The following is a 112,132-nucleotide window of genomic DNA, read 5'->3' on the forward strand; positions in this document are numbered from 1 at the left end:
GCCGAAGGTGATCACCCGGGCGGAGCCGCGCACCTGAAGGCCCACCACGTCGCGCGCGGTCAGCACCTCGGCGCCGAACTTCTGCGCCTGCCGCCGGGCGCGGTCGGTCAGCTGCGCCCCGGAAACCCCGTCGGGGAACCCGAGGTAGTTCTCGATCCGGGAGCTCTGCCCCGCCTGGCCTCCCGTGGCCTTGCGCTCGACGAGCACCGTGCGCAGGCCCTCCGAAGCGCCGTAGACCGCGGCACCGAGACCGGCCGGACCACCGCCCACCACCACCAGGTCGTAGAACGCCTCCGCCGGGCGCGTGGACAGGCCGACGGCGTCGGCGATCTCCTCGCCAGAGGGTTTGCGCAGCACCGTCCCGTCCGGGGTCACCAGCACCGGGATGTCGGCGGCGGTGGCGTCCGCCGCCTCCAGCAGCCGCTGCGCCTCCGGTTCGCCCGCGGAATACCAGCGGTAGGGCACCGAGTTGCGGGCCAGGAAGTCCCGCACCTGGTAGGAGGGCTGCGACCAGCGGTGCCCGACCACCTTCGTCTCGGCGACCGGCCGGTCTCCCGCCACGCGCCACGCCTCGACCAGCGCGTCGACCACCGGGTAGAGCTTCTCCTCCGGCGGATCCCACGGCTTGAGCAGGTAGTGGTCGACGTCGACCACGTTGATCGCCTGGATCGCGGCGTCGGTGTCGGCGTAGGCGGTCAGCAGCGCACGGCGGGCGTGCGGGAACAGGTCCATCGCCTGCTCCAGGAAGGTGATGCCGTCCATGTTCGGCATCCGGTAGTCGGCGAGGATCGCCGCGACGGCGTCCCCGCGGAGTTTGATCTCCCGCAGGGCGTCCAGCGCGTCGGCCCCCGAGCCGGCACGGACCACGCGGTAGTCCTGTCCGTAGCGGCGGCGCAGATCCCGTGCCACCGAACGAGACACGGCCGGATCGTCGTCGACGGTCAAGAGAATGGGCAAGCTCACGGCGAAACCCTACGGGCTTTCCGGCGGTCAGTCGATCGTATGACCGCCGTTGACCGTGATGCGTTCGCCATTGACGAAACTCGCGCGCTCCGACGCGAGGAAGCAGACCGCCGCCGCGATCTCGTCGGGCCGCCCGAACCGTCCCAAGGGGACATCCGCGACATACTCGGCGCGACTCTCCTCCGGCACGCCCTCGTGCCGTTCGACCGGGATCCACCCCGGGGCCACGAGGTTCACCGTGATGCCCCACGGGCCGAGCTCGCGGGCCCAGCTGCGGGTGAGCCCGATCTGCGCACCCTTGGCCGCGCCGTAGGCCGACCACCGCGGCAGGCCGCGTTCGAAGATGTCCGAGCCGATCTGGATGATCCGGCCGCCGCGGTGGGCCTTCATCCCCGGCAGGACGGCCTGCAGCAGCAGGGTCGGACTCTTGACGAAGAACTCGAGCTGGTCCAGGTGCGCCCGCCAGGTCAGCTCCTCGACCGCGATCTCGCCGTGCGGGCCGGTCGCGTTGACCACCAGGACGTCGACCGGGCCGAGGCGTGCCTCGACCTCGGCGACCAAGGCGGGCACGGCCTCCTCGTCGGTGACGTCGGCGGCGAAGGACTCCGCCGTCCCGCCCGCGGCGCGGATCTTGCCGACCACCACCGAGGCCCCGGCGGCGTCGGACCGGTAGTTGACCGCCACCGGCCGCCCGTCGGCGGCCAGTGCCCGCGCGATCACCGCCCCCAGTCCGCGCGAAGCACCCGTCACCAGCGCTACACCCTGTTCCCCGGCCACTCACCCCTCCTCGTCGTCACCCGTCCCCGGCACGATAGCGGGAAACCCGCCCGGTGAAGGCCGACCCGCGACGGGCCGGAGGCCGACGGCCATAATCGTTCCCGTGCCCGGAAAGACCCGCGACGACCTGCGCGCCGACTGTTCCCGCTGCTTCGCCCTGTGCTGTGTGGTGCCGGCGTTTTCGGCCTCCTCGGACTTCGCGGCCGACAAGCCGCCGGGCACGCCCTGCACCAACCTGCGCCCGGACTTCCGCTGTTCCATCCACGACCGGCTGCGCGAGCGCGGTTTCCCCGGCTGCACCGTCTACGACTGCTTCGGTGCCGGGCAGAAGGTCGCACAGGTGACCTTCGGCGGCCGGGACTGGCGGCAGGCCCCGGAGGAAGCGGAACGGATGTTCGCGGTCTTCCCGGTCGTGCGCGACCTGCACGAGCTGCTGTGGTACCTGCACCACGCGGCGAACCTCCCCGGCGCCGCCGAGGTCCACACTGGACTGGAACGGGCGTTCGCCGAGACGGAACAGCTTACCCTCGGCGAACCCGGCGCGCTCCTGGCCGTCGACGTCGCCGCGCACCGCCGGAAGGTGAACGCGCTGCTGGTCCGGGCGAGCGAACTGGTGCGCGGGAAACAGGAGAAGGTCAACCTCCGCGGTGAGGACCTCATCGGCCGCGACTTCCGCAAGGCCGACCTCACCGCCGCCAACCTGCGCGGCACCCGCCTGCTGGGCGCCGACCTGCGGGGGGCCGTCCTGCGGCTGGCCGATCTCACCGGCGCCGACCTCCGGGGCGCGGACCTGCGGGGGGCCGATCTGAGCAGCACCCTGTTCCTCACGCAGGCGCAACTCGACGCGGCCCGCGGTGACCAGTCCACGCGGATCCCGGAGACGCTGGCCCGGCCGGCGCACTGGACGCGCTCTACGAGCACGTGATCGTCCCGCCTTCCCCAGCGAGAGTCGCACGCTCAGCCGCTTGAGTCCCCTGTTTGGCCGGGTGGGATGCCCCTGAAGGTCGCCTTCAGGGGCATAAACGCCCTCAAGGTCACCTTGAGGGCGCAACGTGTCGAATTCAGCGAGTGTGGCGCCAGGACAGCTCGACGAGTGCGGTGAGGCGCCGCTCGTCCACCTTCGCCGGGTCGAACCGCACGCCCAGGCGCCGGGTTCCGCGGGTGACCTCGCCGAAGACGGCGGGGTCCTCCGCCACGACGGCGGTGGCTTCCTCCTCGCCCAGCGCGAGTTGCACGTACCCGTCCTTGTCCACGCCGGCGAAGCCCTTGTCCCGGACCCGGAAGGCCACCATCCGGAAGTGTGTGCCCTCGGTCACCCCGGGCAGCGCCAGCGCGATGCGGCGCAGGTCGGCCACGGTGCTCATCGTCGTCCCCTTCACTCGGCTTCCCGGCGCCCTGTCCGCACGGCGCGGCGGGACGCGCCCGGACCGCTGAGTATTCTGTCCGGGTGTCGCGACCAGAGCGGGCCGCCCCCGACGAGCACCCCAGCGGTGCGCTGGAACAGATCATCGCCCAGCGGGTGCGGGAGTTCCGCCTCGCCAAGGGTGTGTCGATGACCGAACTCGCCCGCCGAACCGGCATGTCCAAGGCCATGCTGTCCAAGATCGAAAACGCGCAGACCTCGTGCAGCCTGTCCACGCTGTCGAGGCTGGCCGAGACGCTCGACGTGCCGGTCACCGCCCTGTTCCGGGGGGTCGACGCCGAACGGGAGGCGGTGTTCACCCCGGCGGGCCGGGGCTCGCAGATCGTGCGTCGCGGCAGCGACGTCGGGCACCTGTACCAGCTCCTGGGCGCGCTGCACGGCGAGCACAAGCGCATCGAACCGCTGCTGGTCACCCTCACCGAGGCCAGCGAGGTCTTCCCGCTCTTCCAGCATCCGGGCACCGAGTTCCTCTACGTGCTGGAGGGCGTGATGGTGTACGGCCACGGCCGGGCCCGCTACGAGATGCGTCCCGGCGATTCGCTGGTCTTCGACGGGGAGGGCCCGCACGGGCCGGTCGAACTTCTCGAACTGCCCATCCGCTTCCTCACCGTCACCGCGAACGGGCACCTCGACTGAGCCTGCCTTGAACGCTTGCCTTGACGTCGGCGTCAATGTTTAGGCTCGGCTCCATGCGGATCGGTGAACTGGCCCGGCGGACCGGAACGACGACCCGGGCCCTGCGGTTCTACGAGGCACAGGGCCTGCTCGAGGCACCGAGGTCGGCCAACGGCTACCGGGAGTACGACGAGAGTCACCTCCGCATGGTCAACGAGATCCTGACCTTGCAGGGGTTCGGACTCAGCCTCGACGACACGCGCCCGTTCGTGGCGTGTCTGCGCTCGGGGCACGAAAGCGGCGATTCCTGTGCCGATTCCCTCGAGGTCTACGAGCGCAGGCTCGCCGAGGTCGACGCCTGCCTCGACCGGCTCGGCGCGATCCGCGCGGGCCTGCTGGCCAAGCTGGAACAGGCGATTGCACGCCAGCCGCACCCGTGCAAGGTCTCCCCCCGTGAGGAGTTGTGATGCCCCCCGCCACCGGACCGGCTGTCGCCGCCGAGGTCACCAGCGTGACCAGCGAAACCTTCGAGCGTGAAGTACTCGCCCACTCCACCCCCGTCCTGCTGGAGTTCTGGGCGGAGTGGTGCGGCCCGTGCCGGATGCTCAACCCGGTACTCGACGAGATCGCCCGGGAGCGGGCGGGCAGCCTGGCCGTCCGCAAGATCAACTCGGACGAGAACCCGGACGTGGCCCGCGACTACCAGGTGATGGCCGTGCCCACGATGATCCTCTTCTCCGACGGGCAGCCGCGGCAGGTGATCGTGGGGGCCCAGCCGAAGGCACGCCTGCTCGCCGCGATCGACGCCGCTCTCGCCTGAGCCTCAGCTCGGGAAACGCACCTGGACCCGGGAAAGCGTTTCCCGCACGTTGTCCTCACTGGTCAGCTCGCGGGCCTCGGGGACGGTGACCCACCGCAGCGGCGCGTCGGGCTTTTCCGGGCGCGCCGCGGCGGGCTCAGCGGTGGCGAGGACGAATCGCAGGTCGGCGTGTTCGTGCGCGGGTTCGGTGTCACTGGCGGGCACCGGGACCACCACCACGTGCACGAGACCGGCCTCCGGCCAGGGCACCAGATCCGTCAGGCCGGTCTCTTCCCGGCCCTCGCGCAGGGCGACACCGAGGGGATCACGCTCGCCGGGGTCCGCGTGCCCGCCGATCTGCAGCCAGGTCTGCTGGCGGCGGTGCCATCGCAGCAGCACACGGCGGCTTTCCGGGTGCACGACGAGCGCGGAAGCGGTGGCGTGCAAGGGAAGGGAGCGCTGCCACGGGTCCGGCTCCGCCGCCACCAGCGCGCGGAGCATGACCACGTCCCCGGCCTCCGCGGCGTCCGCGGGCCGGTACTCCGACAACAACTCCTCGATACCCACGCGGCGAGCCTAGCTCACACCGAGAAGGCGTTGATCTTCGTCGGGGTGACGCGGATGACCACGCGGCGGATCTCGTCCGGCTCCGGGGGCGCTTCCCCGCCGAGGTACTTGTGCGACAGCCGTGACGGAAGCTTCTTGTCCGGGTCGTCCTCCAGTTCGGCGATCCCCCGGATCTCCACCGAGTGGTACGGGTTCGCGGCGTCGAAGACGGTCACGCTGACCCTCGGGTCGGCGGCGATGTTGCGGACCTTCTGGCGGCCCCCCGCCGAAGAGAACAGCAGCGTGTCGCCCTCCCGCAGCACCCAGATCACCGAAGCGTGCGGTGCGCCGCCGGGGCCTGCCGTGGCGAGCGTGGCGAAGGTCCGCTCGTCGAGCAGGGCGCGGGTCGCGTCGTCGAAGGTGGCACTCATGACTTGCTCCTTAGGGCACTTTCTGTAACAGAAGCCATGATCTGTCACTGGAGCCAGGAGCGGAAGAAGGCACTTTCCTGTCACAGAGGAACACCGGTGTGACCTTCCGGATGGCCGGTCTCTTCACGGCTCAACGCCACCCAGTGGAGCTTCTCCTGTTCACGGCGGGGCAGTCCCGCGACGACGAGGTCGTAGGAATCTTCGACCATCTCGCGCAGGAGCCGGTCCGGAACCGAGCCGTCGATCACCACGGTGTTCCAGTGCCGCTTGTTGAGGTGGTAGCCGCCGGTGATCGCCGGATACGCCGTCCGCAGTTGCACGGCCAGATCCGGCTCGCACTTCAGGCTCACCGACAGCGGTTTGCCCGTCAGGCGGCTGAGGGCGAAGATCTTCCCGGCGACCTTGAACACACTGGTGCCCTCGTCGAACGGAAACTCCTCGCGGGCACCGGGAAAACTCAGGCACAGCTTCTTGAGGGCGGCAGGCGTCATGCCCGCACCCTAGAGCCTGTACCCGGCGACCTCCTCGCGGTGGCTCGCCGGTCAGGTCCGGCGGGCGCGGGTCGCGAGGCGGTCGGCGAAGGCGATGACGAGGTCGCGCAGTTCGCCGGGGCGCTCGATGACGAACGGCCGGTCGAGGGAGGCGAGGACCGAAGGCAACCAGTCCAGCCGCTCCGCCCGCAGCCGGACGCGCAGCCAGCGCCCGCCCGCCGGATCGACCGCGGAATCGGCCGCGGGATCAGCTTCTTCGTCGGCATCCGCGTCGGTCGCGGGCTCCACGCTCGCCACGCTGGCGGGGAGCACGCCCCGGATCCCCTCGACGGTCCCGTGGACGCGCAAGATCACCTCGTGCCGGTACGCGGCCGTGGCGAACCCGGACAGCACGCGCTGCGCCGGGTCCTGCCCGGCGGGTGCCTCGAACGAGCCGGGCAGGGTCCTCGCGTCGGTGATGCGGTCGAGCCGGAAGGTCCGGTCCTCGCCGAGTTCGGGATCCGTGCCGGTGACGTACCAGCGGCCCGAATGGGCGACGATCCCGAACGAGTGCAGCGTGCGCTCGCTGCGCCTGCCGCCGCGGTCGGTGTACCTGATCGAGACCGGCCGGCGATGGCGCACCGCGTCGGCGATGGTCAGCAGGACTCCGGCATCCGGCGTGGGGAACTCCCCGGCCGGTTTCGTGAAGGCGAGGGATTCCAGGAGCGTGTCGAGCCGCCGGGCGAGTCGCTCGGGCAGCACGCGCCGGATCTTGGCCGCCGCGGTCTCGCTCGCGGTTTCCACCGTCGTCACCAACCCCGTGCGACGCCCGGCGACCAGGCCAAGCAGCACCGCGAGCGCCTCGTCGTCGCTGAGCATGAGCGGCGGCAAGCGGAAGCCGTGAGCGAGGCGGTAACCGCCGTAGCGGCCGCGCACCGCCTCGACGGGCACGTCGAGGTCGATCAGCTGGTTCACGTACCGCCGCACGGTGCGGCCGTCGACGCCGAGCCGGTCGGCGAGTTCGGCCATCGTCCGGGTGCCGCCCGACTGCAACAGCTCCAGGAGGGTGAGCACGCGGCCGGTGGGGCGGGACATGATCCGAGCCTACCGCGAATACTGGACCTGTTCTGTCCACTATTTGTTCTAGCGTGCGAAGTACCCAGACTCCACGACCGCAGGGAGAACACCATGGACTTCGTCTCGATCCGGATCATCACCGGCGACGTCGCACGCCTCGTCGAGTTCTACGAGAAGGCCACCGGGGTGACGGCGACCTGGTTCACCGAGGACTTCGCCGAGCTCAACACCCCCCACGCCACCCTCGCCATCGCCGGCACCCGCACTGTGCCACTGTTCGCGCCCGGCTCCTCCCGCCCGGCCGACAACCACAGCGTGATCCTCGAGTTCCTGGTCGACGACGTGGACAGCGTTTACCGGAACCTGGCGGGCGTGGTCACCGACTTCGTCACCGAACCGACCACGATGCCCTGGGGCAACCGGTCGCTGCTCTTCCGCGACCCCGACGGCAACCTCGTCAACTTCTTCACCCCGGTCACCCCGGCGGCCATCGCGAAGTTCGGCCGCTGACGACCGGGAGCGGGAGCCCCGGCACCGGGGCTCCCGCTCAGGCGGGCTTGCGCACCAGTCCGGTGAAACCGGCGACGAACAGGGTGACGAACGCCCAGGCCAGCGCCTGCAGCACCCAGGTCGCGGCCACCACGAACTGCCCGCCGGGGACACCGGTGTCGAGCCGGCATCGCTGCAGCGCGTCCGTCTTCACCAGTGGCGCCGCACTGTCCAGCGCCAGCCCGATCTGGTCCACCAGCGCACAGGTCCCGGAAGCACCGGCACGGACCACGAGCCCCGCCGGGCCCGCGACCCCGGCGATCAGCAGCACGGACACCACCAGCACCCCCAGCCACCACAGCAGTGCCATCGCGGGCCGGTACCCGTAGCCGACGGTGAGCCCGGTGAGGCGATGCCACACCCGGCCGCGAAGGCCCAGTTTGCCCCGCCGCAGCAGATCCCGCTCCCGCGCGAGGTGGATCCGCCGGACGTCGCGCTCGTGCCCGGCGGCGCGATGCGCGGCCGCCAGCTGGAAGTACGGCTGACTGGTGTAGTGCGTGGTACGCAGGGAGAGCAGCTCCAGCCACTCGTCCAGACTCGCCTTCCGCGGGAGGCCGTGGTAGGTCAGGCCGTCCAGCCGGACCAGTCCGGGAGTGAACGACAGGGGCAGCAGCAGGTCCCCGGCCACGCTCACCTCCGAAGCGTTGAGCACGAGCTGTCCCGGCTCCGCGGTGAAGGCGTGCCCGCCGTCGCAGACGAGCCTGCCGCCGATCCGTGCCCCGACGAACCGCAGGGTGCCCGTGTCGTGATGCCCCTCGGCGTGGAAGCCGCGGTTGAGCATGAGGTTGCTGCCGGTGCGCAGGTAGTCCGCCACCAGGGCCGGTCCCGCCGGGTTGACCAGCCACGCCGCGGTGAGGTTGAGCTGGCTGCCCAGCACCGCCCCGGAGAGCCGGATCGTGCCGCGCGGTCCCCCGCCCTCGGCGCGGAACCCGTCGCTGAGGAACAGTCCTGCCCCGGTCGTCAGGTTGTTGCCGTGGAAGGCGGGGCCGTCGGGATGGGTGTTGGTCAGGTGCGCCCCCGACAGGTCGAGCACGCTGCCGATGGCTGCCCCGCCGAAGTTGACCGTGCCCTCCGGGCTGTCACTGTCGAGCCGGACCCTGGCCAGCATCACGCTGCGTTCGATCTTCGCTTCGTAGGCCACGACGTTCGTGCCCACCAGCCCCGAAAGGTCCACAGTGGACAGTCGACTGCCCGTCAGCCGTATCGTTTCGCCGGTCCGGCAGTCCAGCAGGTGCAGCGGAAGACTGCTCTCCACGTCGCTGAGGTCGAGACCACCGTCGATCAGGGCACCCCGCAACCGGATGCCGCGCGGATCCGGCGCACCGCCGCCGGGCCAGGGAAAACCGTCGAGGAGCAGCGCCCGGACCACCGAGCCCCGGATGGTCTGCTCCGCGGCACCGGTCAGATCGAGCTGCCTGCCGCCCAGCACCGTGTCGACGAGCCGCCGTTCGGTCCGGGTCAGGTCCGCCAAGGTGAAACCCACGCGGGGCAGCCTAAGGGAAAAGGGGCGCGGTCCTGCCCGCACCCCTTTTCCCTAGCGTCTTTCAAAGCGGCGGAGCCGCTTGCTGTGGGCCGTCAGCTTGCACCGGCGCGGGTTCTGACGTGGTTCCTCGCAGAAACGACACTGCCAGCTCCGACAGCGTTCAACACGGTGAATTGGCATTCATGAGGAGGAGATCCCACAGCTTTACAGGTCCTGGGTCAGCAGGCGCCGTTGTCGGTCCATACCCCGGCCGCACCGCCGGGGATGTCGCCGTAGGTCCACCACTTGGCCGTCCAGCTGTGCCCGTTGTAGGACACCACCGCCCCTCCGGTGTAGGCCGTGGTCGCGTTCCAGGGCGCGGCCGCGCAGCTGTTACCCGGTGGCGTGGTCGTGGGCGGGGTGGTCACCGGCGGGGTGGTCACCGGCGGGGTGGCGCCCGCGAACCGCGCGGTGAACTTCGTGAAGTCCCAGTCGTTCTGCGGCACGTTGCTGCAGATTCCGTTGTCCGCGCTCGCCCCGCAGGCCCGGTCGCGGTTGACCGACCAGAAGGTGAACCGGCCGAGGCCGTGGCCGGTGGCGTAGTCCAGCACGGTCTGGAAGTCCGACTGGTAGAAGTACTCCGCGGCGTCGGATTTGCCGTTCATGCCGGAAAATCCCTCGTGCGCGTACGCGGTGGCGCTGTCCCAGCCGAGGTGGTTCATCAGCAGGGTGTGGAACGCCTCCAGCGCGGCGGTCTGGCTGGCGGCTCCGGAGAACCCGCCGTCGAAGGGCATGATCGAGAAGTTGTCCGGGGTGAAGCCCAGCCCCTTGGCCTTGTCCAGCAACTGGGTGCCGAACCAGCCCGTCCCGGCGGAGGTGCCCGGCATGGTCACCGACACGAACAGCCCGGGGTTGTTCCGCTGCAGGATCTGCGCCGCCCCCAGTTCGTTGGTCATCGCGGCGTCGTTTTCGTACTCCGGCTCCTCCAGGTCGAAGTCGATGGCCCGCAGCCCGTACCGGTCGATCACCTGTTGGTAGGCGGCGGCGGTGTCGGCCGGGTTCGCGCAGGTCTGCCCCAGTTTCGTGCCGCCGTAGCCGCCGACGGACACCGAAACGTCGCCGCCCGCCGCCCGGATCCGGTCGATGACACCGGCGACCGCGGTGTCCGAAGAGACGGCGGAGGTGCCGTCCCAGGTAGGAGTGCACCCGCCGCCGCTCGGCGCGAGGATGAAGGCCAGCTGGAAGGCCTTCTGGCCGGTCGCGGCCATCACCGCGACCGGATCCGGCGGGTTGTTGCTCTGGGGCATCAGGTACGGCGCCGACGCGTACCAGTTGCTGCTCAGGGCTGTTCCGGCCGCGGCCGAAGCCGCCGAATGGCCTGCGATGGCGAGAGCGGCGCCCGCGGCCACCGCCGCGGCCGCAACGACTGAGGCGATCCTTTGACGGTGCACTGGTCCTCCTCGTGTGACGGGAGTTGCGCTCTTCGTAATGTGGACTAGACCACTGCGTCCGTCAAGGCTTTGGACTGGACCATTCAGCGAGCGAGCTCCGGTGGCCCTCCCCGCCAGCGCGGCATCGGCGCCGTACCGGTGGCCACTTCGAAGGCCGCGCGGGCCAGCAGCCGGGGGGAATCGAGTGTGGGCAGCGGCGAGACACCGGGCGTGACCAGAAGCGGGATCTCGGTGCACACCAGCGCCACCGCGTCACAGCCGCGCTCGGCCAGTTCCCCGATGACGCGGGCATAGGCGGCCCTGGATTCCTCCCGGACCACGCCGTCCAGCAGTTCCCCGAAGATGACCCGGTCGATCATCGCGCGGTCCTCCGGCCCGGGCAGCACCGCGGTGATCCCCCGCCGCGCGAACGCCTCCGGGTAGACGGGGCCGTCCATCAGGTACCGGGTGCCGAGCACGCCGACCCGCCGGTATCCCTCCCGTTCCGCGCGGGCCGCCACCACGTCCGGAAGGTGCAGGCCGGGCAGCGCGAGATCCTCCCCGGGGAGTTCGAGCGCGAGGTGCGCGGTGTTGTCGGGGCAGACGAAGAAGGCGGCTCCGGCGGCGGCCAGGCGCCGCGCGCTCCCGGCGAGGATCTCCCGGACCGCCCGGTGGTCGCCGGCGTCCCACGCCGGCATGCTCCGGGCGAGCGGGATGAGGTCGAGCGTGACGTCCGGGTGGTCGTGCGGGCCCAGTTCGCGGAAACCCTCCTGGCAGAAGCGGCGAAAACACAGAGCCGCCCCTTCGGCGCTGTGCGCGAGTATCCCGAGATGGTGCATCGTTCCTCCGACATTCGTTCGACGTACCGAACATATCGTTCGGTATAATGAACGACGTCGTCAACCCCCAGGAGGGAACGGACCATGCCGCGCAAGGCCCCGCTCGACCTCATCGCCGCCGCGCTGCGGCGCGAACGCGCCCGCGCCGGGCTGTCGCTCACCGAACTGGCCCGCCGCGCGGAGGTGGCCAAGTCCACGCTGTCCCAACTCGAGTCCGGCACCGGGAACCCGAGTGTGGAAACGCTGTGGGCGCTGGGCACCGCGCTCGGCGTCCCGTTCTCCCGGCTGGTCGACCCGCCGGGCACGGCCAGCAGGCTGATCCGCGCCGGGGAAGGCCCCGCCGTGCCCGCCGAGGGGGCCGACTACACCGCCACCCTGCTGGCCGCCTGCCCGCCACACGTCCGCCGCGACGTCTACCGCGTCACGGCCGAGCCCGGTCCCCGCAGGGAATCCGCACCCCACCTGCCCGGTGTGGTCGAACACCTCGTGCTCGCCGCGGGGAGGGCGATGGCGGGCGTCGCCGGGGAACCGGTCGAACTCTTCCCCGGCGACTACCTCGCCTACCCCGGCGACGTGCCCCACGTGTTCCAGGCACTGGAGCCCGGCACCCACGCCGTACTGATCTCCGAACACCCCTGAGGCTTGGATCTCCGGGGAATCCCCGATGCGGGCCCGCCCCGGCTCCGGCACAGTGGATCCATGACCACACCAACGAAGCGCCTGACCAGGTCCCGGGAGAACCGCGTGATCGCGGGCGTGTGCGGCGGGATCGCCGAACGGCTGGGCTGGCAGCCCGGCACGGTCCGGTTGCTGGCCGTGCTGTCCTGCCTGCTGCCCGGGCCGCAGTTCCTGATCTACCTCCTGCTGTGGATCACCCTTCCCGACGGTCCATAGTAGACGGTCAACCCGCCGCGGGCGGGAACGGGACCGCGTCCAGCACCGGGATCAGCTCCTCCTCTTCGTAGTCCAGGTGCGCCTCCAGCTCGCGGGACATGCGGTCCAGTTCCGTCCGGAACCGCTCCGGATCGGCGGTACCCACCCCCGCCAGCAAACCCTCCAGTTCACCGCGGATCCGCGCCACCGTGCGATGCTCGTCGCGCAGACGCCCGATCACCTCCCGCAACTGGGGATGCGCCCGCTCCAGGTCGGGCAGCATCACCGCGTCCTCCCCCTCGTGGTGGAAGCGCAGCGACTCGCAGAAGGCCAGGCAGTGCTGGCGGATCCGCAAACCGAGCGCGGCCGGTGAGGCACCGTCGTCCCGGTCGGCGAAGTAGGTGTCGGCCTCGGCGCGGACCCGGGCGAGCTGACCGCGCAACCAGCCGTGGATCTCGACGAGTTTGGCGCCGAGGGTACGGGCCTCGCCGGATTCGGTGTGGGCGCGCTCGAGTATCACGACGGGCAGCGCACGGTCCACTTTGGCCTGGTAGTCGGCGAACCCGGGGGCCCGCTCCACTATCAGGGCGAACAGCCGGTCACGCTCGGCACCTTCGGCCGGAACGCCGATGGCGCCGAAGGTTTCGCCCCCGAGTTCCACCCGGGCCATCGGGTGGGCGAGCAGGTTGTGGTACCACGCGGGATGCCGCGGGGAACCTCCGGCGGAGCCGACCACCAGCAGCCGGTCGCCGTCGCGGACATAGGCCAGCGGCGAGGTCTGTTCGAGACCGGACCGGGCGCCCACCGTGGTGAGCAGCAACAGGTCGCCCCCGGCGAACGGCCCGCCGACCCGGCCGGAATGGGCGCGAAACTCGTCGATCACGGATTGGTTGAAGCCGCTTACTCGAGGGGCCTGACGCATATGGGGATTACGGTTTTCGGGCAAGAAGAAACTCCTCACGGATGACGGGAAAACGGCAGCGTGAACCGGCGGCCGGGCCGCGTCGGCCGGGCCGCGAATCACACGGTGAGAAAGGAAAAGCCGGTCACGGCCAGAACGGCCGGAACCGGATGCGGGAAGGCGTCAGAACAGACGCGTGATGTCGATGCTCACGATCACTCCCCGGAATTTTACGGTGCCTCCATGGCCGAGACCGTTCGACTGATCAAGGACACGCGACACGCCTGCCATTAAACCGGCCCACCGTCCGCACCGTCAAGCTGCGCTCCCGGCGGCTCCCCCTGCCTGCCGTCGGCGCTTGTGTCCCACCCTCCGGCGGATGAGTTCCACGCTCGGTTTGGGTGGAGGTGTCCTCAGGGCGCCGGACTTTGCCGGGACCCCGGCCTTCTTTCCTGTGAAGGGTCGTGCCCTCAAGGTGGTCTTGAGGGCGTTTATGACCCTGAAGACGACCTTCAGGGCACCCAACACGGGAAGGGTCCCTAATGGGGTCGCCCCGACCCCGGTCAAGGCTGTGTCGGGTTCGAGTCCGGTGTGCGGGGAAAGGGAAAGGCCACCACCACGGGGGGCCGTGGTGGTGGCCTGGGGAGTCCCGCGGAGCGGGAAGATCAGCCGCCGAGCTTGGAGTTGTAGTCGGCGATCTGCTTGTTCGCGGTGTCGGTCGCGGTGCCCAGCGCCTGTTTCGCGTCCTGCCCCTGCAGCACCGCCGCCTGCAGCGCGTTCTCCACGTCCTTGCGGATGTCCGGCATCTCCCCGACCGAGCACCCCTGCGTGGCGTAGGTCAGCTTGGTGCCCTGCAACTGCCTGATCGCGGTGGCGAACTGCGGCTTCTGGCCGACCCACTGCTGGTCCGCCGGATCGGTGAGGGCGGCCTTGCTGATCGGGAAGTAGCCGGTCGAGGTGTGCCAGGCGACCTGCGTCTGCGCGCTGGCCAGGTAGCGCACCAGCTCCCACGCGGCCCGCTCCTTGGCGGTGTCGTCCTTGTGCATCACCCACAGCGAGGCGCCGCCGATGATCGGGCCTCCGGTGTCACCCGCGCCGACCTTCGGGTAGAAGCCGGTGCTCACGGTGAACGGGTTCTTCGCCGCGGCGGCGCCCTTGACGAAACCGCCCAGCGAACCGGTGGACTCCAGTGCCATCGCGACGGTGCCGGAGTTGAACGCGTTGTCCCCGTTGTCGGTGTTGCTGTCCAGCTTCATGGCCAGGCCCTCGCCGACCATCTGCTGCCACCACTGCACCAGCTTCACGGTGGTGTCGTTGGCGAGGTTCACTTTGGACACCCGGCCGGTGCGGCCGTTGTCGGCGTCGCACAGGGCCTGGTCGGCGACGGCGTTCCACTGCTCGACAAACCAGCCGTAGAGGGTGGCGCCGAAACCGTACTGCACGGTCTCCCCCGGCGTCTCCTTGATCTTGCGGGCGGCCGCGGTGATCTCGTCCAACGTCGCCGGCGGCTTGTCCGGGTCGAGACCGGCCTTGGTGAAGGCCTCGCGGTTGACGTACAGCAGCGGCATCGAGGTGTTGAACGGCATCGAGTACAGCTTCTTGTCGACGGTGTAGTACCCGGCGATGTTCGGCTGGATGTCCGACACGTCGTAGTGGTCGACGTCGATGAACGACTGCATCGGCACGACCGTCTTGGAGTCGATCATGTACCGGGTGCCGATGTCGTACATCTGCATCAGGTCGGGCCGCTGCTGCGCGGAGGCGTTCTTGTACGCCGCCAGCGCGGTGTCGTACTGGCCCTTGTAGTTCAGCGTGACCTTGATCCGGCCCTGGTTCTGCTGGTTGAACTGGTCCACCAGCCGCTGCAGCGTCTGCCCGTTGGTGCCGCTCATCGCGTGCCAGAAGGTGATGTCCACCTCGCCCTTGCCGTTGAGGGCGTCGGCGCCGGGCGCGGTCACGGTGTCCGGCGAGCCGCCGCCGGAGTTCGCGGCCGTCGAACAGGCCGTCGCGGCGGTGGCCGCGGCCAGCACGAGCGCGAGCGCGCCGAGGCCTCGGCGCAGGGAATTCCGCACTGTCGTTCCTTCCTTCCACAGTGGAGGGTGCCGTCCGGGTTACTTCACGGCTCCCGCCATGAACCCGCGCACGAGCCACCGCTGCCCGAAGATCACCAGGAGCAGGGTGGGGATCAGGGTGATGGTGACCCCGGCGAGGACGAGTGCCTGCTGGGTACCGTTTCCGTTGGCCTTCAACGCGAAGACCGCGGTCTGCAGGGTGTTCATCGAGTTGTTCGACGAGGAGATGATCAGCGGCCAGAAATACATGTTCCAGCCCTGCAGGAACGACCAAACCGCCAGCGCGGTCAGCGAAGGCCGCACCGAGGGCAGCACGATGCCGGCCAGGAACCGCAGGTGCCCGCAGCCGTCGATCCGCGCGGCGTCGGCCAGCTCGGCCGGGAACTGCCGGAACGCCTGGCGCATCAGGAACACGCCGAACCCGTTGGCCAGAAACGGCAGCACCAGGCTCCACTGGCTGTTCTCCACGCCGAGGCTGCGCACGAACAGCGCGTTGGGCACGACGATCGCCTCGTAGGGCACCATGATCGTGGCCAGGAACAGCCAGAACACCGGTTGCCGCAACGGCATGCGCACGAACACCAGCGCGTAGGCCGCCAGGCACGAGGTCACCAGGTGCGCGATCATGATGACCAGGCCGACGAACAGCGAGTTGAAGAACGCGGGCACCAGCGGCACCACGGTCTCCTGCCAGGCGGCGACGTAGTTGCCGAGGGTGTAGACGCCGTTGAACAGGCCGGGCGGCTGCCGGACCAGTTGCCCCTCGGGCAGGAACCCGCCCACGACGGTGAGCAGCACCGGGAACAGCAGCACGACCGCCGCGGGGATCAGCCACAGGTAGGTGAGCAGGCGAACCCGGCCGCTCGGCTGGTTGAGCGGCCTGCGCCGCCCGCGGGTGGCGGGGCCGGGCGTGCCCGTGCCCGCCTGGGGACGATCGATGACCTGGCTCACCGGTAGTGCACCCGCCTTTCCACCACACCGAACTGGATCGCCGCCAGCACGATCCCCATCAGCAGCAGCACCAGGCCCTGCGCGCTGGCCAGGCCGTAGTCGTTGTTCCCGTTTTCGAACGCGTTGTGGAAGATGGCGAAGACCAGCGTGCTCGTGCTCCCGTTCGGCCCGCCGTCGGTCATCACCTGCACCTGGCCCAGCGCCTGCAGCGCGGTGAGCGTGGTGGTGACCACCACGAAGAACACGCTCGGCGAGATCATCGGCAGCACCACGCTGACGAAGTTGCGCATCCCGGTGGCTCCGTCCAGGCGTGCCGCCTCCAGCACCTCGTCGTCCACTCCGGCCAGCCCCGCACCGAGCACGAGCAGGTTGAACCCGGCCACCACCCACACGGTCGCCCACGCCACGGTCAGCAGCGCCCACGGCGATTCGGTGGTCCAGCCGGGCGACGCGATCCCGGCCAGGCGGAGCAGCCAGTTCACCGGGGACATCGACGGGTCCAGCATCAGCAGCCACACCACGGCCGAGGCCGACGCCGAGTACGCGAACGGCAGGGTGAACAGGGTCCGCAGCAGCCGCATTCCGGGCAGGCGCTGGGCCAGTGGCACCGCCAGCGCCAGCGGCAGCACCAGTCCGGCCACCACCACGAACACGGTGAACACCAGCGTGTGCAGGAGCACCTCGCCGAAGGCGGGGGTGAACAGTTCGGCGAAGTTCGCGGCGCCGACCGACCGCGAGGGATTGCCGTTGATGTCGGTGCCGCGGGTGGACAGGAAGACGGCCTGGAACAGCGGGAAGATCACGAAGGTGCCGAGGCCGGCCAGCGCGGGCACGCAGAACGCCACCCCCAGGGCGATCTCGCGGGCCGAATACCGCCGGCGGCGCTGCGCGCGCCTCTCCGAGGGCAGGGCGAAGGACATCACGGGGCCGGAGCCTGACGGTGATCGACAAACATCATCGGTATCGACCATGGCCGGAATCTTTCCATCGGATGGCAAGCCGATGACATAACCGCAACCGAACAGCCGCGCACTCTCCGTCACCTCCCTCCCCGCCACTTCCCCTCTGTCCCAGAACTACCCGTGGGCCGCTGTGTGCGGCGCACCGCCGAGCAGACCGGACTCTGCCGGGGCCGCTCTGGCACAGCTTGGAGCGCGGATAGTTCTGTGTGAGAATGAATTAGGTGAAGCTGGTGGAGAGGGCACGACCACGCGCAGTCCGCGAGCACCGGAACGCGGGCTGGTTCGCGGTGGCCACCGTGTGCTTCGGCGCGTTCATGGGGCAACTGGACGCGAGCATCGTGACGCTCACCTTCCCCGCGCTCCAGCACGAGTTCGGCGCGCCGCTGGCGGCCGTCCAATGGGTGTCGCTGGCCTACCTGCTCGCGCTGGTGGCGCTGCTCGCCCCCGCGGGCCGGGTGGCGGACGCCGCCGGGCGCAAACTCATGTACGGCCACGGTTTCGGCGTCTTCACCATGGCCTCGGTGGCCTGCGGGCTGACGCCCGGTCTGGGCTGGCTGACCGGGTTCCGCGCGCTCCAGGCCGTCGGGGCCGCGATGCTGCAGGCGAACAGCGTGGCGCTGGTCGTCGGCAGCGTGCCGAAGGAAAAGGCGCGGGCGGCACTGGGCGTGCAGGCGGCGGCGCAGGCGCTCGGCCTGGCCCTGGGGCCCGCGCTGGGCGGGCTGCTGGTGAGCACGCTCGGCTGGCGCTGGGTGTTCCTGGTGAACCTGCCGGTCGGGATCGCCGGCCTGGTCGCGGGCCGCTACCTGCTGCCCCGCACCCGGCAGCGGCATCCCCTCGGCCGGTTCGACGGCGCGGGACTCCTCCTGCTGGCACTGGCCTCGACGGCGTTCCTGCTGGCGCTCTCCGGGTTTTCCGGCCTGCGCCTGTCCCTCGCCGCCACCGGCGCGCTGGCGCTCGTCGCGATGCTGGCCGCCGCCGTCTTCGCACGGCACGAGCGGCGGGTGGCCGATCCGCTGGTGGACCTGACCATGCTGCGGCCCGCCGCGGTGTCTCGGGGACTGCTCGGGGCGCTGTGCGGTTATCTGGTGCTTTTCGGGCCGCTGGCGCTGTTTCCGCAGGTTCTGGGGACGCGCGGGTTCGCGGGACTCGTGCTGACGGGGCTGCCCGCGGGGTTCGGACTGGCCGCCGTGTTCGCGGACCGCGCCCTCCCGGCGAGGCTGAGCACGCACCACCGCACCACGCTCGGTGCCGTGCTCTGCGTGCTCTCCTGCTCCGCACTGGCCGTGGCGCCGCACTCCCCCGTGCTCGCCGGACCGCTACTGTTCGTCGTGGGGATCGGTCTCGGGGTGTTCATCCCGGCGAACAACTCGTCGATCATGGCGGCGATCCCGGCCCGCTCGTCGGCGACCGGAGGTGGTCTGGTGAACATGGCACGGGGCCTGGGCACCGCGTTCGGCGTGGCCCTGGTGACGCTGGCCCTGCACGGCGGAGGCGCCGAAGCCGGGCCCGCGGCGGCGCTGGCCGTGCTCGCGCTGGCCGGTGCGGTCGCGGGGGTCACCGGATTCGCGGGCGGCGGGCGCCGGGGCGAGGCCGCGTGACCGGCACCGCGGACACCGAACTGGCCGACGTGGTCGCCCGGCTGCGCCGCGCGATGCGGCGGGCGGCCCGCGCCGCCGATCCGGGTAACCCGCTGTCGGTGGCCCAACTGGAACTGCTGTCCTGCCTGGCGGAAAACCCGGGTGCGCAGCCCAGCCGGCTCGCGCGCGTGCTGAACCTCGCGCCGAACTCGGTCACCACCCTGGTCAACGGCCTGCGCACGCGCGGACTGGTGACCGGTACCAGCGGCGGCGACCGCCGCACGGTGCACCTGAACCTGACCGCGACCGGCGAGGACGCGGTCCGGCGGTGGCAGTCGGCGAACGCCGGGATCCTGGGCGCGGCGCTCGCGGATCTGCATCCGGGCTGGCAGCACCTGCTCACCGCGGCCCTGCCCGCACTCCGGGAGCTCATCGACGCCATCGACCGCCAGGCGACCCCTCCGGGGCAGGCGGGCTGACCAGCCCCGACTCGTAGGCGTACACCACGAGCTGGGCACGATCGCGGGCCCGCAGCTTCGTCATCGCACGGCTGATGTGGGTCTTGGCCGTGGCGTGGCTGATCACCAGCCGCGCCGCGATGTCCTCATTGGACAGTCCACGGGCGGCCAGTGCCACCACCTCGCGCTCCCGGTTGGTCAGTACGGGCAGCGCGGAGGACGAGGCACCGCTCGGCGGCACGGAAACGTACTCACGGATCAGGCGTCGCGTGATCGCCGGGGACAGCAACGCGTCTCCCCGCGCGGCGACGCGGACCCCGTGCAGCAGATCGGCCGGTTCGGTGTCCTTGACCAGGAACCCGCCCGCCCCGGCCCGCAGGGCGTTGTACACGTACTCGTCGAACCCGTAGTTGGTCAGGATCACCACGTGCACCCCGGCCAGGTCCGGGTTCTCGGCGATCCGCCGCGTCGCTTCGATGCCGTCGAGGACGGGCATCTGGATGTCGATCAGCGCGACGTCCGGGCGGTGCCGCGCGGCCAGGTCGACCGCCTCGCCGCCGTCGGCCGCTTCGGCGACCACTTCGAGGTCGTCTTCGGCGTCGAGCAGCGCACGGAACCCGCCCCGGATGAGGGCCTGGTCGTCGGCCAGCAGGACCCGGATCACGCGCCCGCCCCCGCCGGAATCGTGGCGTGGACGGCGAAACCGCCCTCCGGGCGCGGCCCGGCCCGAAGCGAACCGCCGAGGTCGCCGACCCGTTCGCGCATCCCCAGCAGTCCCACACCCGGCACGAAGTCCCGGCCCCGCGTGCCCTCTCCGTCGTCCGCCACCGAAATGTCCACTTCGTCCTCCCGGTATTCGAGCCGGACCGAGGCCGTGGCGGTCCCCGCGTGCCGGGCGATGTTGGTCAGCGACTCCTGGACGATGCGGTACGCGGCCAGGTCCACCGGAGCGGGCAGCGGCCGAGGCTGCCCGCCGACCACCAGCTGAACCGGCAGTCCCGCCTCCCGGACCTCGGCCAGCAGGGCGTCCAGCCGGTCCAGGCCCCGGGGCCGGGGGGCGTCGTCCCGCAGCACCTCCAGGGTGGACCGCAGTTCCCGCATCGCCTCGCCACTGGCCTGCTGGATGGCCAGCAGCGCCTCGGGCACCGGCTCGTTCCGCTTGCGTGCCAGGTGCACCGCCACCCCGGCCTGCACCTTCACGATCGAGATGCAGTGGGTGAGCGAATCGTGGAGTTCACGGGCGATGCGCACGCGCTCCGCGTCCGCGCGGCGGCGGGCGGTCTCCTCACGGGTCCGTTCGGCGTCCTCGGCCCGCCGTTGCGCCTGGGCCAGGTTGAGCCCGCGCTGCCGGGACAACTCCCCCGCCACACTCGCCGCGACCAGCCAGCCGACCAGCAGGAACCAGCGCTGGAACACCTCGGGGGGCTGCTCACCGCTGCTGCCGAAGGCCAGATCGCCGCCGAAGCCCGCGGCGAGGGCGGCCAGCACGGCCAGGCCCGCGATGGGGCGGTGCCCCGTTTTCACCGCGGCGTGGAGCGCGAACATCTCCGGCACCGCGGCGACCACTCCGGGGTAGCCGCGGAGCAGGTAGGCGGCGAGGCACAACGTGGTGACCGCCAGCACCGGCAGCGGTGCCGCACGACGCAGGACCAGTACGAGTGCCGCGAGCACCAGCAGGGACACTCCCAGCAGGTCGAGACCGGTGCGGCCCGGCGGGGCGGTGACGGCGCCGACCGGCACCAGCACGGCGAGCCCGGCCGCGAGCGCCAGATCGCGCCCGACTTCCTTGCGCATCCGCCCACAGTAGGCGATCCGCGCGCACGGGGGCGTCGGGCGAGCGTGGTAGCGGCGGCCTGCTTCCCCCGTGGTATCCCCGGGTGCCCTACACCGCGGGTGGTAGCGGTGAAACCCCTCTCCCGCCCGACGACGGGGGGCCGCGGTGGGCGGCATCGTCTTCGACCATCCGAATCCGAAAGAAGGTCGACGTGACAGCAGATCCCGTTCCCCGCCGCCGCTGGCCGTTCCTGCTCCTGCGCGGCACGACGGCCGTGCTCGCCGCGCTGGCACTGGTCCAGACCGCACTGGCGGGCGGGCCTGAGGATTTGAGCGGGGCCTCGTCGCTCCGAATGATTCGGAGCAAAGAGGCCCCGCTGCACAACCGAAGACGGCGAGCCCGGTTGCTCAGCCGGTGATGCTGGGCGTCCCGGTCTCGATGTGCCCGGCGAAGCGGCGGGACCAGCCGCTGTCGCCGGAGACGGTGACCGTGAAGTCGTACCAGCCGCCGGTGTAGGCGACCGCGTTGAAATAGTCGCTCACCGTCTGCCCGGCGGCCACGCTGTAGGTCCACGGCCCGTCGCCGCGGTAGTTGTTCGAGGTGACGGTGAAGGTCTGCGCCGAACCGGATCCGTTGACGAAATCCAGCCACAGGGCCAGTTTGCCGGTGCTGGACGTGACCGCGATCCGGGAGCGGGCCTCGACGTTCTTGGTGGCTCCCGTGGCGTTGCCCCGCAGCCGCCGCAGGAACCGGTTCGGCCCGACCACCGTGAAATCGTAGTTTCCGCCGCCGAAATTGGTGCCGCAGTTGAAGAAGTCGGTGACCGATCCGTTCGCACCCGAAGACGCGTCGTAGGCGGGCACGGTGTACTGCCAGGGACCGCCGGAGCGGTAGGCGTTGGCGTAGACCGCGAAATGGGCCGCCTTGGTGGCCAGCGGGCTTTCGTTGGTCATCGTGATGTTGAGCTGGATGACCCCGTTCGAGCCGTAGTACCACGACGAGACCGAAGCGTTGGTCTGGTACGGCAGCGGCCTGGCCGGTTTGGTGCCCGCTTCCTGGGGCGGCAGCGCGTTCGTGCCCGGCGAGGGGTTCGGCAGCGGCGAGCAGGTGGCTCCGGAGATCGCCGCGCCGGGGGTGGGCAGCGACGGCAGCCCGTAGACGGGGTTGGCGAAGTCGAAGGCGGAGGTGAGGTCGCCGCACACGGCACGGCGCCAGGCGCTGATGAACCGGCAGTCGGCCGGCTTCCCGATCGCGCGCGACCAGGTTTCGATGAACCGGATGACCGAAGTGTGGTCGAAGACCTCCGAATCGACCCAGCCGCCGCGCGTCCACGGCGAGACCACGATCATCGGCACCCGGAAGCCGAGCCCGACCGGGGTGCCGCTGACGAACTCGCCCGCGGTGCCCGCCGCGGGCGAAGGCGGCGGAACGTGGTCGAAGAAGCCGTCGTTTTCGTCGTAGTTGAGGAATACGACGGTGCTGTTGAGCGTGTCGGGGTCGGCGGCGAGGGCCTGCAGCACGCCGTTGACGAAACGCTCGCCGTTGACCGGCGGGCCGATCGGGTGCTCGCTGGTGATCTGGTCGGTCACCACCCACGACACCTGCGGCAGCGTCCCGCCCACCACGTCGGCCTTGATCGCGGCCAGGATGTCGCCGGGTGTGCTGCCCGTCGTCGCGGGGACGCTGGACATTCCGTTGTCGTACAAGGGAGATCCGGGCTTGGCGTTGGCGAACTGCTGGAAGTAGGCCAGCCCGTTGTCGCCGAAGTTGTCGCTCGCGTTCTGGTAGACGCGCCAGCTGATGCCCGCGTTCTGCAGCACCTCGGCATAGGTCTGCCAGGTCAGCCCCGACTCCGATCCCCCGTCGGAGGCCGGTTTCCCGTAGGCCCCGTCCGCGTCGATCATCCCGCTCCACAGGAAGGTGCGGTTCGGGCCCGTCGCGGTCAGCCCCGAGCTGTGGTAGGCGTCGCAGATGGTGTAGGCGTCGGCCAGCGCGTAGTGGAACGGCAGGTCGGTCCGGTCCAGGTAACCCAGGCAGCCGATCTTGTAGTTCTTGGCCGCCATCCAGTTGTCCATCTTGCCGTTGTTCCACGCGGCGTGCTGGTCCGACCAGGCGTGCGCGATGTCGCCCTGGCACTGCGCGAGCGTTTCCGCGTCGCTGCCGGAACCGCGCAGCGGGAACGGGTACTGGCGGCCCAGCCCGTTGGGCTGGTTGAACACCGAGTACCCGCCGCCGAGCAGGATGGTGCTGCGGTCGGCGAATCCCCGTACCCCTTTCAGCGTCCCGAAATAGTGGTCGAAGCTGCGGTTCTCCTGCATCAGCACGACGATGTGCCGGACGTCGGCGATCGTGCCGCCCGCCGCCGTCGCGACCGGCGCCGCCCCGGTCAGTGCCGCCGCACCGGTCAGCGCGACCGCGCCGGTACCCGCCAGAAACGTCCGCCGAGCCACTCCGCCCACCGAGACCTCCACTCCCTTGATCACCGAACGTGTCCGGGTCAGTGAAGCGAAGACGGCACCGGGTGTCCACGAACGGCGGGCGAGGCGGTGGTGAACAGCGCGCCACCGGGCGGAGGCGGATCAGCGGTCCTCGGCGGGACGGTCGAATCCGTGGCGGCCGTACAGCCGCACGAAGTGGGCCAGGATCAGCGTCCGGCGGCGCTCGAGCCCGTCGGCGACGCGGCGGAAGAGCACGACCTCTTCCCGGCCGCCGGGTCCGATGGGTTGCACCAGGCGGCCACCGGGTTTCAGTTGCTCGATCAGCGGGGCGGGCACTTCCGGGAAGGCCGCGGACACGAGAACGGCATCGAAGGGGGCCCGCTCTCCGACACCCTCGCTGCCGTCGCCGACGAACAGTTCGACGTTGCCGACGCCCAGCCGGTCCAGATTCCGCCGGGCCTGCTCGCTCAGGTCGGCCCAGAGTTCGACGCTGACCACGTCGCGGGCGAGCCTGGCCAGCAGGGCGGTCTGGAAGCCCAGGCCGGTGCCGACCTCGAGCACGTGTTCGGTGCCGGTCAGCGCCAGGCCGGTGATCATGGTGGCCGACAGCGAGGGCTGGGTGGTCACCTGGCCGTGGCCGATCGGCAGGGGTTCGTCCCGGTAGGCGTCCGCGACCCGGTCCGCGGGCACGAACCAGGCACGGGGTGTGCGGCGCAGCGCGGCGCCCACGCGCGGATCGCAGCCGCCGTGGGCGAGCACCACCCGCAGAAGGTCCTTTTCGGACGGTTTCGCCCGGCCGCTCACGGCGAGTCTGCCGGGCTGAGGAGCCCGTAGTGGCCGTCGTAGCGGTGGTAGAGCACCGCGCCCCGGCCCCGCTCGGCGTCCTGGAAGAACAGGAACGGCAGGCCGAGCAGATCGAGGCGGGAGACCGCCTCCTCGGTGGTCAGCACGGGCGCCGGCTGCTCGCTGATGGTCACCGGGAGCTCGAAGACCTCGAGCTCACCGGCCCGCGGCGGGGTCGCTTGCGCCAGCCGGTAGCCCGTCGGCCCCGCGCGGTACAGGACGCTGTCCCGGCCGGTGCCCGCCTCGGTGAACAGGTGGAAGTCATAGTCGAGCAGGTCCATGTCGTCCGCCGCCTCGTCGAGGGAGCAGACGCGGAGCGCGAACGCCTTGTGCCGCACGATCTCCCGTTCGCCGGCCGGGCGGGGGAACCACCGCGGCCGGTGGGCCGGTTCCGACTGGTGGCGCCATTCGTGGGGCGCGGTGGACGGGATCGCGCCGCGGCGGGCCTCCCAGTTCGCGGCGCTGCGTTCCAGCCGGTGCCGCAGGCGCGCTTCGAGGCGGTCGATGGCCTCCCGGGCGCTTTCGCCGTCGGCCTGTGCCCGGACGAGCCTGCCGTTGACGTCGAGGTTGGCCTGCGCCACCACCGGCCGCGGGCGGGCGGGATCGCCGTGTCGGCTGAGCCGGACCCGCGCGGACAGGACCGGGCGGTGCGCCAGGTGGATCACCGCCCCCACCTTCTCGCGGGCGTACTCGGCCGCCCTCGACGGGACGTTCCCGTCCGTGGCTACCCGGATCCCGCTGGCCGGGCCGGACTGCGGTGAAGTCACGGTGCTGCCTCCTCCTTCGGCCTGCCCTCTTCCTAGGACGCCCGGGGCGGGCCGGGACAGGGCCGAAGGACCCGAGGCGGCGGCTTGGGGCCTTTCGTCACCTTCGCGACCCCGCACCGCGCGGGGCGGACCAAAGCCCCGCCCTGTCCAGGACCTCGTGCCCCTTTTTCCGTTCCGGCACGGGCCGGGGACGTTGTGCCCTGTCGAGCGCCGCGGCACCGCGCGCACGCTGGCGGTGACCGGAGCGATCTCCCCGAAGGCAGGCAGGCCATGGACACCGAGACGGACACCGCCCCTGGCCGCACCGGCACCCACCCGCTGGACGCCCAGTTCCACGCGGTGGAGCGGCGTCTGGTGCGGGAACTGCGACTGCCCGCCGAGAAGGTGCACGAACTCGTCGCCGCCGAGCGCGCCCGCTTCGCCGATGCGCGGGTGCAGACCTTCGTGCCGATCCTCGTCGAGCGCGCCGTCCGCACCCACCTGTCCGACCCGGCCGCCCGAAGGCGGTGTTCGTGAGGAACAAAGCCGTGGCCCGGGCACGATCGGTGCCCGGGCCGCGGGTGCTTGCTCCGCCGGGTGCGGCGGCTGGAAAGGAGATCAGCGAGAGACTAATCGCTGCCCCCGCCGGCGGCCCGGGGACAACCGGCCCGCCTCCTTCGGCGGAGTGAACGCGGTGAAGCGCTTCCCCCAGCTCCCCAGGCACACCGGGCCGGGAAGATCCACCCCATCGAAGGCACCTCCCCGGTGCGCTGTCATCACCCTTTCATCGGGAATTCATCGCCCGGCGGCACCCCACGACGGGGCGAGGCCCAGGCTCGCCGAATCGTCCCGCAGCACCGCCTGGTGGACGCGCCGCAGCTCCTGCCCGGGTTCCACGCCGAGCTCGGTGACCAGTTCGTCCCGGATGCGGCCGTACACCGCGAGCGCGTCGGCCTGCCGCCCGCCCGCGTAGAACGCGCGCATCAGCAGCGCGGCGACCGGCTCGCTGTGCGGGTTCGCCTCGCTCAGCGCGGACAGGGGGCCCACCGCGTCGGAGTGCCTGCCGAGCCGCAGCTGCCCGTCCAGTTTCTCCAGCCACAGCGACATCCTCCGTTCGGCCAGCCGCGCCCGCTGGCTCGCCGCGAACGGGCCCGGCAACCCGGCCAGCGGCTCGCCCCGGAACAGCTCCAGCGCCCGTGACCGCGCCTCGACCGCGGCCGCCAGGTCCCCCTCCCGATCGGCCGCACTGGCCTGGGCCGCGAACTCCTCCAGCCGCACCGCGTCCACCTCGACGCCGTCGCCCGCGAACCGGTAACCGCCGCGGTCGCGGGTGATCAGCGCCGGTTCGCCGTCCGCCGTCCGCAGGCACTGGCGCAGCCGGTACACGTACACCGGCACCACGTTCCCGGCCGGGGCGTCGAACTCCCAGATCCCGTCGAGCAGTTCCCGCTTGCTCACGGTCACCCCCGGGCGCAGGAGCAGGGCGGCCAGCAGCGCCTGCTGGCGCACCGGGCCCAGATCCAGTGGCCTGCCGTCACGCCACGCAGCCGGCGGGCCCAGCACCGACAGGTACAGCCGCGCCCCGGGTCCGGTCACCGCGGCCCGCCACGGCGGTCCCGGTGCCGGTGCCGTCGCCGGGACCGGGGTCGGCACCGGCACCGGCGGTTCGGGTTCCCCGCGGTGGACGAGCAGGTCCTGCCCCTCGCCGGGGGTCACCACCCCGTGGTCGAAGGCGTAGACGATGGCGGCGGCCCGGTCCCGCAGGCCGAGCTTGGCGAAGATCCGCCCGACGTGGGTCTTCACCGTCACCTCGGAGATGACCAGCGCGGTCGCGATCTCCGTGTTGCTCAGTCCGCGCCCGACCGCGCGCAGCACGTCGAACTCGCGCGGGGTGAGCACCCCGGGCGGCGGGCCGCTGCGCCGGTCGCCCGTCGAACTGCGGTAGGCCGTGAGCACTCGCGCGGTCACCGAAGCGTCCAGCCACGCGCCGCCCGTGGCGACCACCCGCACCGCGCGGATCAGGTCCTCCGCCGAGGAATCCTTCAGCACGTACCCCGCCGCGCCCGCCCGCAGCGCCCCCGCCAGCAACTCGTCGTCGTCGAAGGTGGTCAACGCGAGCACCGGCGGCCGGTCCCCGGCCTGGCGCAGCCGGCGGGTCGCCTCGATCCCGTCGACGCGCTTCATCCGCAGATCCATCACGACCACGTCGGCCGCCACCGCGGCCAGCGCCGCGGGCACCTCGTCCCCGTCGCCACACTCGCCCGTGATCACGAACCCGTCGCGCCGCCGGAGGATGCGGCGCAGCCCGGACCGGACCAGTTCCTGGTCGTCGACCAGCAGCACCCGGATCTCCCCTTCGGCGGGCTCGGTCATCGCGTCACCGCCCGGCCCGCCACCGGAGCCGGCACCCCCGGCACCGTCACCTCCACCAGCCAATGATCGCCCTGGGGTCCGGCGCGCAACTCGGCGCCCAGTTGTTCGGCCCGCGCGTGCATGCCCGGCAGCCCGCTCCCGGCGCCGCGGGGCGCCTCCGGCCGCAGACCATTGCGGACGGACAACCGGATGCCGTCCGGTCCGGCCCGGAGCCCCACCTCCGCCACCGCTTCCGGCGCGTGCTTGGCGATGTTGGCCAGCGACTCCTGCACGATGCGGTACAGCCCGAGCCCCGCCGAGGCGCCCACCTGCTCCAGATCCCCTTCCTGTTCGTAACGCACGTTCAGCCCGGCGGCCCTGGTGCGCTGGACGAGATCGGCGATGTCACCGGCGCCGGGCAGCGGCCGGGTACTCGTCGGCGCTCCGGCCAGCAGGCCCACCGCCCGCCGGATGTCGGCCATCGCCGCCCGCCCGATCCGCTCCGCCTCGGTGAGCCCGTCGACCGCCTCGTCGATGTCCTGGTCCTCCTGCAACGCGCGGCGGGCGCCGGTCAGGTGCAGCAGCGTGATGCTGAGCGAATGGCCGACCACGTCGTGCACCTCCCGGGCGATCCGCTGCCGCTCGGCCAGGATCGCCTGGTCCCGCACGGCGTCCTGCTTGTCCCTCTCGGCGTCCAGCGCCCGGACGTACCACCGCAGCATGCGGCCGGCGCTGAGCCCGAGCAGCACCGCCACCATGTACAGCGGCACCCCCTGCTCCCCGCCCCACCAGCCCGCGGCGGCCAGCACCGCGAGGCTGACCACCCCCACCGAGATCACCACGACCGGCCCGGAGATCGCCGCCTCTTCGGCGGCCAGCACCACCAGCAGGACCGAGGCGAAGTCCGGCTCCACCGGGCGCAGCAACAGGATCGCCATCGCCGCGATCACCGTCGCCGACCTGAGCCACGGCGGCGCGATCCTGGCGGTGAACAGCCACAGCAGCATCGAGAAGGCGGCGAGCACACCAGAGGCCACGAGCAGGACCGGCGGCAGCAGGGCGTGCCGCTGGCCGATCGCGGTTCCCGCCAGCGCCAGGCTGATCCCGTTGGTGCAGACGGCGACCCACCAGGGAAGCGTTATCCCGGCGCGCGCGAGGCTGGCGCCCAGCCGGACCCGGACCCAGTCCACGACCCTCTCCAACACGGCTTCACCGTAGGGAAAGGCGCTCCCGCACGCCATCCTCCCCCGGTCCGGACCGTTCTCCGCCCCTGGCGGGAGACAGCCGGCCCCGCGGATTTCATCGAAATGCCATCACCCGCCCCTACGGTGTCCCCCATGCCCGGGAAGTTCGGTGGCGGCCGCGTGGGGGCGGCGCGGCAGCGAACGGGACCGGCAAGGCGGCCGAACCGGCCACCCACCGGCTCGGCGCGCCGTCAGGACCCGGTGGACCGCCCTGGCCGCGGCCGCGGCGACCGGCACGACGATCGCGACCCCGGCCAGGACCAGTGCCGCCCGGCCCGAGGCCGGGGTGAACACCAGGTCCCCGGCGCGGCCGAGGACGAACCCGTCGTACAGGCACCAGGCGAACACCGCGGTACCCAGCGCGGCCGCGGGGGTGGTCAGCACGGCCACGGCGGCGAGCGCCACCGCGAGCACCGCGAGCATCACCCACGGACGTTCCACCGCACCCGCCGCGACCGCGGCCAGCGCGACCAGCATCGTCACCGCGAACCCCAGCGGGAAGCCGAATCCGCCCGGCACCGGCGTGGTTGTCCTGCGCATGCCTCCAGTGCACGCGCCGGGACGCCCTTCGCGGCCGTTTCTTGCCACGCCCTGGGCGGCCCCGCCCGGTGTTTTGACGGGATCCTGACACTCACGGCAGCGTGGGCAGCGGCCACAGCCGCCCGGTGGAACTGTCGATGAGGGCGGCCCGGTTCACCCGCACCGTGAGCGGCAGGACCGAATAGATCGTTTCGGCGAGCACCGGCAGTTGCCCGGCCCGTACCCGGGGCGCGAGCGACGAATGCGGCAGCCACCGCCCGATCTCGTAGTGCTTGTGCACTCCGGCCCCTGCGGCGCGCACCGTCTCCACCACCAGTTCCTGCCGGGGCACCAGGTCGGCGCGCACGGCGGGGATGAGACACGCGCGTCCCCGCGGGAACGCGCCGAGGGCGTCGAAGGTGATCTCGAACGGGTCATGCCCGGGCACACCGTCCATCGCCGCGCGCACCGGCTCCAGCTCCCAGTCCCGCAGGACCACGTAGGACAGGTGTGGATGGTGCAGTCCGTGCGTGTGGGACCGCAGCGTGGGCACACCCCTGCCCTCCAGCCGGTCCCACAGGTTCCGCAGCGCGCGCTCGGACCGGCCGTCGAACAGCAGACAGACAGCGAGAGCCACCAGCGCCCAACTCCTCGTCCGGCCTCCCCTGTATACCCCGCACGCCCTCCGCCCGCCCGGCTCCGGAACGGCACTCCTGGGACCAGAGGCCTGCCCTCAAGGTGGCCTTGAGGGCGTTTATGACCCTGAAGGCCACCTTCAGGGCATCCCGCCCCTTCACGGCACGAGGACGAGGACGAGGACGAGGACAAGGGGATCGCCCGATCGGAACCGCATGGACCGGCGGGCGCCGGGTACTCCTCCGGCATGGCCGAATTCGAGCGAGAACGGGCGATGCCCGCCCCGGCCGAAGAGGTGTACGCGGCCGCGTCGGACGCGGAACTGTTCGACCAGTGGCTGCCGGGCAACATCACGGTGCGTCCCACGCGGCCGCCCGCGGTGACCGCCGAGGTCAACCACCACCCCGAACCGGGCGTGCTCGGGGAAAGCCCCGATCAGCTGCGCCTGGAGTGGGGCCTGCGCGGCAGTGACGAGTACAGCGGCTGGCTTCAGGTCGCCTCCGCGGAGCAGGGCCGAAGCCACGCCACCCTGCACCTGTCCTTTCACGGCGACCATCCGGCGAACCACGGCGGGCAGGCCGCCGAGGAGGTCGACAGGCAGCTCGACGAGACCTTGGCGCGGCTCGCGCGGGTCGTCGCGCACACCTGAGGGCGACCCCCGCGCGACGTGGGACGCCGGGGTCAGGTCATGGCCGGTTGTGGTGCGAGTCCGCCCGTCACGACCAGCGCCGGGGTGTCGAACGGGGCGAGCAACTCCTCCGCCACTCCGGCCCACCGCAGCGCCGCCAGCGTGACGGGCAGCCGCGCGCGGTCGGTCCCGTCGGCGATCTTGAGCGCGATCGCGGTGCCGTCGGGCAGCGCGGCCACTCCGACCGCCTCGAAGCCGTCCTTGACCAGCAGGCCCGGCACCGCGCGCATCAGGCGGGTCACGTCCCGTCGGGAGCCGCCCACCATCTCCGGATGCGCTCGCATGGCCTCGCCCACCGGCGTCCGGGCAACGCGGCCGACCGCGGCGGCCAGTCCTCGCAGCGTCACGGCGAACAGCGGGGTGCCGCAGCCGTCGACCGCGGTGTGCGCGACGGGTTCCCCGGTCAGTTCCTCCACGGTGGCCGCGATCGCGCGCTGCAGCGGGTGGCCAGGATCGCGGTAGTCGCTTGTGGACCATCCTCTGAGGACGGTGGTGCACAGCATCGCGGCGTGCTTGCCGGAACAGTTGTGCGCCAGCCTGCGGGCCGGGCTGCCGCGGCGGAGCCAGGCGTCCCGTTCCTCCGGGTCGTGGGGATGCGCCGCCGGGTTCCTCAGGTCTTCCTCCGACAGCCCGCACGAGGCCAGGATCCGCCGTGCGGCGGCGAGGTGGAACGCCTCGCCGGAATGGCTCGCGGCGGCCAGCGCGAGCAACTCGGGCGGCAGGGACAGCCCCAGGCGTGTCATGGCCAGCGCCTGCATCGGCTTCGCGGCCGAACGCGGGTAGAGCGGCGTGGTGACGTCCCCGGCGGCGAAACGAACGGACCCGTCGGGGCCGAGCACGACCACCGAGCCGTGGTGGACCCCTTCGACGAGACCGTCGCGCATCAGGTGGACGAGGGGAACGTGCGCGGGCGTCATCCGGCCACCTTCGCCTCGCCGACGAGCTCGCCCAGGGTGTGCGCCACCCGGTCGAGGTGGTCGGTCATGGCCCGGGTGGCCGCCTCCGGCGAACCGGCAATGATCGCGTCCGCGATGCGCCGGTGCTCGGCGTCGGAGGACTTCCTGCGGCCGCCGAGTTCGTTGAGGAAGCCGGACTGGCGGGCGAGCGCGTCCCGGATCTCCTCGATGACCTTGCCGAACACGGGGTTGCCGGAGGCGGTGGCGACGGCGATGTGGAACAGCGAGTCCAGCGCGACCCACGCCCTGTTGTCGGTTTCCCGGTCCATCCGCTGCAGCAGGCCGGTCAGCACGTCCACGTCGCCGGGGCCGTGCCGCCGCGCGGCATACCCCGCCGCGGGCACCTCGACATGCCGGCGGACCTCGATGAGGTCCCGTGCCGAGTAGGAGCCGAACCGGAGGCTGCCGGACGGCTCGGAGGCGACGACGAAGGTGCCCTTGCCGGAGCGGGACACCGTCAGCCCGAGTGCCTGCAAGGCGCGCAGAGCCTCGCGCACGACCGAGCGGCTGACGTCGAACTCCCGTCCCAGGTCGGCTTCGGACGGGAGCCGGGCGCCGACGGCGTAGTCCCCGCGCTCGATGGCGCCGCGCAGGTGGGCCAGGACCGCTTCCCCGGCGCCCACCCGCCGGATGACCGGTTCGGCTGTCTGCCTGTCTGACAGGTTCACGAGCGCACAGCCTGCGGCCTTTCCCGGGCGGTGTCAAGCACGACGGTGTCGAGCACGACCGACCGGGCGGGAACCGGCGCGCTGGGGCACGATCGGGTCATGGAGCCGCGAATCGACTACGAGGCGGTGTTCCTGGCGAGCCCCTCCCCCACCGCGGTCCTGTCCCCCGGCTTCGTGTTCCTCGCCGTCAACGACGCCTACCTGAAGGTGGCGGGCCGGTCACGGGAAGAGCTGATCGGCCGGGAGGTGTTCGAGGCCTTCCCCGACAACCCCGAGGACCCCCAGGGCGCCCGTGCCCTGCGCACGTCGCTGGAGCGGGTGGTGGCGACCGGGCAGCGGCACACCATGGCGCTGGTGCGCTACAGCGTCGAGGTGGCGGAACGGCCCGGGGTGATCGAGCACCGCTACTGGAGCCCGCTCAATGCCCCCGTGCTCGGCGAGGACGGTTCGGTGCGGCTGATCCTGCACCGAGTCGAGGAGGTCACGGGCTTTCTCTCCGAGCTGGGCAGGACCGCCGTCCCGAACCGGGCCGAGCTCGCGGCGGCGCAGGCCGAGATCTATGCCCGCAACCGCGAACTCGCCCAGGCCAACGAGCGGCTCTCGGCCGCCGCGGACATCCGGACCGCACTGCTCGCCGATCTGCCCGCGGGCGAGGTCCTGCATCTGATCGCCACCCGGGCACGCGAGATCGTCACGGCCGACAGCGCCGTCGTGCTGGTGCCCGACGCGGCGGGGGGCAGCCTGCTCACCGCGGCGGTGTCCGGGGCCTACGCCGAGGTCTTCGGGGATCTGCACCTGTCGCTCACGGACGATCCCGGCAGCCTGTCGGTGCGGGTCTTCCACACGGGGCGATCCGTGATGAGCACGGACTCCGCGGAGATCGCGACACGGCTGGGGTTGCCGCCGGAGGTCTCGGTGGGGGCGGCACTGGCCGTCCCGCTCGGTCATGCCGGGCAGATCCTCGGCGTGCTGGCGGTGGTGAGGCACCCAGGCCACGAGACCTTCGACAGCACCGTGGTCCACGTCCTCGAACCGTTCGCCGCGCAGGCCTCCCTCGCACTGGAACTGGGCAGGCGCCGCGCCGAGGCCGAGCAGTTGCTGGTGGTGGAGGAGCGGGAACGCATCGCCACGGACCTCGCCGCCGAGGTGGTCAACCGGCTCTTCGGCCTCAGCATGGAACTCACCGCCGTCCTGAAGGTCGTTCAGCGGGAAGCCGTCGCGCGCCGCGTGCGCCACATCGTGAAGGAACTCGACGACGCCATCCGGCAGGCACAGGCCGCGGTAATGACGATCCAGCCGCCGGAGCCCCAGCGCCGGTCCCTCCGGCTGCGGGTCCAGGAGCTGATCGACACCGCGGCCGAGTCGGTCGGCTTCGGCACCACCTCGCGGCTCGACACCCACCTCGACTCGGCACTGGACGAGGAGACCGCCGACCACCTGCTGGCCGTGCTGCGGGAAGCGGTGTCCAATGTGGCCCGGCATGCGGGGGCACGGCAGGTGGCCGTCACCGTCGACCTGCGGCCCGATCACCTCCTCGCCCGCGTCGAAGACGACGGGACCGGCATTCCCGAGGGCGCCCACGGCAGCGGGCTGGCCGACATGACCGAGCGGGCGGTGCGGCTGGGCGGAACCTGCACAATCACCCCGCGGCCCGGCGGCGGGACGGTGCTCGTCTGGCAGATCCCGTACCCCGGCCGGCCGGGCCCGGGTCTCGGGCAGGACACCCGAGCCTGACGGGTCCCGATCAGGACGGCGGCAACCCCCGACCCGGATCGGCCCCGGATCCGGCGCGGGGCACGGCCCGAGGTCACCCGGCGGGCGGCACCAGCCCTTCGGCGACGAGGCCGGCCAGTACCGCGTCGCTGAGCGCGGTCAGCGCGCGCTGGGGGCGGACCATCACGGTGAACTCCTTGATCAGGCCCGCCTCGTCCAGCTGGATCAGATCGATGCCGTGCACCTGCTTGCCCCCGACCACGGCACGGAACACCAGCAGGTGCGACATGGCGGGCTCACCGTTGTCGAGTTCGACGGTCCCGGCCATCTCGCCGACGTAGCGGAACTCGTCGAACACGCGCGTGAGCAGCACGCCGAAGACGCCGAGGACGGTCGGCAGCCCCTCGAACGGGGTGAACTTCACCGGGCTGAAGAAGCGCACGCCGGGGGCGAACAGGCCCTCCAGTGCGGCCCGGTCGCGCTGCTCGACAGCCGCGCGGAAACGCTCGACGGTGCTCGCCATGGCTCGTCCTCACTCAACGATGTGACTAATCTTAAAATTGACTATAAGCGGCCGCCCTCGAGCAGGGAAGGCGGGCGGAGAAGGCTGAGGCGATGGCTCTACGACATGCCGTGCTCGCCGCACTGCTGGATGGCGAGTACAGCGGGTACCAGCTGGCGAAGGCGTTCGACGCGGGGGTGGCGAACTTCTGGCACGCCCTGCCCCAGCAGCTCTACCTCGAGCTGTCCAAACTCGAGAAGGAGGGCCTGGTCGCCGGCCGCCGGGTCGTCCAGGAAAGCCGCCCCGCCAAACGGTTGTTCACGGTGACCGAGGCGGGACTGGCCGAACTGGAACGGTTCGCGCTCGCCCCGGCGAAACCGTCGTTCATCCGCGACGATCTGCTGGTCAAGGTCCAGGCCGTGGACGCGGTCACCGCCGGTGCCGTGGTGAAGCAGCTTCGGGAGCGGGCCCGCGTCGCCGAGGCCAAGATCATCGTGTTCGACAGACTGCTGCGCCGGATGCGCGGTGACCGCGACGAGGAGACGTTCCTGCGCGAGGGCGAACGGATCGGCCCCTACCTGACCTGTCTGCGGGGGCGGCAGTTCGAGCGGGAGACCCGTGCCTGGTGCGTCCGCGCCGTGGCGGCGCTTCGCGCCCGGGAGGCTTCCCCGCAGGAAGGAACCGGGCCGGGCGTGCGCGGGCAGTAACGCGGGCTCGGCCAAGCGGGGGTGACGGCTGGTCCCAACCGGTGACCGGGCCCGGTACGCCCACCCGGCCGGGAATACCGGCATCATCCGGGAAAAAACCGCACGGGACGGTCCCTCCGGCCCGGATGCCGGTTCCCCACCAAGATCGGTGACCGTGTCAGGTTTGGTGAAAGCGCTCTCAGTCCACTCAGGACCGGTTTGCGAGGTAACCGCAGGAAGACCGGATCTGGATCACCACAGGCAGGAAGATCGCGGAAACCCAACGACAGAAGGAAAAACCTCCTTCCCGCCCGAAGCGCGCGATCAAGACCCACTCCCGGACACCTGTCCAGTCACCTGCTAGCTCTGCGCAACGATCACCTCACCCCCGCCGTCCAACCAATGGCGGGTTGAAGTTGATAAACGTGAATGATTTTCTTAACGAGCCCCCGGCAGTTCACCTGCCGGTAACACTGAAACCAACGGAGGTCTACAGTGACACGGCTCCCCCTGAAGATCACCGGCGTGCTCACCGGCGCCATTCTCGTCTCCGGCATGGCCACCGGCATCGCGTCCGCCGCCGACCAGAAACTCGACGGCTCGATCACGGCCTCGGGCAGCACCTGCAGCTGGACCAATGCCAGCATCAGCGCCAACCCGCCGAGCACGCTGACCCTGGACCGGACCACCGTCAACCCGCCGGGCGGCAACCTCAGCTGCTCCGGCAGCGTCACCGTGTCGCTGAACAACAACCCGACGATCAGCTTCAACGACACGGCGGGCACCGCGACCGCCGACCTCATCAGCGTCACCGTGCAGACCCTCGGCGTGTCCTGCCAGTACTCGGCGAACGGCCTGACCGCACAGCGCCAGGGCACGACGCGGAACTACTCAGCCTCCGGCGTCACCATTTCCAAGTCCGGCGGCAGCTTCCTGTGCCCGGGCTCGGCGACGGCGGACGCGACGTTCAACTTCCACTGAGCACCCCGGCTGCCCGCTCCCGCAAGCCCGGGAGCGGGCAATCCCGCTGTCCTGAGTGGACAGTGACCAGGGGCAGGCCGGGGGCGGGGGTTACCGACGGCCGTGCGGGCCCTGGCCCTGGTGCTGGTTCCGGTCGTGATTCCGGTCGTGGTTCCGGTGATCCCGATGGTCACGATCCCGGTGATCCCGATGGTCACGATCCCGGTGATCCCGGCCACGATCCCGATCATGCCCCCCGCCACGATCTCGATCACGATTATCCGGACGATGAGGCTGGGACGGCTGCTGGTGAGCCACCGTGATCACCTGCGGTGCGCTGCTTTCGGCCGCCGCGGCGCTCGCGACACTCGCCATCGGCAGGGCCGCCGCGGCGGACAGGGTGGCCAGGACGACCGCCCGGGTGACTGCTTTTCGCATGAAGATCCTCCTTGCCGGGAATCATCCGTGTCTGACGACGCGCCCGAGTCTCCCATATTCGTTTTTGCCCGAAAAGACCGCGACGATGATCCAACAACACCTCTTCGGGAATTAACTCGCAATGGGTTAGCCGCGTCCGGGACACCCGGAGAAGTGCTTGCACTGCAAGCACTTCTCCAATCGTTTGCAGCTACTCTGAGTGCCCGCTGACGTGTCGAAAAGATCGGACTTCGACGGGACAGAGTTCGGGTCGTCTTCACCAGAGGGCCACCCATGATCCGGTCGCCTGCCACAGGACAACAAACTCTTCCCTAATTGTGTGATACTGTTGCCGGTTTGTCGCCGGTAGAATTTTGGGGTGACCGAAAACTGGGGGTTTTCCGGGCCCGATCCGGAACTGTACGACCGCATCGCCGACCTGGACCGCGATGGCAAGCTATCACTGCTGGCCGCCGCCGAGGCATGTTCGAATGTTTGCCAGGCGGTGAAGCTGGCCGTGATGGCGACGTTGGGGGATGCGGATTCGGTGGCGAAGGAGGTCGCCCTCGAACTGCATTACGGCGCGCGTCAAGCGGAGGGGCAGGTGTCACTGGCCCGGGATCTGGCGCGGCGGTTGCCTGGAACGTTTGGGGCGATGCGGCGGGGTGAGCTGGATCCGTATCGGGCGGCGAAGGTGGCCGATCAAACCTCGGTCCCGACCGACGGCCAAGCCCGGGAAGTCGATGCCCGGGTGGCGGGGAAGATCACGACTCGGGATGCGACGTCGGTGCGGCGCCTGGTGAACCGGACCGTCGCCCGCGTTGATCCCGACGGGCACGCGCGGCGGCGTGAGGAGCGGGAGCGGTCCCGCAAGGTTCAGCTGTGCCACGAAGACGACGGGATGGCCACCCTGTACGCCTATCTCCCCGAGGAGATCGCCGCCACCATCTACACCCGAATCGATCGCGTCGCCCGGGGGCTGCGCAGCAGGGGTGAGGAACGCACCCTGGACGAACTGCGGGCGGACGTGTTCTCCGATCTATGCCTCGGCGTCGCCTGCGAGGTGGAACCGCCGAGGGCGGAAGTGTTCGTATACCTGGATTTCCTGACCTGGACCGGGCTGCGCAACGAAGCCGAACTCGCCGGACACGGACCCATCCCCGCCCAACTCGCGCGGGAGATCGCCGCCAATGCCACCATCCGGCGGGTCATCACCGACCCCTTGACCGGCACACCCATCGACATCGGGCGCCACCGCTACCGGGCCGTCCGCCGCCACCAAAGAACTGGTCCAGGTACGAGACCGGGAATGCCGAATACCCGGCTGCCACCGACCGGTCCAGGCCTGCGACCTCGACCACGTCCAACCCTGGGCCCAGGGCGGCGGCACCGACAGCACCAATCTCTGCGGCCTGTGCCGCCGCGACCACCGACTGAAGGACGAACCCGGTTGGCACCACCGGATGACCGAAACGGGGACGCTGGAGATCACTACCCCGGCCGGTCGCACCTACCGTAGCGAACCCGAACCCCTCACCACCGCCGCCTGAGCCGTTTTGGGGCATGGTCGTTTCGACGACTTCTTTGCTGCCTTGGCAGAGGAGCCGGACCTTGTCCTAGCGGATTGCGATCGCCCAGACGACGGGGGCCGACAACCGGCTGATCCTCACGGAGCCGGTTTGCGAGCTGATCCCGCCGCTGCGAAATCACCGCCTTGTTCTCGCCCCGCCGCAAAGCGGCCCGGTTCGCCTTGCGGCCACAGACCTTGTCGCAACTGATCCTGCGGCCCACCCCCGGACGCGCTGCGGCGAAGCCATCCGCCCTTCGGCAACCGGTGCCCCACCTCAATACCCGCGGTAGCCGCTGCCGCTGTTCAGGGACCTCAGCCCGGGGTGGCTGGAGAAACCGCCGTAGCGGTTGATCGTGTACCGGACCCCGGCGATGATGTTGTCGACCGGATCATAGATGTCGTCGTGGCCCGACAGCTTGTACGCCTGGAAGGTCGAGTCGACGGTCTGCATCAGCCCCTTCGACGGATGACCGGCCCGTGCGTTGCTGTCCCACTGGTTCACGGCGTGCGGGTCGCCACCCGACTCCTTCTCGATCACCTTGCGGATCCCGGGAGCGTCCTCCTTGGCGATCGGGACGCCCTGCCCCTGCATGATCTTGAGGGATTCGTTGATCCACCCGGCCATCTCGTCGCCGGTCTGGTCGGGCCGGGTCTCGGGCTGTGCGTCCTGGGCCGGTTCCTGGGGTGCGGCCGCGTGCTCCTCACCGCCGCCACCGGACGGTGCGGGTTCGCCCCCCAGGCCGTCCACGCCGTACCGCACGGACGGACCGCGCCAGTCCTTCGGGGAGCCGAGTTCCGGCCCCTCGGAAGAGGCCGCCGCAACGGCCTTCACCTCCCGCGCCGGGGAGGCGGCGTCACCGCCGGTGCCGGCGAACGCCAGCGGACTGGCGGCCCCGGCGATCGAAACCGCCACCAGGCCCGCCGAAACGGAGGTCCGGGCGCCGAGGCGCCCGAGACGACGGGAGACCGCCGCGCACCAGGGAAGGTGCCGGGCCGTGTTCAGGCTGTGCAATCCCACGAGGGGAAACTCCTTGGAGTGCCGAGGTCGCCGGCCCCGGTCGGGGTCCGGGCCGGCGAAGGGCCGGTCGGGGAACGGGATCGGGGGATCACCGCAAGGCCCTTTCCTCAGATTACGAAAACAAAACGGAGATATCACCGGACGGTGACAAGCCCCACAGGAAGGCCCGGTTCGCAGATATCGGCACATCGCGCCGAAGACGCAGTTCAGCGCCATTTTCTGACCGTCGGTGACGATAGTGACACAAGTCCCTCAAGATGATCGAAAGCCAGGTCAGACCCCTCGTCGACGGCGAAACGGATGGCTGTGACGGATCTTGTACTATTTGTTCACCTTTTTTGATCTCACATCGCGCCGCGATCTTCCGCCCCATTCCCCGCATTACCGCGCAATTCGGCGGAAGATCCGGCCGAATACCCGACTACCGTGCGGCCGGGAGAAGCCCGGGCTTACCGGGACGTTTGACCGCGCGGCCGACCAGGACGGTCTCGGCCGCGGTGGCGCCGAGCCCGGCAAGGTCGGCGGTGACGAACCGGTAGAGCTCTTCGAGGTCGCGCATCCAGACGGCGACGTGCAGGTTGTAGGAGCCGGTGACGGCGAACGCGCCGTGCACCGCGGGATGGCGGGCCAGCGCCCGGCCCGCCTGGTCGAGGCGGCCGGGCGGCACCTGCACGAGGAGGTTCGCGTCCACCGACAGGCCCAGCCGCCGAGGTTCGACGAAGGCTTCGGTGACGAACTGGCGCTCGGCACGCAGGGTGAGCAGCCGGCGGCGAACGGTGGATTCCGGCTCTCCCACGCGCGCCGCGATGGTGCTCGCCGGCAGCCGCGCGTCCTCGCCGAGAGCGGCGAGCACGGCGTTGTCGATCTTGTCGAGTTCGCGGTCCACGAACCGGCTCCCGGGTTCGAGGACCCGTCGCTCCGCCTCGGTGAGCACATCCAGGCGCCAGTCGGTGGCGGCCGCGAACACGTGCAGGATCGTGGACGCCTCCACGGAGGTCACCGCGGTGGTCGCCGGGAGCCGGCGGAAGACCAGGTGATCGCCCGGCTGGGCGCCGCCCACCAGCACGGCCAGGATCTCGTCGCCCGCGGCCGACACGTCGACGAACGGGATGTCCTCCCGCGCCGCCAGCCCCGCCGCGACGGCGTCGAGCCTGCCGCGCAGCACCTTGACGCGCAGCGACATCGCGGCGGGCACCCGCTCCGGCGGTGGCGCGGCCACCACCCTGACGACACCGTCGCCGAGCAGCGCGCGCAGCCTGCGCCGGACCACACGCGCGTTCAGGCCCAGCACCCGGGCGATCCGCTCGGTGCTCGCCCGGCCGTCGCACTGCAGGGCGGCGATCAGGCGCAGATCCACCTCGTCCATGACCAGATCCTTCACGATGATCCGTTCACCGAGCAAGTTCATCCAGAGTTCGCGCTGATCGGCGCACTTTTCGCCGAGGTGAGCCGCAGAAGCGGGTCCGATCGCTCGGCGAGCCGCATCCTGGTCACGGCTTTCCCACCCGATGAAGGAGACCAGCCATGCCGGATCTGCTCGACAGCATGACCGAAGCCGCCCTGCGTGCGGGCCGCCTGCTCCTGGCGAGGCCCCGTCCGCCCCGTGCCCGCACCTTCGACGAACTGCGGACCGTGTTCACCGAGGTCGACGACGAAACCGTCGCGGTGATCAAACCGCTGCTGACCGCGCTTCGCCCCGAGGCGGCTTGGGCGGGCGAGTTCGGACCCGGCACCGGGCCGGGCGAACAGTGGGTGGTCGACGCCGTCGACGGGGCCGTCCAGTACCTGCAGGGCCTGCCGCACTGGTGCGTCAGCCTCACCCTGGTCCGGCACGGCCGGTCCGTGGCGTCCGTGCTGCACAGCCCCGCGTTCGACGAGACCTACCGCGCCGCCGAGGGCGCGGGCGCGACCCGGAACGGAGTGCCGATCCGCCCGTCGGAAAGGACCGAACTCGCCGCCACCCTGCTCGCGAACAGCCATCCCCCCTTCGCCGCGAACGACCTCGGTGCCGTCGCCCGCGCCGGGGCCGGGCTGTCGGCGGTCCTCCCCGTCGCCGGAGCCGTGCGCAACCTGGGACCCACCTCCTGGCAGATCGCCGACGTTGCCTCCGGCCGCGTCGACGGGTTCTGGCAGTACGGCCACGACGACGGCAACCTGCTCGGCGCGACCCTGATCGCTCGCGAGGCGGGCGCGCTCGTCACGGACGTGGCGGGCGGCCCGTGGCGGCCCGGCGCCGACTCGGTGGTCGTCGCACCGGCCCAGCTCCACGTGCCGCTGCGGGAAACCCTGGCTCAGGCGGAAGTCTCGCCGCCCCAGCGGTGTTCGACGCGGGCGACGCGCCAGTAGGTGATCGCGACCACCCACACCACGACGAACAGCCCGACGACGAGGTATCCCACGTTGCCCAGGTCCAGCCCCGCGATCCAGTCGGTGACCGGGCTGGACCAGCCCAGGTCCGCCTTCGCCACTCCGACCAGTTCGATCGTCCCCACCACCAGCGCCACCACGACGGACAACCCCGTGATGGTGAGGTTGTAGTAGACCTTGCGCACCGGATTGGCGAAGGCCCAGTGGTAGGCGAAGTTCATGAACGTGCCGTCGAGCGTGTCGAACAGGCTCATCCCCGCCGCGAACAGCAGCGGCAGGCACACGACCGCGTACCAGGGCAGTCCGGCGGCGCCCGAGGAACCGGCCAGCGCGAGCAGCAGCACCTCGGTGGCGGTGTCGAACCCGATCCCGAACAGCAGGCCGACCAGGTACATCTGGCCGGGACGCCGGATGGACCGGGTCAGCCTGCCCAGGACACGGGCCAGAAACCCTCGCGAGTCGAGCCGGGCCTCGAGCTCGGCCTCGTCGAACCGGCCCCGGCGAAGTTCGCGGAAGACGCGCCCGATGCCGATCAGCGCGACGAGGTTGAGGATCCCGATCAGGTAGAGGAACCCGCCGGAGGCGGTGGTGGAGATCGTGCTGAGCACCCGGTGCAGGCCCGAGGAGTCGTCGGCCCAGCGCATCGCGCCCTGCGCGCCGAGCGCGACCAGCACCGCGAGGACGACGACCACGCTCGCGTGGCCGAGGGCGAACCAGAACCCGACCGACAGCGGGCGCTTCCCCTCGGCCATCAGCTTGCGCGTGGTGTTGTCGATCGCGGCGATGTGATCGGCGTCGAAGGCGTGCCGCATGCCCAGGGTGTAGGCGGTCACCCCGAGACCGAACCCGAACACCTGGGTGCCCACGGCGTAGTGGCGCGGCACGACCAGCAGGGCCAGGATGCCGAACGCCGCCCCGTGCAGCAACAGCACCACCAGCAGCAGCCCGCCGGTCCGGTAGGTGTCCTGGCGGCGCCAGGACAGGGAGGGGGACGTGCTCATCGAAAGACCGCCTTCCAGCACCTCGTGGATGGTCACTACGTGCCGTGGCCGGTCTCCTGGCTGACGGGTCGACGCTTCCGGTCCGCCTTCCCGAACGCTCGCGCGTCCAGTGGCTGCCCGCAGGGGCATGGGCCGGGAACTTCCCGTTTTCACAGTGGCGAGGGCCGCGCCGGTTTCCCACCGGTCTTCCCGAGCACCACGGCCCGTTCACCTTACGGATCGAATGCGACAGAGGGCAAGAAAGCGGGTCGCCGATCACAGGCGGTGCCGGAAAGCGCTTCAGCCCATCTTCGCGACGACGCCCAGCGGCAGGTGCCGCAGGAGGAAACCGAGCGGCACCCACGGCCATGCCGGGACCTTCGCCTCGGCGGGTTCCCGTTCGATCGCCCTGACCAGCAGCGGAATCGCCTTCTCCGCCGGGGCCAGCAGGGGTGTCCGCCCGGCGCGGCCGGTCATCTCGGTGGCGATGTAGCCCGGGTAGATCGTGGTGACCGTGATGGGCTTGCGCAGCACGTCGGCACGGATGCCTTCGGCGAGCGCGGCGACGCCCGCCTTGCTGGCCGCGTAGGTGGTGAGATTGCGCGGCAGCCCGCGCATCGCGCTCATCGAGGAGATCACCACCAGGTGCCCGGCGTTGCGGGCGCGGAAGAGCTCCATGGCCGCCTCGCACTGGGCGAGCGCCGCGGTGAAGTTGGTGTTCGCGGTCTGCAGGTTCGCGTCGAACCGGCCGGTGCCGATCGGCTGTCCCTTGCCCAGCCCGGCGTTGACGATCACCCGGTCGAGCCCGCCCAGTTCCTCGTCCAGCGCCTTGACCACCTCGAAGACCCGCGGATGGTCGTTCACGTCCAGCGCGCGCACGGACACGGTGATCCCCGGATGCGCGGCGAGGAGCTGGTCACGCAGCGCGGTGAGCCTGTCCAGCCGTCGCGCGCACAGCGCCAGGTTCCGGCCGCGCGCGGCGAACTGCCTGGCCATCCCTTCGCCGAGTCCCGAACTGGCCCCCGTGATGAGGATGTTCCTGCGAGTCACCATGACGCTTGTCCACCTCCTTTACGGCCGAACCGGTGAACGGACGGCGCAGCGGCGGTACGGTTCCTTCCGTGCTCGAAATCAGGCCCAACTGCGAATGCTGCGACGCCGACCTGCCGCCCGATTCGCCCGATGCGATGATCTGCACCTTCGAGTGCACATTCTGCCGCACCTGTGTCGACGTCCGGCTGCACGGCGTGTGCCCCAACTGCGGCGGCGGGTTCACCGCCCGCCCCATCCGGCCCGCCGCACTGCTCGACCGGTACCCGGCATCCACGAAGCGAATCCTCAACCCCGCGGGGTGTGGCCTCGCCCCCTGAACCCCGCGCTCCGCCTTCCACAGGGGATTGCCGTGAGGGGTCCCCTCACAGCAAATAGGGCCAGGGCCTCGGCAAAGTCCCGTCGGCTCGGGTCCGCCGGCCGAGTCCCACGCTCGGGCCGGGGCGGGGTGCCCTGAAGGTCGCCTTCAGGGTCATCAATGCCCTCAAGGCCACCTTGAGGGCACGCCCCTGGCCCCGGCAGGGTCGAGCCGCGCTACTCCCCGGTGCCGTCGCCGCCGCGGGTGGCGCAGCGGGAGGGGTTGTCGCGCAGGCACACCTTGCCGTTCACCACGCGCAGTCCGGCGTCGTCGTAGGCGGTCACCCAGTCGCCTGCGATCGCCTTCTGCGCGGTGGCCAGCGGGATCAGGCCCGAGCAGACGGCGTCGTGCAGCTTGTTCTCCACCGCGTCCTTGGGATTCGGGATCGTGCCCGGCTCCACCCACAGGTTGCGGGGGTCGTCGGGCCCCCCGCCGAGTTCGAGGCTCACCAGGTGGTCGTATTCGCCCTGCGCGCCGTCCGGCAGTCCGTAGGACCGCGCCGAGGCGGCCTTCATCCGGTTGGTCTTCGAGGTCGGCGGGCGCACCGTCTTCGTCCAGCCGGACTTGCAGACGGTGTCCCCGATGTTCGCCTGCGTCACCGCCGGGTTGACCGCCCCGGGGGTGCACGCGGGATCCGGCAGGGGCTGGCCGTCCCGGCTGCCCTCCTTGCAGGTGCCCGCCGCGGGCATCGGCGCGTTCGGGTCGTCCGCGGCCAGGACGGCGGACCCGGCGCTGGCGGGCGCGCCGCCGCTGGCGGTGGTGGAGGGGTGGCAGGCGGTCAGCGTCAGCACGGCCAGTGCCGCCGCCGCGAGGGTGGTACGCCGGATGATCACTCGCTCATCATCCGAGCCGGGCCGGGCCGGATCCGCGCGCCACGCCGCGACGCGGGGAAACCCGGCCCCGGCAAAAAGTCCACAACGGACGATCCGGTCAGGCGGATCGCCCGCGCGACAGGGAAACCCCGACCGTCGTGAACAGCGCCAGGCCGGACAGCACACCCGAGACGACCCCCACCGTGGCCGCTGAGGCGCCGAGCGCGGCGAGGACGAACCCGGCCAGGCCGAGCACGGTCAGCACCGCCCCGAGCCCGTGGAACCGGTTGAGCCGGAAGACGGCCGCGAGCGCGAAGAAGTGCACGCCGACCACCACGGCGATCCACGCGACCGCCACCTGGGGGTGCCGCAGCACCCCATTGATCACGAACAGGCCGCCGAACAGGGCGAGCGCCTCGGCCGCCACCACGAGCCAGTACCCGCGGCCCGGGGTGAAGCCGCCGCCGTCCGCCGGCCCGGGGCCGCCGCGGACGGCGAGGAACAGCGCCACCGCGATCACCACGCCCGCGATCCGGACCACCAGTGGCCAGGGACCTGGCAACCCGCGCGCGTTCACCTCGACGAAGACGAGGCCGAACAGGATGCCGATCAGGTATCCGGTAGCCTGCCCCATCCGCCGGCCGGGTTTCGTCATACGGTGATCATGACCGCACCCCGAGGGGTCCCGCACACCGGGCCCCTGGAGCCCGATCGACCCGGAATTGTGGTGCGACCAGGGACGGGACCGCGCCAGCAGCCCGATCATCCCGGACACCAGCGGCATCTGCTCCACCGTCCGGATGTCCGCCTCGACCAGCCGCGGCGAGCACACCAGGACCGCGACCGCCGACAGTTGATCTGCAGCGCCGGGCCGGCAGCGCGTGTTGCCGCGCCCGGCCCGACAGAACGTGTTGTCGCGCGGCGACACTGCGAGGACCGAAGCCGCTGTCCATTTGCGACAGTCAACCCGGCCGAACCGGCTGCCCATTGCGGCAACGCTTTCCCGCGTCCTGTCCAGTTCGGACCGGGCAGCAACCGCACCGCGAGTTTCCGCGCAGACCCACATGGACGAGGTCCTCGCCCGCCGCGAAGACTACGACGCGCGCACCGCGTGACCGGACGCGTCCAACTTGTCACAAACGCTCGTCAACCAGCTACACCCTCATCTGGGAAGAGCCGGCTTCACCACACCCGCCGTACGCTGATGGGCATCTGGCGGAAGAACTCCCGCTTGGGCAGCAGCAGCCCGGCCAGCGATAACGCGATGAACACGACCTGGTGGACGTGGTCAGTGCCCGGCGGGAGCCTGAACACGAGGTGCGCGAGCCAGAACAGCGGATAGAACCACAGCACGAACCACGCCCACCGCTCGCACCGGCGGAACGGCACCAGGGTGATCAGCCCGCCGAACAGGCCCAGGCCTGCCGTGGCCAGCGCATCCGTGCGATACAGCAACGCGTCCCCAGCCGGCGGCGCCACCGCGACCACCAGCCCGAACCCGAGGATCCCGGCACTGACCACGGCCAGGCAGATCCAGCTGATCCTCATCGTCGGCGGTTCCCGCTGCACGCGGCGACGCTACCATGCCGACCGGGCCGTCAGCCGATACCGAGAACGGATTCGGCGGTGGTCCAGTTGGTGAACAGGGCGTGCTGGGCGGCGGAGAGCGTGACCTGGTGCGCGCAGACGGCTTTTTTCACCGCGTTCTCGACGGAGTCCTTGCGGTAGGAGTTCTCGTTGTCGGCGTGCGGTTCGGTCCACAGGTTCTTCGGGTCACGCGGGGCGCCCCCGACCTCAAGCGGGACGGGACCGCGCCAGCAGCCCGATCATCCCGGACACCAGCCGCATCTGCTCCACCGTCCGGATGTCCGCCTCGACCAGCCGCGGCGAGCACACCAGGACCGCGACCGCCTGCGCCCGGGACAGTGCCACGTTGAGCCGGTTGCGCGAGAGCAGGAAGTCCAGGCCGCGCGGCAGGTCGAGCGCCGAGGACGAGGTCATCGTCACGATCACCACCGGCGCTTCCTGGCCCTGGAACCGGTCGACCGTGCCCACGCGCACCCCGGGGAACCCCGCCTTCTCCAGCGCCCTGCTCACCACCCTGGCCTGCAGGTTGTAGGGCGCCACCACCAGGATGTCCCCGTCGACGAGGGGACGGGTCGTCTCGTGGTCGCGCCAGGCCCGGCCGTGCAGGTCCGTCACGATCCGCGTGACCGCTTCGGCCTCCTCCACCGAACGCGTGGTGTTGCCGCGATGGTCCACTTCGGACCGGTACAGCCCGGCGGGGACGCCGTCGATCGCGCGCTGGGCGGCGGACGGGTGGGCGTGCAGGCGCCCGGCGTAGGACAGCTCCGACACCGGCTCGCACACTGCCGGGTGCATGCGGCGGGTCTCGTCGAGGAAGTAACCGAGATGCGGCGGGATGATATCGGCCTCGCCGATCAGGTGCCCCAGCGCGGAGGCCTCGGCCCCCGCCGGATGGGTGCCCTGCACGACCTGCGGCAGTTGCTGCGGATCGCCCAGCAGCACGAGGTTTCTGGCGCACAGGGAAACCGCGAGCGCGTCGGCGAGGGCGAACTGCCCCGCCTCGTCGATGATCAGCACGTCGAAGGGGTTGTCCCGCATCGCGGCGTTGGCGAAGGTCCATGCGGTACCGCCGACCAGATGCCCGCCGTCGTGCTCCTCGCGCCATTTCACCAGTGCGGGATTGCTCTTCGGCTGTTCCCAGGGCAGCGCGGGATCCGGCGCCTGCCTGGCGCGTTTCGCGCAGGGCAGCCCGGGCGCGTTCGTCTTCGCGGCCGACAACACGTTTTCGACCGCCTTGTGGCTGGTGGAGGTGACCGCGACGGTCTTGCCCGCCCGCACCAGGCGGGCGATCAGCTTCCCGGCGAGATAGGTCTTGCCCGCCCCCGGCGGGCCCTGCACGGCCAGCGTCGAACCGTCGAGCAGCTCCACGGCTTCGATCACGGTCGCCACCAGGTCCTCCCCCGGCTCCGGCAGGGCGCGCCCGCCCCTCAGCCGCGGGCCCGACCGGCGCAGCAGGTCGATGCCGGGGTGCCCGGGCAGCGACGGCAGCCCGTCCACCACCAGCCGCGCGAGGTCGGCGACGGCCTCGTCCTTCGGCGTGGGCAGCACCGGGCTGCCCGGCAGCACCGCCGCGGGCCGTTCCGCGCTTTCCTCGCCGGGGCGGCAACTTTCTTCCAGGGTGAGCTCGACGGCCGAGGCGGCGACCACCTTGGCGTCGCGCGCGCCCGAGGCGTACCGCAATCGCACGGTGTCGCCGGCGGTGAACGGGTGGGGCCGGTCCGGGTCGCAGGCGAGGACCAGCTTGCGCCGCGCCTTGCGGGCGCGCCCCGACGGCGGGACCCAGTCCTCCGCACGCACGGAGACCGGCACGGCACAGGTGGTGTCGGCTTCCAGATCGCCGAGCGGCGCGGCGAGCTGCCGGAAGTACTCCCACCACGCCGGATTCGTTTCCCGCCGGTGATAGCCGACCGACGCGGCCAGCAGCGCACGGGCGCGGTCGTCGTCGGTGAACTCCCCCGGGTCACCCGGCAACCCGTCGAGCAGCGGGTCGACCAGTGCGGCGATCCTGGCGGCACGCTCGGCCCGCCGCTCGGCGGCGAGTTCCTCCTCGGTGCGGAGCATCAACGCACCCACATCGTCCACTTCGGACTCCCGCGCGGACGGCCCTGGGTCGATCCCCGCCTCGGCCCTGACCTTGTGCAGGAATTCGAACAACCGCAGGGTGGAGACGCAGTCGTACTCGTTGTAGTCGGCGATACCGCGCAGGACGCCTTCGGCGCGGCCGGTGTCCCCGGCCTGCGCCAAGGTGAGGTACTCCTCGTAGGCCTCGATGCTGGACACCGCCGTCTTCACGTCGCCTTCGCGCGCCTCCGGCATGTACAGCGGTTCCAGGTATTTGATCGAGTACGAGCGCTGCGAGACTCGCAAAGCCTTGCGCACCACGGCATACAGGTCGACGAGGGCGCCGCTGCGCAGCAGGTCGTCCACGGCTTCCTCGCGGGTGCCGTGGATCGCGGCGAGCCGCTTGATCGCGGTCGACTCGTAGGGCGCGTAGTGGTAGACGTGCGAGCCGGGGTGGACGGCGAGCCGGGCCGTGGCGAAGTCGACGAACTCCTCGAAGGCGCGTTTCTCGCCGGCGCGGTCGTGCGCCCAGAACGGGGTGAACCGCACCCCGCCGTCGGCGGTGACCGCGCCGAACAGGTACTCCAGCCCGGTCCCGCCCAGGGCGAAGGGATCGCCCTCCATGTCGAAGAACACGTCCCCCGGCGCGGGGGCGGGCAACTCGGCGAGGGCGGCCGGATCGATGATCTCGTAGGCGATTTCCCCGGTGGTGTCCTGGCGGACCTGGAGGGCGGCCTGTGCGCGCAGCGTGGCGAACGAGGTCTCGGACAGGTCGCGGGGCCGGTCCTCGGCCGTCGCGGCGGCGAGCGCGTCGATCGTGCCCAGCCCGGCCGCGGCGAGCTTGCGGCGCTGGTCCGAGCGCAGGCCCGCGACCAGCGACAGGTCCCGGTCGGCTTCGCGCCCCTCGGCGCAGTGCCGGGCGTAGCGGCATCCCTGACAGGCCGGGCGTTCGTCGGCCCACCATCGCTCCGGCACACCCGGACGGCGTTCCCGCAGCCGGGTCCGCAGCCGGTCGAGCAGCGGCAGGAAGTCGTCGACGCGCAGCGAGCGCGTGCTGCCGTCGCCGAGCAGCAGGTGCATGCGCGGCCCCGTGGGCACGCCCGCCCGCCGCAGGGCGTCGGCATAGGCGGTCAACTGCACGACGGCGGCCGGTTTCGCGTGGCGGGCGAGCTTGGTGTCGTACACCTCGTAGCGGCCCTGGGCGTCGCGCACCAGGAAGTCGGCGCGGCCGGAGAACTCACCGTCGTGGAAGACGGCCTGGTAGATCACCGGGGCACCGGACGCGAGCGCCTCGGCGGTCGCGCGCGCCGCGATCTCCGGGTCGCGGTCGCCGATCTCGATCACCGCGCGGCTTTCGCGGCGCAACCGCGTGAGCGTGGCCTCCTCGTGCGCCCGCCCGTGCTTGGCGGCGAGTTGATCGGGCCCGGCGTCCGGCCGGGGTGCGCCCGGCAGTCCGGCGGCGGCCGCCTGGTCGAGGATGCTGCGGTGCTCGCATTCGAGCAGGTCGGCGAGGTCGGACGGCGTGTACATCGCCGCGAGTCTGTCACGCGCCCGTGCCGGGGCCGGCGACACCGGCCCCGACACGCCGGAACGGCTCAGACTCCCGGCACCGGCTGCGGGGGAACCGCCTCCCGCGCCATCCGCTGCCAGTCGTTGATCCGGCGGATGACGAGGATGATCAGCACGGCCGAGGCGGCGCTGACGAGGCTGGCGGCGGTGAAGTCACGCGCGCCGTTGCTGAACTCCTCGAGTGAGGTGGCGTTGGCGAGTTCACCGCGGAAGATCAGCCGCTCCGCGACGAGGGAGATCAGGACCAGGGTCCACCACCAGTTCACCAGACGACTTCCCTGCAGGTCGGCGATCTCGGTGGTGGCGGGGGCACCGGGGCGGCTGGTGCGCCAGATATCGGTGACGATCTAATGCGGGAACCGCAGATTCACCCCCGGACAGAACCAGGCGCCTATCACCCAGCCCCGGGCGCGCCGGTGGCGGACGGGCGAAAGGGCTTCCGCATTGAGCCGGGCATGCCACAGCCACAGCAGGAAGACGACGCCGGCCAACACGAGCAGCCCCGCCGCCAGGATGGTTAGCGTGCTGGTCAGCCGGTCGGCTGCCGCCAGATCCGCGGCGACGGCCTTGCGCGTGGCGTAATTCCGTACCACGCCAAGCGTATGCCAGACGGACCAGCTCAGCGCCAGGTTGACGGCGGCGACCAGCGCGATCAGGACGCTCGCGGCGGCGCCGAACCCGGCCACCGGCCGCAGCGGCCCCGGCGCGGCAGGCAACGGCACGGGAGACGGTTCAGACATTCGTGATCCCCTCAGTGTCTCCGGCAGTACGCCGGATCGCGGTGAAGATCGGGGCGAATTGCCCATCCGTTTCACTTCGACACCACTTCGTTACCCCCGTTCACCGATGGGCGTTATGACCGTTTTTCCGGTCAGGGTAAGGAAGCAGCGCAGGCTCCGCCCCGCCGAGCAGTCCGCGGCGGGCCAGTTCCGGTCGCACGCCTTCGCCGAACCAGTACGCCTCCTCCAGATGCGGGTAGCCGGAGAGGACGAATTCCTCGATGCCGAGCGCGTGGTATTCCTCGATCAGGTCGGCCACTTCCACGTGGCTGCCGACCAGCGCGGTGCCCGCGCCCCCGCGCACCAGACCGACCCCCGCCCACAGGTTCGGGTGAATCTCCAGTCCACGCACGCCGTTGCCGAGCGCGCCGCCGTGCAGCGCGACCATGCGCTGCTGCCCGACGGACTCGCTGGCAGCGAGCTGCTGCTGCGCCTGCCGCACCTGTTCGGGGCTCAGCGCGTCCAGGAGTTTCCCCGCCTCCGCCCAGGCCTCTTCCGAGGTGTCGCGGGAAAGGGTGTGCAGCCGGATGCCGAACCGCACGGTGCGGCCCGCCTCCTCGGCGAGCCGCCGCACCCGGCCGATCTTCTCCGCCACCTGCGCGGGCGGCTCGCCCCAGGTCAGGTACACGTCCGCGTGGCGTGCGGCGACCGGGAGGGCCGCGGGGGACGAGCCGCCGAAGTACAGCGGCGGCACCGGGTCGGGCACGCCGAGCACGGTCGCCCCCTCGACCCGCAGGTGCTCCCCCGCGAAGTCGAACGGGCGGCCGCTGAAAACCCCGCGCACGATCGTGAGGAACTCGTCGGTACGGGCGTAACGCCGGTCGTGATCGTGCCAGTCGCCGAAGCGCCGCTGCTCCACCGCGTCGCCGCCGGTGACGACGTTGAGCAGCAGGCGGCCTCCCGAGATCCGCTGATAGGTGGCGGCCATCTGCGCGGCCAGGGTGGGTGAGATCAGGCCGGGCCGGAAGGCGACCAGGAACTTCAGGCGCCGGGTCTCGCGGATGAGCGCCGCGGTGGTGAGCCAGGCGTCCTCGCACCAGGTTCCGGTCGGGGTCAGCACCGCGTCGAACCCGAGCCGCTCCGCCGCCCCCGCGATCAGCGCGAGGTAGTCGATATCGGCCTCCCGCTGTGCGGACGGTCCCTGGGAACGATTGGCGTGGAACCGTTCCACGACGGTCCGGCCGTCACCGGAGGTGGGCAGGAACCAGTGCAGTGTGACGGGCATGGCGGTCATCCTCTGGCGGTGTCGAGGCCGGCGGCGTAACGGGCGGAATCGTCCACAAAGGTCCGGGCAGCTTCGAACCCGTCGCGGAAAACGACACGAATTTCTCCCGCCGTCGGCGCGAGGGGAATGAGGGAATATCCGCCCAGGATCCTGCCGACGGCCCGGCACGGGGTCAATTGCGTCCGCATCCCGGAACGCCCGCGCTTTTCGTCAGACTGAAAGAAAGACGACCGCGTGGTGGACGTCGTTGACAGTGGCCGCGCGATCGTCTTTATTTCTCGTCGAAATCATTTCGGACGGGGAAACGAGGTCGGTGTGCGGAAGGCTGGCGATGTCCGGGCGGCCAACGAGGCCGCCGTGCTGACCACCGTGCTCGCCGCGGGCCCGCTCTCGCGGGGGGACATCGGCCGCGAGACGGCATTGAGCATTCCCACGGTCAGCCGGGTAGTCACCCGGCTGACCGGGCTGCGGCTGCTCAGGGAGGCGCCGGATCCGCGGCGTGCGGGCGGGGTGGGCAGGCCGAGCCTGCTGGTGGAGGTCGACGACGACGTGCTGGCCGCGTGCGGGGTGCACGTGGGCGTGACGACCACGACGATCGCGCTGGCGACGTTGCGCGGACGCCTGCTGGCCGCGACCCGGTTCCCGACCCCCGGCGGCCCCGCCCCGAAGGCCCTCGAGCGGATCGGCACCGCGGTCCGGGCGTTCCTGTCGGACTGGCCCGGCCGCCGGGTGGCCGGGCTGGGCTTCGCCACCGGCGGCCGGGTCGACGACGAAACCGGCACGGTCGATCACGACCGTCTCGGCTGGCGGGAGGCACCGGTGCGGACGGCGCTGACCCGGGAAACCGGGCTGCCGGTTCGACTGGAAGGACATGTGTCCGCGATGGCCACCGCCGAACTGCTCTTCGGCACCGCCCACCACAGCGAAAGCCTGCTGTACTTCTACGCCCGGCAGGTGGTGGGCATCGCGGTGGCCGTGCACGGGCGGCCGCACCGCGGTCCCCACGGTTCGGGCAGCATCGCGCACCTCGGCGTGGGCGGGCCGGTCCCGTGCTCCTGCGGGCGGACCGGCTGCCTCGAAGCGACCGTGGCCGAGGAGACCGTGGTGGCGCGGGCCGTGCGGGAAGGCATCATCGTCGAGCCGTCGATCGGGCGCCTGCACGAGGAGGCTGCGGCGGGCCACGCCGGGGCGATCCGCCTGCTCCGGGCGAGGGCGCACGCGCTGGGCAGGGCGGTGGGCATCCTGCGCGACGTGCTCGACCCGGCCCGCGTCGTCCTGGGCGGCCAGGCCGTCACCGGCGCGCCGGACTTCCTGCCCGACCTGCTGGCCGGGTTCGCCGCCACCACCACGTTGCCCGGCACCGACCTGGTCGAGGTGACGCGCTTCGGCGCCGACGTGCAGGCCATGGCCGCCTGCTCCGCCCTGCTGGCCCAGCTCTACGCCGACCCCGCCGCCCTCATCTGACCCGCTCGTGTCCCACGCTCAAGCGCACGAGCGTGGGACTCAACCGCGCATGGAGCCGGTGCGGACGTAGTTTTCGTGCCAGGACAGCGCCTCGGACAGCAGGTGCGGGGTCTGCGCGCCGAACGACGAGCGCTGCGCGCGCTCGAAGTAGTCCCGCAGGGCCGGACGGTAGTCGGGGTGCGCACACCGCTCGATGATCAGCTCGGCCCGGCGCCGCGGCGCCAGCCCGCGCAGGTCCGCCAGGCCCTGCTCGGTCACCACCACGTCCACGTCGTGCTCGGTGTGGTCCACATGCGACACCATGGGCACGATCGTGGAGATCGCGCCGTTCTTGGCCAGCGAAGGCGTCATGAACATCGAAAGGTAGGAGTTGCGGGCGAAGTCGCCCGAACCGCCGATCCCGTTCTGGATCCGGCTGCCCATCAGGTGCGTCGAGTTGATGTTGCCGTAGATGTCGGCCTCGATGATGCCGTTCATCGCCAGGCAGCCCAGCCGCCGGATCACCTCGGGGTGGTTGCTGATCTCCTGCGGCCGCAACACGATCCGGTCGCGGTAGTCGGCCATCCTCGCGTTGAACCGGTCCATCGCGGCGGGGCTCAGCGACACCGCGGTCGCCGACGCCCTGCGCATCCGGCCCGAGTCGATCAGGTCGAGCATGCTCTCCTGGATGACCTCGGTGTAGGCGGTCAGTTCGTCGAACGGCCCGTCCTGCAGCCCGGCGAGCACCGCGTTGGCGATGTTGCCGACCCCGGACTGCAGCGGCAGCAGGTTCTTCGGCAGGCGCCCGGCCCGCACCTCCAGTTCCAGGAAGTCGAGCAGGTGACCCGCGATGCGCCGCGAGTCGGAGTTGGGCGGAGTGAAATGGGTGTTGCGGTCGGGAGAGTCGGTCTCCACCACCGCCACCACCTTCTCCGGCGGGCAGTGCAGGTAGGCCGAGCCGATCCGGTCGCCCGGACCCATGATCGGGATCGGCCGCCGCTCGGGCGGGAGCGCCGTGCCGTAGTAGATGTCGTGCATCCCCTCCAGGCTGGTGCTCTGCCACGAGTTGACCTCGAGGATCACCCGGTCCGCCTGGTCGAGCCACGTCTTGTTGTTGCCCACGGACGTCGACGGGATCAGCAGCCCCTCCTCGGTGATCCCGCTCACCTCGACGACGGCGACATCGAGCTTGCCGAAGAAGCCCTGCCACACCCGTTGCGCGACGTGCGAAAGGTGGATGTCGGTGTAGTCGAGGCTGCCGCGGTTGATCTTGTCCCGGGTGACCGGATCGGACTGGTAGGGCATCCGGAGGTCGATGCCGTCCACTTCGGCCAGCACGCCGTCCAGTTCGGGTGCGGTGGACGCGCCGGTCCACAGCCCGAGCTTCATCGGGGTTCCCTCGACACCGGCCTTGGCGACCCGCTTCGCGAGCGCCCCCGGTACCTCCTTGGGATAGCCGGCGCCGGTGAATCCGCTCATCCCGACGTTGTCGCCGTTGCGGATCAGCGAGGCGGCCTCTTCGGCGTCCACGACCTTACGGGCCAGGTCGCGGTTCCGGATCCGTCCGGTCATCCAAGCCTCCTTGCTTCGACGGAACCCAGGTCACACTGTGACGGCGATCCTAAAAGCGGGAAACGCAAGGAAAAACCACGTTGCCACCCGGTGAACACCGGCACATGATCGCGCGCCGCCGCGCCGACCTCGCCAAACACGCCTCGGGTCCGCCTGGTGAACCGGGTCACCCGCGGTTCGCTGGGCGACCCCGGCGCTCGCCCAGCGAACGTCCCGGCGCGCTTTCAGACCGGTCCGGGTTTGAGCCTGAGGTCCGCTTCGATCCTGGCCGCGGTGGCCAGCAGCAGCGGCACGACCTCGCGGCGCACGTCCTCCGGTGACGCCTGGTGCGCGTCGAGGGAAACGTTGACCGCCGCGAAGATCACGCCGCTTTCGTCGCGGACCGGTGCCGCAACGCCGCGCAACCCTTCCTCCAGTTCGCTGTCGGAGATCACGTATCCCTGCCTGCGCACCTTGGCCAGGTCGGCGAGCAGGTCCGCGGTGCTGGTGATGGTGTGCCGGGTCAACCGGTCGAGCTTCATCCCCCTGACCCGGGCCGCGAGGTGCTCCGGGGGCAGCGCCGCGAGCAGCACCTTGCCCATCGACGTCGCGTGCGCCGGAAGCCTGCTGCCGACCGGGATCGCCACGGACAGCAGCTTCGGGCTGGGTGCCTGCGCCACGTAACGGATGTCGTCGCCCTCCAGGACCGCCATCGCCGTCATCTCCCGCAGTTTCCCGGCGAGGCGCCGCAGATGCGGCTCGGCGATCTGGGGCAGGGAGCGGCGGGACAGATAGGCGTAGCCGAACTCCAGCACCTGCGAGGTGAGCGCGAAGCGGCGCCCGTCGTGCCGCACGTAGCCGAGGTCGGCGAGGGTGAGCAGGATGCGACGCGCGCCGGAGCGGTCCAGGTGCGCGGCGGTGGCCACTTCCGTCAAGCTCATTTCCGGCTCCGACGGCGAGAACGCCCGCAGCACCGCCATCGTGCGCTCGACCGAGCGCATGAAATGGTCGTTGCGCCGCTCGGTGCCCGGCTCTTGTTGACCCGCCATCCTTCACCCGCCCGACCCGCACCGTCGCAGTCGATCCTAACCGGCCCCGTCACGGCCGACGCCCGAACGCTGCCCCCCTGACGGCACGCCACGGTCGCGCTTCCCCGGCCCGGTGCCGACAATCGCAGACGAGCGGGTCTCAGAGCGGAGGTGGTCACCGTGCGGGGCAGGCGGATGCTCTGGCTGGTCGCGGTCGCCGCGGCGCTCGTGCTCGCCGTGGTGGTCGCCGTCGTGGTGACCCGCCCGAAGCCGCCGGAGGTCGCGGGCCCCGGCCCGGCGCCGGGCCCCACGCCGGGCCCGAGCGCCACCGGCGACGTCCTCATCGTCAAGATCGACGACATCGCCCCGGCGCGGCCCGCGACGGGGCTGGGCTCGGCCGACGTCGTCTACGTGGAACCCATGGAGGGCGGCCTCACCCGGCTCGCCGCGGTGTTCTCCACCCGCCGCCCCTCCGTGGCCGGCCCCGTCCGCAGCGCCCGGGAAACCGACTACGACCTGCTGGCCCAGTACGGAAAACCGGTGTTCGCCTACTCCGGCGCGGTCCCGCAGATCGTGCAGGCCCTGCACAGCCCGCCGCTGACGGACACCGTGGTCAACGCCTCCCCCGCGGACACCCGGGGCGCCTACTACCGCGACGCGTCCCGCTCCGCGCCGCACAACCTCTTCGCGCGCGCGGACGCGCTGCCCACGACCAGCGCCCGCACGCCCGCCTCCCTGTTCCCTCCCGGCGGCGCTCCCGGCGGGGGCGTTCCCGTCACCGAGCGCACGGTCGCCTACGGTGCGGCCACCTTCTCGTTCCGCTGGCAGGCGGGGCACTGGCTGATCTGGCAGGACGGCAGCCCGTTCACCTCCACGGAGGCCGGTCAGCTGGCCGCGGGCACCGTCATCGTGCAGCGGGTGGCCACCCACCCCGAGCCGTTCCCGGAGGACACCGGCGGCGGAGTGACGCCGGTGGCGGAAACGGTGGGCAGCGGTACCGCGACCGTGCTGCGCGACGGCATGAGTTTCGCGGCTACCTGGTCCCGTCCCGCCGCGGGCTCCGCCACCACCTTCACCACCGGCGACGGCCAGGCGCTGCCGGTCGCGGCGGGCCCGGTGTGGGTGCTGCTCGTGGCGTCCTGACCGGTCCAGCCCGCTCCCGCCGTATCTGCGGTCCCCGCCGGGGCTCCTGTCCACGGGGGGCTTCGCCCGGAGCGAAGCCGGAAAAACACTGGGGGAAACCATGTCCTTGACCAAGTTCGCCGATCCGCTGCGCGTCCCGCCCGTGGTCCGGCCACGGCCCGGCGGCGCATCCGGCCTGTCCCGGCTGACCATCCCGATGCGGGCCACCCGCGTCAGCCTGCACTCGGAACTGCCTTCGACACCGGCCTGGACCTATGCCGGTCACCTGCCGGGGCCGACGATCGAGGTGCGGCGCGGGCAGCCGGTGCGGATCGACTGGCGCAACGAGATCACCGGCCAGTACCCGGTGACGGCCGTCATCGGGCCCGAGTACTCGCAGAACGAGCCTGGCACCAGCGGGGGCACGGTGGATCCGCACGTGGCCGCGCTGCCGCCGTGGACGGTGGTGCACCTGCACGGCGGGCGGACGATCGCCGGCAGCGACGGCTGGACCGAGAACTGCGCGCTGACCGGCCAGTCCCAGGTGGCCGACTACGGCAACGACCAGCGCGCGAGCCTGCTGTGGTACCACGACCACGCGATGGGCATCACGCGGCTGAACGTGCTGAGCGGCCTGGCCGGGCTCTACGTCGTCCGGGACGAGGAGGAGGACCGGCTCGGTCTGCCCGCCGGCCGGTACGAGCTGCCGCTGATGCTGTTCGACCGCAATCTCGGCACCGACGGCCGCGGACGCCTCACCGGCAGGCTCCTGCACAAGACCGAGCAGGGCACCAGCGAGTTCTTCGCCCCGTTCACCCTGGTCAACGGCACCATCTGGCCCTATGCGGAGGTCGAGCCGAGGCCGTACCGCCTGCGCCTGCTCAACGCCGCCAACGCCCGGGTCTACCGCCTGCTGCTGATCGACGAGCAGGGCAGGCCGGTTTCGGAGGCTATCCGGCAGATCGGGACCGACGGCGGCCTGCTGCCCGCCCCCGTCCCGCTGCCCGCGACCGGGCTGACGCTCGCCCCGGCCGAGCGGGCCGACCTGCTCGTCGACTTCGCCGCGCTGGCGGGGCGTTCCCTGCGGCTGGTCAACACCGCGGCCGCCCCCTTCGACGGGGCGCCGCCGGCGGCAGACCTGCCGCCCGGGGTGCCGGACCCCGACCCCGACCACCGGCTGACCGAGCCGGACGTACTGCAGTTCCGGGTGGCGCGCGGGCCCGAACGGCGCCCGGTGGTGCTGCCGCCGAAGCTCAGCCCTTCGTTCACCCGCCTCGGCCACGACACCTTGCCGCCCCACGAGCACCGCACGGTCGCCCTCGTCGAGCGGGACATGCTGGAACTGTGGGAGCTCGCCGAACTGCCCGCCGGGCAGGGAGCCCCCACGGGCAGCGTGACCGACGGGATCATCCAGGTGACGGGGCCGGGCGCCACCTCCCCCGTCACCTACCGCCGCCAGGCCGCCTCCCTGGAGGACACGGTCAACTGGTTCGTCACGCTGGACGGCTGGGAGGTCTGGCACATCCTCAACCTGACCGGCGACACCCACCCGTTCCACGTGCACCTGGTGTCCTTCCAGGCGCTGGCCCGGGACCGCTACGACACCTCGGGCTTCGATCCGGCCCAGGGCGGTACGGCCAAGCCGGTGGCCTTCACCGGGACCGGCGTGCTCGACGCGAACGAGCAGGGCTGGAAGGACACCATCCGGGTCAACCCCGGTGAACAGGTCACCATCGCGGCCCGGTTCGGCGGAGCCACCGGCCGCTACCTCTACCACTGCCACATCCTGGAACACGAGGACAACGACATGATGCGGCCGTTCGTGGTGCTGCCCGCCGCGGTCAAGGCCATGATGGGCCGGATGAGCATGTGACCGGCCTGCTCCTGGCCGCCCCGCACCGGCAGGGCACCATGGACACCGGCGACCATGCCGACTACCGCGAGGAGGAGTGGCCGTGAGCGTGTGGTTCACCTCGGACACACACTTCGACCACGCGCTTGTCGCGGGCCTGCGGGGGTTCCCCTCACCGGCCGAGCACGACGCCCACGTGGTCGAGCGGTGGAACGCCACGGTGCGTCCGGGCGACCAGGTGTGGCACCTCGGCGACGTCGGCATGGGCCGGCTCGCGCGGTTCGCCGGCACCCTGCGGCAGCTCCACGGCGAGATCCACCTCGTCACCGGCAACCACGACGAACCGTGGCCGGGGCTGCGCCAGGCGCACAGGCATCAGCGCGCGTGGCTGGAGCACTTCGCCACCGTGCAGGCGTACGCACGTCGCCGCATCGCGGGCCGCAACGTGCTGCTGTGCCACTTCCCGTACGAGGGCGACCACACCGGCGAGGACCGCGCCTCGCAGTACCGCCTGCCCGACCTGGGGCTGTGGCTGCTGCACGGCCACGTGCACAGCGAGTGGCGGACGCGGGGACGCCAGCTCAACGTGGGGCTCGACGTCAACGCGATGCGCCCGGTCCACCTCGACACGATCGCCGCGGAGATCAGCGCCAACCGGTTCGACCCCAGCGCAACCCTCTGAACCGGGGAAACGCCGATCGCTTGGTCAGGACGGCCGCGGCCGGTGGCCGCTCACGATCGACAGCCGGTTGAAGGTGCCGATCGTGAGCGCCACCCAGCTCACCGCGCCGAACTCCTCGTCGGTGAGGTGCTCGCGGGCCCGGGCGAACTCCTGCTCGCGGAGGTGCGGGGCGGGCAGTCCGGTGACCGCCTCGGCCACGGCCAGCGCCGCCTGCTCGCGAGGGGAGAACAGGCCGGCCTCGCGCCAGGCGGGCAGCACCGACAACCGCTGGGCGGTTTCGCCCGCCTTGAGCGCCGCCCTGGTGTGCAGGTCGAGACAGTAGGAACAGGCGTTGATCTGCGAGACGCGCAGGTTGATCAGCTCGATGAGCCGCCGGTCGAGCCCGGCCTCCTGTGCGGTCGCGCGGACGGTCTTCGCGACCTGGAACAGCGCCTCGTACGCCTCGGGGTTCTGCTTGTCCAGGAAGACGTGCTCCCGCCGGGCCTCGGTGTCCATCCGCTGTCTCCCTCTTTCCGGAGCGAAGGGGATAGTATCGTCCCCAGTGGATGTTGACACGACAGCAATCGAGGCGGGACGGCGGGACCATGAGCAACACCGAAGCGGCGCCGGAGGAGCTGACCTGCCGGGACGAAACGGACGGCGAAGGTCCGCACGTGTCCGTGCTCACCGCCCGGGAGGTGCCGCTCGGCGGCCCGCGCGCGATGAAGGTGCGCCGGACGCTGCCGCAGCGCGAGCGCTCCCTGATCGGCGCGTGGTGCTTCGCCGACCACTACGGTCCCGAGGACGTGTCGATGACCGGCGGGATGGACGTCGCCCCGCACCCCCACACCGGACTGCAGACGGCCAGCTGGCTGTTCAGCGGCGAGATCGAGCACCGCGACAGCCTGGGTTCGCACGCACTCGTCCGCCCCGGCGAGCTGAACCTGATGACGGGCGGCCACGGGATCTGCCATTCCGAAGTGTCCACTAAGGACACCACGGTCCTGCACGGCGTGCAGCTGTGGATCGCGCTGCCGGACGAGCACCGCCGCACCGCCCGGGCGTTCCGCCACTACGCGCCCCCGCGCACGCCCCTGCCGGGCGGCGCCGCACGGGTGTTCCTCGGCACGCTCGCCGGCTCCACCTCCCCGGTGGAGACCTTCACCCCGCTGCTGGGCGCCGAACTCACCCTCGACCCGCACACGACGCTGACCCTGGACGTCGACCCGTCGTTCGAACACGGGATCCTTCTCGGCACCGGGGCGGTCACCGTCGCGGGCACCGGCCTCGCACCCGCCGAACTCGGTTACGCCGGGGCCGGCCCGGCGCGGCTGGAACTGGCGAACCCGGGCGACGAACCGGCCAGGATGCTGGTGCTCGGCGGGACACCGTTCACCGAGGCGATCGTGATGTGGTGGAACTTCCTGGGCCGCAGCCACGAGGAGATCGCGGAGTTCCGGCAGGCCTGGGAGGAGGGCTCCGAGCAGTTCGGCCGGGTCGAGGGCTACCGGGGCAGCCCGAAGCGGCTGCCCGCGCCGAAACTCCCGAACGGCAGGATCACCCCTCGCCGCAACCCCGTTCCAAACCACGACACCCCGCAGGAGAGGCACCGATGACCGAAACCGCAGACGCCGCCATCACCGTCCGCCGGGCGGACGCCGAAAACCGCTACGAAATCCGGGTGGACGGCGAGCTCGCGGGCTTCACCGCCTATCGCGACCGCGGCGAGCAGCGGGTCTTCTACCACACCGAAATCGCCGAAGCCTTCGGTGGCCGGGGGCTGAGCGGCGTGCTGGTCGGCCAGGCGCTCACCGACGTCCGCGAATCCGGCAGGACGGCCGTGCCGGTCTGCCCCCTGGTCGCCGCCTACCTGCGCAAACACCCGGAGTACGCCGACATCGCCCGTCCGGTCGAGCCCGCGATCCTGAAGTGGCTGGACACCGAACTCGGCTGAGGAGGCGTTCAACCGGCGTCGCGCGCGAGACGCTCTAGCAGCCGCTCGTAGATCACGGCCAGGGTCCTGCGCTCCGGTTCGGAGAGCAGATCGAAGAAGTAGCGGCGGACCGTTTCGACGTGTTCGGGCGCGGCGGCCTCGATGGCCGCCCGCCCCTGTCCGGTCAGCCGCACCATCGCGCCGCGCGCGTCCTCCTCGCACTCCTCGCGCGCGACCAGGCCGCGTTTTTCCATGCGCCGGACCTGATGGGACAGGCGGCTGCGGTCCCAGCCCGCGATACGGCCGAGCTCGCGCATGCGGAGCAGCCCTTCCGGCGCTTCGGACAGCGGTACCAGGACGGCGTACTCCGCGGCGGTCAGCCCGGCGTCGCGTTCGAGTTGCCGTTCGAAGGCCCGCTGGAGCTCGCGGCCGAGGCCGAGGTGGGCCCGCCACAGCCGCGCTTCCTGCTCGTCGAGCCAGCGCGCAGGTGCCATTTCCGCAGCCTAGCGCACTTTGTTGACGCGTCCCCTTCAAGCACGAGAAGCCGTGAAGACATCCCTGGGTTTTGTTTGTCAAGCGGCGGTCTGCTCGTGTTGGTGGTGTGTCCAGGCGGTGGTTTCGTTGTAGGGGGTGTGGGTTTTGAGGCATCCGTGGAGGATGCCCACGAGTCGGTTGGCGAGTTGGCGTAGGGCGGCGTAGTGGGTGAGGCCGCGGGTGCGGAGTTGGTCGTAGTAGGTGCGGGCTCCGGGGGAGGCTTTCAACGCTGACTGGGCTTGGCGCATCAGGGCGTCGATGAGGCGGTCGTTGCGGACGTAGCGGGCCCGTACGGTGGTTTTGCGGCCGGAGGCGATGGTCAGGGGGCTGGTGCCGGCGTAGTTCTTACGGGCCTTGGCGTGGCGGTAGCGGTCGGGGTCGTCGCCGAACTCGGAGAGCACCCTGGCGCCGAGGATCTGTCCGAGACCGGGCTGGGACAGGTAGATCTCGGCGTCAGGGTGCCTCCCAAAATGGGTCTTCACCTCGCCCTCCAGCTCACTGATCTCGCTGGTCAGGGTCGTGATCACCGAGATCAGCGAGCGGGTGACCGCCGCGGAAGCGGCGGTCAGGACCGGGCCACGCCCCAGATGCTGGGCGCGTAGCGCCGCCCGGATCGCCTCGGCCTTGCCCGTGACGTCACGACGGCCCGCCCTGCTCAGCGCACTGGTGATCTGCGCGCGGGACAGCCTGGCCGCCCGCGCGGGATCCGGGGCTTTGGCCAGCAAGGCCAGCGCCTCGGGCGCCCCCAGGTCGGCAAACGCTTCGAGCGCGGCCGGGAAATACTCCCGCAACACCGCCTGCAACCGCAGCAGATGCCGGGTCCTGTCCCAGATCAGGGACTGATGCGCCCGGGCCAGCTGCTGCACCCCCTCGGCCAGGTCACTGTCCCCGGCAACCTCACGCAACTGGTGCCCGTCAGTGCGCACCAGATCCGCCAGCACATGCGCATCCCCGGCGTCGCTTTTCGCACCCGACACCCCCAACCGCTCCCGCGAACGCGCCGCCTGCCGCGGATTGACCGCGAACACCCGATACCCCGCCGCGACCAGCGCCGCCACCCACGGCCCCCGATCGGTCTCGATCCCGATCAACACCTGGTCCGGCTCGGCATCGGCGGGCAACCACCGCGCCAGCAACTCATGCAGCCGCGCTACCCCCTGCACTCCTTCCGGCAACCGGGCCCTGACCAGCCGCCGCCCGGACGCATCCTGGATCTCCACATCATGGTGATCACACGCCCAGTCATCACCCACGAACAACACCACGCCCTCAACCCTCCAACCACCAGTCCGTATCGAACGAGTCACCGGCAGCCACGTGGAAGAAGATCAACGGCCTAATGGTCAAGTGCTCACACCACACAGGTCGGCACGACATCCCTTCAGTGATCAACCTCTTCCACCACCAGCAGGGGCACGGTCTTCACGAAGATCTCAACAAACCCGGGACCCACAAGTGCTCACCCACCAGCAGCCACCACATCCGAGCCTGCCAAACCAGCCCGAACACACCCCATTAGGGTCCCTTCACAGTCGTATCGACTGTGAAGGGACCCTTCACGGCAGCCGCTCCGCCAGGCTCGGGGTACCGGCGGCGCGCTGGGCGTCGTCAGCGGCTCATCGCGACGGTGATCGGGGGCACCGGTCGCGGTTCGGCACCGCGTGACGACCTCCCAGGTGTCGGGGAGGGGGGTCCGGGTGGCCTGCGGGGGGAGTCGGCCACCCGGACCTGTCTCCGACCCTACGGTGGGGCGGGCCAGCGGCCGGTTCGGCGAAGATTAGCCAAAGGTTAAATCATTTTCGTCCGGCTCGGCCGTGGCCAGCCGCACCCTCGCCTCCAGTCCCGTGCCACCGGGTCCCGGCACGAGGGTGACCGTTCCCCCGGCGGATTCGGCGAGCCGGCGCGAGATCGCCAGCCCCAGCCCGAAGCCTCCCCCGGACCGCGCGGTGCGCGCCCGCCAGAACGGTTCGAAGGCACGGGCACGCTCCTGCTCGGACAGCCCCGGCCCCTGGTCGATCACGCGCAGCAGAACCGCCCGCGGCCCGTCCGGCCCGACCCGCAGCCGCACCACCCCGCCGGGGGGCGAGGCGGTGATCGCGTTCGACACCAGGTTGTCCAGGATCTGTTCGAGACTGCCGGGCACCGCCAGCGCCGCCGGGCAGGGCGCCGTGCCGAGTTCCAACTCGACCCGCTCTTCGGCGGCGGCATCCCACCACGCGCCGACCCGGTCCCGGGCGACCCCGGCCGCGTCGACCGGCTCCGGCTCGCTCGTGGCGACCTCGGCGCGGGCCAGCACCAGCAGCGATTCGACCAGACGCCCCAGCCGGGCGGTCTCCGCCACCGCCGCGTCCAGCTTCGGCCGCTGCCCGGGCGGCAGTGCCGGTTCCAGCGTCTCCAGCCTGAGCCGCAGCGCGGTCAGCGGGCTCCGCAACTGGTGCGCGGCATCGGCCAGGAACAGCCGCTGCGCATCCATCAGCCGCTGCAACCGGCCCGCCATGAGGTTCATCGTGTCGCCGAGGGACCGCAGCTCCGGCGGCGCCGGACCGGTCGCCACGCGCGTCCCGAGCCGTCCCTGGCCGAGTTGCCGTGCGGCCTCCTGCAGGGACCGCACCGGCCGTGTCACCCAGCGCGCCAGCAGGAATCCCGCCGCCGCCACCCCGGCCAGCAGCCCGGCGGAAAGCAGGGCGAGCTCCAGCCAGTACGTCCGCACCCGCCGGTCCAGTTCCGTGGTCGGGTAGCTGATCCGCACCGCGCCGTGCACCACTCCTCCCGAGCTGACCGGGAGCGCGACGTACATCAGGTTCCGGCGCAGCGCGTCCGACCAGTGCATCCCCTGGCCCCGTTCGCCGCGCAGCGCGGCCTGGATCTCCGGCTGGGCCGAGAAGTCCTGTGACGAGCCCGCGGGACTGTCGGAGTCGGCGACCGCCTTCGCGTGCCCGTCCACGACCACGATCCGCCCGCCCGCGGCCGCGTAGTGCGCGAGCAGCGGGTCGATGGCCGGTTTGGTCCCGGCTTCCAGGTTGTCCTCCACCATCGACGCCACGTCGTAGGCGTCGCGCTGGATGTCCCCGAGCAGCACGTCGCCTTCGTGGTTGGCGAAGCCGAGCCCCAGCGGCAGTACCAGCACCGTCAGCACCAGCACGGTGATCGTCAGGTACGACAGCAGGAGCCACCGGGTCATGCCGGCTCGTTCAGGCGGTACCCCACCCCGCGCAGCGTGCTGATCCAGCCGGGATCACCGAGTTTCCTGCGCAGGCCTGCGATGTGCACGTCCAGGGTCTTCGTCGGGCCCCACCAGTTCTCGTCCCACACCTCGGCGATGATGTCCTCGCGCCGCCGTACGGTTCCCGGCTCGGCCGCGAGGTAGCTGAGCAGGTCGAACTCCTTGCCGGTGAGCTCGAGTTCCCGCTCCCCGAGCCAGACCCGCCGGGCCCGCAGGTCGATGCGCAGCGCGCCGACGGAAAGCTCTTCGCGCGGCGCCGCGGCCTCCCGGCCCGAGCGCCGCAGCACCGCGTGGATGCGGGCCACCAGTTCCCGGAACCCGAACGGCTTGACCACGTAGTCGTCCGCGCCCAGTTCCAGCAGCAGCACCCGGTCCAGTTCCTCGCCCCGCGCGGTGACCACGATGACCGGCGCCGCGCTCTTGGCCCGCAACCGGCGGCAGACCTCGTTGCCGTCCACATCGGGCAGGCCGAGGTCCAGCAGGACCAGGTCCGCCGGAGGGGCCTGCAGCGCCTCGTCGCCCGAGGACACGCGGCGCACCCCGAATCCCGCGTACGACAGGCCCTCGGCCAGCGGTTCCGCGATCGCGTCGTCGTCTTCGACGAGCAGCAGTTCGGGACGCGGAGCCGGGGCGTCGCCCTCCGCCCTCGCCGCCTTCGCCTCGCGATCCGGCGATACCGGCATCGAACCTCCTCGCCCGGGTGTTGCGCCCACCGTGCGGGGTGCGCGGCGGTACTGGCAAGAGCAGAAGGTCACCCGCGCGGCGAGCCTCGGTGATCGAGGTAGTGGTGGAGGCGGGCCGCGCCTTCGAGCATGGCCAGGGACCGGCGGTCGAGGTCGGCCTGGCGGCGCGCGATGGCCTCCCGCAGCGCCTCACCGCTGCCCTCCCGGCGCAGCCCGTCGAGGATGAACCGGATCTGCGGCAACCGGTAGTGCCCCTGCCGCAGCATCCTGATCATGCGCGCGTCCCGCACGTCCGCGGGCCGGTAGCGGCGGTATCCGGTGCCGGAGTCCCGCTCCGGCCGCAGCAGCCCGACCGATTCCCAGACGCGCAGCGCCGAGGTGCGGACACCGAGCAGCGAGGCCACCTCGCCGATCCGGACGGTCGCGCGGGGCAGGGCCGAGGTGTCCGGCTCCCCCGCCGCGATCGCTTCGAGCGCCTCCCCGGCGGCCCTCAGCGAGGTCCTCTCGTCGTGCAGAGCGGCGTGAGCGGCGTCGGCGAGGGCGAGGGCTCCGGGGAGGTCCCCCTCGTGCACGGCCCGCATCACCGCCCGTGCGGTGTCGATGCCGAACCCCTTCGCCAGCGCCCGGAAGGCGAGCAGCGCCTCCCGGTGTGTCGCGTCGAAACGGCGGTAGCCGGACGGGGCGCGCGGCGCCGGGGGCAGGACACCGGCATCCGCGTAGTTGCGGATCTGCTGTGTCGACAAACCGGTGAGCCGGGCCAGGTCGATCGGGCGCAGCGCCCGGTCCTCGGGGGGTACCTGCACCCCGCCATCGTGCCGTGCCCGCCGTCACCCGCCGATCAGGTGCGCCAGCGGCGGCCGTGAGGGGGCCCTTCACAGCTCCGGGCAAACGGGAGTGGGCCGGTCAGGGGCCGGGGGTTCGTGGGCGACGGCGACGGGGCAGGGCGAGTGCCGCAGCAGGGCCTGGCTGGTGGAACCGAGCAGCAGACCGGCCAGCGCGCCGCGGCCGCGGGTGCCGACCACGATGAGCTGCGCGGCCGCGCCGTACTCCAGCAGCCCGGCCGAGGGTTTTCCGCTCAGCACCACCGCTTCGACGTCCACGCCCGGGAACTTCCCCTCCCACTCGCGCAGCCTGAGCGCCAGTGCCCGTTCCTCGGTGGGCCCGGGGTCGTCGGCCACGTGCACCGCGACGACCGCGGTGCCACGCAGGTCGGCCTCGTCGAAAGCGAACGCCAGCGCCGCCTCCGACAGCCCGGCCACCCCGGCCACCACCGGCCCCTCCCCCGACAACCTGCCGCGGGCCACCACGACCGGTGCCCGCGCGTGGGCGGCGAGCTGCTGCGCCACCGAACCGAGCAGCGGCTGCAGCCCGGAGCCCAGGCCGCGCCAGCCGAGCACCAGCATCGAGGCGTGTGCCGACTCGGCGACGAGGTTCCGCCGCGGATCACCCACCTGCAGGGAGGTTTCCACCGCCAGCCCCGGTTCGGTCGCCGCGGCGGCGGCCGCCGCCTCCCGCAGCCAGTCCCGGCCGAGGCTGGGCACCGAGCACACATGCAGCAGCCGCAGCGGGAGCCTCCGCCGCACCGACTCCGTGGCGCCCCACCGGACCGCGTCCAGTGCGCTGTCGGAGCCGTCCACACCGACGACGACCGGTTCCTCCCGCGGCGGGACGGTGGTCATGCCGGCTTCGCCCGCGTCGCCCGCCGCAGCGGGATCACGCTGCGCTCGGCCAGCGCCTTGGCCTCTTCGACCTCCGCCTCCAGCGCGGCCACCAGCCGTTCGGGATCCGGCAGGAGCGTGCGATCGGTGCCGAACCCGAAGAACACCTGGCCCGCGTAGCTGAAGATGCACACGGTGATCGCCTGCCGTCCGCTGCACGGTGCCCAGCCGACCACGCCCGCCACCTTCGCCCCGGCCACCGCCATCGGTGACCGCGGCCCGGGCACGTTCGTCAGCACCCCCACCGCCTTGTCGGTGAAGTAGCGGATCAGCGCCGCGGCGACCGCGGGCGGGCTCTGGCTCACCAGCTGTTGCAGGACCAGGGTGAGCACCGGCTCGTAGGAGTCGCGGATGCGCAGCACCCGCCGGTGCACCTCGGCGAGCCGTTCGTGGAAACCACCCCGGCCCATCGGGAGGTGCGCCAGTACCAGCGAGAAGTGGTTGCCCAGCGTCGGCGGGAGTTGCGCGTCGAACCGGGACAGGCTGACCGGCAGCATCCAGGTCATGTCGCGCGGGATCCGCCGGGCAGGGCGGTCGCGGGCCAGGTAGCGGTCCATGGCACCGGCGACCAGCGCGGTGCACACGTCGTTCACCGTGGTCCCGGTCGCGCGGCTGATGCGGCTGATCGTGCTCAGCGGCACCGGATCGCCCCAGGCGGCCGTCTTCTCCTCCCCGGGTTCGCCCTCCCAGGCCCGTCCGCTGCCCTTGAAACCGAACAGCTTCGCCACGCTGCCCGCGCTGTGCCAGACCGTCACGCCCGTGTTGGACACGGCGTCAACCAGCCGCCGCGGTCCCGGCGGCAGGACGGAAGTGGCCAGATCCACGGCGGCGCCCGCCGCGCCGACCACCGCCGAGGTGCCCAGGGCGGGCAGCGCCACCACGGCCTGCGCGAGCGGCCCGAGGCGGCGGGCGGCCTCGTCGAGCCGAAGGCCCAGCTGGTCGACACCGCGCAGGGTGGCCGCCGCGAACCGGGCCGCGGGGTGGGCCGTCGGCTCGTGGTGCGGCGCCATGCCGCCGACCCGCGCGGCGGGCCCCGCGGGTTCCTCCTCGACGGGGTCGAACATGCTGAACATGACCTGGGTGAGCCGGATCCCGTCGGCCATCGCGTGGTGCGAACGCATCACGAAGGCGCTGCCCCCGCGGTAGCCCCGCAGCAGGTGGATCACCCACAGCGGGTGGTGTTCGTCGAACGGGCGGCTGCGTTCGGCGGCGACGAACTCCTGCAGCTGCGGGGTGTCGCCGGGCGGGGGCAGGTCGTGCACCCGGAAGTGCCGGCCGAGGTCGAAATCCGGATCCGTCTCCCACACCAGGGGCCGCCCCGGCGTGTGGTGGGGCACCGGGCGCTGCAGGAACACCGGGAAGCGGGCGAGCACGCGGTCGGCCACCACCTCCCGCAGCCGGTCGGGGTCGATCGGCTGCTCGGTCCACACCACGGAGGTGATGAGCAGCCGGTTCGACGGGCGGTCCAGGTGCAGCCAGAGACTGTCCTGTGCGCGCACGGGACGATGGGGGCCGACGAGGGTGTGCGTCATACGATCGACCCCGGAAGGTATTCGGCGGTGGCCAGGGCGGGTCCGGCCCCGGCGTCCGGATCGCCCGGCCGGGCGGGCACGATCACCACCGGGCAGGTCGCGTGGTGCAGGCAGTACCCGCACACCGAGCCGACCAGCGCGCGCAGCATCATGCCGTGCCCGTGGCTGCCGAGCACCAGCAGCGAGGCGCCTCGCGCCCGGTCCAGCAGCACATCCTTCGCCTCGCCTTCGACCGCTTCGGCCCGGACGGCGACACCGGGGCGGGCGGTCTTGCGCACCAGCGCGTCGAGATCGCGGCGGTGGGCGGCGGCGACCTCCTCCACCGGGTCGGCGGGGGCACCGGACTCGCCGGGAGGCGGGTGGGTCCAGGCCGTCACGGCGACCACTTCGCGGCCCGTCGGTCCGGCCTCGGCCATGGCCCAGCGCAGCGCGGCGACACTGGTCTGCGAGCCGTCCACACCGACGACGATCGGACCCCTCGGCCCCGTCGAACCCTCCGCGGCCATCGCACGTCCTTCCTGCCGGGCTGGCTGCTTCCAGCTTCAGCCGGTCGGCGCCGGGGGTGAAGGGCCCTTGGTCACCGGTTTCCGCGCGCCGATCGCCTGCCGCAGCGCGGCGAGCCGCGCACGGTCGCGCTCGTCGGCGGCGGCGAGTTCCTCGGCACTGAGCACGGTGGCGTCCGGCCCGGGGAAGAGCAGCGAAACGCGGTCGTCGGCCACCCAGCGCACCAGGTACGGCGGGGACCCGTCCGGCGACCGCACCTCGAGGATCCGGCCGCGCTGCCAGGGCAGGTCGACGGTGCGCCCCCGGATGAGGATCCAGTCCCCGGGCTCGGCACGCATCGCCGCCGTCCTAACCGGCCATGCGGGGCAGCACCGGCTCGGCCCGGTCGGCCGTCGCGCTGCTTTCCCTGCTGACGAAGGAGTTCAGTGCCGTGAAGCTGTCCATCAGCTGGGCCGGGAAGATGATCGTGGAGTTGCGCTCGATCGCGATCTCCGACAGCACCTGCAGATTGCGCAGCTGCAGGGCGATCGGATGCCGGGCCATCACGTCGGCGGCCTCGGCGAGCTTGTCCGCCGAGAGCGCCTCCCCCTCCGCTGCGATGATCTTGCCGCGCTTCTCGCGCTCCGCCTCGGCTTCGCGGGCCATCGCGCGCTGCATCGACTGCGGCAGCTCGATGTCCTTGAGCTCGACCATCTCCACCAGGACACCCCAGGTTTCGCTGGTCCGGTCGAGGATGGTCTTGATCGCCTCGTTGAGCGTCTCGGTCTCCGACAGCACCCGGTCCAATGTGGACCGGCCGACCACGTTGCGGACGGTGGTCTGCGCGATCTGGTTGATCGCCGACTCCACGTTCTCGATCGCCACGATCGAGCGCACCGGGTCGACCCGCCGGAAGTAGGCGACCGCGGCCACCCCGATGGACACGTTGTCCCTGGTGATGATCTGCTGGGACGGGATGGGCATGGTCACCGTGCGCAGGCTGACCTTCCGCATCCGGTCCACGATCGGGATCATGAACCGCAAGCCGGGCTCCCGGACCACGCGGATCCGCCCCAGCCGGAACACCACCCCCCGTTCGTACTGGCGCACGATCGCCACTCCGAGACTGCTCACGATCCCACCTCCGGCCTCCAGCGTGCGCCCGCCCGCTCTGGGGGAGCAGGGTCTTTCCGCCCCGCCGGACCGCCGAAAGTCCTTCCGCCCCGGTACTGGCTAGAGGCCGATCCTGTCCAGCTCGGAGAGCTCCTCGCCGGAGAGCTGCAGTCCCGCGCCCTCGACGTTCTCGCGCAGGTGCGCCACCGACGAGGTGCCGGGAATGAGCAGGATGTTCGGCGACCGCCGCAGCAGCCAGGCCAGTGCGACGGACATCGGCGTCGCATCCAAGCGTGCGGCCACGGCCGACAGCACCGAGGACTGCAGCGGGCTGAAGCCGCCGAGCGGGAAGAAGGGCACGTAGGCGATGCCCTCTTCGGCGAGCCTGTCGATCAGCTCGTCGTCGTGGCGGTGCGCGAGGTTGTACATGTTCTGCACGCAGACGATCGGCGCGATCGCCTGCGCCTCGGCGACCTGCTCCGCCGTCGCGTTGCTCACGCCGAGGTGCCGGATCAGGCCCTGCTGCTGGAGTTCGACGAGCGTCTCGAACGCCTCGGCGACCGGCTCGGGCTGCGGTCCCTCGGCGTTGCCGAGCCGGAGGTTGACCAGGTCGAGCACCTCGAGACCGAGGGTTTCGAGGTTCTCGCGGACGGCCCGGCGCAGGTCCTCCGGCTTCCGGGCCGGGGGCCAGCCGCCCTGCCGGTCCCGGATCGCGCCGACCTTGGTCACGATGTGCAGCGACTCGGGGTAGGGGTGCAGCGCTTGGCGGATCAGCTGGTTGGTGACGCGCGGCCCGTAGGCGTCGGCGGTGTCGATGTGGGTGATGCCGAGGCCGACGGCCTCGCGGAGGACGGCAAGTGCGCCGTCATGGTCCGCGGGCGGCCCCATGACCCCGGGACCGGCGAGCTGCATGGCGCCGTAGCCGAACCGGGTGACCCTCAGGTCGCCCAGGGTCCAGGTGCCGCCGGGAAGTGAGGTGGGAAGCGTGCCCATGCCTTGCCTTTCCTGATGCGCCGGGTACTGGTGCCCAGCGGTTCGCTGCATCAGTATTGGTGGGTAGCTTCCTGGCGGGAAGTAGGCACTTGGAAGTGCGTAACACCCCCACGGGTTAGAGGAGCGAGGGAATGGCAACCATGACGGCGGCCCAGAAGAGGGCGCAGACCAAGGCGGAATACGACGCCTTCCTGGCGGCGTGTCCCAGCCGCAAACTGCTCGACCGGATCTCCGACAAATGGGTCACGCTGGTCCTGGCCGCCCTGGGCGGCGACGGCTCGCACCAGGCGGGCACCCACTGCGCCGGTGAGCCCCGGTCGATGCGCTACTCCGAACTGGCCCGCCTGCTGGCCGGGGTCAGCCAGAAGATGCTCACCCAGACGCTGCGCTCCTTGGAGCGCGACGGTCTCGTCACCCGCACCGTGACCGCGACCGTGCCCGTCACGGTCTCCTACGAGCTGACCGACCTCGGTCTTTCACTGCAGCACACGATGCGGAGCCTCAAGACCTGGGCCGAGATGCACATGGACGAGGTGCTCGCCCACCGCGCGACGTACGACACCGGCACCGCCTGACCCCGCCCTTCCCCTGGGGCGAGCCGTGAAGGGTCCCTTCACAGTCGTATCGACTGTGAAGGGACCACGGCCCACGGCCCAGGCCGGGCCGGGCGGGGTGGGGCGGGTCAGGCGGAGCGGACGAGGAGCACGGGGCACTCGGCGTGTTCCAGGAGCGCGTGGCTGGTGGAGCCGAGCAGCAGACCGCGGAACCCGCCGCGGCCACGGCTGCCGACCACCATCAGCTGCGCCTTCGTGCTCCATTCGAGCAGTTCGTGCCGCGGCCGGTCCTGCGCGACCACCCGCCGCACGCCGACCTCCGGGTACTTCTCCTCCCAGCCCGCCAGCGCCTCGGCCAGCACGCGCGTCTCCGACTCGCGCAGCGGCTCGAAGCTGAATTCGGCACGCGCCGCGGAGAAGACCTGCCGGGTGTCGGCGTCACTCCAGGTGTGCACCGCCACCAGCGGCGCCTTGCGCAGCGAAGCCTCCTCGAAGGCCAGCTCGATCGCGGCCTCGGACTCCGGGCTTCCGTCCACGCCGACCACGACCGGATCGTCCACCGCGGCCGCGCCGCGCTCCTTTCCGCGGACCACCACCAGCGGGCACCGCGAGCGCGCCGAAACCGACGCCGCCGTCGAGCCGAGCAGCAGGTCGCCGAACTCGCCCCGGCCCGCGCAGCCCAGCACGAGCAGCTTCGCCCGCTCGGACCAGCCGAGCAGGAACGGGATCGGAGCATCCACAGTGGACTCGGTGTCGATCTCCAGCTCCGGGTGCACCCGCCCGGCCAGCTCCGCCGCCTCGCGCAGCAGCGAGCGGGACTCCGCCTGCCGGATGTCCAGCCAGTCCTTGGGCGGCATCGTCTCGCCGTAGAAGGCGTCCGGGATGCCGAAGGCGTGCACCAGGGTCAGCGGCATCCGGCGGCGCGCCGCCTCGTCGGCCCCCCACAACACGGCCCGGCGTGACCCCGGCGAACCGTCGATGCCCACCACGATCGGCGCGCTCATGCTTGCTCCTCCTGTCGTTCGATTTCCCCCGCGTAGGAGCGGGCGCGGACGATGCCCGGCACCCCTTCGGCGAGGATCACCGCGACCTCGCGATCCTTCGGGCTGTCGTACCGGTCAATGATCGTCGCCTCGCCGTCGCGGACGTCCACCACCCACCGCTCCGGGCCGCCGAAGACCGCCAGCCGCTGCTCCACGTCCCGCGCGAGCACCTGGTCGGGCCGGGCGAGCACCCGCAGGAAGTCGTGCCGCGTGACGATCCCGGCCAGTCGCCCGCGGTCGGTCACCGGCACGCTGCGCATGTGCCGCTCGACCATCATGCGCGCCAGTTGCCGCGCCCCGGCGTTCACGTCCACCGCGGCCGCCGGGGAGGTCATCACCTCCCCCACGGTGCGGGCCGGTTTCCTCGGCTCCTGGGGGAAGCGGTCGGCGACGAAGTCCTCCTCGCTGACGATCCCCACAAGGGCGCCGTCGTCGTCGACCACGGGCAGTGCGGTGTAGCCGTGCTGCGACAGCAGGAGTTCCGCGGTCTTCACCGGTGTCTCCGGCTTCGCCGTGATCACCGGGTGGCTCATGATGTCTCGCGCCCTCATCGTTTCTCCTCACGAGTAGCTGCGGTGGTCCAGACGGGCCCACTCGCGTTCCCAGCGGGCGTACCGTCCCCGGTCCAGCAGACGGCGGAGCGCGCCGAACACCATGGCGAGCCCGGCCGCGAACGCGGTCCAGGTGAGCACGCCGGTGGCGATCCCCGTCATGACGGCGGCTTCCGGCGGCGCCGGCGGGGCGGTGGGCGTGCCCCGGGTGTCCAGCCAGATCGGCACGGTGGCCCCGGCGGGCGTTCCGCGCGGGGCCGTCACCATCCCGCTCCGCGCGCCGCCCGCCACCTGCCAGGAGGCCGGGACCGCGACCGTGGCGGACACCGGAACCCCGTGCGGGCCGACCGTTTCGGCGGGGGCGTCGGAGAGCAGGACGGCGGTGGCGGGCTGGCGGGTGGCGGACTCGGCCTCGGCGGTCTGCTTCTGCCTGCCGTAGCTGTCCGACCCCAGCGAAGCCGCCACCGGCACCGCCAGCAACGCGAGCAGCACCACGACCAGCAGCAGCACGCTTTCCACCCGGTCCGCCGTCCGGACCAGCGGATTTCCGCCCGCGTGCGGTAGCCGCCACCATCGGATCCCGCTCATCACCACCGGCCTCCTGCCCTGAACTCGGTTCCGCCACCGAGCATCACGATGCGGCGGCGGCGGGCGAAGGGCCCTTGGTCACCGGCGGGCGAGGCCGAGGACCCCGGCTGCGCCCGGGTTCCGCTTCCGGTGGAGTGCGCCGAAGGACCTGGCAGGGCGCTGTGGACACTCGCACACCCGGGCGAGGCCCTTCGGCCCTGTCCGGCACCGCGTGACGCGGAACATGCTCGCCTCATGCGAGTACGGGACATCATGAGCACACCGGTCATCGGCGTCACGGCCGAAGCCACCCTGGAAGAGGCCGCCAAGCTGATGATGGACCGCGGATTCACCACGCTGCCGGTGTTCGCCGCGGCGGGCAGGCTGGTGGGGCTGGTGACCGAGGCCGATTTGCTCCGGGCCCGCTTCATGCTGGCGGCCCCCACCCCCGAGGACGGCGCGATCGCCGGGCTGCGGGCCCGCGTGGTCCGCCAGATCATGCGTTCCCCCGCACCGGCCGTGGCCGCGGGGATGGACCTGGGCGAGGTGACCACGGCGATGGTCGAATCGCACCAGCGCTGCCTGCCCGTCGTCGAGGACGGCACCGTGGTGGGCATGGTGAGCTGGCGCGACCTGCTCGCCCGCTTCGCCGACGGCTGGTGCACCCCCGCCACCGGCACCCCCTGAACCCCCTGAGCGACCGCGCCGGAGTGTTCGAGCGGGGCCTGTTCGCTGCGAATCATTCGGAGCAAACAGGCCCCGCTCGAACACTCCGAGCCGCGGGGAGTCAGGCCCGGTGTGCGGCTTCGAGGAGCAGGCGCCGTTCGGCGGAGGCGATGACGGAGCGGGCCGCGGCCACGGCATCCGGGTTGACCGAGATCGACGTGATGCCGAGCCGCACCAGGTGGTCGGCGAACTCCGGGCGGTTGGAGGGCGCCTGCCCGCACAGCGACGACGTGATGCCGAGCGAACGGGCCTTGGACACGATGGTGCCGATGGCGTCCAGCACCGCCGGGTCGGACTCGTCGAACAGTTCGGCGCACTCCCGCGAATCCCGGTCCACGCCGAGCATCAGCTGGGTCAGGTCGTTGCTGCCGATCGACACGCCGTCGACGCCCAGCCCGACATACGACGGCAGCCAGTACAGCACGGAGGGCACCTCGGCCATGACCCACCGGTGCAGCCCGCGCTGGCGGCCGAGCGGACTGGCGTCGACCAGCCGCAGGCACTCTTCCAGTTCCCAGCGGGTGCGCACGAACGGGATCATCAGGTGCAGGTTGGGCGTCTGCTCCCGCACCCGCGCCAGCACCTCCAGTTCCAGTGCGAACAGGTCCGGCTGGCGGACGTAGCGGTAGCACCCACGGTAGCCGATCATCGGGTTGTCCTCCTGCGGCTCGTAGGCCGCCCCGCCCCCCAGCCCGCGGAACTCGTTGCTGCGCAGGTCGGTGGTGCGGTAGACCACCGGGCGCGGCGCGAACGGTTTGGTGATCCGCAGCAGGTACTCCGCCATGGAGTCCACAAAGGACCGCTCTTCGCCGTGCTCGAGCAGATCCCGCGGGTGCCGCCCGCCCAGCGCCTCGGTGAGCATGAACTCCGCCCGCAGCAGGCCCACCCCGTCCACCGGCAGCGCCGCCGCGTGCTCGGCCTGTTCCGGCATCGCGAGGTTGACGTAGACCCGGGTCGCGAGCGCTTCGGGCGCGGCCGGGGCGGGCGCGGTCACCGGCTCGGTCCGTGCCGCCGCCTTCTTCACCGCACCGGCACGGACCTCCCCGGCCGCCCCGTCCACGGTGACCTCCTGGCCGTCGGTGAGCGCGCTCGTCGCGGTCTCGGTCCCGACCACGCACGGCACGCCCAGTTCCCTGGCCACGATGGCGGCGTGGCAGGTCATCCCGCCGCCGTCGGTGACCAGCGCGGCCGCGCGGCGGATCGTGGGCACCCAGTCCGGATTGGTCATCGGCGCGACCAGGACCTCCCCGCCGCGCAACTGCTTTCCCTGCTCGGGCGAGGTCAGCACGCGGACGGTCCCGCTCGCCGTTCCCGGCGAGGCCGCCAGTCCCCGCACCAGCACCTCCACCGCGGATTCCGTTGTGGACCCTTCGGCGGTCCCCGTCTTCAGCGTGGTGATCGGTCTGGTCTGGACCAGGTAGATCGTCCCACCGGAGTCGATGGCCCATTCGAGGTCCTGGGGAACGCCGTAGTGGTCCTCGACGCGGATCGCCAGCCGGGCCAGTTCCAGCACCGTCGCCGAATCGAGCACCCGCCGCCGGGCGGCGGGCTCGGGCAGTTCGACGCGGCTGTCGCTGCCGCTGGCGCCGTGCACGATCTTGTACTTCTTGTCCCCCACCCGGACCTGCTCCAGCCGCAGGTCCTGCTTGGCGACCATATAGGAGTCCGGCTCCACCGCCCCTGAAACGAGTGTTTCGCCTTGTCCGAACACCGCCTCGACGATCAGGCGGTGCCGGTCGCCGGTGCGCGGATCGGCGGTGAAGATCACCCCGGCCCGCTCGACCTCGACCATCTGCTGCACCACCACCGCGATCGCGGGCTCACCGGCGAACCCGCGCTCGGCGCGATAGGTCACCACCCGGGGGGAGAAGGCCGAGGCCCAGCAGTCGACGAGGCGCTCCAGCACCGCGGCCTCGCCGCTGACGTTGGTGAAACTGGCGTTCATGCCGGCGAACGAGGCGTCCGCGCTGTCCTCGCCCGTGGCCGAGGACCGCACCGCGACCGTCACGTCCGGCCCCAGCGCCGCATAGGCTTCGAGCACGGCCTCGCGCAACTCCGGCGACAACGTCACCTTCCGCACCATGTCCTGCATCCGGCGGCAGTTGTCGGCCAGCCGGTCGGGATCGTCGCCGACGGTGAGGGTGGCCGCGTGCAGGCGGGCGAGTTCCTCCCGCACTCCGCCGTAGTCCATCGCCGCCCAGTAGCCTTCGCGCAGCACGACGAACCCGCCGGGCACCGGGAAGCCCGCCGCGGCGAGTTCCCCGAGGTTGGCCCCCTTGCCCCCGGCCGAGACATCATCCGCGACGCGGATCTCCGACAATCCCTTGACGACGTTCATCGCATTCCTCCCGGCGCTGCCGCGCTCTCGGCGCGAGTTCAGTTTTTCCCCGCCGTTGCAGGGGATTCGAGAGCCTGAAGTCCCCTCCGGGAAGGCTTTGTGCCCTGGTGACCGCGGGATGCGGCCACGCAGACTCCCCGGAGTCGGACGGGATGCCGAATGGGGCGCCGGACAGGGAGGAAACCATGACAAGCCAGCGCACGATCGTGGTCGGGGTCGACGGATCGGTCCAGAGCGAGGCGGCCCTGCGATGGGCTCTGCAGGAGGCCGCCGGGCACGACCGGGTGCGCGCGGTACTCGTGCGGGCCAGGGAGGACCTGCTGCCCGGCACGTCCTACGCGATCCAGCCGCACGGCCGCCGCCCGGTGGAGCAGGACGAGGACTACGCGACCCTGCTGCACAGCACGGTCACGAAGGCCGCGGGACAGGAAGGGCAGGCGCCACCGCCCACCGAGGTGGTGGCCATCGGGGACCCGGCCACCGAGCTGATCAAGGAGTCCGCCACCGCCGACCTGCTCGTGGTCGGCTCACACGGGGCACGTCCGCTGGGCGAGCTGCTCGTGGGCAGCGTGGCGACGCAGTGCGTGCGGCACGCGCACTGCCCGGTCGTGGTCATCACCACCGAGTCGACGCACCGGCTGCGCTGACCGCGCTCAGAAGGCCGCCGGACCGGGCGGCAGCACACCGGGGGTGATCCCCTCCGGTGGCCGCCCGTGCCGTGCCTGGTAGTCCCGGACGTAGCCGGCCACCGCCGAGGGCAGCGTCGGGAACAGCCTGTCCTCGCCGATCTCCGCCGCCGCTCCCCCGGCTTCGAGCTGGTGCAGGAGTTCCCGTTTCACCCTGGCCATGGCGAAGGTGATCCCCCGCCGCCCCAGCTCGGTGCGCAACCGGCCGAGCGCGTCCAGCGCGGTCACGTCGATTTCGATGTTCGCCTCGGCGTTGAGCAGGAACCATTCCGTGTCCGGCGCCACCGCTTCCAGCGCGCGGCGCCGGAAGTCCTCCGCGTTGGCGAAGCACAGCGGCGCGTCGTACCGGTAGACCACCAGTCCCGGCACCTTCACCGAACCCGGGTAGTCCCCCACGTCGTGCATGCCCGGCACCCCGGGCGCGTATCCGAGCACCGCGGCGTGCGGCCGCGCCATCCGCCGCAGCAGGTCCAAAACGGACAGTGCGATCGCGGCGAGCACGCCGTAGAGCACCCCGAGCCCGAGCACGCTCACCGTGGTCGCCAGCGCCAGCACCAGTTCACTGCGCCGGAACGCCGCGATCCGGCGGAACTCGCCCAGGTCGATCAGCCGCAGTGCCGCGTACACCACCACGGCCCCCAGCGCCGCCAGCGGGAACGCGGCCAGCACCGGTCCCGCCGCGAACAGCGCCACCACCACGGTGGCCAGTGCCACCAGCGAATACAGCTGGGTGCGGCTGCCCAGTGCCTCCCCGATCACCGTCCGGCTGCCGCTGCAGCTGACCGGGAACCCGCGGAACAGCCCGGTGAGCAGGTTGTTCGCGCCCAGTGCCCGGAGTTCCCGGTCGGCGTCGACGGTCTCGCCCCGGCGCGCCGCGAAGGCGCGGGCGGTGAGCACCACGTCGGAGAACCCGACGATCGCAATCCCCACCGCCGGGAGCAGCAGTGACGGCAGGTCGGGCGCGCCCACCCGCGGCAGCGCCGGAGCCGGCAGGCCGGCGGGCACGGCGCCGACGACCGCGATCCCGGTACGCGTCAGATCGAACACCGCGACCGCCCCGGCCGCCAGCAGCATGCCGATCAGCGGGACGGGCAGCTTCGGCGCGAGCCGCGAGCCGATCAGCAGGAAGGCCAGCACCGCGGCCCCCAGCGCCAGCGTGGGCCCGTGGAAGCCGGACAGGCCGGACAGCCATGACCGCAGTTGCGTGAAAAGGTTCTCCCCGGTCACCGGCACCCCGGTCAGCTTGCCCAGCTGGCTCACGATCATGATCACCGCGATGCCCGCGAGGTAGCCGACGAGCACCGGTCTCGACAGCAGGTCGGCGAGCACCCCGAACCGCACGAGACCGCCCAGCAGGCACAGCCCGCCGACCATCAGCGCGAGCATCGCCGCGAGGGCGGCGTAGCGCCCGGGGTCCCCGGCGGCGAGGGGCGCGACGGCGGTGGCGGTCAGCAGCGCCGTCGTGGATTCCGGGCCCACCGACAGCTGGCGGCTCGACCCGATCAGCGGGTAGATCGCCAGCGGGCCGAGCGCGGTCCACAGGCCCACCACCGGGGGCAGCCCGGCGATCTCGGCGTAGGCCATGACCTGCGGGATCAGATAGGCCGCGACGGTGACCCCGGCGAGCAGGTCGGGCCGCAGCCAGCTTCTCCGGTATCCCCGGAACTGCGCCAGTCCGGGCAGCAGGCGCGGGCCCGCTGCGCTCATGCCCGCGCCGCCCGGCCGAGCACCAGCACGGCCTGGGCGCACCCGTCCTCGGCACCGGCGGGCAGGAACCGGACCGGCACGCCCCGGGAGGCGGCGCTCAGCAGCACCCGGGCCAGCGCCATCCCGGCCGCCAGCTGATCGGCCGGGCCGTTCCCGCGCGTGCTCAGCACGGCACGGTCACGCCCGGTGAAGCGCAGTCGTGCCCCTTCCACCGCGGCGGCCCGCTCCAGTTCCGCGCGGGTCACGCCGGTCAGCCGCGCGGCGGGCGCGGGCGCTTCGAGCGCCGCGGCCAGGCGGCGGTCCCGGGGCATCGGCGGGCGCGGGCGGGTGAAGAAGATCGTCGCGGGGCGCGACGGCGACCCGCCGAGCCGCACGTGGGCCGAACAGCCCTGCACCCGCAACGCGAGCGCGAGAACGAAGATCGCGGCTCCCGTGTAGATCCGGGCGGCGCGGTCGTCGTGCCCGGGCACGACGTGCACGCAGCCGGGCCCGAACTCCAGCCGCCCGCCCTCGGGGGGCAGCGGCAGCCGTGCCACGGCGCGCAGTGCGATGTCCAGTTCTCCCGGCGAGGCCATCATGCCGACAACCTTGATCGGCGCGAGTCGTCGCGGAGAAGGGCCGAACGTCACCGGCGCCAGGGTCCATCGCGGAGCGCAACGTCCTCACCCCTGGGGACCTTCGACCGGCGCCCCGCGGCGGTTCCGGCAGCGATCATGGACATCGACTTCAGGGAGGAAAACCGATGAACATCTCTTCGCCCGCGGCCCGGACCGAGCTTCCCGAGCCGGAGCGGCGTGCCCGTGCGGTGCGCGCGGTGGCGGCGTGCGCCCGCGACGCCGGTGAGCTGACCGAACTGCTGGACATGCTGGGGCTCGAGGCCGGCGAGGTGCTGCCCCGGCCCGAGGCGCCCACCCCGGTCGTCGTCCCGGCGCCGCGCGGGCGGGGCATCCCGATCAGCGAACTCACCGCGCTGCTGGCCGCCGCCGGCCTCACCCGCCAGTCCGCCTGACCCACTCCGCAGCCGAGGCCGTGAGGGACCCCCTCACGGCCGTTTTGGCGCTTGCGGCCGGTGCTGGGCGCCCTGAAGGTCGCCTTCAGGGTCACAAACGCCCTCAAGGTCACCTTGAGGGCACACCCTGTTCCGAGGAACGTCCGGGCTTCGCGGTTAGGTGGGGGTGCGGCAGGAGGCGAGGAGGCGCTCGGCTTGCCGGGCCAGTTCGAGATCTTCGCGAGCGGTCAGCACGAGCACCGCGACGGGGGCGCCCCGCGGGCTGACGAGCCGGTCGCCGCGGCCGGCCAGGCGGTCCGGGGCGGTCCGCACGCCCAGCACCCCCAGTCCCTCCGCCACCTCGCCGACCAGTTCCGGCTGGTGCTCGGCGACCCCGCCGGTGAACACGAGCGCGTCCAGCCGGTCCAGGCTCATCGCCGCCGCCCCGATCTCGCGCCGCAGCCGGTGCGCGTACACCCCGATCGCCGTGCGGGCGGCCTCGTCGCCCGCGGCCCGCGCCGCGAGCACCTCCCGCATGTCGCCGCTGGTCCCCGTCATCCCGGCCAGCCCCGACCGGTGGTACAGCGCGTCCACCATGCCGTCGAGGTCGACCTCCCCGGTGCCCAGCACGTACAGCAGCAGGCCCGGGTCGACCGAACCGGACCGGGTCGCCATGACGGCGCCCTCGATCGGGGTGAACCCCATCGACGTGTCCACGCTCGCCCCGCCCCGGATGGCGGTGACCGAGACACCCGAACCGAGGTGGCAGCACACCAGCCGCGGTTCCGTCTCGTCCACCCCGAGCAGTTCCGCGGCCCGCCGGGCGGTGTAGCCGCAGGAAAGCCCGTGGAACCCGTAGCGGCGCAGGCGGTTCTGCCGGGTCCACGCGCGCGGCAGCGCATACCGCTTCGCCGCCTCGGGCAGTCCATTGTGGAACGAGGTGTCGAAGCAGGCCACCACCGGCAGGTCCGGCAGCGAGGCCAGCACCAGCCGGGTCACGTCGACCGACAGCGGCTGGTGCAGCGGGGCGAGCGAACCCAGCCGGTCCAGTGCCCGCAGCACCTCCTCGTCCGCGAACACCGGCCCCGGCCGCGATCCGCCGTGCACGAACCGCACGGCCACCGCGTCGGGACGGCCCCAGCGCCCGATCGCGTCGTGGACGGCGCTTTCGTCGGCCACGGCGTCGGCGGCCGCCCAGGTTTCGGCGTGCCGCGTGACCCCGTCTTCGATCAGTGCCGCCTTCATCGTGGACGACCCCGGGTTGAGGGTCAGGATGCGCATGGTTCTCCTCAGGTCTTGAGGCGGCGGAGGAACGGGTCGTCCGGGGTGCGGGGCTCGACCCGGATCCGGGCATCGAGCACCAGGCAGCCGTCCGCGGAGGCGACGAGGGGGTTCAGGTCGAGTTCGGCCACCTCCGGCAGCAGTTCGGCGAGGCGGCTCACGCGCAGCAGGACGTCGCGGATGCCCTCACGGTCGAGCCTGCCGGGCCCGAACAGGTCACGGGAGCAGCGCAGGCCCGCCATCAGCCGATCCGCGTCGCTGTCGGTGAGCGGGGCCAGGCGCGCCGCCCGGTCGGCCACCAGATCGGTGTCGGTGCCGCCGAGGCCGAAGACCACCAGCGGGCCGAACACCGGATCGGAGTGGATCCCAACGAGCAGTTCGCGGCCCGGTGCGGCCATCGGCTGGAGCACCGCCCCCTGGAAGCCCGCCCCGAACCGGTGCCGCCACCCGCGCACCACCTCGCGCACGGCCGCCTCGTCGGCCACGCCGAGCGCGACTCCGCCCTGAGCGCTCTTGTGCAGCACCCCGGCCGCGTCCACCTTCATCGCCACCGGATGGTCCAGCCCGGCGAACGCCGCCGCCGCGCTGTCCTCGTCGGTCGCGTAAGAGGTCTGGACCATAGGAATCCCGAAACAGCCCAGCAGGTGCGCGGTCTCGGTCGGGGTCAGCCAGCGCCGCCCCGCCGCCAGGTACCCGCGGACCGCCGCGAGTGCCGCCGGTGCGTCCACATCGGACAGTACGGGCAGCGTGCCCGCGGGGCGGGCGCGCCACTGCGCGTAGCGGGCGATGTGCCCGAGCGCGGCCGCCGCGTCGGCGGGGTCGGTGTAGCTCGCGGTCGCCGGGCCCTGGTCGTCCGGCAGCGGGGTGACATGCCCGAGCTGGCCGAGGCGCACCGCGAGCAGCGGCTTACCCGAATGCCGGGCCTTCGGCGCCACGGCCGTGATCGGCTCCCCGAGCGCGGTGGGCACCCCGGCCGCGATGACCGCGTCGATCCCCTTGTCGGCCAGCACGATGTCGAGGCAGGTACCGAACAGGGCGGCGTCCACTCCGGCGGTGGTGTCCACCGGGTTGCGCACCGACGCCTGCGCGGGCAGGACGGCGCGCAGCGCGGCGGTGGTCGACCCGGCCAGCTCCGGCAGTTCCAGCCCGTGCCGGGCGCACGCGTCCGCGGCCAGCACGCCGGCACCCCCGGCGTTGCTGATCACCGCCACGCGGTTGCCCGCGGGAAGCGGCTGCCACGACAGGGCGGCGACGGTGTCGACCAGTTCGCTGATCGTGTCCACGGCGATCACCCCCGCCTGCTCGTACAGCGCGTCCCGGGTGACCGCGGGGGTCGCGGCGGCCGCCGTGTGCGAGGCCGCCGCGCGCCGCGCGATCTCGGTGTCGCCCGTGCGGATCGCCAGCACCGGCTTGGTGCGCGCCAGCGTCCTGGCCAGCCTGCCGAACTTGCGCGGATTGCCGAAGGACTCCAGGTACAGCACCGCGATCTCGGTGGCCGGGTCCCGCTGCCACCACAGCAGCAGGTCGTTGCCGCTCACGTCGTACTTGTCCCCCGTGGACACCAGGCTGGACAGCCCGATCCCCAGTCCCCGCAGGGATTCCAGCAGCGCGATGCCGAAACCGCCGGACTGGCTGACCAGGCCCACCCCGCCCGGCGGCACCTCCCCCGGGACGAAGGTGGCGTTGAGCCGGGTCGCCGGGTCGGGATTGGCCACCCCCACGCAGTTCGGACCGACCACGCGCATTCCGTAGCGGCGCGCAGAGGCGACCACCCGGGGACCCAGTTCGGTGCCGGTCAGCCCCGCGGAGATCACCACCACCGCCCGCACCCCGCGCTGCCCGCACTGCTCGACCACCGCGGGCACCGCGGCGGCGGGCACGCACACCACCGCGAGTTCCGGGGTGTCCGGCAGCTGGGCCACCGAGGGCGCGCACGGCACCCCGCGGATCTCGGTGGCATGCGGGTTCACCGCAAACAGCCGTCCCGCGTACCCACCTGCCAGCAGGTTCGCCAGCACCGCGTGCCCCACGGACCCGGGGTGCCTGCCCGCGCCGACCACGGCGACCGAGGCCGGCCGCAGCACCGAGCTGAGGCTCTCCACGTCCGCGACGCGCTCCCGCTCCTCCAGTGCCGCCCAGTAGTCCTCACCGGGTTCCAGCGACAGCACGAACTGCCGCTCCGGGCCCCCGGGGGGCATCTTGTACGGCAGCCCCAGGTCGGCGAAGACCCGGACCATGCGGGTGTTCTCGGCCAGCACCTCGCCGACGAACCGCCGGATCCCCCGCTGCCGCGCCATCGAAGTCAGGTGTTCCAGCAGCAGCGTGCCGACCCCGTGGGCCTGCGCGCGGCCGTCCACCGCGAGCGCCAGTTCGGCTTCCGTCGGCTCCCCCGCCACCTCGAAGTGCGCCACGCCCACCAGCCTGTCCCGGCGGAACGCGCCCACCGCGCCGTGGGTGGGTCCGGGTTCGGCGGCGATCCGCCGCGCCAGCTCCCCCAGCTGGCCCGGGGCGCCGAAGAAACGCAGATACCGGTCCCGGTCGCCGAGGCCGCGGTGCAGTGCCAGCACGGCGTCGGTGTCGGCCGGGCGCAGCGGCCGGATCAGCACCACCTCGCCGTCGGCGAGTACCGCGCTCGACCCGTGGTCGGGCCCCATGATCGTCCTTTCGCAGCGTGATGCGGGCGCGCCGCTCGCGCGCCCGCACCGTGACGGCAGGTCAGCTCTTGGCGACCTTGATCTCGACCTGCTTGCCCGACTTCTCCTCCGCGTACGGCACGGTGACCTCGAGGATCCCGTCCTTGTACTTCGCGTCGATCTTCGAGGTGTCCGCGCCCTGGGGCAGGGACACGGTCCGGCTGAAGGAGCCGTAACGGAATTCGCTCCGCCCCTGCTCCTCGGTCCTGGCCTCGCGCTCGGCGGAGATGGTCAGCATCCCGGCCTCGGTCGTCACGTGGATACCCTTGTCCGGGTCGAACCCCGGCAGTTCTGCGCGGACGGTGTACTTACCGTCCTTCATGGACTCCTCGATGCGGACCATGTTGTGTTCACCGAACGGCCACGTGCCCTCGAACCACTCCGACAGACTCGGGAAGGCACCCCTCGGCCGCGGTAACAACGACGTCATCCGACTTCTCCTCTCGTCCCCGGATGGCCTTGCCGTCACTCAGCAAACCGCCGATCCGGGCCGCGCCGACGCGGCCGTACTTCCCCAATGCCGGTGACCGGGGTCCCCGCCGCTCGGTGACCAAGTGCCCTCGCTCGACGCGACGGCCGCCAGAGACGCTGTGATGGTCGTCTCGCCCGGGAGGAGCCGGATGAACGCACTCGATCTGGCGCGGTGGCAGTTCGGGATCACCACCGTGTACCACTTCATCTTCGTGCCGCTGACGATCGGCCTGGCCAGCCTGGTCGCGGGCATGCAGACGGCCTGGGTGCGCACCGGCAAGGAGCCCTACCTGCGGATGACCAAGTTCTGGGGCAAGCTGTTCCTGATCAACTTCGCGCTCGGCGTGGTCACCGGGATCGTGCTGGAATTCCAGTTCGGTATGAACTGGGCCAACTACAGCGCCTTCGTCGGCGACATCTTCGGCGCCCCGCTGGCCATGGAGGCGCTGCTCACCTTCTTCCTGGAATCCACCTTCATCGGTCTGTGGATCTTCGGCTGGGACCGGCTGCCGAAGAAGGTGCACCTGGCCACGATCTGGCTCGCCGCGCTCGGCACCATGCTCTCGGCCGGGTTCATCCTGGTGGCCAACTCGTGGATGCAGCATCCGGTGGGCTCGGTGGTCAACCCGCGGACCGGGCGGGCCGAAATGCGCGACTTCTGGGCCCTGCTGGGCAACTCCACCGCCTTCGGCGCCATCTTCCACACCCTGACCGCGGTGTTCGTCACCGCCGGGGTGCTGCTCGTCGCGGTCAGCGCCTGGCATCTGCGGCGCGGCAACGCGCCCGAGGTGTTCCGGCCGTCGATGCGGCTGGGGCTGGTGACCATCCTGGTGGCCGGCATCGGCGTGGCGGTCACCGGGGACATCCAGGCCCGCATCATGACCGAACAGCAGCCGATGAAGATGGCGGCGGCCGAAGCGCTCTACCGGACCGTGGCGCCCGCGTCGTTCTCCGTGTTCACCATCGGCTCGCTCGACGGGTCGAAGGAGGTGTGGAGCCTGCGCATCCCCGGGCTGCTCTCGTTCATGGCCACCACCCACTGGGACGGCACCGTCGAGGGCATCAACGACGTGCAGGCCGCCGAAACGGCGCGGTTCGGGCCGGACCACTACGCACCCAACATCCCGGTCACCTACTGGTCGTTCCGGCTGATGATCGGCTTCGGGCTGCTGATGGGGCTGCTGGCGCTGGTGGGGCTGTGGGTGTTCCGCAGGGGCCGGATCCCGCGCTCGGCCTGGTTCTACCGAGCGGCGCTGGCGGCGCTGGTGCTGCCGTTCCTGGCCAACGCGCTGGGCTGGGTGTTCACCGAGATGGGCCGCCAGCCGTGGGTGGTCTACGGCGTGCTCAAGACCGCGAACGGGGTGTCCCCGCTCGTCGGCCCCGGCACGGTGCTCGCCTCCCTGATCGGGTTCACCGTGCTCTACGGGGTGCTCGCGGTGATCGACTTCCTGCTGATGGCGCGGTTCGCCAAGGCGGGCCCGCCGCCGCCCGCCCCGCCCGCGCCGGAGTCCGAAAAGGACATCGAGAAGCCCCCGGTCCTGGTGTACTAGGAGCGCTCATGGCCCTCACCGATGTGTGGTTCCTGCTGATCGCGGTGCTGTGGACCGGCTATTTCGTGCTGGAGGGCTTCGACTTCGGGGTCGGCATGCTGCTGCCGGTGCTCGGGCGGACCAACACCGACCGCCGGGTCATGATCAACACGATCGGTCCGGTGTGGGACGGCAACGAGGTCTGGCTCATCACCGCGGGCGGCGCGACCTTCGCCGCCTTCCCGGTCTGGTACGCGACCCTGTTCTCCGGTTTCTACATCGCCCTGCTGCTGATCCTGGCGGCGCTGATCGTGCGCGGGGTGGCGTTCGAGTTCCGCGGCAAGGTCGACACCGACCGCTGGCGGCGGGGCTGGGACATCGTGATCGTGATCGGTTCGGCGCTGCCCTCGCTGCTGTGGGGCGTGGCCTTCGGCAACATCGTCGGCGGCGTGCCGATCAACGCGCAGCACCAGTACACCGGCAACTTCCTCACCCTGCTCAACCCCTACGCCATCCTCGGCGGGCTCACCACGCTCGCGGTGTTCGCCCTGCACGGCGCGGTGTTCCTCGCGCTGAAGACCGGCGGCGAGGTGCGCGAGCGCGCCCGCAGGCTGAGCTTCTCCCTCGGCGCCGTCGCGATCGTGCTCGGCGCGGCGTTTCTGGTCTGGACCCAGCTGGCGCACGGCAAGGGCTGGACGTGGGCGCCGCTCGCGGTGGCCGCGGCGGGCCTCGTCGCCGGGGTGGCCGCCTCCGTCCGCGGCCGTGAGGGCTGGGCGTTCCTGTTCACCGCGGTGGCCATCGTGGCCGTCACCGCCACCCTGTTCGGTTCGCTCTACCCGGACGTGATGCCCTCGACCACGGACCCGGCCTACAGCCTGACCACCACCAACGCCTCGTCCGGGCCTTACACCCTGACCGTGATGACCTGGATCGCGGCGGTGTTCACCCCCATCGTGCTGGCCTACCAGGCCTGGACGTACTGGGTGTTCCGCAAGCGGGTGAGCGCACCGGCCCGGCCGCCGACCGAAAAGCTCAGCGCATGAAGCCGCTCGACCCGCGGCTGCTGCGTCACGCGCGGGCCGCCCGGCCGTTCGTTCTCGTGTGCGCGGCGCTCGGCGTGGCCACCGCGCTACTCGTGCTCGTCCAGTCCGGCCTGCTGGCCACCGCCATCACCCGGGCCTTCCTCGGCGGCACCGGACTGGCCGGGCTGTCGGTGCCGCTGGGCCTGCTCGCCCTCGTCGTGGCGGGCCGCGCCGTCGTGGCGTGGCTGTCGGAGACGGCGGCGCACCGGGCGTCGGCCACGGTGCTGGCCCAGTTGCGGGCCGCGGTGATCGGCCACGCGCTCGGCAGCGGGCCGAGCCGCGTCCCCGGGCGCTCCCCCGCCGAACTGGCCACCCTCGCCACCCGCGGCGTGGACCGGCTCGACGGGTACTTCGCCCGCTACCTGCCGCAGCTGCTCGTCGCCGCGGTGGTGCCCGCGGTGGTCGCGGCGCGGATCCTGTGGGCCGACTGGATCTCGGCGGTCATCGTCGCGGTCACCGTGCCGCTCATCCCGCTGTTCATGATCCTCATCGGGCGGTACACGCAACGCGAGGTCGGCAAGCAGTGGCGCACGCTGGCGGTGCTGGGCAACCACTTCCTCGACCTGGTCGCCGGACTGTCCGTGCTCACCGCGTTCGGCCGCGCCCGTGCGCAGCGCCGGAGCCTGCGCGAGATCACCGAACGCTACCGCGTGCGGACCATGCGGACGCTGCGGGTGGCGTTCCTGTCCGCGCTGGCGCTGGAACTGCTCGCCACGCTGTCGGTCGCGGTGATCGCGGTGTCGGTCGGGCTGCGGCTGCTGGACGGCGGCCTTGACCTGTCCACCGCACTGGTGGTGCTGGTGCTCGCGCCCGAGGTGTACCTGCCGCTGCGGGCGGTCGGCGCCCGGTTCCACGACAGCGCCGAAGGCGTGGCCGCCGCGAACGAGATCTTCGCCCTGCTCGACGAGGAACCGGGCGCGCGACCGCACCGCGCCCCGGCGCCCGACCCGTCCCGCGTCCCGCTGCGGCTGCGCGGTGTCACCGTGCGGGGACGCTCGGCGCCCGTGCTGGACGGGGTGAGCCTGCGCATCGAACCCGGTCGGGTCCTCGGCGTCACCGGGCCCAGCGGGGCGGGCAAGTCCACCCTGCTCGACCTGCTGCTCGGCTGGTACCCGCCCGATTCCGGCCAGGTCTACGTGGACGGCGTCGACCTCGCCGAACTGGACGGAACGGCCTGGCGGGAACGCGTCGCGTGGGTCCCGCAGCGGCCACGCCTGCTCGCCGGGACGGTGGCGGCCAACATCCGGCTCGGCCGCCCCGCGGCGAGCGCGCACGAGGTCGCGCGCGCGGCCGAGGCCGCCGGGCTCGACGTGCCGCTGGGCACCCCGGTGGGCGAGCTCGGGGCCGGGCTGTCGACCGGGCAGCAACGGCGGGTGGCGCTGGCCAGGGCGCTGCTGCTCGACCGGCCCCTGCTGCTGCTCGACGAGCCCACCGAAGGGGTCGACGCGGACACCGAGGCCGCCATCCTCGACCGCCTGCCCGCCCTGCTCCGGGGCCGTACCGCGGTCATCGTCACCCACCGCGAAGCGGTACTGCGGGTCTGCGACGAAGTCGTCAGCCTGCCCGCACCGCCCGCGCACCCCCGCCCGGCCGTCGCGCCGCCTCCTCCCGCACCCGCCGCACCGGCGCCGGAGGAGGCGGCGAGTGGAGCAAGGGATGTTCACTACGGCCGGAACCGGTCCGAGAGGTGGTTGCGCTCGGCGGTGCGGCCCTACCGCGGGCGGCTGGCGCTGGCCTGCCTCGCCGGGGCGGGCGCCCTGGGCAGCGCGGTGGCGCTCACCGCCACCTCGGCGTGGCTGATCTCGGCGGCCGCCCTGCACCCGCCCGTGTTGTCCCTGACGGTCGCGATCGTCGCCGTGCGCGCCTTCGGCGTGGCCAAGGGCGTGCTCCGGTACGCCGAACGCCTGCTGTCCCACGACGTCGCGCTGCGCGCGCTGGCCGGGATGCGGGTCCGGGTGTGGTCCACGCTGGTGCGGCTGGGCCCGGCGATCACCGAGCACCTGCGCAGGGGCGACCTGCTCACTCGCGTGGTGTCCGATGTGGACAGCCAGCAGGACGTGCTGGTCCGGGTACTGGTGCCCGCGGTCTCGACCGGGCTGGTGGGCCTCGGGATGGCGGGTGCGCTCGGCGCGCTCCTGCCGGAGGCCGGTGTGGTCGTGCTGGGCGGCCTCGCCTGCGCCGGACTGCTCGCGCCCGCCCTGTCCGCGCTCGCGGCCCGCAAGGCCGAACGCGACACCACCGCGCTGCGCGCCGAGGTCGGCTCCCGCACGGTGGAAATCCTGGAGGCGGCACCGGATCTGATCGCCTTCGGTGCCGCGCGCCGCCGCCACGAGGCGCTCCGCGGCGTCTCGGCCGAGTTGACCCGCGCACTGAGCCGCTCTGCCGCGGCGCGCGGCCTTGGCGCCGGGGTGGGCACGCTCGCGATCGGGGCGACCATGATCGGTTGCCTCGCGGCCGGGATCGCCGCGCTGGCGGCCGGCCGCCTGCCGGGCCCCGCACTCGCCGTGCTCGCCCTCACCCCGCTGGCCGCGACCGAGCTCGTCGCCGCGCTTCCCGAAGCGGCACAACGGTTCCTGAGCGCGCGGCACAGCGCCCGCCGCCTGAGCGAACTGGACGCGACCGCGACGCCGAGCAGCGAACCGGCGCGGCCCCGCGCGGTCCCGGTGCCCGCCGCCACGCTGGCCACCAGCGGCCTCGCCGTGCGGTGGCCGGGTGCGGCGGAGGACGCGGTACGCGGGGTGAACCTCGCCGCGGGCCCCCGCGCGACCGTCCTGTGTGGACCATCGGGCTCGGGCAAGAGCAGCACCCTCGCGGCGATCATGCGCTATCTCGACCCCTCCGCGGGGCACGTCCGGATCGACGGCGTCGACACGCTGTCCTGCCCGGGCGACGCGGTGCGAGAGCAGCTGGGGTGGTGCGGGCCCGCCACCCACCTGTTCGACAGCACGCTGCGGGAGAACCTGCTGCTCGCCCGGCCCCGGGCCACGGACGGGCAACTGGTGCGCTGCCTGGAGCAGGCCCGGCTCGGCGACTGGCTGGCCGGGCTGCCCGAGGGGCTGGACACGCCGCTGGGCGCGCACGGCACGGGAGTCTCCGGCGGGGAACGGCAGCGCCTCGGCGTGGCGAGGGCGCTGCTGTCGGACCGCCCGTTCCTGCTGCTGGACGAGCCGACCGCGCATCTCGACGGCCCCACGGCGAGCGCGCTCGCCGCCGATCTGGCGGAACTGACCGGCGGCCGCCCCGCCGTCATCGTCACCCACCGCCCGGCCGACTTCCCGGCCCTGCCCGTCGTCACCCTCTCCCCGCGAGTCCCCCCTTCCGCGGCCCGGATCCCCCCTTCCGCCGCCTGAGTGTTGGCCGTGAAGGGTCCCTTCACAGTCGATACGACTGTGAAGGGACCCTTCACGGCTTTTCCCAGTCCCTCAGGCGGTCCAGGACCAGTCGCGGATCTCGGGGAGGTCTTCGCCGTGTTCGACGATCCAGCGGCGGTGCCGCTCCCGGGTCTCGGTCATCGCCTGCCGCACGCTCCCGGCGCTGCGGATCAGCCCGGGCACGCGGTCGATCACGTCGATGACCAGCTGGAACCGGTCCATGTCGTTGAGCACCCGCATGTCGAACGGCGTGGTGGTGGTGCCGCGCTCCTTGTACCCGCGCACGTGCAGATCGCCGTGGTTGGTGCGGCGGTAGGCCAGCCGGTGGATCAGCCAGGGGTAGCCGTGGTAGGCGAAGATGATCGGCCGGTCGGTGGTGAACAGCGCGTCGAACTCCCGATCGCTCATCCCGTGGGGATGCTCGGTGTCCGGCTGCAGCCGCATCAGGTCGACCACGTTGACCACCCGCACGGCCAGCTCCGGCAGGTACCGCCTCAGCAGGGTGACCGCGGCGAGCACCTCCGTGGTGGGTGCGTCGCCGGCGCAGGCGAGCACCACGTCGGGTTCGCGCTCCGGGTGCAGGCTCGCCCATTCCCAGATGCTCGCCCCCCGGGCGCAGTGCAGTGCCGCCTGTTCGGTGTCGAGCCAGTTGGGGCTGTCGTTCTTGCCCGCCACGATCACGTTGACATAGTCGCGGCTGCGCAGGCAGTGCTCGGCCACGGCGAGCAGGGTGTTGGTGTCCGGGGGCAGGTAGACGCGCACCACCTCGGAGCTCTTGTTCGCCACGTGGTCGATGAAACCGGGGTCCTGGTGCGAGAACCCGTTGTGGTCCTGCCGCCAGACGTGCGAGGTGAGCAGGTAGTTCAGTGAGGCGATCGGACGGCGCCACGGGATCTCCCTGCTCACCCGCAGCCATTTGATGTGCTGGTTGACCATGGAGTCGACGATGTGCACGAAGGCCTCGTAGCACGAGAACAGCCCGTGCCGCCCGGTCAGCAGGTAGCCCTCCAGCCAGCCCTGGCACAGGTGTTCCGAAAGCACCTCGAGCACGCGCCCGTCCCGGGTGAGGTGCTCGTCGACCGGTTCGATGACGGCCTGCCAGTCCTTGCCGGTGGCCTCGTACACCGCGTCGAGCCGGTTGGATGCCGTCTCGTCGGGGCCGAACAGGCGGAAGTTGCGGTGGGTGTCGTTGAGTTCGAACACCTCCCGCAGGTACTCGCCGAGCACACGGGTGGGTTCGGCGCTGGTGGTGCCGGGGCGCGGGACGGCGACCGCGTGCGCGGCCGGGTCGGGCAGCCGCAGCGGCTGGAGCAGCAGCCCGCCGTTGGCGTGCGGGTTGGCGCCCATGCGCCGGGCGCCGCGCGGGATGAGCGCGGTCACCTCGGGTTTCGGCGCCCCCGTCGGGTCGAACAGCTCCTCGGGCCGGTACGAGCGCAGCCACGCGTCGAGTGCCCGCAGGTGGTGCGGGTGCTCGCGGACTGCGGGCAGCGGAACCTGGTGCGCGCGCCAGGTCCCTTCCACCTTGCGTCCATCCACTTCGGACGGACCGGTCCAGCCCTTCGGTGTGCGCAGCACGATCATCGGCCAGCGCGGCCGCTGCCCGTCGGGATTGTCCTTGATCCGCCGGATCTCGGCGAGCACCTCGTCGAGGGTGGCGGCCATCAGCTGGTGCATGCGCTCGGGTTCGTCGCCCTCCACGTAGTGGGGCGCGTAGCCGTAGCCGCGCAGCAGCTGGTCCAGCTCCTCGGGGGAGATGCGCGCCAGCACGGTCGGATTGGCGATCTTGAACCCGTTGAGGTGCAGGATCGGCAGCACCACCCCGTCGCGCGCCGGGTTGAGGAACTTGTTGGCGTGCCAGCTGGTCGCCAGTGGCCCCGTTTCGGCCTCACCGTCGCCGACGACACAGGCCACGATGAGGTCCGGGTTGTCGAAGGCGGCGCCGAAGGCGTGTGCCAGCGAGTAGCCGAGCTCGCCGCCTTCGTGGATGGAGCCGGGCACTTCCGGCGCCACGTGGCTCGGCACCCCGCCCGGGAAGGAGAACTCGCGGAAGAGCACCCGCATCCCCTCGGCGTCGGCGGAAGCCTCCGGCGCCACCTCGGGGTAGCTGCCCTCCAGCCAGGTGTTCGCGAGCAGGGCCGGGCCGCCGTGGCCGGGCCCGGTCACGAACATCATGTCCAGGTCCTGGGCCACGATCAGCCGGTTCAGGTGGGCGTAGACGAAGTTCAGTCCCGGCGAGGTGCCCCAGTGGCCGAGCAGGCGCGGCTTGACGTGCTCGGCGCGCAGCCCTTCGGCGAGCAGCGGGTTGTCCATCAGGTAGATCTGGCCCACCGTCAGGTAGTTCGCGGCCCGCCACTGCGCGTCCACTTGGGACAGTTCGACCGCGGTGAGCGCCGCGGGCCGGGTCCGCGCGGGCACGCTCATCCGGCCTGCTCCGGGCGCACGATCAGCACCGGGCAGCCGGCGTGGTGGATCAGCGCCTGGCTGGTCGAGCCGAGCAGCATGCCAGTGAACCCGCCGCGGCCCCGGCTGCCCGCCACGACCAGTTGCGCCTTGCCCGCCCATTCGAGCAGCTGGCGCCGCGGCCGGTCCTTCACCACCACGCGCTCCACCTGCACGTCCGGGTACTTGTCCTGCCAGCCGGCCAGGCTTTCGGCCAGCACGCGCCGCTGCTCCTCGTCGGGCGGTTCCTGTTCGAGCAGCGCGTATTCGACCGGCACGCTGGTCAGGTAGTCGACGTCGCTCCACGAGTGCACCGCGATCAGCGGCACGCCCCGCCAGGACGCTTCGTCGAACGCCACGCCCAGTGCCCGCTCGCTGGTACGGCTGCCGTCCACCCCGACGACCACGGGGCCGTCGGCGGGCACCGTGCCGTCGTCGCGCGTGCGCACCACGGCCACCGGGCAGGCGGCGTGCGCGGCCACCGCGATCGTGGTCGAGCCGGCGAGCATCCCGGTGAACCCGCCGCGCCCGGAGGCGCCCAGCGCGATCATCTCGGCCTTCTTGCCCAGTTCCAGCAGCACCGGGATGGGCGGCTGGTTGGGCCGCGAAGTGGTGATCCGCAGCTCCGGCCCGATTTCGCGGGCGAGGTCGGCCGCCTCGGTGAGCTTGCCCTGCGCGAAGGCCTCCAGCTCGTCGAACAGGCTCTGCGGCGCGGGCAGCCCGCCGCCGTAGTAGCCGAACATCGGGTCGAACCCGTATACCAGGTGCAGCGGCAGGTGGCGCAGCGCGGCTTCGCGCGCCGCCCAGCGTACTGCCTGTGCGGCGGGCTCCGAACCGTCCACGCCCACCACGATCGCACCCGTCACGGCACTGCTCACGTCAGTCATCGGTCTCATTCCCTGTTCCCGGCCAGCGTCTCGGCGCTGACCACTCCCGGTACCGCTTCGGCCAGCACGGTCGCCACGTGCCGGTCCGTCGCGTTGTCGAATTCGTCGAGGATGCGCACGACCCCGTCCTTGCACTCGACCTGCCAGCGGTCCGGGCCGCCGTAGATGGACAGGTGCCGCCGCACGTCCGCGGCGATCTCCGCGTCGTCGCGGGCGAAGGTGCGGACGATGTCCCCGCGGGTGACGATCCCGACCACCCTGCCACCGTCCACAATGGGCATCGCGCGGATGCGCGAGTCCAGCAGCGCCCGGCTCAGCTCGGCCACGTCGCAGCCCGGGCTCATCCCGGTCGCCGGGCTGGTCATCACGTCGCCCACGGTGTCGCCCGCGGGCGGGTGGGCACGGTCGCGGGCACGGGGGTCGGGCGGGATCCGGTCGCCGATCAGGTCGGCTTCGGTCACGATCCCGACGAGAAGATCGTCGTCGTCGGTCACCGGCAGGGCGGTGAACCCGTGGCTCGACAGCAGTTCCGCGGCCCGCTTGGCCGGCGTTTCCGGGGTCACCGTGACCACCGGCCTGCTCATGATGTCCTGTGCCCGCATCGTGTTCTCTCCTCGCGATTTCCTGATCAACACGCTACGAACGGCGGGCGCGGGAGGCAGCGGCCGAGCGTCCCCGGCTTTGGGGACTTACTACCCTCACCGGGGGAAAGGGGCGGGCGCGAGACTGGCGCGATGAAGGAACTGCGATCGCTTTCGCGCGCCGAATGCGAGACGCTGCTGTCCTCGGTCCCCGTCGGCAGGCTGGTGTTCTCCGAAGGGGCGCTGCCGGCGATCCGTCCGGTGAACTTCCTGTACCGCGGCGGCGAGATCATCGTGCGGACCACCCGCCACGGGGCGATGAGCAGGTTGAACGGCGAGGTGGTCGCCTTCGAGGCGGACGACGTCGACCCCGAGGCCCGGATGGGCTGGAGCGTGGTCGCGGTGGGCTGGGTGGAGCCGGTCACCGACATCGACGAGGTGGTCATGCTGACCGATCCCCGGCGGCGGCCCTGGCCGCTGGGCGAGCGGCCGCATTACCTGCGGATCCACGTGGAGATCCTCACCGGGCGGCAACTGGCCCTCGCCGGGGCGCAGCCCGCCTGAGTGGGGACCGGGGCGAGCCGTGAAGGGTCCCTTCACGGCCAACGCCCGTGCGGACGGTGAGGGGGCGAGCACGGGCGACCGGCGAGCACCGGCGGGCGCTCAGCCCGCCACGACGTCGTCCTCGGCGAACCGGAACTCGTTGTAGACGGCGACCACGCCGGGAATCGCCTCGACCACTTCCGCGGCGCGCCGGGCCTGGCTGCGGCGCCGCACCTTGCCGGTGAGGGTGACCTCGCCGTCCACCACCCGCACGTTGACCCGCGCCGGTTCCTGGTCCGGCTCGTCGCCGACGCAGCGCCACACCGCCCGCTCGATCTCGGCCCGCAGTTCGTCGTCGTCGCGCAGGAACACGTGCAGCACGTCCCGTCGCGCGAGCACGCCCACCAGCCGTCCGGAACCGTCCACCACGTAGAGGCGGCGCACGTCGTCGTCGACGAGCCGCCGCGCGGCGGCCGAGACGGACTCGTCGCGCCGGATGGTCTGCACCTCCCGCGTCATCACGTCGTCGGCTGTGGTGCCGCGGGCCTTGTCCCAGTGCCGCCAGCGGCGGCCGCTGGCCAGCAGGGACGGCGGTTTGAGCACCCCGCGCTGCTCCTCCTTGGCCAGCAGGTCGGTTTCGGAGACCACGCCGATCGGCCGCCCGTAGGAGTCGATCACCGGGACCGATCCGATCCGGTACTCGGCCAGTACCGCGACCAGATGCTTGAACGGGGTCATCGGGGACACCGTGACGACCGGGTGGGTCATCAGGTCCGCGACCAGCAGGCCGTCCATCGCGTGCTCCGTCACCGGTGGTGGCGGGCGACGAGGACGGGGCACAGCGCGTAGGACATCACCGCCTGGCTGGTGGAGCCGAGCAGCATCCCGGCGAATCCCCCGCGGCCCCGGCTGCCGACCACCATCAGCTGGGCGTGATCGGCGAGGTCGAGCAGCCGTTCGGCCGGGCGCCCGGCCACCACGACCCGCTCCACCGGCACGTCGGGGTACTTTTCCTGCCAGCCCGCGAGGCGCTGCGCGAGAAGCTCCCGTTCGTGCTCTTCGACCGCCTCCCGGTCGAGCTTCCAGCGGCCCTCCTCGAACACCTCGGCCAGGAAGCTGTCGTCCCAGGCGTGGACCGCGACGAGGGCGGTGCCCCGCCAGGCGGCCTCCTCGAAGGCGACGCCGATGGCCTCCTCACTGGACGGCGAGCCGTCGACACCGACCACGACCGGACCGGTGGCCGGCGGCGACTCCTCGGCGACGTGCCCCCGGATCAGCGCGACCGGGCAGTGCGCGTGCGCCACCGCCGAAATCGACACCGAACCGGCGAAGACCCGTCCGAGCGGCCGCAACCCCGCGGTGGCCAGCACCAGCAGGCTCGCCGCCGCGGATTCCCCCACGAGGGTGGCGGCGGCGCCGCTGTGGCTGAGTTCGAGTTGCGGATCGAGCCCGGGCGCGACCTCCACCGCGGCGTCGCGCGCCGTGCGCAGCAGGTGCTGGCCCCGCATCCGCAGCACGTGGTGCAGATCGGCGGTGGTCGGCGCCGGCCGGGGATAGTCGACCGACACGTCGTCGGTGGCGTGCACCAGCCGAAGCCCGCGGTGCCGCTGCGCGGCCTCGGCCGCCGCCCACCGCACCGCGTGCAGCGCCGCGAGAGAACCGTCCACACCCACCACGATCGGCCCCGTGGAATTCCCGGCCATCGCACCTCACTCCCCTCGCGCCCGGCGGTATCTGGGGAGAAAGCTACGAGCCGGGCACGGGCGGGGCCGCTGGCGTTCGTCATCAAGGCAGAGGACTTTCTCCCCCATCGGCCGCGCCGATCCCCGACGCGGTTCGAGCGGGGCCTGTTTGCTCCGAATGATTCGGAGCAAACAGGCCCCGCTGCACAACCAGAGACTCGCTGCACAACCGGAGACTCAGGGCATCAGGCCAGTTCGCAGGCGAGCGCCCTCGCCTGGGGGGTGCCGAGTTCCTCGCACAGCGCCAGCGCCTCGTCGCGGTAGCGCCCGGCGGCGGCCGCGTCCCCGGTCAGGGAGTGCACTGTGGACAGCTCGGCCAGTGCCCGCGCCCGCGCCCACCGCGCGGTCACCCCGGTGAACCCGCGAAGCGCCGCCCGGAGGCATTCGGCCGCGGCCTCGTACTGGCCCGCCTCGCGCCGGGCCCGCCCCTCGTTCAGCGCGGCGTCGGCCTCCTCCAGCGCGTTGCCGCCCTCACCGAACAGCTCCCTGGCCTGCCGGAAGGTCTCCGCCGCGCGCGGCCAGTCCCCGGTCTCGTTCTGTGCCAGCCCGATGCACTGCAGTGTCGCGGAATGGAAGAACCGGCGGGCGAACGGATGCGCCTCGTCGTAGTGCTTCTCGATGTCGGCCAGCAGACCGCGATGCACCTCGAGCGCCTCTCCGGGCCGCCCGAGCACCCGCAGAATCGTGCCGAGGACGTTGCGGATGGAGCCCTGCCCGAGCCAGAACGGCAGGTCGCCGGACAGGTCCACGGCCCGCCGCGCGTGTTCGAGCGCCTCCTCCGGCCTGCCCATCCGCGTCAGCACCGAGCCGAGGGAGGCGCTCGCCCAGGCCTGTTCGGTCCGGTCGCCGATCTCGACCGCCAGCGCCAGCGCCGCCTCGTGGGCGGCCCGCCCGCCCTCGTTGTCATCGAGGCAGAAGTACCGGGCCCAGCCGAGGAAGTTCAGCAGTGCCGCCTCTTCCCGGCGGCTGCCCAGCGCCCGCGCCGATTCGACCCCGAGCGCGAAGATCTCGTCCCAGGGCTGCTGCTGCGTCCGGCCGTCGGAGTACCAGTGCATGGCGGTGGCCAGGTCGACCACTTCGCGGTGCCTGCCCGCCGCCGCCGCCCGGCGCTGGGCGGCCCGCCAGTTCGACGCCTCCCGGTAAAGCCACTCGGCCGCCTCGTCGAGCGAAGCGAACGGGTGCGCGGTGAGCACCGGCGGATCGAACGCCCTGCCCGCGATGGTCGCGGTGCGCAGAAGGTAGGACAGCAACTCCTCGGACCGTGCGGACCGTTGCGCCGCCTCCTCCTCGGCCTCCAGCCGTTCCCCGGCGAAGATGCGCAGCAGGTCATGGAACTGGTAGCGGCCCGGGATCACCGCGGCCTGGACGAGGTTCACGTCGACCAGTTCGTCCAGCCGGACCTGGACCTCCGCCGCGGTCATCCCGGCCGCCACCCCGGCCAGTTCCGGTCCGAACCCCGAACCGGGAATGGCGGCGAGCCGCCGGAACACCCGCCGGGCGGACGGCGACAGGAGCCGGTAGGACATTTCGAACGCCGAGCGGACCTGGAGGTCCCCGGCGGACAGGGAACTGAGCCGGGTGCGCTCGTCGCGCAACTGACCGGCGAGATAGGCGATGGACCAGTTCGGCCGGGTGGCCAGCCGGTTGCCCGCGATGCGGACCGCCAGCGGCAGGTTCCCGCACAGCGCGACCAGTTCGGTCGCCGCCTCCGGTTCGGCCAGCACCCGGTCGGGGCCGACGATGGCGGACAGCAGGTCGGCCGCGGCCGGCGCCTCCAGCGGGTCCAGCCACACCCAGCGGGCCGTTTCGAGCCCGGCGAGGGCGCGGCGGCAGGTGATCAGGGTCAGACAGCCGGGTGCGGCCGCGATCAGGGGCCGCACCTGCGCCTCGTCGGCCGCGTTGTCCAGCAGCACCAGCACCCGCCGCCCGGCCAGCAGGGACCGGAACAGCCGGGACTGTTCCGGTTCGGCGGCCGGGATCTGCCCTGCGGGCAGTCCGAGCGCCCCCAGCATCTGTTCCAGCGCCGCGCGCGGGCTCAGCGGCCGGTCGTCGGTGCCGCGCAGGTCGACGGCGAGGGAACCGTCCGGATACTGGGACGCGAGTTCGTGGGCGGCGGAGACGGCCAGTGTGGTCTTGCCCACCCCGGGATGCCCGACGATCGACACCACCACCCCGCCCGGCGCGTCCGCGGCGGCCTCGGCCCGCAGCCGCGCGAGTTCCGCGTCCCGGCCCAGCAGATCGGGCACGGCCGGAGGCAGCGGGCATCGGGCCGTATCGGCGCAGCCCTCCGTCCGAGACCCTCGCCTGCGGCCCTCGTGACCCGCACCGAGAAAGCGTTTTCGCTGTTCACCGTCCAGTCCGAGGGCGTCGGCCAGCGCCTCGGCCGATCGCCGCTGCGCGGCCTGGGCACGGCCGCGTTCCAGCTCGCGCAGCGCACGGACGCTCACGCCCGACCGCTCCGCCAGCTCGGCCTGGGTCAGCCCGGCCGCCTGCCGGTGCCGGAGCAGCAGTGCGCCGAACCCCGTTTCGTTGAAACATCCGTCGTTCACCACCGTCCATTCAACCGGCAGAACTGCCGCCGCGAAAAGCTGCCGGTCGTTTCGCCTCGCCCTGGGGGGCCAGGTTCGGTTTGCTGTGCGCATGTCTTCGCGTAGTGCGTGGGCGGATCCTGCCGCCCAGGACGGCAGGCCGAAGCTGCACGCCGTGCCGGTCCGCCGTCCGGCCGTCCGGGTTTCGCTCGTGGCCACCGATCCGTTCGTCCGTGCCGGCCTGATCAGCGAACTGCGGGAGAAACCGGGGCTGCACCTGGTGGACGCGCAGGACGAGGCCGGCCCCGACGTGGTGGTGGCGGTGTCCGACCTCGGCCCCGAACTCCGCGAGATCGCGGAGAAGGCGCCGGACGCCCGCCTGGTGCTGGTCACCGACCAGACCCGGCCCGCCCAGCTGTGGGCGGCCATCGAGCACGGACTGCTGGTGCTGGTGCCCAGGGCGGAGGCGACCACCGCGCGCCTGCTGCGGGCGATCGCCGACGCGCACCAGGGCCGGGGCGATCTGCCCGCCGAGCAGCTCGGTTCGTTGCTGCGGGGGCTGTCGCGCCTGCAGCAGGAGGTCCTCGCGCCCCGCGACCTGACGCTGAGCGGCCTGTCCCGGCGCGAGACCGAGGTGCTGCGACTGCTCGCGAACGGTCTCGACACCGCGGAGATCGCCGCGGCGATGACCTACTCGGAGCGGACGGTGAAGAACATCCTGCACGGGCTGCTGTCCCGGCTGGGACTGCGCAACCGGACGCATGCCGTCGCCTACGCGCTGCGCGAAGGAATCATCTGAGGCGTCGGCCACCCAAGAGCCGATGTGCCGTGAGGGACCCCCGCACGGCCGTATCCGCCGTGCGGGACCCCCTCACGGCACTTCCCCTGGTGGCGCCGGGCGCGGCGGGCGATCCCCACGCCGCCCGGCGCCACTCCGGACACACCCGCAGAATGGACTAGACCATTCAGGCGGTGTCCCCCCTGGTCCGTTGACGGCCGGCCGAAGCCGTCGCTAGCTTCGGGATTTCCCTAGTCGAGGAGGGATTCCCGGTGCTTACCCGTCGCTCGTTCCTGGGCCTTTCCGCCGCCCTCACGGGGAGCGCCCTGTTCTCCAGACCAGTGCGCGCCGAGGCGGCCACGCCGGACACGTTCACCCTGAACCTGGTCAACGAGGCCGGATCGGCCTCGGTCTACGCCACCGTCACCGGTACCGCCCCGGACGGCAGGCTGGTCCTGCTCAAGGCGGACGGCACGCCGTACTACCCCGCCTCGCCGGCGTCGACGCTCACCCCGCTGCCGGAGGACTGCGCCCTCGCGGTCGGCGCCGGACGCCAGGTGAGCGTGCCGAAGATGGCGGGCGCGCGGATCTACGTGAGCACCGGCGAACCGCTCGACTTCTTCCTCAACCCGGGACCGGCCCTGGTGCACCCCAGCTTCCTCAACACCAGCGACCCCAACTTCACCCGGAACTGGTCCTTCGCCGAGTTCACCTTCGACGACATCCAGCTCTACGCCAACATCAGCTACGTCGACTTCGCCGGGCTGCCGCTGGGCCTGTCGCTGACCACCGCCTCGTCCGGCACCCGGACCGTGGCGGGGCTGCCCTCCGGCTCGGTGGCCCCGATCGCCGCCGAGCTGACGGCCCAGGGGGCGAACTGGGCGCAGCTCGTCCAGAACGGGCCGGACGGCCGGGTCCTGCGCGTGCTCAGCGCCCACCACCGGCCGGAGGCGTTCAGCGGTTACCTCGACGGCTACCTCGACCAGGTCTGGCAGCGCTACAGCGGCCAGGACCTGGTGGTGGACAGCCAGAACCCGGCGCTGGGCAGTTTCACCGGGCGGGTCCGCGACGGACTGCTCGTCTTCGGCAACGGCGAGAGCTTCGCCAAGCCCTCCACCGCGGACGTGTGGAGCTGCGACAGCGGGCCGTTCGCGATTCCGGCGGGCAGCAGCGACGCGCGGCGGGCGATCGTCCCGCGGCTGGCCGCGGCGCTCAACCGCACCACCCTGCTGGACAACCCGAACCAGCCGGACGGCGAGGATCCGGCCCGCTTCTACCAGAACGCGGTGACCAACCACTACGCCCGCATCGTGCACTCGAAGCTGCCGGACAACCGCGGCTACGCCTTCCCCTACGACGACGTCACGCCGGGACCGGACTTCAGCGGCGCGGTGATCGCCGGCGATCCCGTGGTCCTCGGCGTCCGCATTGGCGCGACCGCGGCCTGACCTGCTTCACTGAAGGCCCAGCGATCTTGACGGAATGCGGGGCGGCGATGGACACCGAGGTGCTGGCCTTCGACATCTTCGGCACGACGGTGGACTGGTACACCGTCGTCACCGAGCAGGCGCGCGAGATCTTCGCGGGCCTGGGCGTCGACGCGGACCCCGGCGGGTTCGCCCTGGACTGGCGCGACCGGTACCTGCCCTCGATGGCCCGTGTCCGCGAGCACGAGCGCGACTGGGCCTACCTCGACACGCTGCACCGCGAGTCGCTGGACGACATCCTGACCGAACGCGGCCTCTCCGATGCCGTCGGCGAGGCCGCGCGAGCACGGCTGGTGCGCGCGTGGCACCGGCTGCCCGCGTGGGACGACGTCGCCGAAGGACTGGGCCGGCTGCGCTCCCGCTACGTGCTGGCGGCACTGTCCAACGGCGGGTTCGCCCTGCTGACCCACCTGGTCAAGGCGGCGGAGCTGCCCTTCGACTGCATCCTGTCCGCGGAGCTGGCCCAGACGTACAAGCCGGACGCGAAGGTGTACCGGACGGCCGCGAGCCTGCTCGACGTGGCGCCCTCCCAGGTGCTGATGGTCGCCGCGCACGGGTGGGATCTCGAGGGCGCCGCGGCGGCCGGCCTGCGGACCGCCTTCGTGGAGCGCCCCCGCGAAAAGGGCCCGCACCGAGCGGCCGACCAGGCCGCCGACATCACCGCCGACCTGAAGGTCGACAGCTTCACCGCCCTCGCCGACGCCCTCCTCTCCTGACCCCGGGTGCTCGGCCGGTTGGGCGCCCTCGCGCCGGTTCACCAAGCCTGGCCCCCTCAGCAGCGGTGTCACTCTCAGTAGTTGTCGTCGGGCCTTCGCGCCAGGTGGTACGAGTTCGTCGTGTGAGCACAAAAGTCGAGGAAAAAGTGCTCATCCGGCGACGAATCCAGTGATGTTGGAAAATCGCCACCCGACGTGTTGTGCGACACATTCGGGTGATGGTAAACGCAATGTTGACTCACAGTTGCCGCGATGACTAATCTGCCTGGGCGCTGGAAGAGCCGCTCAGACTCCTCCGCGTGACCTGTCCACCGGGCGCGGGGGCCCTAGCCAGTTACAACGAGTGCGGGAAGGCCCTCACGAGCCTTGAAGAAGACATTCAGACCGCGTACCGGACGTGTCTCGATCCGGTCCCGGGTGCTCGCGATCGCCCTGGTGCCCAGCATCGCCCTGCTGGTCTCCGGCGTCGCCCTCACCAGTTACCTGGTCTACCAGGCCGTCGCGGCACGTACGTTCATCGGCAAGGTGCACGACGCCGCCGTTCCCGGCGCTCAGTTCTTCGCCGCCGTCCGTGTGGAACGACAGCTCACCCTGACGGATCTGTCCACCCGCGGCACGGTGCACTCGCAACTGCTGCAGGCCAGGACCAAGACCGACGCCACCGCCGCCCAGATGTCCAAGGTGCTGGGCGACATGTACGACCTGGCGCCCGACCGGGTCAAGGCCGCCATCGAAAAGACCGCCGCCAACGTGGCGCAGCTGCAGGGCTTCCGCGGCAAGGTCGACTCCGGCCAGGCCGCGGTGATGGACGCCTTCGCCTTCTACAACCAGATCATCGACGAGTACACCGAGGCGCTCAACGGGGTCGCCGAACGCGCCCCCGACGCCGAAGCCGCCTACCTGCGGGTCTCGGCGATGCCGCTGTTCGTCGGTGCCGACGCGATGGCGCGCGGTGACGCGCTCGCCGCCGCCGGGCTCGCGGGCGGCGGGCTGACCGACGACGAGTTCCGCGCCTACGTCGGCGTCGTCGGCGCCTACCACGCCGGTTTCGAAAGCCAGTCCCGCGAGATGATCCCGGCGGTCAAGTCCGCCTACGACGCGCTGCTCGCCAGTCCGGCCTGGGCCACGCTCACCAAGGTCGAGAACTCGATCCTGGGCGGCAACCACGTCACCCTGCCGGTGCCGCAGCAGCAGTGGCGCGACGCGGCGAACCAGGTCGCGGGCACCCTGATGAACCTCTACATCCAGCAGAGTTCCAACGCCACACAGTCCGAGATCGACACCGGTAACCAGATGCTGGTCACCGCGATCGTGGCCGGGGTGGCCACGCTGCTGATCTCCTTCGCGGTGTCGCTGTTCGCCTGGCGGCTGTCGACCAGGCTGGTCCAGCGGCTGCGGCGGCTGCGGCGGGAGACGCTGGACATCGCCGAAGTCCAGCTCCCCGACCTCGTCGAACGCGTCCGCAACGGCGAGGAGGTGGACCTGTCCACCGAGGTCGCCGTCCTCGAACACGGGCGGGACGAGATCGGCCAGGTGGCCGAGGCGTTCAACAAGGCGCAGCAGACCGCGGTCGCGGCCGCGGTGGACGAGGCCAAGACCCGGGAAGGCACCAACAAGGTCTTCCTCAACATCGCCCACCGCAGCCAGGTGCTGGTCCACCGGCAGCTCAAGACGCTGGACGAGGCGGAGCGCAAGCAGGAGGACCCGGACCAGCTGGACCTGCTGTTCCGGCTCGACCACCTGTCCACCCGCGCCCGCCGCAACGCAGAGAACCTGATCATCCTCGGCGGGGAGCGCCCGGGCCGCCAGTGGCGCAACCCGGTCGCGCTCACCGACCTCATCCGCGGCGCCACCGCCGAAACCGAGGACTACGCGCGGGTCAACGTCGGCCGGATGCCCGCGGTCGCGGTGAACGGCCCGGTGGTCGCCGACCTGATCCACCTGCTCGCCGAGCTGATCGACAACGCCACGTCGTTCTCCCCGCCGAACTCGCGCGTGGAGATCTGGGCCGACCAGGTCGGCCGCGGTGTGGTGATCGAGATCGAGGACCAGGGCCTCGGCATCGAGCCGGACCAGTCCGACGAACTCAACGCGATGCTGCAGAAGCCGCCGGACTTCGGCATGATGGCGCTTTCCGCGGAACCCCGGCTCGGCCTGTTCGTGGTCGCGCGGCTGGCCTCGCGGCACGGCCTCACCGTGACCCTGCGCCGGTCCGCCTACGGTGGTACCCGTGCCATCGTGCTCGTCCGCTCCGAACTGCTCACCGCGGTGCCGCAGCCCGAGGACGAGGCCGACGAAGCGGTGGCCGCGACCACTGCGACGACCACGGTGGCCGCGATGGCCGCGGTGCCTGCCCAGCAGCCGCTCAGCGGCGACCATCCCAGCCTGCCGCAGCGACGGACGCAGGCGGACGCACCCCGCACGGAGGCGCCGCGACGCGGTACCCTCTCGGGTACCGCCCCGGACGGCCCCGCGCCGGCCGAACCGGCCAGCCGGAACGACATGTTCCAGCCCGCCGCCCGCCACGGGCACACCCCGCAGGCGCGACCGCAGCACTCGCGCCCGCCGCAGCACGAAACCCGGGCCGGGGAGAACCGGGCCCCGCAGCCAGGAGGCCCGATGTCACCGGACCGGCCGCCCCTGCCCCACCGCAGGCGGCAGCAGAACCTGGCCCCACAACTGCTCGCGAACGAAGCTTCGACGGAGGCCGCCGAGGTCCCGGTGGAAGATCCCAACCAGGCCCGGAGCAGGCTCTCCGCGTTCCAGTCAGGCACGCGCCGTGCCCGCGAGCAGGACCTAGACGCCACCGATTTCTTGGGAGAGCGCAGATGATGACCAATCCAGGAGTCAACGAGCTGGACTGGTTGCTCGACGACCTGCTGCAGCAGGTCGCCGGCGCCGACCGAGCCGTCGTGCTGTCCGCCGACGGATTGCTCATCGGCCGGTCCACCAATCTGTCCGAAGAGGACGGCGAGCACCTGTCGGCCGTCGCGTCGGCGTTCCAGAGCCTGGCGAAGGGCACCGGCAGGCATTTCGGCGGCGGCCACGTGCGCCAGACCGTGGTGGAGATGGACCACGCGTTCCTCTTCGTGACGGCGGCGGGGTACGGCGCGTGCCTCGCGCTGCTCACCACCGAAGAGGCGGACATGGGGATGGTCGCGTACGCGATGAACATGATGGTCAAGCGCGTCGGTGCGGTCCTCACCGCGGCGCCCAGGGTTGAGCACCAAAGTGGCCAATGACGACTTCCGACGAGGCGTGGTTCGATGACGCCGCCGGGCCCCTGATCCGGCCCTACACCGTCACCGGCGGGCGGACCCGGTCCGAGAACATCGGACTCGACCTGCTCACCCTCGTGGTCGCACTGACCTCGGTCGCCGACGCGGCCACCATGCCGCCGGAGTACGCCCGGGTCGTGCGCCTGTGCCAGCAACCGCTGTCCGTGGCCGAGGTCGCCGCCTACCTGGAACTGCCCCTGCCCATCGTGAAGGTCCTGCTCGCGGACCTGATCGAGCAGGGGCACGTCATCTTCCGCAGCGCGACCTCCGTCTCGGCGGCCCCCGACGAACGCATCCTCCAGGCGGTGCTCGATGGCATCCGCAGACTCTGATTGGCGGCTCGAAACGTGCACTCTTCAGTTCGAGGCGATCTCTCCCACCCCAGCGTGCGCGGCGGGAACCCGCACCGGCGCAACCTCAACGCGAAGACGCTGAAGCTGCTCGTCGCGGGCGGGTTCGGCGTCGGCAAGACCACCATGGTCGGCTCGGTCAGCGAGGTGCCGCCGCTGCGCACCGAGGAGGCCCTCACCGTCGCCTCCACCGGCATCGACGATCTGTCGGGCGTGGAGCGCAAGACCACCACCACGGTGGCGCTGGACTTCGGCCGCATCACGATCAGCCCCGAACTCATCCTGTACCTGTTCGGCACGCCGGGACAGGACCGGTTCTGGTTCATGTGGGACGAACTGGCGCTCGGCGCGCTGGGCGCGGTGGTGCTCGCCGACACGCGGCGGCTGGAAAGCTGCTTCCCCGCGGTCGACTTCTTCGAGCGGCGCGGGCTGCCGTTCGTGGTGGGCGTGAACTGCTTCGACAACGCTTACCGCTACGGCACCGAGGAGGTGCGCAGCGCGCTGGAGGTGGACCAGAACGTGCCGGTGCTGCTGTGCGACGCCCGGGATCGCGAATCGACCAAGCTGGTGCTGGTCACCCTCATCCAGCACATCATGACGGCCAACCGCGCGAAGGCAGGCGCCCCGCCTCTGCCCTGACGCGCCGCGACGCCGTGAGGGGTCCCCTCACGGCGCTGCCCAGGTGTAGAGGCACGGGCGGGTCTGGCAGGCTGGGTGCGTGACGCTAGCCCTGCTGGACTCCGCGAGCCTGTACTTCCGCTCGTTCTACGCGCTGCCCGAGTCGATGACCGCCCCGGACGGCACCCCGGTCAACGCGGTGCGCGGGTTCGCCGACACGCTGGCGCGGATCCTCACCGACCGCCGCCCGTCACGCCTGGTCGCCTGTCTGGACGCCGACTGGCGGCCGGCCTTCCGGGTCGAGCTGCTGCCCAGCTACAAGGCGCACCGGGTGGCCGACCCGGACGCGAACGCCGAAGAGGTGCCGGACACCCTCACCCCGCAGATCCCGGTCATCCTGGAACTGCTGGAGGCGGTCGGTCTGGCCACCGCCGAAGCCCCCGGTTACGAGGCCGACGACGTGATCGGCACGCTCACCGCACGGGAGGCGGCCTCGCCGGTCGAGGTGATCACCGGGGACCGCGACCTGTTCCAGCTCGTCCGTGACGTGCCCACCCCGGCGTCGGTGATCTACGTGGGCAAGGGCTGGGCGAAGGCCGAGGTGCTCGGGCCCGGCGAGATCGCCGAACGGTACGCGCTGCCGAAGGACTCCGCGGGCCCGGCCTACGCCGACATGGCGGTGCTGCGCGGCGACCCGTCCGACGGCCTGCCCGGGGTCGCGGGTATCGGCGAGAAGACCGCGGCGAAGCTGATCAGCCGGTTCGGCTCGGTGGAAGCGCTGCTGGAGGCGGCGGAATCGGGCAGCGGCGAGCTACCGCTCAAGATGCGCCTGAAGCTCACCGCCGCCGAGGACTACCTGTCCGTGGCGCCGCGCGTGGTGCGCGTGGCCGCCGACGCGCCGGTGACCCTGTCCGGGCCGGACGAAGTGCCCGGCGGGCCCGCCGATCCGGAGCGGGTGGCCGAGCTCACACGGCGGTGGAACCTGGGCGGTTCGGCGCAGCGACTGCTCGCCGCCCTGTCCCGGTAGTTTCCCACCCGCAACCGGGGTTCACCGCAGGAAAATAACCTTCATCAGCTCCCGGACGAGGCAGCCTGCTGGAGCTCGACGGCCCTGCGCAGAGCGGTGCAGATCGGCTCGATCGGGCGGGCCAGCTCGGCGAGCCGTTGACGGTACCGGCGCCGCTCCCCCAGCTTCAGCACCACCCGCAGCCCGGCGGACGCGGCGAGGGCGGCCAGCGCGGCGCAGTCCGGCGCCACCCGGACGGCGGGCTCGTCGCCGCGGATCGCCCGGCCGACCCGCTCCCCCAGCGAGCGGACCGATGCCTGGTCACGCACGGTTACTTTCGAGTAGGGGATCAGGCCGAGCGCGCGCCGCGGTTCCAGTCCGATCAGGCCGGCGTCGGCCAGCTGGTCGCGCACGGAACGGAGGGTCTGCCGGCGGCCCGGCCCCAGCTGGCGCCGCCACGAGCGCGGCCGCGCGCCGGTGATCCGCCCCCACAGTTCGCCCAGCACCGGATCGGCGCCGGTGAAGGGTTTCACGGGCCACGCCTTGCCCGACTCGTCGGCCAGATGCCCCCGCAGGACGAGGTCGGCCAGCGCGGCCGCGCGCAGCAGGTAGCCGAGTTCGGCGCGCGCGGTGAAGCGGTCCCGTCGAGGATCGTAGGTCAGCAGGAACATCTTCGCCGGCAACGACAACGACGACAACGACGAGGACGACGAGGACGACGAGGACGACTCAGCCATCGCTTTCCCTGTCCGGACTGTCTGCACGGTCTGCCTTGTTTGCCTGGTCCGCACTGTCTTCTCCGTCTTCGGATTTACGGGGCCTGCCGGGCGGGCGAATCCGCCCGACGTCACGGGGCAGCCGCCCGGCCTCGGCCAGTGCCCGGCGCAGCAGGAACTCGATCTGCGCGTTGGTGCTGCGCAGTTCGTCTCCCGCCCACCGGGCCAGCGCGTCGTGCACGGCCGGGTCGAGCCGCAGGAGGATCTTCTTCCGCTCGGTGGCCACGGGTCAGGCGTAGAGGGTTCCGGTGTTCACCACGGGCTGGGTGTCCCGGTCGCCGACGAGCACCACGAGCAGGTTGCTGACCATCGCCGCCTTCCGCTCCTCGTCCAGGTCGACCACCTCGTGCTCGGCCAGCCGGTCGAGCGCCATCTCGACCATCCCGACGGCCCCTTCGACGATCCGCTGGCGCGCGGCGACCACCGCACCCGCCTGCTGGCGCCGCAGCATGGCCTGCGCGATCTCCGGGGCGTAGGCCAGGTGCGTGATCCGCGATTCGATCACCTTCACCCCGGCCGAGGCCACCCGCGCGCCGATCTCCTCGCTCAGCTTCTCGGTGATCTCCTCGGCGTTGTCCCGCAGGGAAAGCTTGCCCGGCTCCTGGGTGTCGTACGGGTAGGCGTTGGCGATGTGCCGGACCGCCGTTTCGGTCTGGATGGCCACGAACGCGACGAAGTTGTCCACTTCGAACAGTGCCTGCGCGGTGTCCTCGACCTGCCAGACCACCACGGCGGCCATTTCGATCGGGTTGCCGTCGGCGTCGTTGACCTTGGCGACGCCGGTTTCGTGGTTGCGGATGCGGGTGGACACGCGGCGCCGCACGGCGAACGGGTTGACCCACTGCAGGCCGTCCTTGCGCAGCGTGCCGGTGTAGCGGCCGAGCAACTGCACCACGCGCGCCTCGCCGGGCGCGACCGCGGTGAGGCCCGGCATGATCGCCACCCCGACGAGCAGCATGGCCAGCCCGGCGCCGCCGAGCCAGCCGGAGCCACGAACGGCGGCGGCCACGACCACCCCGATGCCGGCGAGGATCAGTACCACCCCGGCGAAGAACATGAGGAACCCGGGCGCGGCGTGGACGACGCGCTCCCGGGTCCGCGGTTCCGGCATCGCAACGACGGTTTCGGTCATCGATGGTCCTTTCTCGGACATCCTGCTTGCCCCGACGAGTTCAAGGTAGCATAGTGATATCACATTTTTCGTCACTGAGGGGAGCACGGCATGCCCGATCGGCTGCTGGAGATCGACGGGATCTCCAAGCGGTACGGCGAGCTCATCGCCTTGCAGGACATGACATTCGACGTCCGGGCCGGGGAGCTGTTCGGCTTCGTGGGCAGCAACGGTGCCGGGAAGACCACCACGATGCGGATCGTGCTGGGGGTACTGGCCGCCGACGCGGGCGCGGTGCGCTGGGACGGCGCGCCCGTCACGCTCGGCACGCGGCGGCTGATCGGCTACATGCCCGAAGAGCGCGGGCTGTACCCGAAGATGAAGGTGGGCGAGCAACTGGCCTACCTGGCGCGGCTGCACGGCATGACGGCCGCCGCGGCCCGGCGTTCGGCCGAGGCGTGGACCGAACGGCTCGGCATCGCCGGACGCCGCGACGACGAGGTCCAGAAACTCAGCCTGGGCAACCAGCAGCGGGTCCAGCTCGCCGCCGCCCTCGTCCACGATCCGCGGATACTCGTGCTGGACGAGCCGTTCTCCGGCCTCGACCCGGTGGCGGTGGACGTGATGAGCGAGGTCCTGCGGGAGAAGGCCGCCGAAGGCGTCCCGGTGGTGTTCTCCAGTCACCAGCTGGATCTGGTCGAGCGGCTGTGCGACCGCGTCGGCATCGTCCGCGCCGGGCGGATGATCGCCCGCGGTTCGGTGGACGAGCTGCGCGCGGGCGGAGCGGTCCGGCTCGTCGTGGACGCGCCGTCGGCACCCGACGGCTGGACCGCGGGCCTGCCCGGGGTGCGGGTGCTGGCCCGCAACGGCTCGCGCACCGAACTGGAACTGGACGAGGGCGCCGACGACCAGGCCGTCCTCAAGACCGCGCTGGCCACCGGGCCGGTGCACGAGTTCGCCCGCCGCCTGCCGTCGCTGACGGAGCTGTTCCGGACCGCGGTGCACGAAGGCCCGAAGGCCCCCGAGAGCGCAGGAGGCGCACGATGAGCACCGATTTCGGTCACTGGCAAGGAATCGGCCTGGTCGCGGGCCGGGAGATCCGCACCAGGCTGCGCTCGAAGGCCTACGTCATCAGCACGCTGGTGCTGGTGCTCCTCCTCGTGGCCTTCACCGTGATCATGAAACTGCTGGCGGGCAGTATGTCCACCACGACCGTCGGCTTCACCGCCCCGAACGCCGCACTCGCCGCACCGCTGCAGGCCGGGGCGAAGGCGGTCGGGCTCACCGTGGAGACCCGGCAGGTGGGCGACGAAACCGAGGGCCGGGACCAGGTGCGGGCGGGCAAGCTCGACGCACTGCTCACCGGGGACGGCACCGGCGTGCACGTGGTGGTGGACGAGAAACTCGACCAGAACCTGCGCACCGCGCTCACCGTGCTGGCCGGGCAGCTGGCGCTCGACCGGCAGATCACCGCACTGCACGGGGATCCGGTGAAGGTCACCGCGGCCATGGCGGCCGCCGGGGTGGACGTGCAGGCGCTGAGCAAACCCCGGGAATACGACGGCCAGCAGCTCACGCTGGGCCTGGTGGCCGGGGTGCTGATCTACCTGTCCCTGCTGATGAACGGGCAGATGGTGGCCCAGGGCGTGGTCGAGGAGAAGACCAGCCGGGTCGTGGAGCTGCTGCTGTCCACCGTCCGTCCGTGGCAGTTGCTGGCGGGCAAGGTCCTCGGCATCGGCGCCGTCGGCCTGCTGCAGATGGTGGTGATCGGGGTGATCGGCGTCGTCGCGGGCCTGGCCACGGGGGTGCTCACGATCTCGGTGACCGCCGCGGCGGGCACGGTGCTCTGGCTGGTCGTGTGGTACCTGCTCGGGTTCCTGATGTACTCGATCGTCTTCGCCGGGCTGGGTGCGCTGGTCTCGCGCCAGGAAGACGTGGGCGGCGTGGTCACCCCGGCGCTGATGTTCGTCATCGTCGGGTACGTCCTCGGTATCTCCATCCTGCCCGCGAACCCGGGCAGCAAACTGATCGAGGTGCTGTCGCTGATCCCGGTGTTCGCCCCCACCCTGATGCCGATGCGCCTGGCCATGGGCGGCGTGCCCGGCTGGGAGGCCGCCCTGTCGGTGCTGCTGGTCGCCCTGCT

At 71.7% G+C, this 112,132-nt stretch carries 110 protein-coding genes, 3 pseudogenes and 1 riboswitch (2 of these 114 running past the window's edge); of the genes and pseudogenes, 44 read left to right on the top strand and 69 right to left on the bottom strand.

Annotated features, from left to right (window positions below; translation table 11 throughout):
- Positions 1-963, bottom strand: the 5' portion of a protein-coding gene (locus ORV05_RS19415) for an FAD-dependent oxidoreductase (protein WP_268440959.1). 693 nt of this gene lie to the left of the window's left edge; 963 of the gene's 1,656 nt are visible here — the first part of the coding sequence; its start codon is at positions 961-963; its stop codon lies off the left edge, out of view.
- A gap of 27 nt (positions 964-990) precedes the next feature.
- The gene (locus ORV05_RS19420) at positions 991-1,740 is read right to left on the bottom strand and encodes an SDR family NAD(P)-dependent oxidoreductase (RefSeq protein ID WP_268440961.1); all 750 of its coding nucleotides are present in this window, start codon (positions 1,738-1,740) and stop codon (positions 991-993) included.
- Between the two features lie 103 nt (positions 1,741-1,843).
- Between ORV05_RS19420 and ORV05_RS19425 the strand changes: the two genes are divergently transcribed.
- On the top strand, positions 1,844-2,665 hold the full coding sequence (locus ORV05_RS19425) for a pentapeptide repeat-containing protein (protein ID WP_268440963.1): 822 nt from the start codon (positions 1,844-1,846) through the stop codon (positions 2,663-2,665).
- A 136-nt stretch (positions 2,666-2,801) separates the two neighbouring features.
- Here ORV05_RS19425 and ORV05_RS19430 read toward each other — a convergent pair whose 3' ends face one another.
- On the bottom strand, positions 2,802-3,104 hold the full coding sequence (locus ORV05_RS19430) for an MmcQ/YjbR family DNA-binding protein (protein WP_268440965.1): 303 nt from the start codon (positions 3,102-3,104) through the stop codon (positions 2,802-2,804).
- A gap of 83 nt (positions 3,105-3,187) precedes the next feature.
- Here ORV05_RS19430 and ORV05_RS19435 point away from each other — a divergent pair, with 83 nt between their 5' ends.
- From ORV05_RS19435 to trxA, 3 genes are read left to right on the top strand one after another with little or no spacing between them, the layout of a single operon-like run.
- Positions 3,188-3,799, top strand: coding sequence for a helix-turn-helix domain-containing protein (locus ORV05_RS19435; RefSeq protein WP_268440967.1), 612 nt, complete (start codon positions 3,188-3,190; stop codon positions 3,797-3,799).
- Positions 3,800-3,852: 53 nt separating this feature from the next.
- Positions 3,853-4,245, top strand: a complete 393-nt coding sequence (locus ORV05_RS19440; RefSeq protein ID WP_268440969.1) for a MerR family transcriptional regulator — start codon at positions 3,853-3,855, stop codon at positions 4,243-4,245.
- Entirely contained in the window at positions 4,245-4,598 is a 354-nt protein-coding gene (trxA, locus tag ORV05_RS19445; RefSeq protein ID WP_268440971.1) for a thioredoxin, read from the top strand. Before ORV05_RS19440 ends, trxA begins: the two co-directional genes overlap by 1 nt.
- A gap of 3 nt (positions 4,599-4,601) precedes the next feature.
- On the opposite strand, the gene ORV05_RS19450 is transcribed toward trxA, so the two are convergent.
- The 4 genes from ORV05_RS19450 to ORV05_RS19465 all read right to left on the bottom strand — a co-directional run bounded on the left by ORV05_RS19450 (position 4,602) and on the right by ORV05_RS19465 (position 7,119).
- Complete coding sequence (locus ORV05_RS19450) at positions 4,602-5,144, bottom strand: NUDIX hydrolase (protein WP_268440973.1); 543 nt, start codon at positions 5,142-5,144, stop codon at positions 4,602-4,604.
- 14 nt (positions 5,145-5,158) lie between these two features.
- Positions 5,159-5,554 (bottom strand): PPOX class F420-dependent oxidoreductase, encoded by a 396-nt coding sequence (locus ORV05_RS19455; RefSeq protein WP_268440975.1) that lies wholly within the window; start codon positions 5,552-5,554, stop codon positions 5,159-5,161.
- Positions 5,555-5,634: 80 nt separating this feature from the next.
- Positions 5,635-6,045, bottom strand: coding sequence for an MmcQ/YjbR family DNA-binding protein (locus tag ORV05_RS19460; RefSeq protein ID WP_268440977.1), 411 nt, complete (start codon positions 6,043-6,045; stop codon positions 5,635-5,637).
- A gap of 51 nt (positions 6,046-6,096) precedes the next feature.
- The gene (locus tag ORV05_RS19465; protein WP_268440979.1) at positions 6,097-7,119 is read right to left on the bottom strand and encodes a helix-turn-helix transcriptional regulator; all 1,023 of its coding nucleotides are present in this window, start codon (positions 7,117-7,119) and stop codon (positions 6,097-6,099) included.
- A 93-nt stretch (positions 7,120-7,212) separates the two neighbouring features.
- On the opposite strand from ORV05_RS19465, the gene ORV05_RS19470 reads away from it, so the two are divergent.
- Positions 7,213-7,611, top strand: coding sequence for a VOC family protein (locus ORV05_RS19470; RefSeq protein WP_268440981.1), 399 nt, complete (start codon positions 7,213-7,215; stop codon positions 7,609-7,611).
- A 37-nt stretch (positions 7,612-7,648) separates the two neighbouring features.
- Here the strand turns inward: ORV05_RS19470 and ORV05_RS19475 are convergent, their stop codons facing one another.
- The 3 genes from ORV05_RS19475 to ORV05_RS19485 form a co-directional block, all read right to left on the bottom strand.
- Entirely contained in the window at positions 7,649-9,133 is a 1,485-nt protein-coding gene (locus tag ORV05_RS19475; RefSeq protein ID WP_268440983.1) for a hypothetical protein, read from the bottom strand.
- A 218-nt stretch (positions 9,134-9,351) separates the two neighbouring features.
- Entirely contained in the window at positions 9,352-10,563 is a 1,212-nt protein-coding gene (locus ORV05_RS19480; RefSeq protein WP_268440985.1) for a chitinase, read from the bottom strand.
- Between the two features lie 83 nt (positions 10,564-10,646).
- Positions 10,647-11,381, bottom strand: a complete 735-nt coding sequence (locus tag ORV05_RS19485; protein WP_268440987.1) for an aspartate/glutamate racemase family protein — start codon at positions 11,379-11,381, stop codon at positions 10,647-10,649.
- Between the two features lie 84 nt (positions 11,382-11,465).
- Here ORV05_RS19485 and ORV05_RS19490 point away from each other — a divergent pair, with 84 nt between their 5' ends.
- Positions 11,466-12,020, top strand: coding sequence for a helix-turn-helix domain-containing protein (locus ORV05_RS19490; protein ID WP_268440989.1), 555 nt, complete (start codon positions 11,466-11,468; stop codon positions 12,018-12,020).
- 60 nt (positions 12,021-12,080) lie between these two features.
- Positions 12,081-12,275 carry a PspC domain-containing protein gene (locus ORV05_RS19495; RefSeq protein ID WP_268440991.1) on the top strand — a complete coding sequence of 65 codons (195 nt, stop codon included), beginning with the start codon at positions 12,081-12,083 and terminating at the stop codon, positions 12,273-12,275.
- 7 nt (positions 12,276-12,282) lie between these two features.
- Here ORV05_RS19495 and ORV05_RS19500 read toward each other — a convergent pair whose 3' ends face one another.
- From ORV05_RS19500 to ORV05_RS19515, 4 genes are all read right to left on the bottom strand, one after another.
- Positions 12,283-13,137, bottom strand: coding sequence for a nitroreductase/quinone reductase family protein (locus ORV05_RS19500; protein WP_268440993.1), 855 nt, complete (start codon positions 13,135-13,137; stop codon positions 12,283-12,285).
- A gap of 683 nt (positions 13,138-13,820) precedes the next feature.
- Positions 13,821-15,227, bottom strand: a complete 1,407-nt coding sequence (locus ORV05_RS19505; protein ID WP_268440995.1) for an ABC transporter substrate-binding protein — start codon at positions 15,225-15,227, stop codon at positions 13,821-13,823.
- A gap of 39 nt (positions 15,228-15,266) precedes the next feature.
- Positions 15,267-16,178, bottom strand: coding sequence for a carbohydrate ABC transporter permease (locus ORV05_RS19510; RefSeq protein WP_268440997.1), 912 nt, complete (start codon positions 16,176-16,178; stop codon positions 15,267-15,269).
- Positions 16,175-17,098, bottom strand: a complete 924-nt coding sequence (locus ORV05_RS19515; RefSeq protein WP_268759821.1) for a carbohydrate ABC transporter permease — start codon at positions 17,096-17,098, stop codon at positions 16,175-16,177. Before ORV05_RS19515 ends, ORV05_RS19510 begins: the two co-directional genes overlap by 4 nt.
- Before the next feature lie 263 nt (positions 17,099-17,361).
- Between ORV05_RS19515 and ORV05_RS19520 the strand changes: the two genes are divergently transcribed.
- Together ORV05_RS19520 and ORV05_RS19525 are read left to right on the top strand one after the other, a co-directional pair.
- Positions 17,362-18,738, top strand: a complete 1,377-nt coding sequence (locus tag ORV05_RS19520) for an MFS transporter (RefSeq protein WP_268440999.1) — start codon at positions 17,362-17,364, stop codon at positions 18,736-18,738.
- Entirely contained in the window at positions 18,735-19,196 is a 462-nt protein-coding gene (locus tag ORV05_RS19525) for a MarR family winged helix-turn-helix transcriptional regulator (RefSeq protein ID WP_268441001.1), read from the top strand. The genes ORV05_RS19520 and ORV05_RS19525 overlap by 4 nt, the downstream gene beginning before the upstream one ends.
- Here the strand turns inward: ORV05_RS19525 and ORV05_RS19530 are convergent.
- The gene (locus ORV05_RS19530; RefSeq protein ID WP_268441003.1) at positions 19,147-19,839 is read right to left on the bottom strand and encodes a response regulator; all 693 of its coding nucleotides are present in this window, start codon (positions 19,837-19,839) and stop codon (positions 19,147-19,149) included. The two genes, ORV05_RS19525 and ORV05_RS19530, sit on opposite strands and share 50 nt — an antisense overlap.
- Positions 19,836-20,969 (bottom strand): sensor histidine kinase, encoded by a 1,134-nt coding sequence (locus tag ORV05_RS19535; RefSeq protein WP_268441005.1) that lies wholly within the window; start codon positions 20,967-20,969, stop codon positions 19,836-19,838. The genes ORV05_RS19530 and ORV05_RS19535 overlap by 4 nt, the downstream gene beginning before the upstream one ends.
- A 191-nt stretch (positions 20,970-21,160) precedes the next feature.
- Here ORV05_RS19535 and ORV05_RS19540 point away from each other — a divergent pair, with 191 nt between their 5' ends.
- Positions 21,161-21,367 carry a hypothetical protein gene (locus tag ORV05_RS19540; protein ID WP_268441007.1) on the top strand — a complete coding sequence of 69 codons (207 nt, stop codon included), beginning with the start codon at positions 21,161-21,163 and terminating at the stop codon, positions 21,365-21,367.
- On the opposite strand, the gene ORV05_RS19545 is transcribed toward ORV05_RS19540, so the two are convergent.
- From ORV05_RS19545 to ORV05_RS19555, 3 genes are all read right to left on the bottom strand, one after another.
- Entirely contained in the window at positions 21,357-23,408 is a 2,052-nt protein-coding gene (locus ORV05_RS19545; protein ID WP_268441009.1) for a phosphocholine-specific phospholipase C, read from the bottom strand. The genes ORV05_RS19540 and ORV05_RS19545 overlap by 11 nt on opposite strands.
- A gap of 120 nt (positions 23,409-23,528) precedes the next feature.
- Positions 23,529-24,191 (bottom strand): protein-L-isoaspartate(D-aspartate) O-methyltransferase, encoded by a 663-nt coding sequence (locus tag ORV05_RS19550; RefSeq protein ID WP_268441011.1) that lies wholly within the window; start codon positions 24,189-24,191, stop codon positions 23,529-23,531.
- On the bottom strand, positions 24,188-24,997 hold the full coding sequence (locus ORV05_RS19555) for a ribosome hibernation promotion factor (protein ID WP_268441013.1): 810 nt from the start codon (positions 24,995-24,997) through the stop codon (positions 24,188-24,190). The genes ORV05_RS19550 and ORV05_RS19555 overlap by 4 nt, the downstream gene beginning before the upstream one ends.
- A 270-nt stretch (positions 24,998-25,267) precedes the next feature.
- Between ORV05_RS19555 and ORV05_RS19560 the strand changes: the two genes are divergently transcribed.
- Positions 25,268-25,513 (top strand): three-helix bundle dimerization domain-containing protein, encoded by a 246-nt coding sequence (locus tag ORV05_RS19560; protein WP_268441015.1) that lies wholly within the window; start codon positions 25,268-25,270, stop codon positions 25,511-25,513.
- A gap of 258 nt (positions 25,514-25,771) precedes the next feature.
- Here ORV05_RS19560 and ORV05_RS19565 read toward each other — a convergent pair whose 3' ends face one another.
- The 5 genes and pseudogenes from ORV05_RS19565 to ORV05_RS19585 form a co-directional block, all read right to left on the bottom strand.
- Positions 25,772-26,695: an AfsR/SARP family transcriptional regulator gene (locus tag ORV05_RS19565; RefSeq protein ID WP_268759822.1), complete on the bottom strand. Its 924-nt coding sequence runs from the start codon at positions 26,693-26,695 to the stop codon at positions 25,772-25,774.
- Positions 26,681-27,349 (bottom strand): annotated as a pseudogene (locus ORV05_RS19570) (response regulator); the annotation flags it as partial. The pseudogene ORV05_RS19570 and the gene ORV05_RS19565, both read right to left, overlap by 15 nt.
- A complete protein-coding gene (locus ORV05_RS19575; RefSeq protein WP_268441017.1) occupies positions 27,346-28,533 on the bottom strand; it encodes a sensor histidine kinase in 1,188 nt (395 codons plus the stop codon). The gene ORV05_RS19575 and the pseudogene ORV05_RS19570, both read right to left, overlap by 4 nt.
- Before the next feature lie 108 nt (positions 28,534-28,641).
- Complete coding sequence (locus ORV05_RS19580) at positions 28,642-29,112, bottom strand: hypothetical protein (protein WP_268441019.1); 471 nt, start codon at positions 29,110-29,112, stop codon at positions 28,642-28,644.
- Positions 29,113-29,203: 91 nt separating this feature from the next.
- A complete protein-coding gene (locus ORV05_RS19585) occupies positions 29,204-29,728 on the bottom strand; it encodes a 2'-5' RNA ligase family protein (protein ID WP_268441021.1) in 525 nt (174 codons plus the stop codon).
- Between the two features lie 246 nt (positions 29,729-29,974).
- Here ORV05_RS19585 and ORV05_RS19590 point away from each other — a divergent pair, with 246 nt between their 5' ends.
- Positions 29,975-30,376 (top strand): SRPBCC family protein, encoded by a 402-nt coding sequence (locus ORV05_RS19590; RefSeq protein WP_268441023.1) that lies wholly within the window; start codon positions 29,975-29,977, stop codon positions 30,374-30,376.
- A 32-nt stretch (positions 30,377-30,408) separates the two neighbouring features.
- Here ORV05_RS19590 and ORV05_RS19595 read toward each other — a convergent pair whose 3' ends face one another.
- Together ORV05_RS19595 and ORV05_RS19600 are read right to left on the bottom strand one after the other, a co-directional pair.
- Positions 30,409-31,332, bottom strand: coding sequence for an asparaginase (locus ORV05_RS19595; protein ID WP_268441025.1), 924 nt, complete (start codon positions 31,330-31,332; stop codon positions 30,409-30,411).
- Complete coding sequence (locus ORV05_RS19600) at positions 31,329-32,039, bottom strand: FadR/GntR family transcriptional regulator (protein WP_268441027.1); 711 nt, start codon at positions 32,037-32,039, stop codon at positions 31,329-31,331. Before ORV05_RS19600 ends, ORV05_RS19595 begins: the two co-directional genes overlap by 4 nt.
- 99 nt (positions 32,040-32,138) lie before the next feature.
- Between ORV05_RS19600 and ORV05_RS19605 the strand changes: the two genes are divergently transcribed.
- Positions 32,139-33,773 carry a GAF domain-containing protein gene (locus tag ORV05_RS19605; protein ID WP_268441029.1) on the top strand — a complete coding sequence of 545 codons (1,635 nt, stop codon included), beginning with the start codon at positions 32,139-32,141 and terminating at the stop codon, positions 33,771-33,773.
- Between the two features lie 73 nt (positions 33,774-33,846).
- On the opposite strand, the gene ORV05_RS19610 is transcribed toward ORV05_RS19605, so the two are convergent.
- Positions 33,847-34,275 (bottom strand): nuclear transport factor 2-like protein, encoded by a 429-nt coding sequence (locus ORV05_RS19610; protein ID WP_268441031.1) that lies wholly within the window; start codon positions 34,273-34,275, stop codon positions 33,847-33,849.
- A 92-nt stretch (positions 34,276-34,367) separates the two neighbouring features.
- Between ORV05_RS19610 and ORV05_RS19615 the strand changes: the two genes are divergently transcribed.
- The 5 genes and pseudogenes from ORV05_RS19615 (at position 34,368) to ORV05_RS19635 (ending at position 37,867) form a co-directional block, all read left to right on the top strand.
- Positions 34,368-34,961, top strand: coding sequence for a PadR family transcriptional regulator (locus tag ORV05_RS19615; protein ID WP_268441033.1), 594 nt, complete (start codon positions 34,368-34,370; stop codon positions 34,959-34,961).
- A gap of 474 nt (positions 34,962-35,435) precedes the next feature.
- The gene (locus tag ORV05_RS19620; RefSeq protein WP_268441035.1) at positions 35,436-35,921 is read left to right on the top strand and encodes a hypothetical protein; all 486 of its coding nucleotides are present in this window, start codon (positions 35,436-35,438) and stop codon (positions 35,919-35,921) included.
- 102 nt (positions 35,922-36,023) lie between these two features.
- A complete protein-coding gene (locus tag ORV05_RS19625) occupies positions 36,024-36,548 on the top strand; it encodes a hypothetical protein (protein ID WP_268441037.1) in 525 nt (174 codons plus the stop codon).
- A 289-nt stretch (positions 36,549-36,837) separates the two neighbouring features.
- A pseudogene (locus tag ORV05_RS19630) lies at positions 36,838-37,533 on the top strand (DUF222 domain-containing protein); the annotation flags it as partial.
- Between the two features lie 100 nt (positions 37,534-37,633).
- Entirely contained in the window at positions 37,634-37,867 is a 234-nt protein-coding gene (locus tag ORV05_RS19635; protein WP_268759823.1) for an HNH endonuclease signature motif containing protein, read from the top strand.
- A 294-nt stretch (positions 37,868-38,161) separates the two neighbouring features.
- Here ORV05_RS19635 and ORV05_RS19640 read toward each other — a convergent pair whose 3' ends face one another.
- Together ORV05_RS19640 and ORV05_RS19645 are read right to left on the bottom strand one after the other, a co-directional pair.
- Positions 38,162-38,905, bottom strand: a complete 744-nt coding sequence (locus tag ORV05_RS19640) for a transglycosylase SLT domain-containing protein (RefSeq protein WP_268441039.1) — start codon at positions 38,903-38,905, stop codon at positions 38,162-38,164.
- A 421-nt stretch (positions 38,906-39,326) separates the two neighbouring features.
- The gene (locus ORV05_RS19645) at positions 39,327-40,313 is read right to left on the bottom strand and encodes an AsnC family transcriptional regulator (RefSeq protein WP_268441041.1); all 987 of its coding nucleotides are present in this window, start codon (positions 40,311-40,313) and stop codon (positions 39,327-39,329) included.
- 116 nt (positions 40,314-40,429) lie between these two features.
- On the opposite strand from ORV05_RS19645, the gene ORV05_RS19650 reads away from it, so the two are divergent.
- Positions 40,430-41,251, top strand: coding sequence for an inositol monophosphatase family protein (locus ORV05_RS19650; RefSeq protein ID WP_268441043.1), 822 nt, complete (start codon positions 40,430-40,432; stop codon positions 41,249-41,251).
- Here ORV05_RS19650 and nicT read toward each other — a convergent pair.
- A complete protein-coding gene (gene nicT / locus ORV05_RS19655) occupies positions 41,197-42,273 on the bottom strand; it encodes a Nickel transporter NicT (RefSeq protein WP_268441045.1) in 1,077 nt (358 codons plus the stop codon). The two genes, ORV05_RS19650 and nicT, sit on opposite strands and share 55 nt — an antisense overlap.
- Before the next feature lie 29 nt (positions 42,274-42,302).
- A riboswitch (cobalamin riboswitch) is annotated at positions 42,303-42,489 on the bottom strand.
- A 63-nt stretch (positions 42,490-42,552) separates the two neighbouring features.
- Positions 42,553-43,305 (bottom strand): SDR family oxidoreductase, encoded by a 753-nt coding sequence (locus tag ORV05_RS19660; protein ID WP_268441047.1) that lies wholly within the window; start codon positions 43,303-43,305, stop codon positions 42,553-42,555.
- A 68-nt stretch (positions 43,306-43,373) separates the two neighbouring features.
- Here ORV05_RS19660 and ORV05_RS19665 point away from each other — a divergent pair, with 68 nt between their 5' ends.
- Positions 43,374-43,622, top strand: a complete 249-nt coding sequence (locus ORV05_RS19665; protein WP_268441049.1) for a DUF1272 domain-containing protein — start codon at positions 43,374-43,376, stop codon at positions 43,620-43,622.
- 214 nt (positions 43,623-43,836) lie between these two features.
- On the opposite strand, the gene ORV05_RS19670 is transcribed toward ORV05_RS19665, so the two are convergent.
- The 6 genes and pseudogenes from ORV05_RS19670 to ORV05_RS19695 form a co-directional block, all read right to left on the bottom strand.
- On the bottom strand, positions 43,837-44,493 hold the full coding sequence (locus ORV05_RS19670) for a hypothetical protein (RefSeq protein WP_268441051.1): 657 nt from the start codon (positions 44,491-44,493) through the stop codon (positions 43,837-43,839).
- Positions 44,494-44,590: 97 nt separating this feature from the next.
- Positions 44,591-45,127, bottom strand: coding sequence for a hypothetical protein (locus ORV05_RS19675; RefSeq protein WP_268441053.1), 537 nt, complete (start codon positions 45,125-45,127; stop codon positions 44,591-44,593).
- A gap of 527 nt (positions 45,128-45,654) precedes the next feature.
- On the bottom strand, positions 45,655-46,041 hold the full coding sequence (locus ORV05_RS19680; protein WP_268441055.1) for a hypothetical protein: 387 nt from the start codon (positions 46,039-46,041) through the stop codon (positions 45,655-45,657).
- Positions 46,042-46,266: 225 nt separating this feature from the next.
- Positions 46,267-49,650 carry a TM0106 family RecB-like putative nuclease gene (locus ORV05_RS19685; RefSeq protein ID WP_268441057.1) on the bottom strand — a complete coding sequence of 1,128 codons (3,384 nt, stop codon included), beginning with the start codon at positions 49,648-49,650 and terminating at the stop codon, positions 46,267-46,269.
- Between the two features lie 65 nt (positions 49,651-49,715).
- Positions 49,716-50,495, bottom strand: a pseudogene (locus tag ORV05_RS19690) (DUF4328 domain-containing protein).
- 34 nt (positions 50,496-50,529) lie between these two features.
- A complete protein-coding gene (locus ORV05_RS19695; protein ID WP_268441059.1) occupies positions 50,530-51,693 on the bottom strand; it encodes an LLM class flavin-dependent oxidoreductase in 1,164 nt (387 codons plus the stop codon).
- A gap of 315 nt (positions 51,694-52,008) precedes the next feature.
- On the opposite strand from ORV05_RS19695, the gene ORV05_RS19700 reads away from it, so the two are divergent.
- Positions 52,009-53,157: an ROK family transcriptional regulator gene (locus ORV05_RS19700; protein ID WP_268441061.1), complete on the top strand. Its 1,149-nt coding sequence runs from the start codon at positions 52,009-52,011 to the stop codon at positions 53,155-53,157.
- Positions 53,158-53,196: 39 nt separating this feature from the next.
- Here ORV05_RS19700 and ORV05_RS19705 read toward each other — a convergent pair whose 3' ends face one another.
- Positions 53,197-54,708, bottom strand: a complete 1,512-nt coding sequence (locus ORV05_RS19705; protein ID WP_268441063.1) for an acetyl-CoA hydrolase/transferase family protein — start codon at positions 54,706-54,708, stop codon at positions 53,197-53,199.
- Between the two features lie 224 nt (positions 54,709-54,932).
- The gene (locus tag ORV05_RS19710) at positions 54,933-55,736 is read right to left on the bottom strand and encodes an IclR family transcriptional regulator domain-containing protein (RefSeq protein ID WP_268441065.1); all 804 of its coding nucleotides are present in this window, start codon (positions 55,734-55,736) and stop codon (positions 54,933-54,935) included.
- 159 nt (positions 55,737-55,895) lie between these two features.
- Between ORV05_RS19710 and ORV05_RS19715 the strand changes: the two genes are divergently transcribed.
- The 3 genes from ORV05_RS19715 to ORV05_RS19725 all read left to right on the top strand — a co-directional run bounded on the left by ORV05_RS19715 (position 55,896) and on the right by ORV05_RS19725 (position 59,371).
- A complete protein-coding gene (locus ORV05_RS19715; RefSeq protein WP_268441067.1) occupies positions 55,896-56,858 on the top strand; it encodes a DUF3048 domain-containing protein in 963 nt (320 codons plus the stop codon).
- A 100-nt stretch (positions 56,859-56,958) separates the two neighbouring features.
- The gene (locus ORV05_RS19720) at positions 56,959-58,710 is read left to right on the top strand and encodes a multicopper oxidase family protein (protein ID WP_268441069.1); all 1,752 of its coding nucleotides are present in this window, start codon (positions 56,959-56,961) and stop codon (positions 58,708-58,710) included.
- Positions 58,711-58,792: 82 nt separating this feature from the next.
- Positions 58,793-59,371 (top strand): metallophosphoesterase family protein, encoded by a 579-nt coding sequence (locus ORV05_RS19725; protein ID WP_268441071.1) that lies wholly within the window; start codon positions 58,793-58,795, stop codon positions 59,369-59,371.
- Between the two features lie 24 nt (positions 59,372-59,395).
- Here the strand turns inward: ORV05_RS19725 and ORV05_RS19730 are convergent, their stop codons facing one another.
- Positions 59,396-59,866, bottom strand: a complete 471-nt coding sequence (locus ORV05_RS19730; RefSeq protein WP_268441073.1) for a carboxymuconolactone decarboxylase family protein — start codon at positions 59,864-59,866, stop codon at positions 59,396-59,398.
- Positions 59,867-59,955: 89 nt separating this feature from the next.
- On the opposite strand from ORV05_RS19730, the gene ORV05_RS19735 reads away from it, so the two are divergent.
- Entirely contained in the window at positions 59,956-60,966 is a 1,011-nt protein-coding gene (locus tag ORV05_RS19735; protein WP_268441075.1) for a pirin family protein, read from the top strand.
- Positions 60,963-61,304, top strand: coding sequence for a GNAT family N-acetyltransferase (locus ORV05_RS19740; RefSeq protein ID WP_268441077.1), 342 nt, complete (start codon positions 60,963-60,965; stop codon positions 61,302-61,304). The genes ORV05_RS19735 and ORV05_RS19740 overlap by 4 nt, the downstream gene beginning before the upstream one ends.
- Positions 61,305-61,312: 8 nt before the next feature.
- Here ORV05_RS19740 and ORV05_RS19745 read toward each other — a convergent pair whose 3' ends face one another.
- The 11 genes from ORV05_RS19745 to ORV05_RS19795 form a co-directional block, all read right to left on the bottom strand.
- Positions 61,313-61,777 (bottom strand): MarR family winged helix-turn-helix transcriptional regulator, encoded by a 465-nt coding sequence (locus ORV05_RS19745; protein WP_268441079.1) that lies wholly within the window; start codon positions 61,775-61,777, stop codon positions 61,313-61,315.
- 78 nt (positions 61,778-61,855) lie between these two features.
- Positions 61,856-63,079, bottom strand: a complete 1,224-nt coding sequence (locus ORV05_RS19750; RefSeq protein WP_268759824.1) for an IS110 family RNA-guided transposase — start codon at positions 63,077-63,079, stop codon at positions 61,856-61,858.
- A 515-nt stretch (positions 63,080-63,594) separates the two neighbouring features.
- Positions 63,595-64,998, bottom strand: coding sequence for a sensor histidine kinase (locus ORV05_RS19755; RefSeq protein WP_268441081.1), 1,404 nt, complete (start codon positions 64,996-64,998; stop codon positions 63,595-63,597).
- Positions 64,995-65,723 carry a response regulator transcription factor gene (locus ORV05_RS19760; RefSeq protein WP_268441083.1) on the bottom strand — a complete coding sequence of 243 codons (729 nt, stop codon included), beginning with the start codon at positions 65,721-65,723 and terminating at the stop codon, positions 64,995-64,997. The genes ORV05_RS19755 and ORV05_RS19760 overlap by 4 nt, the downstream gene beginning before the upstream one ends.
- Before the next feature lie 68 nt (positions 65,724-65,791).
- Complete coding sequence (locus ORV05_RS19765; RefSeq protein ID WP_268441085.1) at positions 65,792-66,526, bottom strand: MerR family transcriptional regulator; 735 nt, start codon at positions 66,524-66,526, stop codon at positions 65,792-65,794.
- 69 nt (positions 66,527-66,595) lie between these two features.
- On the bottom strand, positions 66,596-67,402 hold the full coding sequence (locus ORV05_RS19770; RefSeq protein ID WP_268441087.1) for a universal stress protein: 807 nt from the start codon (positions 67,400-67,402) through the stop codon (positions 66,596-66,598).
- Positions 67,399-68,973, bottom strand: a complete 1,575-nt coding sequence (locus ORV05_RS19775; protein WP_268441088.1) for a WS/DGAT domain-containing protein — start codon at positions 68,971-68,973, stop codon at positions 67,399-67,401. Before ORV05_RS19775 ends, ORV05_RS19770 begins: the two co-directional genes overlap by 4 nt.
- Positions 68,970-69,479 (bottom strand): universal stress protein, encoded by a 510-nt coding sequence (locus tag ORV05_RS19780; protein ID WP_268441090.1) that lies wholly within the window; start codon positions 69,477-69,479, stop codon positions 68,970-68,972. The genes ORV05_RS19775 and ORV05_RS19780 overlap by 4 nt, the downstream gene beginning before the upstream one ends.
- Positions 69,480-69,515: 36 nt before the next feature.
- Entirely contained in the window at positions 69,516-69,815 is a 300-nt protein-coding gene (locus tag ORV05_RS19785; protein WP_144592024.1) for a DUF1918 domain-containing protein, read from the bottom strand.
- A gap of 10 nt (positions 69,816-69,825) precedes the next feature.
- Positions 69,826-70,590 (bottom strand): slipin family protein, encoded by a 765-nt coding sequence (locus ORV05_RS19790; protein WP_268441092.1) that lies wholly within the window; start codon positions 70,588-70,590, stop codon positions 69,826-69,828.
- A 99-nt stretch (positions 70,591-70,689) separates the two neighbouring features.
- Positions 70,690-71,562: an aldo/keto reductase family oxidoreductase gene (locus ORV05_RS19795; RefSeq protein ID WP_268441094.1), complete on the bottom strand. Its 873-nt coding sequence runs from the start codon at positions 71,560-71,562 to the stop codon at positions 70,690-70,692.
- Between the two features lie 131 nt (positions 71,563-71,693).
- On the opposite strand from ORV05_RS19795, the gene ORV05_RS19800 reads away from it, so the two are divergent.
- Positions 71,694-72,137, top strand: coding sequence for a winged helix-turn-helix transcriptional regulator (locus ORV05_RS19800; RefSeq protein WP_268441096.1), 444 nt, complete (start codon positions 71,694-71,696; stop codon positions 72,135-72,137).
- 107 nt (positions 72,138-72,244) lie between these two features.
- On the opposite strand, the gene ORV05_RS19805 is transcribed toward ORV05_RS19800, so the two are convergent.
- From ORV05_RS19805 to ORV05_RS19815, 3 genes are read right to left on the bottom strand one after another with little or no spacing between them, the layout of a single operon-like run.
- On the bottom strand, positions 72,245-73,120 hold the full coding sequence (locus tag ORV05_RS19805; RefSeq protein WP_268441098.1) for a universal stress protein: 876 nt from the start codon (positions 73,118-73,120) through the stop codon (positions 72,245-72,247).
- Complete coding sequence (locus ORV05_RS19810) at positions 73,117-73,710, bottom strand: CBS domain-containing protein (RefSeq protein WP_268441100.1); 594 nt, start codon at positions 73,708-73,710, stop codon at positions 73,117-73,119. Before ORV05_RS19810 ends, ORV05_RS19805 begins: the two co-directional genes overlap by 4 nt.
- A gap of 9 nt (positions 73,711-73,719) precedes the next feature.
- On the bottom strand, positions 73,720-74,298 hold the full coding sequence (locus tag ORV05_RS19815) for an Rv1733c family protein (protein WP_268441102.1): 579 nt from the start codon (positions 74,296-74,298) through the stop codon (positions 73,720-73,722).
- A 234-nt stretch (positions 74,299-74,532) separates the two neighbouring features.
- Here ORV05_RS19815 and ORV05_RS19820 point away from each other — a divergent pair, with 234 nt between their 5' ends.
- The gene (locus ORV05_RS19820; RefSeq protein ID WP_144592017.1) at positions 74,533-74,964 is read left to right on the top strand and encodes a CBS domain-containing protein; all 432 of its coding nucleotides are present in this window, start codon (positions 74,533-74,535) and stop codon (positions 74,962-74,964) included.
- A 100-nt stretch (positions 74,965-75,064) separates the two neighbouring features.
- Here the strand turns inward: ORV05_RS19820 and ppsA are convergent, their stop codons facing one another.
- Positions 75,065-77,341, bottom strand: coding sequence for a phosphoenolpyruvate synthase (gene ppsA, locus ORV05_RS19825; protein ID WP_268441104.1), 2,277 nt, complete (start codon positions 77,339-77,341; stop codon positions 75,065-75,067).
- Positions 77,342-77,526: 185 nt separating this feature from the next.
- Between ppsA and ORV05_RS19830 the strand changes: the two genes are divergently transcribed.
- The gene (locus ORV05_RS19830) at positions 77,527-77,988 is read left to right on the top strand and encodes a universal stress protein (RefSeq protein WP_268441106.1); all 462 of its coding nucleotides are present in this window, start codon (positions 77,527-77,529) and stop codon (positions 77,986-77,988) included.
- A 6-nt stretch (positions 77,989-77,994) separates the two neighbouring features.
- Here the strand turns inward: ORV05_RS19830 and ORV05_RS19835 are convergent, their stop codons facing one another.
- Entirely contained in the window at positions 77,995-79,734 is a 1,740-nt protein-coding gene (locus ORV05_RS19835) for a SulP family inorganic anion transporter (RefSeq protein ID WP_268441108.1), read from the bottom strand.
- Positions 79,731-80,363: a hypothetical protein gene (locus ORV05_RS19840; protein WP_268441110.1), complete on the bottom strand. Its 633-nt coding sequence runs from the start codon at positions 80,361-80,363 to the stop codon at positions 79,731-79,733. The genes ORV05_RS19835 and ORV05_RS19840 overlap by 4 nt, the downstream gene beginning before the upstream one ends.
- A 113-nt stretch (positions 80,364-80,476) precedes the next feature.
- Between ORV05_RS19840 and ORV05_RS19845 the strand changes: the two genes are divergently transcribed.
- Entirely contained in the window at positions 80,477-80,743 is a 267-nt protein-coding gene (locus ORV05_RS19845) for a hypothetical protein (RefSeq protein ID WP_268760087.1), read from the top strand.
- Between the two features lie 156 nt (positions 80,744-80,899).
- On the opposite strand, the gene ORV05_RS19850 is transcribed toward ORV05_RS19845, so the two are convergent.
- The 3 genes from ORV05_RS19850 to ORV05_RS19860 all read right to left on the bottom strand — a co-directional run bounded on the left by ORV05_RS19850 (position 80,900) and on the right by ORV05_RS19860 (position 85,126).
- On the bottom strand, positions 80,900-82,003 hold the full coding sequence (locus tag ORV05_RS19850) for an acetate/propionate family kinase (RefSeq protein ID WP_268441112.1): 1,104 nt from the start codon (positions 82,001-82,003) through the stop codon (positions 80,900-80,902).
- Between the two features lie 8 nt (positions 82,004-82,011).
- The gene (locus tag ORV05_RS19855; protein WP_268441114.1) at positions 82,012-84,657 is read right to left on the bottom strand and encodes a bifunctional acetate--CoA ligase family protein/GNAT family N-acetyltransferase; all 2,646 of its coding nucleotides are present in this window, start codon (positions 84,655-84,657) and stop codon (positions 82,012-82,014) included.
- A gap of 61 nt (positions 84,658-84,718) precedes the next feature.
- On the bottom strand, positions 84,719-85,126 hold the full coding sequence (locus ORV05_RS19860; RefSeq protein WP_268441116.1) for an Hsp20/alpha crystallin family protein: 408 nt from the start codon (positions 85,124-85,126) through the stop codon (positions 84,719-84,721).
- 190 nt (positions 85,127-85,316) lie between these two features.
- Here ORV05_RS19860 and ORV05_RS19865 point away from each other — a divergent pair, with 190 nt between their 5' ends.
- The 3 genes from ORV05_RS19865 to cydD are packed head-to-tail and all read left to right on the top strand — an operon-like array spanning position 85,317 to position 91,128.
- Positions 85,317-86,717 carry a cytochrome ubiquinol oxidase subunit I gene (locus ORV05_RS19865; protein ID WP_268441118.1) on the top strand — a complete coding sequence of 467 codons (1,401 nt, stop codon included), beginning with the start codon at positions 85,317-85,319 and terminating at the stop codon, positions 86,715-86,717.
- Between the two features lie 8 nt (positions 86,718-86,725).
- The gene (cydB, locus tag ORV05_RS19870) at positions 86,726-87,739 is read left to right on the top strand and encodes a cytochrome d ubiquinol oxidase subunit II (protein WP_268441120.1); all 1,014 of its coding nucleotides are present in this window, start codon (positions 86,726-86,728) and stop codon (positions 87,737-87,739) included.
- Positions 87,736-91,128 (top strand): thiol reductant ABC exporter subunit CydD, encoded by a 3,393-nt coding sequence (cydD, locus tag ORV05_RS19875; protein ID WP_268441122.1) that lies wholly within the window; start codon positions 87,736-87,738, stop codon positions 91,126-91,128. The genes cydB and cydD overlap by 4 nt, the downstream gene beginning before the upstream one ends.
- A gap of 72 nt (positions 91,129-91,200) precedes the next feature.
- Here cydD and ORV05_RS19880 read toward each other — a convergent pair whose 3' ends face one another.
- The 3 genes from ORV05_RS19880 to ORV05_RS19890 are packed head-to-tail and all read right to left on the bottom strand — an operon-like array spanning position 91,201 to position 95,077.
- Entirely contained in the window at positions 91,201-93,570 is a 2,370-nt protein-coding gene (locus tag ORV05_RS19880; protein ID WP_268441123.1) for a phosphoketolase family protein, read from the bottom strand.
- Positions 93,567-94,475, bottom strand: a complete 909-nt coding sequence (locus ORV05_RS19885) for a universal stress protein (RefSeq protein ID WP_268441125.1) — start codon at positions 94,473-94,475, stop codon at positions 93,567-93,569. Before ORV05_RS19885 ends, ORV05_RS19880 begins: the two co-directional genes overlap by 4 nt.
- Positions 94,476-94,480: 5 nt before the next feature.
- Entirely contained in the window at positions 94,481-95,077 is a 597-nt protein-coding gene (locus ORV05_RS19890) for a CBS domain-containing protein (RefSeq protein ID WP_268441127.1), read from the bottom strand.
- Between the two features lie 132 nt (positions 95,078-95,209).
- On the opposite strand from ORV05_RS19890, the gene ORV05_RS19895 reads away from it, so the two are divergent.
- A complete protein-coding gene (locus ORV05_RS19895; RefSeq protein WP_268441129.1) occupies positions 95,210-95,620 on the top strand; it encodes a pyridoxamine 5'-phosphate oxidase family protein in 411 nt (136 codons plus the stop codon).
- A 99-nt stretch (positions 95,621-95,719) separates the two neighbouring features.
- On the opposite strand, the gene ORV05_RS19900 is transcribed toward ORV05_RS19895, so the two are convergent.
- The 3 genes from ORV05_RS19900 to ORV05_RS19910 all read right to left on the bottom strand — a co-directional run bounded on the left by ORV05_RS19900 (position 95,720) and on the right by ORV05_RS19910 (position 99,890).
- The gene (locus tag ORV05_RS19900) at positions 95,720-96,394 is read right to left on the bottom strand and encodes a CBS domain-containing protein (RefSeq protein WP_268441131.1); all 675 of its coding nucleotides are present in this window, start codon (positions 96,392-96,394) and stop codon (positions 95,720-95,722) included.
- Between the two features lie 11 nt (positions 96,395-96,405).
- A complete protein-coding gene (locus ORV05_RS19905; protein WP_268441133.1) occupies positions 96,406-97,302 on the bottom strand; it encodes a universal stress protein in 897 nt (298 codons plus the stop codon).
- 224 nt (positions 97,303-97,526) lie between these two features.
- Complete coding sequence (locus tag ORV05_RS19910) at positions 97,527-99,890, bottom strand: ATP-binding protein (protein WP_268441135.1); 2,364 nt, start codon at positions 99,888-99,890, stop codon at positions 97,527-97,529.
- Positions 99,891-99,981: 91 nt separating this feature from the next.
- On the opposite strand from ORV05_RS19910, the gene ORV05_RS19915 reads away from it, so the two are divergent.
- The 8 genes from ORV05_RS19915 to ORV05_RS19950 all read left to right on the top strand — a co-directional run bounded on the left by ORV05_RS19915 (position 99,982) and on the right by ORV05_RS19950 (position 108,123).
- Entirely contained in the window at positions 99,982-100,668 is a 687-nt protein-coding gene (locus ORV05_RS19915; RefSeq protein WP_268441137.1) for a helix-turn-helix transcriptional regulator, read from the top strand.
- 251 nt (positions 100,669-100,919) lie between these two features.
- Positions 100,920-102,095, top strand: a complete 1,176-nt coding sequence (locus tag ORV05_RS19920) for a glycoside hydrolase family 64 protein (RefSeq protein WP_268441138.1) — start codon at positions 100,920-100,922, stop codon at positions 102,093-102,095.
- A 47-nt stretch (positions 102,096-102,142) separates the two neighbouring features.
- Positions 102,143-102,850, top strand: coding sequence for a haloacid dehalogenase type II (locus tag ORV05_RS19925; protein ID WP_268441140.1), 708 nt, complete (start codon positions 102,143-102,145; stop codon positions 102,848-102,850).
- A gap of 417 nt (positions 102,851-103,267) precedes the next feature.
- On the top strand, positions 103,268-105,682 hold the full coding sequence (locus ORV05_RS19930; RefSeq protein WP_268441142.1) for a sensor histidine kinase: 2,415 nt from the start codon (positions 103,268-103,270) through the stop codon (positions 105,680-105,682).
- Entirely contained in the window at positions 105,682-106,092 is a 411-nt protein-coding gene (locus ORV05_RS19935) for a roadblock/LC7 domain-containing protein (protein WP_268759825.1), read from the top strand. The genes ORV05_RS19930 and ORV05_RS19935 overlap by 1 nt, the downstream gene beginning before the upstream one ends.
- On the top strand, positions 106,089-106,460 hold the full coding sequence (locus ORV05_RS19940; protein ID WP_268441143.1) for a DUF742 domain-containing protein: 372 nt from the start codon (positions 106,089-106,091) through the stop codon (positions 106,458-106,460). The genes ORV05_RS19935 and ORV05_RS19940 overlap by 4 nt, the downstream gene beginning before the upstream one ends.
- A gap of 144 nt (positions 106,461-106,604) precedes the next feature.
- Positions 106,605-107,117, top strand: a complete 513-nt coding sequence (locus ORV05_RS19945) for a GTP-binding protein (RefSeq protein ID WP_268759826.1) — start codon at positions 106,605-106,607, stop codon at positions 107,115-107,117.
- A gap of 79 nt (positions 107,118-107,196) precedes the next feature.
- On the top strand, positions 107,197-108,123 hold the full coding sequence (locus ORV05_RS19950) for a 5'-3' exonuclease (RefSeq protein ID WP_268441145.1): 927 nt from the start codon (positions 107,197-107,199) through the stop codon (positions 108,121-108,123).
- A 44-nt stretch (positions 108,124-108,167) separates the two neighbouring features.
- On the opposite strand, the gene ORV05_RS19955 is transcribed toward ORV05_RS19950, so the two are convergent.
- The 3 genes from ORV05_RS19955 to ORV05_RS19965 are packed head-to-tail and all read right to left on the bottom strand — an operon-like array spanning position 108,168 to position 110,010.
- Positions 108,168-108,839, bottom strand: coding sequence for a GPP34 family phosphoprotein (locus tag ORV05_RS19955; RefSeq protein WP_268441147.1), 672 nt, complete (start codon positions 108,837-108,839; stop codon positions 108,168-108,170).
- The gene (locus tag ORV05_RS19960; RefSeq protein ID WP_268441149.1) at positions 108,832-109,104 is read right to left on the bottom strand and encodes a hypothetical protein; all 273 of its coding nucleotides are present in this window, start codon (positions 109,102-109,104) and stop codon (positions 108,832-108,834) included. The genes ORV05_RS19955 and ORV05_RS19960 overlap by 8 nt, the downstream gene beginning before the upstream one ends.
- A 3-nt stretch (positions 109,105-109,107) precedes the next feature.
- Positions 109,108-110,010 carry an SPFH domain-containing protein gene (locus tag ORV05_RS19965; protein WP_268441151.1) on the bottom strand — a complete coding sequence of 301 codons (903 nt, stop codon included), beginning with the start codon at positions 110,008-110,010 and terminating at the stop codon, positions 109,108-109,110.
- A 90-nt stretch (positions 110,011-110,100) separates the two neighbouring features.
- Between ORV05_RS19965 and ORV05_RS19970 the strand changes: the two genes are divergently transcribed.
- Both ORV05_RS19970 and ORV05_RS19975 read left to right on the top strand, forming a co-directional pair.
- Positions 110,101-111,036, top strand: coding sequence for an ABC transporter ATP-binding protein (locus tag ORV05_RS19970; RefSeq protein WP_268441153.1), 936 nt, complete (start codon positions 110,101-110,103; stop codon positions 111,034-111,036).
- A protein-coding gene (locus ORV05_RS19975; RefSeq protein ID WP_268441155.1) for an ABC transporter permease crosses the window boundary here: on the top strand, positions 111,033-112,132 show its 5' portion. 100 nt of this gene lie beyond the right edge of the window; the window shows 1,100 of its 1,200 coding nt (coding positions 1-1,100); the start codon lies at positions 111,033-111,035; its stop codon lies off the right edge, out of view. The genes ORV05_RS19970 and ORV05_RS19975 overlap by 4 nt, the downstream gene beginning before the upstream one ends.

Origin of the sequence: Amycolatopsis cynarae, assembly GCF_026802195.1 — a bacterium.
Taxonomy (GTDB): domain Bacteria; phylum Actinomycetota; class Actinomycetes; order Mycobacteriales; family Pseudonocardiaceae; genus Amycolatopsis_E; species Amycolatopsis_E rhizosphaerae.

Coding starts and splice junctions, on each gene's coding strand:
- ORV05_RS19430 (WP_268440965.1), bottom strand. CDS start 3,104: ATGAGCACCGTGGCCGACCTGCGCCGCATCGCGCTGGCGCTGCCCGGG.
- ORV05_RS19440 (WP_268440969.1), top strand. CDS start 3,853: ATGCGGATCGGTGAACTGGCCCGGCGGACCGGAACGACGACCCGGGCC.
- trxA (WP_268440971.1), top strand. CDS start 4,245: ATGCCCCCCGCCACCGGACCGGCTGTCGCCGCCGAGGTCACCAGCGTG.
- ORV05_RS19455 (WP_268440975.1), bottom strand. CDS start 5,554: ATGAGTGCCACCTTCGACGACGCGACCCGCGCCCTGCTCGACGAGCGG.
- ORV05_RS19460 (WP_268440977.1), bottom strand. CDS start 6,045: ATGACGCCTGCCGCCCTCAAGAAGCTGTGCCTGAGTTTTCCCGGTGCC.
- ORV05_RS19465 (WP_268440979.1), bottom strand. CDS start 7,119: ATGTCCCGCCCCACCGGCCGCGTGCTCACCCTCCTGGAGCTGTTGCAG.
- ORV05_RS19470 (WP_268440981.1), top strand. CDS start 7,213: ATGGACTTCGTCTCGATCCGGATCATCACCGGCGACGTCGCACGCCTC.
- ORV05_RS19485 (WP_268440987.1), bottom strand. CDS start 11,381: ATGCACCATCTCGGGATACTCGCGCACAGCGCCGAAGGGGCGGCTCTG.
- ORV05_RS19490 (WP_268440989.1), top strand. CDS start 11,466: ATGCCGCGCAAGGCCCCGCTCGACCTCATCGCCGCCGCGCTGCGGCGC.
- ORV05_RS19495 (WP_268440991.1), top strand. CDS start 12,081: ATGACCACACCAACGAAGCGCCTGACCAGGTCCCGGGAGAACCGCGTG.
- ORV05_RS19515 (WP_268759821.1), bottom strand. CDS start 17,098: ATGTCCTTCGCCCTGCCCTCGGAGAGGCGCGCGCAGCGCCGCCGGCGG.
- ORV05_RS19535 (WP_268441005.1), bottom strand. CDS start 20,969: ATGCGCAAGGAAGTCGGGCGCGATCTGGCGCTCGCGGCCGGGCTCGCC.
- ORV05_RS19560 (WP_268441015.1), top strand. CDS start 25,268: ATGGACACCGAGACGGACACCGCCCCTGGCCGCACCGGCACCCACCCG.
- ORV05_RS19580 (WP_268441019.1), bottom strand. CDS start 29,112: ATGCGCAGGACAACCACGCCGGTGCCGGGCGGATTCGGCTTCCCGCTG.
- ORV05_RS19590 (WP_268441023.1), top strand. CDS start 29,975: ATGGCCGAATTCGAGCGAGAACGGGCGATGCCCGCCCCGGCCGAAGAG.
- ORV05_RS19595 (WP_268441025.1), bottom strand. CDS start 31,332: ATGACGCCCGCGCACGTTCCCCTCGTCCACCTGATGCGCGACGGTCTC.
- ORV05_RS19605 (WP_268441029.1), top strand. CDS start 32,139: ATGGAGCCGCGAATCGACTACGAGGCGGTGTTCCTGGCGAGCCCCTCC.
- ORV05_RS19610 (WP_268441031.1), bottom strand. CDS start 34,275: ATGGCGAGCACCGTCGAGCGTTTCCGCGCGGCTGTCGAGCAGCGCGAC.
- ORV05_RS19615 (WP_268441033.1), top strand. CDS start 34,368: ATGGCTCTACGACATGCCGTGCTCGCCGCACTGCTGGATGGCGAGTAC.
- ORV05_RS19645 (WP_268441041.1), bottom strand. CDS start 40,313: ATGAACTTGCTCGGTGAACGGATCATCGTGAAGGATCTGGTCATGGAC.
- ORV05_RS19650 (WP_268441043.1), top strand. CDS start 40,430: ATGCCGGATCTGCTCGACAGCATGACCGAAGCCGCCCTGCGTGCGGGC.
- nicT (WP_268441045.1), bottom strand. CDS start 42,273: ATGAGCACGTCCCCCTCCCTGTCCTGGCGCCGCCAGGACACCTACCGG.
- ORV05_RS19660 (WP_268441047.1), bottom strand. CDS start 43,305: ATGGTGACTCGCAGGAACATCCTCATCACGGGGGCCAGTTCGGGACTC.
- ORV05_RS19675 (WP_268441053.1), bottom strand. CDS start 45,127: ATGACGAAACCCGGCCGGCGGATGGGGCAGGCTACCGGATACCTGATC.
- ORV05_RS19685 (WP_268441057.1), bottom strand. CDS start 49,650: ATGTACACGCCGTCCGACCTCGCCGACCTGCTCGAATGCGAGCACCGC.
- ORV05_RS19695 (WP_268441059.1), bottom strand. CDS start 51,693: ATGCCCGTCACACTGCACTGGTTCCTGCCCACCTCCGGTGACGGCCGG.
- ORV05_RS19705 (WP_268441063.1), bottom strand. CDS start 54,708: ATGACCGGACGGATCCGGAACCGCGACCTGGCCCGTAAGGTCGTGGAC.
- ORV05_RS19710 (WP_268441065.1), bottom strand. CDS start 55,736: ATGGCGGGTCAACAAGAGCCGGGCACCGAGCGGCGCAACGACCATTTC.
- ORV05_RS19720 (WP_268441069.1), top strand. CDS start 56,959: ATGTCCTTGACCAAGTTCGCCGATCCGCTGCGCGTCCCGCCCGTGGTC.
- ORV05_RS19730 (WP_268441073.1), bottom strand. CDS start 59,866: ATGGACACCGAGGCCCGGCGGGAGCACGTCTTCCTGGACAAGCAGAAC.
- ORV05_RS19735 (WP_268441075.1), top strand. CDS start 59,956: ATGAGCAACACCGAAGCGGCGCCGGAGGAGCTGACCTGCCGGGACGAA.
- ORV05_RS19740 (WP_268441077.1), top strand. CDS start 60,963: ATGACCGAAACCGCAGACGCCGCCATCACCGTCCGCCGGGCGGACGCC.
- ORV05_RS19745 (WP_268441079.1), bottom strand. CDS start 61,777: ATGGCACCTGCGCGCTGGCTCGACGAGCAGGAAGCGCGGCTGTGGCGG.
- ORV05_RS19755 (WP_268441081.1), bottom strand. CDS start 64,998: ATGACCCGGTGGCTCCTGCTGTCGTACCTGACGATCACCGTGCTGGTG.
- ORV05_RS19760 (WP_268441083.1), bottom strand. CDS start 65,723: ATGCCGGTATCGCCGGATCGCGAGGCGAAGGCGGCGAGGGCGGAGGGC.
- ORV05_RS19770 (WP_268441087.1), bottom strand. CDS start 67,402: ATGACCACCGTCCCGCCGCGGGAGGAACCGGTCGTCGTCGGTGTGGAC.
- ORV05_RS19775 (WP_268441088.1), bottom strand. CDS start 68,973: ATGACGCACACCCTCGTCGGCCCCCATCGTCCCGTGCGCGCACAGGAC.
- ORV05_RS19780 (WP_268441090.1), bottom strand. CDS start 69,479: ATGGCCGCGGAGGGTTCGACGGGGCCGAGGGGTCCGATCGTCGTCGGT.
- ORV05_RS19785 (WP_144592024.1), bottom strand. CDS start 69,815: ATGCGTGCCGAGCCCGGGGACTGGATCCTCATCCGGGGGCGCACCGTC.
- ORV05_RS19795 (WP_268441094.1), bottom strand. CDS start 71,562: ATGGGCACGCTTCCCACCTCACTTCCCGGCGGCACCTGGACCCTGGGC.
- ORV05_RS19800 (WP_268441096.1), top strand. CDS start 71,694: ATGGCAACCATGACGGCGGCCCAGAAGAGGGCGCAGACCAAGGCGGAA.
- ORV05_RS19805 (WP_268441098.1), bottom strand. CDS start 73,120: ATGAGCGCGCCGATCGTGGTGGGCATCGACGGTTCGCCGGGGTCACGC.
- ORV05_RS19810 (WP_268441100.1), bottom strand. CDS start 73,710: ATGAGGGCGCGAGACATCATGAGCCACCCGGTGATCACGGCGAAGCCG.
- ORV05_RS19815 (WP_268441102.1), bottom strand. CDS start 74,298: ATGAGCGGGATCCGATGGTGGCGGCTACCGCACGCGGGCGGAAATCCG.
- ORV05_RS19820 (WP_144592017.1), top strand. CDS start 74,533: ATGCGAGTACGGGACATCATGAGCACACCGGTCATCGGCGTCACGGCC.
- ppsA (WP_268441104.1), bottom strand. CDS start 77,341: ATGAACGTCGTCAAGGGATTGTCGGAGATCCGCGTCGCGGATGATGTC.
- ORV05_RS19830 (WP_268441106.1), top strand. CDS start 77,527: ATGACAAGCCAGCGCACGATCGTGGTCGGGGTCGACGGATCGGTCCAG.
- ORV05_RS19835 (WP_268441108.1), bottom strand. CDS start 79,734: ATGAGCGCAGCGGGCCCGCGCCTGCTGCCCGGACTGGCGCAGTTCCGG.
- ORV05_RS19845 (WP_268760087.1), top strand. CDS start 80,477: ATGAACATCTCTTCGCCCGCGGCCCGGACCGAGCTTCCCGAGCCGGAG.
- ORV05_RS19850 (WP_268441112.1), bottom strand. CDS start 82,003: ATGCGCATCCTGACCCTCAACCCGGGGTCGTCCACGATGAAGGCGGCA.
- ORV05_RS19855 (WP_268441114.1), bottom strand. CDS start 84,657: ATGGGGCCCGACCACGGGTCGAGCGCGGTACTCGCCGACGGCGAGGTG.
- ORV05_RS19860 (WP_268441116.1), bottom strand. CDS start 85,126: ATGACGTCGTTGTTACCGCGGCCGAGGGGTGCCTTCCCGAGTCTGTCG.
- ORV05_RS19865 (WP_268441118.1), top strand. CDS start 85,317: ATGAACGCACTCGATCTGGCGCGGTGGCAGTTCGGGATCACCACCGTG.
- cydB (WP_268441120.1), top strand. CDS start 86,726: ATGGCCCTCACCGATGTGTGGTTCCTGCTGATCGCGGTGCTGTGGACC.
- cydD (WP_268441122.1), top strand. CDS start 87,736: ATGAAGCCGCTCGACCCGCGGCTGCTGCGTCACGCGCGGGCCGCCCGG.
- ORV05_RS19880 (WP_268441123.1), bottom strand. CDS start 93,570: ATGAGCGTGCCCGCGCGGACCCGGCCCGCGGCGCTCACCGCGGTCGAA.
- ORV05_RS19885 (WP_268441125.1), bottom strand. CDS start 94,475: ATGACTGACGTGAGCAGTGCCGTGACGGGTGCGATCGTGGTGGGCGTG.
- ORV05_RS19890 (WP_268441127.1), bottom strand. CDS start 95,077: ATGCGGGCACAGGACATCATGAGCAGGCCGGTGGTCACGGTGACCCCG.
- ORV05_RS19895 (WP_268441129.1), top strand. CDS start 95,210: ATGAAGGAACTGCGATCGCTTTCGCGCGCCGAATGCGAGACGCTGCTG.
- ORV05_RS19900 (WP_268441131.1), bottom strand. CDS start 96,394: ATGGACGGCCTGCTGGTCGCGGACCTGATGACCCACCCGGTCGTCACG.
- ORV05_RS19905 (WP_268441133.1), bottom strand. CDS start 97,302: ATGGCCGGGAATTCCACGGGGCCGATCGTGGTGGGTGTGGACGGTTCT.
- ORV05_RS19915 (WP_268441137.1), top strand. CDS start 99,982: ATGTCTTCGCGTAGTGCGTGGGCGGATCCTGCCGCCCAGGACGGCAGG.
- ORV05_RS19925 (WP_268441140.1), top strand. CDS start 102,143: ATGGACACCGAGGTGCTGGCCTTCGACATCTTCGGCACGACGGTGGAC.
- ORV05_RS19935 (WP_268759825.1), top strand. CDS start 105,682: ATGACCAATCCAGGAGTCAACGAGCTGGACTGGTTGCTCGACGACCTG.
- ORV05_RS19940 (WP_268441143.1), top strand. CDS start 106,089: ATGACGACTTCCGACGAGGCGTGGTTCGATGACGCCGCCGGGCCCCTG.
- ORV05_RS19945 (WP_268759826.1), top strand. CDS start 106,605: ATGGTCGGCTCGGTCAGCGAGGTGCCGCCGCTGCGCACCGAGGAGGCC.
- ORV05_RS19955 (WP_268441147.1), bottom strand. CDS start 108,839: ATGGCTGAGTCGTCCTCGTCGTCCTCGTCGTCCTCGTCGTTGTCGTCG.
- ORV05_RS19965 (WP_268441151.1), bottom strand. CDS start 110,010: ATGACCGAAACCGTCGTTGCGATGCCGGAACCGCGGACCCGGGAGCGC.
- ORV05_RS19970 (WP_268441153.1), top strand. CDS start 110,101: ATGCCCGATCGGCTGCTGGAGATCGACGGGATCTCCAAGCGGTACGGC.